Source organism: Clostridium sp. USBA 49 (genome assembly GCF_900167505.1).
Classification (GTDB): Bacteria; Bacillota; Clostridia; order Clostridiales; family Clostridiaceae; genus Clostridium_AT; species Clostridium_AT prolinivorans.
The window spans coordinates 115,343-230,685 of sequence record NZ_FUYD01000004.1; the positions used below are offsets into that span (position 1 = coordinate 115,343).

Here is a 115,343-nt window from a genome sequence, read left to right on the forward strand (position 1 = left end):
CATTAGGTGCTATATAAGGCTCAGGAATTACAAAAGTTTCACTGTATGTATTATTAAATCTTTTTGCAATATCTCTTGCTAATTCTAAATGCTGCTTTTGGTCGCTTCCAACAGGAACTAAGTCTGTCTGGTATAGCAATATATCTGCCGCCATTAAAACTGGATAATTAAAAAGTCCTGCAGCAACAGATTCACCATATTTTTGAGATTTATCTTTATATTGCGTCATTCTTCCAAGCTCTCCCATATATGTATAACAATTTAAGAGCCATGCAGCTTCAGAATGTGCTGGAACATGAGATTGAATAAATATAGTATTTTTTTTAGGATCTATTCCGGATGCAATATATGTAGCCATAACTTCTAAAGTTCTTGCTCTTAAATTTTTAGGTTCTTGTTTTACAGTTATAGCATGAAGATCAACTACACAAAAATAACATTCATATTCATCCTGAAGTTTAATCCAATTTTTTATAGCTCCTAAATAGTTTCCTAATGTCAGCTCTCCTGACGGCTGAATTCCGCTAAAAATTACCTTTCTTTTTTCTTCCATAATTAATCCTCCGTCATTAATAAAAGTTATTATAAAAAATTAAAACTTAGTTTAGATACTATAATACAACTTAAATATACACTAAAAATTATTACTTAAAATTAAAACCCTACAGTTTACTAAAAACATAGGGCGTTATTACACTCAGTATCACCTATAGCGGCTTTCATTTATATAAACTGTTACTTATATAATATGGCTTATACAAAATATTGTCAACTCTAATTGAAATTCTGATTGCATCAAGTTATAGTGGCACTAAAAATTATTTCTATTTTCGTATTATTAGCAACGCTACTTGCTTTAGAATATCATTTTCTATTAATATTAATGTGTCAAATAAATAAATTTCTTCAACAACTTTTTGATAAATAAGTTTGTATTTTACTAATAATATAATATGACAAATCATAAAAATTGTAAAAACTATTTTTGATATACTATCTACTATATTTTTTCATATTTACTTAACATAATCAGTTTAATTATTTCTTTATTGGTCTTGTTACTAGAGAAACTAAAATAGAACTTATGCATATAATAATAAATCTATATTTTATCTCTTTAAATAGAAACATACATATAACAGCTATTAATATAATTATTAATGAAGCTATCCATCTATTTTTCATTCTATCCCTCCTACATTAACTTTTAAATCCTTATCAATAATCTTCCCATTAGCTATAACACATTCTTTTGTTGCTAAATTAGATATTAATCCAGATATATGGCTAGAAAATAATATTGCCTTATCGCCAATAGCAACCATAGATTTTAAATTAGCAATAGCCTTCTTTTGACTTTCATAATCCATTGCATTTAAGGGTTCATCCATTAAAATAATACTGCAATTAAGTGAAATAGCTGCCAAGAAGTAAACTTTATACTTCATTCCTATCTAAGTTAGCAGATATCATAATTATTGCTACTACAGGTATAGAATGAAATGTTAAATAAAATAATCCTAAGTTTTTTGATACTCTCTTAAGAAATTATAGATCCTTCAGTAAAAATAATCTTGATTTCAATGTACATGCTTACACATGTCGCAAAATTCCTAAAAAACTGCTTCAAATTATGAAAGAAATACATCACCTAAAATCACGTTAATGACAGATAACATTACTACAATAAATGTATTAAAAAGTTGATGCCACTATTTGACATATCTAAAATTATAATCATATTAAAATATCAACATACGGTTAAAAGTTACTTTACATAACTAAAGTTACAAAATTAAATATATAACTTGTCTACATTTGTAATTTTACCCTTCCTGTTAAAAAATTGTCAATAATTTTCATGTTCTATATTTTTACAATATTCGTCATATATTTATCAAATAATTTAATTATTAAAATCTGTTTTTATCTTATAAGTAGCTTTTGCAGAGAATTAGTTGTAGAAAAATATTTAGTTTATCTAAATAGATATACTATTTAATTTAGAAAGTAAAGATAAAGATACGCTATTAAAATATATACCTTGGTCTAAAGAAGAGTTGCCTGAAGACTTAAAGCTACAAGTCAAAAATCTTCATGAAAAAAAGATTAAAAATAAATCAAAAATGAATATGGAGATTTTTAACACTTGCATTTATAATAATAAAAAAAATAATATAAAAGCCAAAATTTACTGTTTAAATATTATTGGCTTTTATATTATTTTTTATTAATCTTATCCTTTCAAAAGTATATGAAATTTATTATATACTTTATGGTTTATATACTTATTAATCTTTACGCTCTCCAAAGTCCGTGAAGATTGCAATATTCTCTTGCAAATAAAACATCTTCTTCAACTTTAAATAAAGCTTCTGGTTTTTCTCCCGGATTTAGATATTTTCTATAAACCTTATTTGCTGTATGAATTTCTATCCATTCAATATAATGTGTTTCAATCATTGGATGTTCTACTGATCCCACCTTAACTAATACTCCACCGTCTACTTTTTCTATAACTGGAAGATGTTTTTCTTTAGCTCCATCTGAAGTATTTTCTGTTAAAAGAGTCATTGGTTGCCCACAACATGATAATATTCCGCCTGATGCATGAACTACTTCAACTATATTCCCACATTTTTCGCATTTGTATATTTGTCTTAATTCTGTCATAATAATCCCTCCTATAATAAATATTTGTATTAGATAATAATTATTTATTATCATTTGTTTTATATTATTCTATAAAAGTTTATAAAATCCTTCTTATAAATAAAAAATGACAGAATTTATTTATTTTACTAAACTAAATTTAGCTTTTTATTGAATAAATATAATACAATATTATTTTATATATACTTCAACTTTATGTTCTCCTGATTTTAAGTATGGTATTAAGTTATTTTCTAAAATATTACCATCTAAATAAATTTTTGATTCTTGAGCTCTTTTGACTTTAATATTATAAGTGGCATTATCTTTTTTATATTGAATTTCATATTCCATCCATTCTTTAGGAATAGATGGCTCTATACTAAATCCCTTACCTTCTTTTAATTTTAGTCCAAGAATTCCCTCTATACCTACTCTAAACATCCATCCCGAAGTTCCAGTATACCAGCTCCATCCTCCTCTGCCTTCATGCCCTTGTGTATTATAAACATCTGCTGCCATAACATATGGTTCAATTTTATATCTTTCAGCTTCAAAATAAGTTTTTGAATGGTTAATAGGATTTATCATATTATATGTTCTCCATGCTTTATTTCCATAACCAAGTTTTGCCATAGCTAAAACTACCCAAGTAGCTGCATGAGTATATTGGCCTCCGTTTTCTCTAACACCAGGTACATATCCTTTAATATATCCTGGTTCAAGTTTTGAGTTATTAAAAGCTGGAGTCAAGAGTAAGACAATACCTTTATCTTCTTTTATAAGATGTCTTTCTAAAGCCTCCATGGCTTCTTCACATCTTGAGCGTTTCCCTGCTCCAGATATAACAGACCAAGATTGGGCTAAAGAATCTATTTGACATTCGTCATTTTCAATAGAACCAAGAGGTGTTCCATCATCAAAATAAGCTCTTCTATACCATCCGCCATCCCAAGCATTTTTTTCTAAATTTTCTTTTATAAAATTTTGCATCTCTTCATATTTATTAGCTCTTTCATTATCATTTTTAAATTTACATAGTTCTTTAAATTTATCTAATATACTATATAAAAACCACCCAAGCCATACACTTTCTCCTTTTCCTTTATTCCCAACAGTGCTCATGCCATCGTTCCAATCACCACTGCCCATTAATGGTATATTATGAGGTCCAAATTTTAAAGATACATCTATAGCTTTTATGCAGTGTTCATATATGCTTCCTTTTTTAGCTGAAGGTGGAGTAACTTTATATCTTTCGTCTTCTCCTTCTTTTAAAGGTTCTTCTTCTAAGTAATTTACTTCTTCGTCTAATATACTGTAATCACCAGTATTTCTTATATAATCTATTGTTACATAAGGAAGCCATAAAAGATCATCAGAAAATCTCGTTCTTATTCCACTATTTACTACTGGATGCCACCAATGTTGAACATCTCCTTCTAAAAATTGTCTAGAAGCGCTATAAATTATCTGATTTCTTGTAAACTCAGGCTTTAAATATCCTACAGCCATAACATCTTGAAGTTGATCTCTAAATCCCATAGCTCCACCTGATTGATAAAAAGCTGTTCTTGCCCAATATCTACAAGAAATTGTCTGATACATAAGCCACCCATTAAGCATTATATCCATAGTTTTATCCGGTGTTTTAACTTGTATTTTAGATAACAAATCTTTCCAGAAATTTTTAACTTCTACAAGCTTTTTTTCTGCTTTTTCTATTTTATTAAATTCTTGAGTAATTTCTTTTATTTTTTCTAAATTTTCATTTTGTCCAAGTAGTATTATTAAATTTATTTCATCTAAAGGTTTAATACTAAATTTACTACTTGCTGCAAGACATGGATCATACCCTGAACCAGTTTTGTTTGATAAGCTTTCATATTTTAAACTTTCCGGATTTTCTGTACTTCCACATCTTCCTAAAAATTCTGTTCTATCTCCTAAGAAAGATTTATCTAATCCATTTGCTATACTTAAATAAGCATACGCCTTACCAAAATGCTCACTATATGGATTTTTAGCATATATAAAGTTTTTCTCTTCATCTAAATATGTTGATATATACTGTGATGTTTGTTGTGGAACTACTCCAAGTACAAGCTGAGCATAATAAGTAAGAGATAGTTTCCTTTCTATGTCTGATATATTTTTAAGTTTTACTATGCAAAATTTAACGCTTTCATCTAAAGCTGCAAAAGAAGTCATATGAGATACTATGCCATGAGATACATGTTCAAAAACTGAATATCCAAAACCATGATGTATTCTATACTCACCATCATCTCTAAGAGGTTTTGGTGTTATTCCAAAAATTTCACCACTTTCTTCATCTCTTATATACAAAGCTTCAGTGATAGGGTCACTTACAGGATCATTTGACCAAGTAGTTATTTTGTTTTCTCTGCTATTTTTATACCAAGTATAACTATTACCGCTTTCAGATATATGAAATCCAAATTCTCCATTTGATATTACATTTATCCAAGGTGCAGGAGTATTTTTGTAATCTTTTAAAATTATTACATATTCATTATTTTCTGTATCAAATCCTCCATAACCATTCCAAAATTCTAAATTTAAATCTTCAAACTTATAATCTTTTATGTTGTAATTTATATTTTTAGTATTTATAAGTTTTACTTGAATTTCTTCTTCATCTTCAGATTTAATTTGTTGAATTAAATTTCCCTTTTCTGAATCTATAACTAATCTTGATATAGAAATCAAAAAATCTATATCTTCTATAGGCATAATTTCTTTACTATAAAGGAAGATCCCTCCTGGTTTATTCATTTTATCTCTTGAAAAACTTGAAGATATCAAATCCCTTATTGAATCTAAAAGAGGCTGCAAATAAATAGTATTTTGAAGATTTAATATAACTAAATCAACCTTTACACCTTTATTGTTTAAATATTCATGGCACTGTAATACCTGCCTTACTAAATCAATATCTTTTTCATCTCTTATTATAGTAAGAAGTATTGGCAAATCTCCTGATATGCCATAAGGCCATAAAGCTGATTGATACTTTTTAATATTTTTTATATATTCTTCTCTTTCCTTTAGATTTGAATTAATAAAAATCAATTTAGAAGCTATATTTTGATATAAATTAGCTTGATTAGACTTTATACCAAAATATTTAAGTTCTTCTAAAGTTTGAGTAAAAGCTATATCAAATACTTTGTTTATATTATGCATTTCACTATATTTTTTAGCTAAATCAATTGCCTCTTCTCTTGTATCACATACTGCTGTTGTATAAGCAATCTTAACTGTTTCTCCAGGGTTTATCTTTACCCTTCTTCTTATGCTTATAATAGGATCTAGAACTGCTCCTACAGTATTTTTTAATGGTGCATCATTATCCATAACTATAGGATTTGAAATTTCTCTTCCTCTTCCTAAAAAGTTTGCCCTGCTGGTTTCAAATTGTATAGTTCCTATAGCCTCTCCCTTTATAGCAGTTGTTTGCATTATATGCGGCTTTTTTTGGCCTTTTGCTCTTGGCCTTCTGTTTGCTATTATACAAGACGGATTATCTATAAATTCTGTTTTTATAAATAAGTTACTAAATGCAGGATGAACTATATCTGCATTATATGAAGCTAAAGTAACTTCTAAGTAACTTGTTATTTCTACTGTTCTTGAATGTTCACTATGATTAGTTATAGAAATCCTTCTAACTTCAGCATTATCTTCCTCTGAAACAGCAATTTCCATACGAGTAGTTAAATTCCCATCTTTTCTTTTAAATTCTGCTTTATCTAAAGAAAATATAACTTCATAATTTTCAGCCTCGGTTTTGCATGGTTCATATGCTGCACTCCAAAATTCATTAGAATTTAAATTTTTAATATAAAAAAACATACCACTGTTGTCTAATGTAACATCTTCTCTCCATCTATATACTGTCATATCGTCAACTTTTCCATATCCACTTCCACTATTTGTTATCATCATAGAATAACTTCCATTAGATAAAATATTAGTCTTTGGATATTTAGTTTTTGCAGTATTAAATTTTCTTGAAATCATATTTTGTTTTTCAAAAGTTACATTGGAAGAAATTTCAAATTGCTGTTCTCTATCATATATAACCCTTCTTGGAACTTTTTCTTGAAGAAGAAGTTCCGTTGCTTTTACAGCAGGTATTCTATGAAATCTTTCTTGAAATACGTTGTTATTTAATACATTGTTAAGTGCCATCAAACTCATACCTTGATGATGTACCATAAAGCACTTAACAATTGCTTTCTTTTTACCTTTTGGAAGTCTTTCCTTTGTATAATCTATAGCTTCATAAAATCCATATTTACCTTCCAATCCTTCAGATTTTAATCTCTTTATGTTATCTACAGCACTTTTAAAATCTATTAAAAGTGCCATAACTGTTGAATAAGGAGATATTACAATCTCATTTACAAGGCCTCTTTTAAGTCCTATACCAGGAACCCCAAAAGCTTTGTATTGATAATTTAAAGCAGGATCAAAAGAATAATAAGCAGATTCGGATATCCCCCAAGGTACCCTTCTTTCACTACAATACCTTTTTTGTCCATCTATTACCGCTCTATAAGTTTCATTTAAAAGTGTATCAGGATAGTTTTTCATTATAAGAAGCGGCATAAAATATTCAAACATAGTACCACTCCAAGAAACCAATCCCTTGCTTTTTCCCATAAGAGTCATAGCTCTAGATAATTTAAACCAATGTTTTTGTTCAACATCTCCTTTGGCAATAGCTATAAAACTCGCCTGCCTTGATTCTGAAGCAAGCAAATCATAATAAGAATTACCTAAAGTATCTTTTTCAATATCATATCCTATAGCAAAAAGCTCCCTCTTTTTATCGTATAAAATAGAAAAATCAGTATCTTCTGCCATATTAATTAATTTTTGTCTTATATTCTTTATATTATTTATTAATTTAGCTATTTCAATTTTACTATTTTTTAAAAGTATGCTTAACTCATTTATATATTCTTTTTCTAATGATCCCAAAGTTCTTTTATTATAATCATTTTCTATAATTTTGCATAATTCTTCTATAGCATTTTCTAAATTTTCTAAAGCTACATTAGTAGAAATATCTTTAACCTTTTGAGCTAAATCTTCTAAAGAGTCTGGTCTTTCTATTATTAAGTCTACCCAAGGGAAAAGTTTTTGCATTTCTCTTAAATTACTACTTATAAAATGACTGCATTTAGAATTCCAATATAAACTTTCACAGTTTTTTATTTTTTTAATTTCTATTGTTTTATTCCACACATTCATAAGTATATTTTTCCAATATACTATATCAATATCAGATTGTTTTATTTCATTAACAATTTGAGTATAAAAATTTTTTATTTTAACTTCATTTTCAATTTCTTCATTGCAAATACTTATCAAATCACAAAATCCATAAATCCTATTTTGACTTATTACAGTTTTTTTTAAATACTCATCTAAACTTTCTGATGTTAAATATAAATAACCTACTAAATTACCACTATCTACCGTTGATATATACCTAGGATGAAGGGGCTTCTTTGATATAGTGTCGTACCAATTATAAAAATGCCCTTTATATTTTTCAAGTTCTTCCATACTGTTAATTATTTTCTGAATTTTTTCAGAAAGCTCAATTATACCAATATATCCTAAATCATAAGCTGCTAAATTAGAAGTAATGCCCATTCCCATATTTGTAGGAGAAGTTCTATGAGCAACTTTGTTAGGAGGATCTTCTTGAAAATTATCCGGTGCTAAATAATTATTTTCTTCATTTACAAAGTCTTCAAAATATGCCCAGGTTTTTCTAGAAAGTTTTCTTAATATTTCTTTATCTTCAGTACTTATATCTAATTTAGGAGGCTTTATATCTCTGCTTACATAATAAGCTATATATGGACTAAAAAACCAAAGCAGGCAAGAAGGCAAAATACAAATTCCACTTGTAATAGAATTATTAAAAGCTAAAATCAATATAAAAATTGAAATTAAGCTTCCAGGATACATTTCTCTTACAAAATTGCTTAATTTTTTGCCTAGTTTAGCTTCTACATCAGCAGCCGTCTGCCATTCTAAAAGTTTTTTCTTACTTATTGTCATTCTATATATTGTTCTTACTATAGCATCAAGCATTAAATAAGCATTATAAGGCAAAAAACAAAATATTAAAAATACTTGTTCTAAAGCCATTTTGGTATTATTTATTCTTCCTGATAGACTTATACCTTTAATAGGAGATACTACTGCCTCTGATACATCAAAGAATATTGGACAAAGTATGGCTAAAAATGCCGTTATAAGCCATTCATCACTGCGAGGTAATATTGAAAAAGATAATATTATTAAAATCATTATACATGGTGATAAAAGGCTTCTCCTTAAATTGTCAATTATTTTCCATCTAGAAAGCAAATTTATTGGAGATCTTTTAGTTATCCAGCTTATTATCTGCCAGTCTCCTCTTACCCATCTATGAAGTCTTTTTGAACTTGAATTATAATAAGCGGGATATCCATCTATAAGTTCTAAATCTGTAACAAGAGCTGTTCTTACATATGAGCCTTCTAAAAGATCATGACTTAATACCGTATTTTCAGGTATTTCATCCTTAAGCATAAAATTAAATACATCTATATCATATATACCTTTTCCTGTAAAAATACCTTCACCAAAAAGATCTTCATATACATCTGAAACAGCTGTAGTATACATATCAATACCAGTTTCCCCAGAAAAAATCTTTGAAAACATAGTTTTATTAGCTTCTACTGTACCTACGCTTACTCTTGGCTGCATAAGTCCATATCCTCTTATAACCCTTTTGTTATCATAATCTAATTTAGGCCTGTTAAGTACATGGCTCATGGCTCCTATTAATTTTTTGGCTGTGTCCCTTGGAAGCTGAGTGTCTGCATCTAAAGTTATTACATATTTTACCTTTGAAAGTTTTTCTAAATCTCCGCTTATTATATTGTAGCTTGTGTTTTTATCTCCTCTTAATAAAGCATTAAACTCCATAATCTTTCCACGTTTTCTTTCCCACCCAAGCCAAATACCTTCTTTTTCATTAAATTGTCTATATCTGTTTAAAAAATAAAAAATCTCAGCTCCATTTGTTGAATATTTTTCATTAAGAGCTTTTATATCATCTAATGCAGCTTTAATTATTTTATTATCATCTTCTTCATGTTCCCTAATGCTATCTTTAAAATCTCCAAGCAATGCAAAATATAAATTTTTTTCCATATTTGCAAGATAATAAACTTCCATATCAGCTATAAGATCGTGTACTCTATTTTCATTACTTAAAAGAGTTGGAATTATAACTACAGTACTACATTCTTCTTTAATACCTTCTTTAAATTCCATCTTTGGAACAAATCTTGGAGAAGATAAATGATTTATACTCCAATTTAATATAGAAATAACTATTTCACTGCATGGAACTATTAATGCTATAAAACCTATAATAGTTTTCCAAAAAGAAATATTACTATTTAGGGAATAAATTGTACTTAAAATAGTTATATTTAAAATGACTGTTAAGATTAAAATAGATGAAATATAAATAACTACTTTTGATTTTTTATTAATTTTATTTAATCTAAAAATTCCTTTTTCTTTATAATTAATAACTTCTTTTAATGTGTTTAAACCATCATCTATAAGGTAATAACCTATATGTTTTTTAAAATCTTCTTCTCCTCCATTTTCGGCACATTCTAAAGCTTTTTTTGCTATAAATATTTCTGAATTATTACTTCTTTTAGCTAATTTTTCCACGCTATGCCTATAATTATCTCTAGATTCAAAATCCATATTTTCATAAACTTTTAAGGGATCATTTTTTAATATTTTCTCTACAAAACTTAACTCTTCAAAAGTATTTCTCCAATTTATAGCTTCAATTTCTCTCATGCTTGTTATAGAATTTCCAATAGATATTTGAAAAGATGTTTGCCTTTTATGTTCTAAAATTATCATTTTTTCAGCAGTTAAATCTTGAAACTCTAATTTAGAATCAATCCATTTATAAATTTCTGTATTATCTATTCCACTATCTCTTAATGTCTTAAGAAATCTTTCTATAAAATGTATACTTAAATCTATATTTTCATTGGATATCTTTTTTATTTCTTCTTCTAAATTATTTTTATTATAAGCATTTATAAATTGTTCTGCTAATAAATCTCCTCGTTTTTTTTCTTTTAAAGAGTATATTATATTTCTTGATATTTTACTTATATTTTGTACTAAAGCTATTCTTATCATTATAGGAAGTGCCCAAAGTTCTCCCATATTAAGTACAGCATTTTTTTGATAAGCATTTATAAATGTTTCTATTGTACTTTCATCTATTCTCCCGTCTGTATGAGATACCAATTCTACAGCTATATGATAAATTCTAGGGTATCCTTTTAAAATACCTTTATTTATTACAGGAAGTCCCCTGTAATATGAATCTGGCATGTTATTTTTTATATCTTTATATTCTTTTTCTATTAAATAAAGATTATCAAGCATCCACTCAGCCGCTGGTACTATATCTCTTTTGTTCTTTGTATCTTTATCTATGTACTCATAAGCTTTTAATATATCTTTATAGCTTTTATCTAAACTTTTCATAAGTTTTCTTCTGCAATTTGATTTTTTATGAAAATCATCATAATGCTGAGAAATTTGAACTGCATGGTTTTCTAACTCTTCTTTACTTACACTTACACTTGGAACATCCTCCATTAAATTATGTTCTTCTTCATTTTTATATTTCATAAATGCATATAAAATTGTACTTACTATAATTATTAAAGCTGCTATATAAAAATAGAACATTCTACACTCTCCTTTAAAACCTAATTATTAATAGCATAATTTAGTATTTCCAGAGAAATAAATTTTATAATAGATATTAAATATTTAAATTTTTAATTTATAGATAATTTACTCAATTATTTATAAAACATAATCTAAAGTTTAACTAAATTATTTCGATATATAAAGTTTGATTAAATTATTTCGATAATCAAAATAAGTATTTTATTACATAAGGAGATGACTTCATGAAAAAATTATTTAAAAATATTAAAATTTCAACTGCTATTTATACAATAAGCATTTTAGCAATAGTATTTATTATTGGAATAAGTGCTCTATCATTTTATGATATGGAAACTATTAAAGGTAACATGACTTCTATGTATGAAAATAGCCTTGAGCCTATTGTTAAATTAAGTGAAATCCAAGGAAATTTTTTAAATATTAGAGTAGAAGCTTCAACAGCTTTAAATGATTATGATTATACTTTAAATAGTAATATAGAAAATTATGCATCTAAAATAGATAAACAGTTAAAAGAATATATGAATTATAATCTTAGTAATTCTGAAAAAGAAACTATAAATCAATTTAAAGATTATTATGATAAATACTTAGAATTTTGGAGAAAAACTAACGAAAAGCTTAAAAACGGCGAAAGTTCTACTATGGATGAAAAAAGTACTTTATCTAGCTATGGTTATCTTGCAGAAGATAAACTAGCAAAGCTTATAGATTATAACAAAAACATGGCTGAAAATGTAATAAAAAATAGTAACGATGTATATAAATCTTCAATAATGTTAATGATTATAATTTTTTCTGTATGCATTATTATATTTTTGAGAATAAGCTATATAATTAGTGTAGTATTAAAAAAATCTTCACAAGATATGATAAAAACTATGGAAGAGGTAGCTAAGGGAAATCTTAATGTTAAAATTAATGTTAATAATCATAATGAATTTGGCATTATGAAACAGGCACTTAATAAAACAATAGAAAATATTTCATTTATAGTTAAAAATATAAAAGAAAAATCTATCAATATAGAATCTCAAGCAGAAAATCTTTCTGCTATATCAGAAGAAATGGCTTCATCTTCTGAAAATGTTGCTACTGCTATAAACGAAGTAGCAAAAGGTACAAGTTCTCAGTCTGAAAAACTTATAAATATTACAACTATTTTAAATGATTTTTCTTCTAAACTTGAAAAAATAGTAAATTCTATTTCAGAAGTAGATACAAGCTCAAAAAATATAAATTCTGCAGCAAATAAAAGCAATAACGAAATGCAAATTTTATCAAATTCAGTAGTAACAATTACAAATTCTTTTAAAGAATTTATAAATAAAATATCAAATCTTAAAGAAGATATAAACAAAATAAATGAAATAACTAATTTTATAAATAGTATATCAGAACAAACTAATCTTTTAGCTTTAAATGCAGCAATTGAAGCTTCAAGAGCTGGTGAAGCTGGAAGAGGATTTTCTGTGGTCGCAGAAGAAATAAGAAAACTTGCAGAACAAAGCAAATCTTCTTCTTTAAATATAAATACACTTATAAAAGGGATATCAAATAATTCATCTTATATATTAGAAACTACAAATGATATAAAATCTGAATTAGACAATCAAATTAATATCATAAATATTAATTTGAAATCTTTTAATAATATTATAAATTCAATAAACACTATAACTCCAAAAATTAATGAAATTAATAATTCTATATTAAATATCAGTAATGATAAAGATAATATATTATCAAAAATTGAAGAATCTGCTTCCATATCGCAAGAAATTTCTGCATCATCTGAAGAAATTTCTGCATCTTCTGAAGAATTAAATAGTTCCTCTGAAGAAGTAGCAGCTTCTGCTGAAATTTTAAATACTATGACTAAGGATATGATTAATATAGTTAATAATTTTAAGCTTAAATAGTTAATACAGTTTTTTTAATAAAAGTGGATATTATCACAGATAGTATCCACTTTTATTAATTTGTTAAAATAGAAACAATATCGTTAAAAAAAAACCAAAATTGCGTATACAAAATTATTGATGTATAATTATATTAATACAGATAGTATGATGTGTTTAATTTTATTATTAAGCTTTACAGAGAATTAAACAAATATCATATTGTAACCATTTTCATCATAATTATACAGAATATAATATATTTATATAACAGAAGTTTTAGGTTATATAAATTTATATGAAACATACAAATTATTATTGTTATATGTTTCAAAAATTATATAGGAGGGATGTTTGTATGAAGCTTTTAACTTTTAAAAAAGGGGTTCTTCCTCCTCATGGTAAGCATTTTACTGAAAATAAAAAAATTGAAAATCTGCTTCCAAAAGGGGATTTAATTTTTCCTATGTCTCAACATATAGGTGCTCCTTGTGAACCTTTAGTAAAAAAAGGTGATAGAGTTTTAGCTGGTCAAAAAATTGGTGAGGCCAAAGGTTTTTTATCAGCTCCAATTTATAGCAGCGTTTCTGGTATTGTAAAAAACGTAACTTTAATGCCTCATGTAAATGGTTCAAAAGTAATGTCTGTAATAATAGAAAATGATGGACTTTATGAAGAATCTCCAGAATTAAAACCTAGAGAAAATTTTAATGATTTATCTAGAGAAGAAATTTTAGAAATAATTGCCAAATCAGGCATAGTAGGTATGGGAGGAGCAGCTTTTCCAACCCATGTTAAGCTTTCACCCCCGCCAGATAAAAAAATTGACACTATTATAGTAAATGGTGCAGAATGTGAACCTTATTTAACTTGTGATCATCGTCTTATGCTTGAAAATGCAAAAGAAATAATAGAAGGATTAAAAATTGTGCTTAAGTTGTTCCCTGGAGTAAAAGGATATATAGGAATTGAAAATAATAAAATGGATGCAGTTAAAGTTATTAAAGAAGCTGCTGATTCTAATCCAAATATTGAAGTTGCAGTTTTAAAAACAAAATATCCTCAAGGGGCAGAAAAACAGCTTATATATGCTATTACAGGGCGTGAAGTTCCTTCAGGAAAACTTCCTTCTGATGTTCACTGTATAGTACAAAATGTGGGTACTATATTTGAAATTTATAATGCTGTTGTATGTGGCAGGCCTCTTTTGGAAAGAGTTGTTACTGTTACAGGTGAAGCTATTAAAGAGCCAAAAAATTTAAGGGTTAAATTAGGTACTTCTTTTAAAGAATTAATTGAAGCCTGTGGTGGTTTTAAAGAAGAACCAGTAAAAATTATTTCAGGCGGACCTCTTATGGGTACTGCAGTAAGCACTTTAGATTTACCTGTAATAAAAGGAACTTCAGGAATTTTAGCTTTAACTAAAACAGAAGCTGTACTTCCAGAAGAAGAAAGCTGCATAAGATGTGGCAGATGTGTAGAAGCTTGTCCTATGAATTTAGTTCCTTCAACTTTAGATTCTTTAGTTAAACGAAGAGAATATGAACTTTTTGAAAAAAATAACGGCATGGATTGTATAGAATGTGGATGCTGTACATTAGTTTGTCCTGCAAAACGTCATTTAACACAATCTTGTCGTGAAGGTAAAAGAACTGTAATTCAAAATAGAAAAAAGGCTAATTAAAATAAGGAGGTCTATTTATATGGTTGAAACAATGTATACGGTGTCTTCTTCTCCTCATATTCGTTCAAATACAACTGTTCAGACAGTTATGAAAGATGTTTTAATTGCTCTTCTTCCAGCCGCAGTTGCTGGAATATACTTTTTTAAACTTCGAGCTTTTTTAATAATGCTTATTTCTATAATTTCGTGTATGGGTTCAGAAGCATTATGGCAAAAACTTACACATCAGAAAATTAAAGTATATGATTTAAGTGCTGCAGTAACAGGGCTTTTATTAGCATTTAATCTTCCTGTTTCTGTTCCTCTTTGGATTCCAATAATAGGAGGAATTTTTGCAATAATAATAGTTAAGCAATTTTTTGGTGGAATTGGACAAAATGTCATGAATCCAGCTCTAGCTGCAAGAGCATTTTTGCTAGCTTCTTGGCCTGTTCAAATGACTAATTGGACTGTCGATGGTGTATCTTCTGCTACTGCCCTTGGTATTTTAAAAGAAGGCAGCGGTAATTTACCTTCTTTTTCAAATGTATTTATAGGTAATATAGGAGGATGTATTGGCGAAACTTCTGCTCTTGCACTTCTTATAGGTGCAGCTTATCTTTTATTTAAGAAAATCATAAGCTGGCATATACCTTTTACATATATAGGTACAGTATTTGTGTTAAACCTTATATTAGGCAGAAATGGTTTTTCAATTACTAATTCTTTTTATGAACTTTTTTTAGGAGGTCTTATTCTAGGTGCATTTTACATGGCAACTGATTATACAACTTCTCCTATAACAAAAAAAGGTCAAATTATTTTTGCTTTAGGATGTGGTATTATAACTTCAGTTATTCGTATATATGGAGGATATCCTGAAGGTGTATCATATTCAATATTATTTATGAATTTATTTGTTCCATTAATAGATAAATTTATTAAGCCTCGTGCTTTTGGAGGTGGTAAATAATGAAAGAAAATTTTAAATTAGGCGGAATTCTTTTAATTATAGCTGCTACAGCTGGTCTTCTTTTAGGTGCTGCACATTCAATAACATTAAAACCTATAGCTAAACAAGAACAAATGTCAAAAGCTGCAGCTATGAAAGAGATACTCCCAGAAGCTTCTGAATTTAAAGTAAAAGAAGTTACTTTAAGCGGAACAATAAAAGAAGTTAATGAAGGTCTAACTTCTGGAAAGACATCTGGTTATGTTATTACAGTAACGCCTAAAGGATATGGCGGAACAATTCAACTTATGGTAGGAATTTCAACTAAAGGAAATGTTGAGGGCATAAAAATTCTTTCTCATTCAGAAACTCCTGGTCTTGGTGCTAATGCTCCACAGCCAAAGTTTTCTGGACAGTTTAAAGGAAAATCAATAGATAAAAAACTAGAAGTTGTAAAAAAAGCGCCCTCAAATTCTAATGAAATTGAAGCTATTACAGGTGCTACAATAACATCAAGAGCTGTTACAAATGGAGTTAATGAGGCTATTACATTTTATAATACCAATTTGAAAGGAGACTAAAATAATGAGTGTTATAATAGAAAGATTAAAAAATGGTATTTTTAAAGAAAACACCATTTTTGTACAAGTAATTGCTATGTGTCCTACTTTAGCTGTTACTACAAGTGCTACTAATGCTATAGGCATGGGCCTTGCTACTACAGCAGTTCTTGTTGGAGCTAATATTGTTATATCTGCTCTTAGAAAACTTATTCCTGATAAAATTCGTATACCTGCTTTTATAGTGATTATAGCTTCATTTGTTACTTTACTAGAATTTTTAATGAAAGGATTTGTTCCTTCTCTTTATAAATCCCTTGGATTGTTTATACCTTTAATAGTTGTTAACTGCGTAATACTTGGAAGGGCTGAAGCTTACGCTTCTAAAAATACTGTATTTGCATCACTTTGGGACGGTCTTGGAATGGGACTTGGATTTACTTTAGCATTAGTACTTCTTGGGACTGTAAGAGAAATTTTAGGTGCTGGTACATTATTTGGATTTAGAGTAATGCCAACTTCTTATAAGCCTGCACTAATTATGATACTTGCTCCAGGTGCTTTTTTCGCTCTTGGAATAATAATGGCAATTATTAATGCGGTACAAATATATAAAACAAAAGAGGCTAATTCAAGATTAGCTAATTATGATTGCAGCCACTGTGCTAATGCTGGAACCTGCAGTCAAGCTAAAATACTTGATAATAAATAAAAATAAAGAAAGGTTGATAAAGTATGAAAATTTTTTCTATATTTTTAGCAGGTTTATTAGTTAATAATTTTGTAATGTCTAGATTCCTTGGTATATGTTCTTTTTTAGGAGTTTCTAAAAAAGTGGAGACAGCAACAGGAATGGGGCTTGCAGTAACATTTGTTATGGCATTAGCTTCTTCTATGTCATATATGGTATATAAATTTATTTTAATTCCTCTTCATATTGAGTATTTATACACCATAGCTTTTATTTTAGTTATAGCAGCTTTGGTTCAATTTGTTGAAATGGTAATAAAAAAGAATTTCCCAGGATTATATAAAGCTTTAGGAATATATCTTCCTCTTATAACAACAAACTGTGCTGTACTTGCTGTTGCAGTTTTAAATATGACTGAAGGTTATAACTTTATTGAATCTGTAGTAAACGGATTAAGTGCTGCTTTAGGATATTTTCTTGCTATAGTTCTTTTAGCTGGCATAAGAGAAAGAATGGAGGCTAATGATAAAATGCCTTTAGCACTTCAAGGTCTTCCAATAACACTTATTACAGCTGGACTTATGTCTATAGCTTTTTTAGGATTTCAAGGCTTAATACATTAAGGGGGTATCTAAATGCCATTAAATGAAATTTTATTTCCTATTATAAGTTTAGGTGGATTAGGAGCCATATTTGGTATTCTTCTTGGTTATGCATCAAAAAAATTTGCTGTAGAAGTAGATGAAAAGATAGTTAAAATTAGAGAATGTTTGCCTGGTGCAAACTGTGGTGGATGTGGCTTTGCAGGCTGTGATGCTTATGCTAAAGCTGTTAGTGATGGAAAAGCTCCTGCTAATTTATGTACACCTGGAGGCCCTTCTGCTTCTAAAAAAATAGGGTCTATTTTAGGTATATCAGTAGAAACTTCTGAACCTAAAGTTGCTTTTGTAAAATGTAAAGGCAGTTGTAAAATAGCTAAAGAAAAATATAATTATTATGGCGTTCAAGATTGCAGGCAAGCAGTTGTAGCTCCTGGTGGTGGGGCTAAGGCTTGTGATTTTGGATGTTTAGGTCTTGGAAGCTGCGTTACAGTTTGTAAGTTTAATAGTATTCAAATAATAGATGGAATTGCAGTTATAAATGAAAACACATGTACAGGTTGTTCTGCCTGCATTCAAATATGTCCAAAAAATGTTATTGAACTAGTTCCTGCTTCAAAACATATCCGCATAGCTTGCAATTCTCACGAAAAAGGAAAATCTGTAAAAGATATTTGTAGTAAAGGATGTATAGGTTGTACAATCTGTGCTAAAAATTGCCCGGAAAATGCCATTACTATGATTGATAATTTACCAGTAATAGATTTTAATAGATGTACTCAATGCAAAGTATGCGTTGAAAAATGTCCTACTAAAGCCATACTAGATTTAATATAAAATTTTGTAAAATAAAAAACAATAATAATTCTTATGTTACTAAAAGCCCATCTGTATACAGATGGGCTCTTGGTTTAGCACATTCATTTTCAATTACTTAAATACAACACCGGTTTATTTGCTTTACATAGCTTACAAATTTATCATACAGCAAAAAATTTCTAGTGTCAACTAGTGTAAATAAATTTTTAAATTTTCTTGAAAGCGATTTAATATATAAAAATTATATTATAAATTATATAATGCCAGTTAAGCTATAATTTATGGGAATTATTCATATAATTTACGTTTTTATCACATATTATTAAGCATCCAAAATGTAAAATTTAATACAGCTGTAAAGCATCCCCAAATTATGTATGGAAGCATTAAAAATCCTGATATCTTATCTATTCTAAAAAATTCGAAAGTAGTAAGTAAAGTAAAAATAATTAGCATCATTATTTCAATAAATGCAATAGCTATGAGCCTAAATCTAAAAAAAATTATTGGCCATAAAAAATTTAATATAAGCTGTATTGTATATAAAGTTACAGCCCTATTAATATATACATTTTTTCTTTTAAGTAAAATTTTATACACTGCAATTGCCATAAGCATATAAAGTATAATAGAGATTACTATAAAAACCCAATATGGTGGAGTAAAATTTGGTTTAATAAAATCTTTATAATTTTCCCGATTTGTTAATCCTAAATACCCGCTTAGTATTCCTGTACCCTCTGCAATTATTATGTTTATAATAAGTATTAATATATTCATAAAAACCTCCCAATTATTATGTTTATTTAGGGTATAAGGAGAATTCTTTAAATAAAAACAGCAGACATTTATTGGTCCGCTGTTTTTTCTTCATCTTTTTTGTCTCTTAATAGTCTTCCAATAGGACCTTTATTATTTATAATTTCTATTATATCATTAAAAAATATTGTAAATTCAGGAAACCCATATTCAGGTTCAGTATATTCATTCATTTGGAAATATATAACTAATGCATCTTCTGTTAAATAATAATCCTGTTTTAACCAGATTCCTTTAAATTCTTTAGATAAATTTATTCCTTTAAATGATATCTGATTTCTAATTATATCGTTCAATATACTTATCCATTTAGATTTTTTTATTTTTCTAGAAAAAAGATCATCTAAATAATAAATTCTTGCATCTTTTAAACTTACATTAATAGTTTTTCTTACAGTATTCCTTTTTTCTTCACCTTTTACAAAAGAAAATACTTCTAAAAGTATACTTAAAGTTCCTCTTTTATTAAGTTTAACAGTATATCCTGCAGTAAATTTTTTACCTTCATCTACCCCATATCCTTCTTTATTAAGTAAACTATAGACCTCTTTTTTAATATACCTATTTATACTAGATTGTGCACTTTTATGCTTAAGTCCACTTACTTTAGGATATGTCAAATTAAGACTTGGGTTTTCTAATTTTACATCTGTTATAAGTGCCGGCTTTCGTTTATGCCCCATATATAAAACCCCTTTCGTAAAATTAGTTTAAATAAAAATTCTCATAAAATATATCTTCCCTTAGTATCTATACTATTCAAATATAAAATAATATGTACTTTTTTATTTTATTATTTAAGTATAAGTGCGAATAAAAAATTACTAATATATAGTATGAAAATAATAATATATATAATATATATATGATAAAAGATTGTATTATATAATTACATAGATAAGCCGACTGCAAATTAAATTTTAAATAAAAAACTAAATCATACCTCCATCTACAGTAATAATCTGTCCTGTTATATACTTCGAATTTTCACTTGATAAAAAAACTGCCAATTTAGCTATATCTTCTCCATCTCCAAATCTCATCATAGGTATTTCAAGTTTAAGTGCTTCTTTTTCATCTTTTGAAAGATTATTATTCATTTGTGTATCTATAACTCCAGGGGCTATAGCATTAACTCTTATATTAGATGGTGCTAATTCTTTAGCTAAAGCTTTAGTAAAACTATTTATAGCTCCCTTAGATGCTGAATATATTGCCTCACAAGAAGCTCCTGTATTTCCCCATATTGAAGATATATTTATTATGTTACCACTTTTTTTAGATACCATATGATTTAATACACAATGGCAGCAATTTATAACTCCTTTTAAATTTATATCTAAAAGCTCATTCCATTCATCTTCTGTCATATCTATAAACAATCCTGTTTTAGATACACCTGCATTATTTACTAATATATCTATATTTCCATATTTTTTAATAATTTTATAAGTCATAGAATATACATCATTATAATATCTTACATCTGCTTTTATACACTCACCATAACTTCCTGATTCTTTTATTAATTTTAATGTATCCATAGCTCCTTTTTCATCTTTTCTATAATTTACTATAACAACAGCTCCAGCTTTTGCTAATTCTAATGCTATACTTTTCCCAATTCCTCTTGAAGCTCCTGTAACTAAAGCAATTTTACCACTTAAATTCATATATTAAACACTACCTTTACTAATTTATTATACAAAACGAAAAAGTTTGAAATATTTATTCCAAACTTTTATAAATTTATTTTAAGTATTTATTTAAGCTTTGCAATTAAAAACATTATTTTCATTCCCTTTGAAGCAAACTTTTCTTCATATTCAGTAACTGTATTTTCTTTAAATCCACTATTATGAAGATCATACGTTAAATATTTTATATCAAATCCACTTTCTTTAAAATATTCTATAGAATCTTCAAAAAGCCCTGTATCATCTGTCTTAAACCAAATCTCTCCTTGAGGTTTTAAAAATTTTTTATATTCTGATAAAAATTTCGTATGAGTCAATCTTCTTTTTTTGTGTCTTTCTTTTGGCCATGGATTACAAAAGTTTATATAAATTTTTGATATTTCATCTTTATCAAATATACCATCAATAAGCTGAATATTAAGAGGAATTATTCTTACATTTGTTACTTCAGATTTTAATATATTTCTAAGAGTATATATCAATACCTCATCTTTTAAGTCTATAGCTATATAATTAATATTAGGATTTTCTTTTGCTTTTTGACTTATAAACCTTCCTCTTCCACATCCAAGTTCTAAATGTATATCATTATTATTTTTAAATTCTTCTTTCCATTTTCCAAAATGTTCTTTAGGATTTGTTATAAAAAATGGACTACTTTCAAGTTCTGGTCTTGCCCACCACTTTTTCCTTAATCTCATGAATATCCTCCTAATCTTTATTATATAACAATTGTATAATTTTAGTTATATATCAAACATAAAGAATAAATATAATTTTTTAAAAATACTATAAGCATAAAATATTTTTTATTCTTAACAAAAAATATTATTATTTTACTAAATAATTAAATTGAATTTTAAAATTTTATATTTAAAATAAGTTTATTAATACTTTAATATTTTATGATTATATCACAAAAACTATTTTTTAGAATTGATCACTATATTTTAAAATAAATCAATAATAAGCATACTACTCATTGTGTAAGGGAAATTTATTTACAGCTTATTGTGGTTTAATCATTTTATAAATCTATATTACACCTACAACTGTGTATATAAATTTTTCAATAATTGAAGCTGGAACCCCAACTAATATGCTTGAAATAGGTGTTACAAAAAAAATTATCATAATAATAACCTGATAATTATATACTTTTTCAGCAAAGTTATAAAAAACTTTTGGAAATAAATCTCTCAAAATATGAAATCCATCAAATCCAGGTAATGGAATTAAATTTAAAACTGCAAGCCTGCAGTTAATATAAACTGAAAGCTTTAAAATAGTATATATAATAGCTAATACAGGCATATTTAAACTCATTTTTAATACTAATTTTTCAAATAATACTGCTAATAATGCAGAAATAAAAGCTACTACAACATTAGCTAAAGGTCCTGCTAAAGATACCTTTAAATCATCTTTATAATATTTTTTAAAAGCACTAGGATTAACTTGAACTGGCTTAGCCCATCCAAATTGAAAAATTAAAAGAGCTAAAAACCCAATTGGATCTATATGTGCTATAGGATTTAAAGTAAGTCTTCCTTGAAATCTTGGAGTTTTATCACCTAATTTATCAGCAACTAATGCATGAGCATATTCATGAAAAGTAAGCCCTGCTAAAATTCCAGGTATAATAAGTAAAGTAAAAAGTATTGTATTTGTCAAAAAAATCCCTCCGTCACTATCTATATTAGATATTGCAAAAATATATTTCAATTTATGTTTATTTTATTATATCAATAAGTTATATAATTTGCATCAATTTTCAAAATTAAAAAAGTAAGGCAATAAACCTTACTCTCTTTAATTATAATCTTTTAGCAGATTCATAAGCAAGTGGTGATCTTTCACATTCATCATATTTTAAAGTTACTTGACAGCAAAGCTCACTTCCTTTCATTTTTTCTGCTGCATAGCATAATCCATTAGACCTAGAATCTAAAAAAGCATGATCTATTTGTTCTGGATCTCCTATTAATATAAGTTTAGTACCCTCACCTACTCTTGTTATTATAGCTTTTACTTGTTTTGGAGAAAGGTTTTGTGCTTCATCTATTATTACCCAGTTTTTTACTATAGAACGTCCTCTTAAATAAGCAACAGCTTCAGTATTTATTATTTTTCTATCAAAAAGTTCTCTAACTTTATCGTCTAATTCTTTTTCATTTTTATATCTTTCTTTTTCATCAGAATCTACTAATATTTGAAGATTATCAAAAATAGGTCTCATAAAAGGAGATATCTTTTCTTGTTCGGTTCCTGGTAAAAAACCTATTTCTTCGTCCATTGTTATATTAGGTCTGCATACAAGTATCTTTCTATATTGTCCATTATTTTCTTCCATAATTTTTTGAAGTCCTACAGCAAGAGAAAATAAAGTTTTTGCTGTACCTGCTGGTCCTTTTACTATAACAAGAGGAACTTTATCAGCTTCTAAATATAAAGCTTCAAGCATAAATTTTTGACCAACATTTCTTGGGGCAATTCCCAAAGGTGTCATATCTTTAAATAATAATGGTACAACTTTTTTACCATCAAATCTTCCTAATGCTGTTTTTTTGGGATTTAAAATGTTATGAATTATTAAAAATTCATTTACAAAAAGTTCTGGAGCTGAATACTCATCTAATTCATTAGAGTAATATAATAAATCTTTAACTTCAATACATTTTTTTTGATAAAATTCATCTAATTTTTCAGGAGAAGTATATACATCAATTCTTCCAGTATATTGACTTTCATATTCTGGAACCATTTTTTCATAAAAATCTTCTGATTCTATATCCATAGTATCTGCTTTTATTCTCTCAAAAATATCCTTTGAAACAAGAACAACATCTTCTCCTTGCTTTTTAAGTCCATTACATACTTGAATTATTCTATTATCAGCTTTATGACTATTCCATACTTTTGGTATTTCTGCATCAAGATGATTCATTTCTACTCTAAGTTTTCCTCCACCTGGAAGATCAACACCTTTATTTAATTTTCCTTTTTTTCTAAGATTGTCTAAAATTCTTGCTGCTTGTCTAGCATTTGAACCTAAATCTGTTTTATCTTTTTTAAAAGCATCTAATTCTTCTAATACTACCTCAGGTATTACTACATCATTATCTCCAAATGAAAATATAGCACTAGGCAAATATAAAATAACATTAGTATCCAAAACATATGTCTTCTTCAAGGTATTATCCCCTTTCTTAGCTGAATTTTAAGATATAAAAATTTAATTTAAAACTTTATATTTTTAATTTATAAATATTTAAAGTATATATATTTCTTTATTTAAATTAAGTATTTTTCTAGTTTTAAAGTTTTTAAATATAAATTTATTTTTAAATATATTTACAATATGTTTATTATTATATTATGATTTAGTATGGTAAATATATTATTAATAATTATAAAAATATATTATATAGTTTTAGTCATAAATATTTTAGCAGATTTAATAGTATATTAATTTTTATATAATATTTATTGTTTAATTTTTCCATATATAGTTTTTTGACAAATAATAATTTTTATTATATAATTATTATTAATATATGATAATATTAGCCCTATTATATAATGATGTATTAAAAAAATTTAAATATTTATAATTTAGGATGGTGAATATGAATAATTTAACAGAAATTTTTAAAGAAAAAAAACTCAAGCTTACTCCTCAACGCATCGCAGTATATAAATATCTAAAATCAACAAAAGAACATCCATCTGCAGAAACTATTTATAAAGCTCTTCAGCCTGACTATCCTACAATGAGTCTTGCTACTGTATATAAAGCTTTAAAAACTCTTGTAGAAGTAGGATTAGTTCAAGAACTGAATGTTGGTGAAGGAAATTTTAGATATGATGGAAATACATGTCCACATTCTCATATACAATGCTTAAATTGCGGACGTGTAGATGATATTGAAGGATTTTGTTTATCAGAATTAAACGAAAAAATAAGTGCTTATACAGATTATGCAATTTTAACAAATCAAGTTTATTTTTATGGTTTATGTAAGGACTGCCAGAAAAACACAAATGATGATATTGATAATTAAAATATAAAAGGATATGCTAGTTTTAAGCTAACATATCCTCTTTTTATTTATAAATTTCATTTAATATTTCATTCCACTCATTTTTGCTATAATTTCCCAATAAAATATTATTTATTTTATAACTTATAATTTTATTAAAATTTTTTGGGAGGTTATAAATATATACAATGCTATTTTGATTTGCATTAGAAAGTTTTGTTACAATATTTTCTCCTAATCCTTGAATTTCTGCATTAGCCTTTTTATTACCAGTTATATAACCTTTTTTAACAAGTTCTTCTTGAGTTTTTTCATCTAATACAAATTTAATAAATTCACTTGCTTCTTCAGAATTTTTACCATTAATGGGCAAAGATAAAATTGTATCTACTAAAACTGGTATATTAGCTTTTATATTATTAGTAATTATTATATCATTTATTGTTTCAATATTGCTATCTTTTAATTTATCATAGTAATAAGAAGTACTTATAATAAATGGTATACTACCATTTATTAAAGAAGTAAATGTACTTTCATTACCAATTTCAAAAGAATTTTTATTTATTATGCCCTCTCTTACAGCAGTATTTATATCATCAAATATATATTGCATTTCTTTAATATTTTTATATGAATTTTTATTATCATAAGCCCCATCTAAATCTGATATTTTTACTCTATTACTTGCAATCATTGAAGATAAAACTATATTTATATCTAAGTCTTCAGGAACAATAACAGGAATTCTTATATTATTTTCTTTAAATTTTTTTAAAATTCCTAATATATCTTCTACATTTGCCATCTTAGATATTCCTAATTTGTTAATAGCATCTTTATTATAAAAAGCTGTAATTACATAAGGAATTATACTTATTCCATAATATTTATCTTCAAATCTTCCATAAGAGGACATTATATTATAATATTTTTCATTAATTTTGTTTTTATCATAATACTGAGACATATCACTTAAAAGACCTTTTTTAGAAAGTTCGATCATAGTGTTTCTAGATGTTAATATTAAATCAGCTTTATCTCCTTTACTTATTTCTTCTACTATATTGCTCTCAGTCTCTAGCACATCATTTATCTTTAATTTTACTTTTGTATTTTTTTTCATATATTCTTCAGTTAAAAATTTTATTATACTCAAAGAGTTTTTATCTTTAATATCTACATACACTTTTAATTCTTTTTCTTCTTTATCTTGATCTTGTGAATTTTTCTTTTTGCAAGAACATAAACTTATACATAAAAAAATAGATAAAATTATAGAAAATTCCCTTTTTATTTTCAATTTTATCACCTCCCTATTTATATAAAAAACAAATTTGATAATTTTTTGTATTAATTATTAATATAAATATACAAATATATAAAATCTTTTAATTTTATTGTATGTAAATTAATTAAATATAAACTTAAATCATATAATTAAATGGAGGTGATTTATATGAAATTTAGGATAATATTTCTAAAGAAAAAACATATTTATTATGCAGTACTTTCGTTAATTATTATTATACTTTTAGTTGTTTTACTTTTAACTAAAAAAAGCGTTTCTACTTTTAACACTTTAGTTGATAACAACAAAATTATTCAAGCTGACTTAACAGGTGACGGCAAAAAAGATATTCTTTATATAAAAGTAGAAAATGGTAAATACTATATGGAAGTAAACGATGGAAAAAATAATTATTATTTAGAAACATCTAAAAATCTTCCTACAGCAGGATTGTATGATGCTAATAATCCTATGAAAATTACACTTATGGATATAACAAGAGATAAAGTACCAGAAATATTTACACAATCTTCAGAAAATGGTAAAGGAGTCCAACATGTATTTATTTATAGTGATGGAATTTTTAAAGATATGTTCTGTGATTCCAATAAAATAATAGGATTTGTTGATGTTAGTAATAACAAAACTCCTAAATTTTTAACAGGAAAAATAACTAACAAAAATATAGAACTTTCAAATTACATATTTTTACCTGATCAAAAAAAATTAGAAAATTTCCCATATAATTATAAAGATAATTATATGGGAAAAGATAATGTATATTCGTTTATAAAACTCATTGAGGGACTTCCTCAAAGTGCCTCTAATAAATTAGAAAATATTTTTTATCCAGGATTAACTGAAGAAAATATATCTGTAATTGAAAGGCTAGCTCAAGATAACAATACTTATGTTTTTCAAAATTGTGTTTTTAAAGATATAAAATCTGATAATAATGGAGAAATAAGTGAAATACTTTGGACAATTAATTTCAAAGGAACATCAATTTCAGATAAAAATAAAATAAAAAATTATACTTTAAATCTGCTGCTCAAACCTTCAAATAAAACTGAGGATAATAAAGCTTTTAAAATATATTCTATAAGCTTTTAAGTATTAAAAATATTAATAATTAAAACAAAAGGGACCGCTACTAACGGTCCCAAGGGGGATGGGGGGTTCTAGCATTAAATGAAAGAATTAAACTTTCATTATATGCTTTGGAGACTAATCTCCAATCACATTATTAATATTGACTAATAATTGAACTTTTATACATATATATAAAAATTTTTTATATTTAATATAAAAGTAAAGAAATAAAAAGGAGCAACACTATAATGTTTAATGAAAAAGAAAAAAATAATAGAATAGAAACCCTTATTGGTGATAAATGTACAGTTATTGGTTCTATTCAAGGTGAAGGCTTAATGAAAATAGATGGAACTATTGAAGGAGATATAAATTTACAAGATGATATTATAATAGATATAAATGCTTTATGTAAAAGCAACATAAATTGCAAAAATGCTACTATAAATGGCAAAGTTGAAGGAAATATAATATGTGAAAATACTCTTACTATAGAAAGCTATGGAAAAGTAACTGGAAATATAACTGTTAAAAATTTGGTAATAAAAGAAGGTGGTATATTAGATGGAAAATGTACCATGGTCATGTCAAAAGAACCAAGTGAAATTTTATCATAACAAAAATAATTAGGAGGTCTAATTTTAAGACCTCCTGTTTATTTTTTAATTATTCTATCTTTTGCATGGATTGCAGCAGGATAGGTAGAATAAAGCTATTATAAATAATATGCCATTATCTACTGAATTTGAAATACCGCCCATTTCTCCAACTTTATCCATTGGTTTTCCACCTTTATTAAATTGAAGAAGTATAAGAATTAATATAACTAAAGTTGGGAAATTACAGCAGCATTTATCCTTTTTATTCATATGAAACCCCCCTTTCTTGGGCACTGGTTTAATGTAATCTATCTTTTATCATTTGCTTTTTTAAGGGCATAAGTTTTTGAAACAGCTTATCTATCTGTGTATTAGGGATATATGGATTTCTGCTGTTTCTATAGGCTTTGAAATCATTTGTTTATACTATATACTATTCTTATAAATATAAATTTGTGATATAGAATTGTATATTTTTTTATAAATTTTATAAGTGCATATAATATATAATATTAATTTATGCTTATCTTTTCATAAGTCTAGTTATATTATAAATTTGCAAAATTGAATCTATTAATTTAGACTTATCACTATCTACTAACGGTTTCATTGCATTTAAAATTTCAATCCTTTTATCCATTTCTTTAAAAGATACATTATTTTCAGTTTGCTCTCCACTCATAAAATTTTGCACCATAGAAGATAATTGGCTTAAATCTACATTGTTAAGTAATCCTGTTAGCTGATTAGGATCCATATTACTAAATAAATTCCCTATTTGATTTATATCAAAATTATTATTTCTATCCTCATCATGATATCTTTTTTGTTTTTTACTGTGCTTAGACATACATTCACCTCCATATATTTTTGCATTATGTTAAGAGGGCTGATAAAAAACAGCCCTCAAATTTTTTATTTTCTGCAAGGAGTACAGCAAGAAAGGAAATACAGTGCAATTATAAACAATATACTGTTATCTATTAAATTTCCTCCACCAAAGAACGTAGGTACTACAGATGATTGAGTATCACATGGATCATCTGACACTACAGATCTAAAACCACCATAGCTGCCTTTTTTATTGAATTGAAGAATTATCAATATCAATATTATTAATGTTGAAAAATCACAGCAGCAAGAATTAGCTAAAGATGTATTTTCTTTTTTATTTTTTTTACTCATAAAATATATCCTCCTTTTCATTAAGAGCTTTCCTTAAAGCCCAAGCTTTTTTATTTTCTATCTTTTGTTAAAATTTAGCAATCATCATCTGTATCTAAATTGATAATATTAGTGTTTTCACTACTGTCATTACATAAAATCAATATTGCGAATATGATTAATATAAACCATCCATTTTCACTAAAGAAGTTGTCTGTATGTCCATGATGATGATGGTGGTGATGGTGGTGTTTTCTATCACAATCGCATCCATAGCTGCCAAAGCCACAACCGTCTCCATTGCATAAGCAGAATATTATTATAATAATTATCACCCAAATTACTAGGTTATCATTTTTTCTTCTCCTTACTGCTCCGGGAGCTCCAATTTGTCTTGCAGCTGCAATTTCTTTCGATACACTGTCCATCCAATCACTCCTCCCTCTCAGAAAATTTTTCTATCATTTGTTTTCTACTATATACTATTCTAATAAATATCTTTTGACACAAAAAAAAACTGAGTTTAAATAATTTTAAACTCAGTTTTTTTAATCAATTTTTTAATTTTCCTCAAATTCACCAAATAAAATATCTAAAATTTCTTCTCTGCCTTCTTTTGTTAAAGAAGAATAAAATAATATTTTTTCTTCACTTTTTAAACCCAATGTTTCTTTTATAATTTTTTCATTTTTTGCAATTTCACTTTTTTTGAGTTTATCTTTTTTAGTTGCTATTATAACTGTATTATAATTATAATGTTTAATCCAATTATACATAAGAATATCATCATCACTTGGTTTATGGCGACTGTCAACTAATAAAACTACCTTTTTTAAAACTGGTCTATTTAAAAGATAATTTTCAATTATCTTTCCCCAGCTTTCTTTTTCAGCTTTTGAAACTTTAGCATATCCATAACCTGGCAAATCTACAAGATAAAATTTATTATTAATAAGAAAAAAATTTACTAGTCTTGTCTTACCTGGAGTGGAACTTACCTTTGCAAGACTTCTTCTATTAGTAAGGCTATTTATAATTGAAGATTTACCTACATTTGAACGTCCTACAAAAGCTATTTCAGGCCTATTATCAGTAGGATATTGATTAGGCTTTGCTGCAGAAGTTATAAATTCAGATTGTTTAATTAACATTTTTCCCTCCACTAACTAATGCATTTGAAAGTACATCATCTATTTTTTCAGCTAATATAAACTTTAATTTATTTTTAATAGTTTTAGGTATTTTATCCATATCTTTTTCATTATCCTTTGGTATTATAACAGTATCTATACCCGCTCTATAAGCTGCAAGACATTTTTCTTTTAATCCACCAATAGGTAAAACTCGTCCTGTAAGAGTAATTTCTCCTGTCATAGCTACATTATGTCTAACACTTTTTAAACTTAGTGCAGAAACCATAGCAGTAACCATTGTAACACCAGCAGATGGACCATCCTTTGGTACAGCCCCTTCTGGAGCATGTATATGTATATCTTTTTCTTTATAAAAGTTAGGATTTATACCATATTTTTCAGCATTAGCACGTATATAACTATACCCTGCTCTAGCAGATTCTTTCATTACATCTCCAAGCTGACCAGTTAATTCAAGCTTTCCATTTCCTGGCATAACACTAACCTCAACTGGCAAGGTATCTCCACCATATCCCGTCCATGCCATTCCCATAACTACGCCAATTTTATCAATTTTATCTGCTTTATCATAAGTATATATAGGTGGTCCAAGATACTTTCTTACATAGTTAGAATTAATATTAATTTTCTTTTTATCTTTTTCTACCATCTCAGCTATACTTTTTCTTATTACAGTAGCAATTTTTCTTTCTAAATTTCTTACTCCCGATTCCCTTGTGTAATTTTCAATAATATTGTATATAGCATTATCTGTAAAATTAATAATGTTTTCTTCTATATTATGTTCTTTAAATTGTTTTGGAATTAAGTGTTCTTTAGCAATATGAAATTTTTCTTCATATGTATATCCAGAAACTTCTATTATTTCCATTCTATCTAAAAGTGGTCTTGGTATAGTATCTAAACTGTTAGCAGTAGTAATAAAGAGCACTTTAGATAAATCAAAATCCAATTCTAAATAATGATCTCTAAAAGTACTATTTTGTTCTGCATCAAGAACTTCTAAAAGTGCATCAGCGGGATCTCCTCTAAAATCATTGCTCATTTTATCTATTTCATCTAATAAAAATAATGGATTTTTTGATTTTGCCTGTTTCATGCCATATATTATTCTTCCTGGAATAGCTCCTACATAAGTCTTCCTATGGCCTCTTATTTCTGCTTCATCCCTTACGCCACCTAAAGACATTCTTACAAAATTTCTATTAAGTGCATTAGCTATAGATCTTGCAATAGAAGTTTTACCAACACCTGGAGGGCCTACAAGACATAATATTGGACCTTTTAAAGATTTACTCATTTTCCTAACTGCTAAATACTCTATTATTCTATCCTTAACATCTTCTAACCCATAATGTTCTCTGTCAAATATTTCTCTAGCTTTTTTAATATCTAAATTATCTTCAGTTTCATTATTCCAAGGTAAATCTAGTATCCAATCCAAATAAGTTCTTATAACTCCTCCCTCTGGAGAAAAAAAGCCGCTGTTTTTTAATCTATCAAGCTCATAAATAGCTTTTTCTTTAACAGACTTTGGAAGTTTTGCTTTGTTTATTCTATTTTTATACTTGGATATTTCTTTTTTATCTTCGTCTTCTTCACCAAGCTCCTCTTGAATTGCTTTAAGCTGCTCTCTTAAATAATAATCCTTTTGAACCTTATCAAGTTTACTTTTTACTTTATTGCCAATCTTTCTTTCAATATTCAATATTTCAATTTCGTTATTTATAACTACTAAAAGTTTTTCAAGTCTTTCTATTATATTATAAGCTTCTAATAATTCTTGCTTTTTTTCACTTCTTAACATTAAATATGAACTTATTACGTCTGCAAGTCTTCCCGGACCTTCAATATCTTCTAATGATATTAATATTTCTTGTGGAACATTTCCAGATAATCTTATATATTCATCAAATGACTTTTTAACTGATCTAGTTAAAGCTTCACATTCATTATCTGAGATATCTTCTTCCTTTAATATTTCAATTTCTGCCTTTAAAAATTTCTCTTCCTCTATTAAAGAAATTATTTTGGCTCTATTTAATCCTTCTACAAGAATACGTACTGTATCATTAGGAAGTTTTAGTATTTGCTTTATAATACAGATAGTACCTATATCATATAAATCCTCTTTAACTGGTTCTTCAATTTTAGCATCTTTTTGTGAAACTAAAAAAATCTCTTGATTGTTAAGCATTGCTTCTTCTAAAGCATTAATAGATTTTTCCCTGCCGACATCAAAATGCATTACCATATATGGGAATATTGTAATGCCTCTTAAGGGAATTAGAGGAATAATTTTTATGTCTTTTTCCATTTTTATCCCCTCACTTAAATTTATTTGAATTCAATTATTTTTGTAATTAAAATAATCATAATTTATTTAGACTTTATATATTATACTCATAAAACAATCCTTTTTCAATCATTATAGAAATTTTTAAATGTATATTCAAAATCATAAATTAGTATAATGTTAAGTTAGGGGAGTATTAATACTCCCCTAACTTAAAGTCCTTATATCCTCTATCTTAAACCTATGAGGTTTTGTGAATTTGATTATATAAGATATATTTTTATTTTTTTAAAATTTCTAATGTTATATTATACATAATTAAATTTTATGAATAAAGAGATTTTGCTGTAAGTATGCTATTATTTGAATCTATGATTATACTTTCATTCTTTTCATTTTCTTCTTTTATAAGCGATATCTCTAAAACTTCTTTTATATGGCTTACTGGTATAATTTTAGCTTCTTTTATGTTAGAGAAACTATCCTGCCAGTTTTCTTTAGGAATAATAATCTTTTTTGCTCCAGCTTTAATTGCTGCAGCAATTTTAGCATTTACTCCTCCAATAGGTTTTACATTCCCATAAAGAGATATTTCACCTGTCATAGCAACTTCATTATTTACAGGTATGTTATTTATGGCACTATATATAGCAGTTGTAATACTTATTCCTGCAGATGGACCATCTACTGGTGAACCCCCTGGAAAGTTTACATGTATATCATATTTATCACAATTTAATTCATAAACTCTTTCAAGAACAGTCATTACATTTTCTACAGAACATCGAGCCATACTTTTTCGTATAACTTTTCTATTAAAACTTGTTATTTCTTCTTCTTCTACTATTCCTGTTATTTTCAATTCTCCTTTTCTAAATCTGCTCTTTTTAGCACTTGCTTCAATTTCCATAACAGCTCCCATATTGGCTCCATATACTGCAAGTCCGTTTACAAATCCGACCTGTGGTTTATTGTTAATTTTATTTTCTGGTCTAGGAGAATATTGACCATTCTCTATAACCCATTCAACATCTTCTGCTGTTATTATATTTCTATTATCATTTATAGCAATACCACATGCAAGCTGTACTAAATTAATTGCATCTCTTCCATTAGATGCATACTTACCAACTAATATACGCCCCTTTTCTTCTAACTTTAGTCCTAGCTTATCAACAGAATTTTGTGCAATTTCCTCTATTTCCTCACAAAGCAAAGGTCTAAAAAATATCTCTACACATCTTGATCTAATAGCAGGAGTTATTTCCTCTGGACTTCTTGTAGTTGCACCTATTAATCTAAAATCAGCTGGAAGTCCATTTTCAAATATATCTCTTATATAAGTAGGCATATTACTATCTTCAGAATTATAGTATGCACTATCTAAAAAAACTTTTCTATCTTCTAAAACTTTTAAAAGTTTATTCATTTCAATTGGATGTAACTCTCCTATTTCATCTATAAATAAAATACCTCCATGAGCTTTAGTAACTGCTCCTGGTTTAGGTTGTGGAATTCCTGCAACTCCTAATGGTCCAGCTCCTTGATATATAGGATCATGTACAGAACCTATCAAAGGATCTGCGATACCTCTATCATCAAATCTTATGGTAGTAGCATCTATTTCCACAAATTTTGCATTTGTTTTAAAAGGTGAATTTGCCCTTTTTTTAGCATCTTCTAGTACTAGTCTGGCAGCTGCCGTTTTACCTACTCCCGGAGGACCGTATATTATGACATGCTGCGGATTAGGACCACAAAGTGCTGCTTGAAGAGCTTTTATACCTTTTTCCTGCCCTATAATCTCTTCAAAAGTACTTGGCCTGCTTTTTTCTGTAAGTGGTTCTGTAAGACTTATATTCCTCATTTTCTTAAGATTATCCATTTCTTTTTTATTTTCTTTATCAATAGTTACCTTATTTGTTTTATGATCTTTTAAAGCATTATAAAAATACAATCCCATAATAATAGTAACTAAAAGCTCAATAAAAATTAAAAAATTCGTCATAATATTTCCCAATTTTATATTTTGTCATAAAAATATAAAATTAGTAAACCTCCCTTCCATAGTAAAATTATAGTAAATTTATCCTTTTTTTATTATGTACAATTACTTCTTAATTTATTCCACTATTTTCTATATTTTTTATATTGAATAATTATATTAAAAATGGTAAATAAAAAAGAGCAGATTACTGCTCTTTTTTATTTACCATTTTAAGCTGTTTCTATTCCTTTTCTTCCTCTTCCTTTTCTTGATGGCTTAATAGGTAATCTTTTTTCACCTTCTGCCATTATAAGTTCAGGTTTTTTAGTTTTTATAGTTTCTTCATTTATTATTACCTTTGCAATAGCTTCATTAGAAGGTACTTCAAACATTACATCACGCATAATATCTTCTATTATTGCTCTTAATCCTCTTGCACCTGTATTACGCTTAATTGCTTCATCAGCAATAGCATTTAAAGCCTCTTTTGAAAATTCAATTTCTACATTATCCATTTCAAAAAGCTTTTTATATTGCTTTACAAGAGCATTCTTAGGCTCAGTTAATATTTTTATTAAAGCTTCTCTATTTAAAGCTTCTAATGTAACAACTATAGGAAGTCTTCCAACAAACTCTGGTATAAGTCCAAATTTTAGTAAATCTCCTGGCATTATATCCTTTAAAAGTTTGCTAATATCTTTTTCTTTCTTTGATTGAATTTCAGCACCAAAGCCCAAAGCACTAGCTCTAGTTCTTCTCTCTATGATTTTTTCAATTCCATCAAAAGCTCCACCACAAATAAATAATATATTTGATGTATTTATTTGTATGAATTCTTGATGAGGATGTTTTCTTCCTCCTTGTGGTGGTACTGAAGCTATAGTACCTTCTAGTATCTTTAAAAGAGCCTGTTGTACTCCTTCACCAGATACATCTCTTGTTATAGAGGGATTTTCAGATTTTTTTGCTATTTTATCAATTTCATCGATGTATATTATACCTTTTTCAGCTCTTTCAATATCATAATCTGCATTTTGAATTAATTTTAAAAGTATATTTTCAACATCTTCTCCTACATATCCAGCTTCTGTTAACGTAGTAGCATCTGCAATAGCAAAAGGTACATTTAAAAATTTTGCTAAAGTTTGTGCAAGAAGTGTCTTACCTGAACCTGTTGGTCCTAAAAGCAGAATATTACTTTTTTGTAATTCTATATCATCATTATCTATATTAGAATTTATTCTTTTATAGTGATTATATACAGCTACAGACAATGCTTTTTTAGCTTCATCTTGGCCTACAACATAATTATCAAGATATGCTTTTATCTCAACAGGCTTTGGAAGTGAATCAGTTTCTATTTGAATATTATCATCAAATTCATCACTTATTATTTCTGAGCAAAGTTCAATACATTCATCACATATATATACTCCCGGCCCAGCAATAAGCCTTCTTACAGCATCTTGATTTTTGCCACAAAAGGAACATTTTAGCTGTCTTTTATCATCATTCTTTGCCATTATCTCACCTCACTTTGCATAATTTGCAAATGCCAATTATGCAAGTTTATTTCTTTTAAGTTTATTTCTTTTTAGTTATAACTTCGTCAATTAAACCATAAGCTGCTGCTTGCTCTGCTGTCATAAAATTATCTCTTTCAGTATCTTGTTCAACCTTTTCTAATGGCTGACCTGTTCTTTCAGATAATATTGTGTTTAATCTTTTCTTTATCTTTAAAATTCTATCTGCATGTATTCCTATATCAGTTGCTTGACCTTGGAAACCTCCTAAAGGTTGATGTATCATAATTTCACTATTAGGTAATGCAAATCTTTTACCCTTAGCACCAGCTGCTAAAAGAAAAGCTCCCATAGATGCTGCCATTCCTATACATATAGTAGAAACGTCTGGTTTTATATATTGCATTGTATCATATATTGCCATTCCTGCTGTTATAGATCCTCCTGGACTGTTTATGTAAAGATATATATCTTTATCAGGATCTTCTCCTTCAAGGAATAAAAGCTGAGCAACTACTAAGCTTGCAGTAACATCGTTTACCTCTTCACTAAGCATTATTATTCTATCTTTTAAAAGTCTAGAATAAATATCATAAGATCTTTCTCCTCTATTTGTTTGTTCAACAACTACTGGAACCAAACTCATAAAATCTCCTCCTTTTTATTTTTATGTAATATCTCTAATTATAATTAATTGCCAGATATATCTGGCAATTAACATCATTTTATTTTATGCAACAGCTTTGCTATTTTCTACTAATAGCTTTATAACTTTTTCATTCTTTAATTCATTAGATATGTAATCTTTCTGAACATCAAGAAGCATCTTAGCAGTTTTTTCAATATCATTTTCACCATATTGTTTAGCAATTTCTTCTGCTCTATTTTGAAGTTCTTCCTCAGTTACTTCAATATTTTCAATTTGGCTTATTTTTTCTAAAACTAAATCAGTTTTTACTCTCTTTTCAGCACTCTCTTTCATAAATTCTCTAATACTTTCTTCAGTGCTGTTTGTATATTCATAATATGTTTTAAGATCAAGTCCTTGATATCTTAATCTCATTTCTAAATCTCTAATCATATTATCTATTTCTTTATTTATCATAACTTCTGGAATATCTACAGAAGCATTATTAACTGCAGCATCTATAACTGCTTCTTCATATTCACGAGTTGCCCTTAAATCATTAGTTTCTTGAAGTTTCTTTCTTATATCAGCTTTTAATTCTTCTAATGTATCAAATTCTGATACTTCTTTAGCAAATTCATCATCTAATTCTGGAACTTCTTTTGTTTTTATTTCTTTTACAGTAACTTCAAAAACTGCAGGCTTACCATTTAATTCTTCTCTTCCATATTGTTCAGGGAAAGTTACATTTACATTTTTAGTTTCTCCTATAGCCATACCTACAAGCTGATCTTCAAAATTATCTATAAATGAACCTGAACCTATTTCTAGAGAATAATCTTTAGCTTCCCCTCCTTCAAAAGGAACACCATCAATAAAGCCTTTAAAATCTATAACAACTATATTACCTTTTTCTACAGTTCCTTCAGCCTTAGTTTCAATTCTAGCATTTTTTTCTGCCATAGATTTTAATTGAGCATCTACTTCTTCATCAGTAACAGGATATTCTACTTTCTTAACTTCTAATCCTTTATATTCTCCAAGTTCAACTTCAGGATATACTGTAACTTCAGCAGTGTATATAAAATCTTTCCCTTCTTCTATTTGAACTAAATCTATTTTTGGATAATCTACTGGTTTAATATCATTTTCCTTTATAGCTAAAGGATATGTTTCATCACAGCAAATGTTGATAGCATCTTCAAAAAATACGCCTTCTCCATAATATCTTTTTATGATATTTATTGGAGCTTTTCCTTTTCTAAATCCAGGTATATTAAATTTTTTTGCATTTTTAACATAAGATTTTTGAAGTGCTTCCTTGAATTTTTCAGCTTCTACGCTTACTTCAAGTTTTACAGTGTTCTTTTCTATTTTTTCCACTTTAACGTTCATTATACTTTTCCTCCTATAAATAAATTCACCGGAGCACATAAATGTGCTAATGCATTTTAACCATAATATTATACCATATATTCATAAATTTACAAACATTATAATAAAACAAAACAACATTATAATAAAATTCTTTAAATAAAAATTTATAAAAATAAGAACTTCTAGTATTTTATATTATATCTCAAATACTTGATATTTTACAAGAATTATTTTTATTAGAAATTTATTGGCTTATAATTATATTTCCATTATTCACCTTTACAAATTTTGATGTTCCATTATCCATTATTATCTCCAGTCCTTTATCTTGTATATCTCCAAATTTTAAATTTTCTCCTTTTATACTTGTTTTACTTTTATGACTATTTTTATTTTTAACATTTACTGTCCATAAATACTTTGTAGCTGAATTACGTATATATGGTAGCTGAGAAAAATATGCTATATTTTCATCATCTATAAATTTAGGCAAAGTACACCAAACATAATTAGGTCTTTTTTTAAGAACAGTATCTCTTTTATATGATTTATAACTCAAATCCGAAATATTCTCAACTTTTCCATCTATATTTATAAACCATATACCTTGAGAAATACCATCAAAAATAACTATACCTGTATTGGAAGGATTTAAATTAAATGAAATATTAGGATTATCAGTACTTATATGTTTAAATTTATTTGTTCCTTCACTATATTCATACACAGCTTTTAATTTTATTCCATTATCTAAAGTAATGTCATATGATTTTTCTTCAATTTCATCTTTTGAAGTTTTTTCCTCTGTATTTGCATTTTCTATGTTTATATTTTCTATATTTGTATTCTTTGTATTTTCTTTTTGCTGTGAAGATACTATTTCTTTGTTGTTTTTTTCAGTTTCATCTGTATTTTTTTGATTGTTATTAATTAAAATATTTTTCAAATTGCCTTTTAAACCAAATAAAACTCCAAATAATATTATAAAAATAATTATTGTTACAGTTATTTTTATTCTACGTCTTTTTTTATATTTTTCATATTCCTTACTAAAAATACTTGGTTTCCCCACTTTTAAATTCTCCTTCCCATTATCTATTGTATAACCTGTATATTATAACTATATAAGTCATATATTATTTCAACATAAATCATATATTATTTCAATCCATCCTTATTATACCTCAATAATATAAATCTTACTATAAATAATCTATATTACCTATCTATTTTAAATAATATTTAATAACATTTTCAATTAAATTTAATAATATTTATTAAATTTATATAACATAATAATCTTACAAAAAATCTTTTTATTAAATATTAACAATTATGTATAACTGAAGCAACACTATTTTATAATAACATAATTTGACATTCAATAAAAAAATTATTAAACTTATTTATAATGAATTCTTTATATGAATAAAAAATAACGGAGGCTTTTTATGAAAAATCAAAAGATAGAAAAAAATAAAAGTTTAAAAAATACTTTACTAGACTACGTTATTTCAATTGCTGCAGCTTTTATTATTGCCTTAACATTTAGAAGCTATGTTTTTGCTAGAGCTGATGTAGATGGTGAATCAATGATGTCAACTCTTTATGATAAAGATGTTATATTTGTGGAAAAAATAAGCAAATTAACTCATAATTTTAAAAAAGGTCAAATTGTAATTTTTAACTCGAAAAATTATAATGAAGATATATATGTAAAAAGAATAATTGCTACTTATGGTGATGAAATAGAAATAAAAAATGGAAAAGTATTTTTAAATGGTTTTGAACTTGAAGAACCTTATTTAGACAAAAACACTGTTACTAATCCAGGTCCATTTATGACAAAAAATAAAAAGTATAAATTAAAGGAAGATGAAATATTCGTCTTAGGAGATAATAGAGAAAATAGTGTAGATAGCAGAATTTTAGGGCCTATTAACATTAAAGATATAGAAGGACATGTGATATTTAGAATATATCCTTTTAATGAAATAAAAATTTTTAAATAAAGAACTTACAATATTTTATTACTGTAAGTTCTTTATTTATTATTTATTTCTTCATATTTATTTCATAAAATTTGGTTTTGGCATTACAAATAAGTTAGGTTCCTCAAGATAATCCTGAACTATTCTAAGTGCTTCTCCAAATCTTTGATAATGAACTACTTCTCTTTCTCTTAAAAATTTTAATGGTTCTATTACGTCTGGATCATCAGCCATATTTATCAGCCATTCATAAGTTGCTCTTGCTTTTTGTTCTGCTGCTAAATCTTCAGTAAGATCTACAATTGGATTACCCTTTACTTGTATATATGCTGCATTAAATGGAACTCCTGTTGGATTTGATGGATAAATCCCTTTATCATGATCTACATAATAGCTGTCTAATCCTGCTTTTTTTATTTCTTCTAAGCTTGCACCTTTAACTAATTGATTTACTATAGCTCCAACAATTTCTAAATGAGCTAATTCTTCTGTTCCAATATCATTTAGTGTTGCAATAGCTTCAGGCGTAACCATTGAAAATCTTTGACTTAAATATCTAAGTGAAGCCGCTAATTCCCCATCTGGACCGCCATATTGAGTAATTATTAATTTTGCCATGGCCGGATTGGGATTTTTTATTTTAACTGGATATTCAAGTATTTTATCATAATTCCACATAATATATCTCCTTCCTTTTACTTTACAGCTTATAATTTGCTTCATATTCCCAAGGCCATGGCTCTTCTATCCATTCCCAAGGATATGCACTAAGGGAGTCGTTTTGATTTATCATATCAAAAAGCTTATCATATTCACTTCTAAGAGTTTTTAGCTGCTTTACATAGCTATTTCGCTTTGCTAAAGCATTTTTATCCATAGGATGAGTATTAAGATAAAGCTGAAGATCTTCTAACATAAATTGTACTTGAGCGATTTGCTTTTTAAGTTCCATTTTATTTATATTTTCATTCATTACTGTGCCCTCCCCCCTTAGTCAAAATCTGGTTCATTATAATATTCTCTATTTTTTTTAACTTTTGATTTGTAAACAGCCTGTGGATCATAAGGCGCCTCAAATTTACTGTAAAGTTCTGGAAAGGCAGTCCCTCTTTTTAAAGCTTCTAAAGGCTTGAAAAGTTCGCATAAATTCTGATAAGGAACATATGCAGTAGCCAATCTTACATTTTTTATAACCATCTCCTGTGGTATACATTCCTGCATAGGAATACAAGGTTCATTATAAATCCCATCTTCGGGTTTTAGAATATAAGCCATATAATAATTTATCCTCCTTAAAAGTTACTCACATAGTTTTAATATATGTTTTATCAAAATATTTGCTACATAAAATTTTTTAAAAAAATAACTTATACATAAACCATAAAATATAGGTATATGTATAAGTTAAGTAACAATAAAATATTAATTGTATTTATCTATCTTTCTCCTAACTTAAGATTTGGTACTGCATTTAAATTTAAATCTGCAAATCTTCCATTTATATATTCAAAATATGCTGCACTTCCTATCATTGCGGCATTATCTGTGCAAAGTATTGGAGATGGAAATAACACTTTAATTCCTCTTTTATTTCCTTCTTTTATTAAAGTTTCTCTTAAAGTAGAATTTGAAGCTACTCCACCTGCTATTGCTATTTTATCTACTTTTTTTATTTTGCAGGTTTTAATTGCATTATCTACAAGAACATCTATTAATGCCTTTTGAAAAGATGCTGCAACGTCTGCTTTATTTATTTTTTCTCCTTTCATCTCCATATTATTTAAATAATTTAAAACAGCTGATTTTAGTCCACTAAAAGAGAAATCTAATGTTTCATCATGAAAATTAGCTCTTGGAAATTTTATTGCATCTGGATTCCCTTCTTTTGAAAGTTTATCTATTTTAGGCCCTCCAGGATAGCCAAGTCCTATGGCTCTTGCTACTTTATCATAAGCTTCACCTGCTGCATCATCTCTAGTTTCTCCAATTACTTCAAATACCCCATAATCTTTCATATATACAATAAAAGTATGTCCACCAGAAACTACAAGACATATAAAAGGCGGCTCTAAATCTTTATGCTCAATAAAATTTGCACAAATATGTCCTTCAATATGATTTACTCCTATTAATGGTTTGTCTATAGCATATGCTAAAGATTTTGCATACTGCATACCTACTAATAATGCTCCTACAAGTCCTGGACCATAAGTTACACCTATAGCATCTATATCTTTTAAAGTTAAATCAGCCTTATCTAAAGCTTCTTTAACAACACTGCTTATAACTTCAATATGCTTTCTTGAAGCTACTTCGGGTACAACTCCTCCAAATTTTTTATGTATGTCTATCTGTGATGCGATAATATTAGATAAAACTTCACGACCATTAACGACAACTGCTGCTGCTGTTTCATCGCAGCTAGATTCTATAGCAAGTATTTTTATATTTTCCATAACATTACCTTCCTACTTAAAAATCTATGATAAACTTTATTATACACAAAAATCTATGTTATAATCAATTATGTATAATTAAAAAAGAAGGAGTTAATTATGTCTGATACTTATGCAAAAGTTATAGTAAAAGGTTCTCCAATTTCAAAATCTAATTTTAAACTTTTTAATATAAAAGGAAGAGCCATACTTCCATATAATTCTGGGAAATATCATGATAGGTATGCTTTATATGAAGAAGAAATAGCTTATGAAGCAAGAGCACAAAATCCAAATACTATATTAAATGAAGCATTAATTGCTGTTCTTAAGGTATATTACAAAAGTCAAAAAAGGCATCCTGATACAAATAATATAACAAAAAGTATTTTTGATGGTATAGAAAAGAGCGGACTTATAGTTAATGATGCTCAAATAAGAAAACTTATTATAGAAGAATTTTATGATAATAAATTCCCGCGTTTTGAATTAGAGCTTTTTGCTGAAAGTTCTTATTGTATGAATTACAATATATCTCCAAAAAAAGTTAAAGATACTCCCGTAATTTACGAACCACCAAGCAATAAAAAAAACTTATACATAAAAAATACTAAAGCAAAAACACATTCTAAAAATAGTACAAACACCATATGTCAAATATGCAATAAATCTATAAATAAAGAAAATTCTATAAGTGCAAACAATGGCAAAATAATAATTTGTAAAGATTGCTTTACAAAATTATTTTAATTAAAGTAAAAACAGAGGGTAAATTTATTCCTCTGTTTTTATATCTTCTAATTTTATTGTAATTTTATAACAATCTTTCTTATTTTTTAAAATATCTTTTGGAATTTTTATAGTTTCTATTTTACTTGGAATCATTTTATCTTTATTAATTTTTACTTCTAATTCATTATCAAAATACACATTAATAGATTTTTTTTCATAAGGCTTATTTATTCTAAATTTTATATTTAAATAATTTTCTATATTATTTAAATTGATAAAATTAGGCACAGCATAACTTATACCATCTGCACATATTATTTCAATATTTTTTTCATTGTATCTTTTCCCAAATATATAATAAGCTGCATTTATTCCTGCTTGAAAAGCTTCATCTACTATATCACTAGCTGAATCGTGTAAATACAATACATTACCACATGCAAATATACCATCTAAGTTTGTATGCATGCTTTCATCTATTTCAGGTCCTTTTGTTGAATTTAAAATTGTTACTCCAGCTTTCCTTGAAATTTCATTTTCGGGAAGTAAATCCACAGAAAGTACTAAAGTATCACAAGCTATATATTCCTCTGTCCCAGGAATAGGAACTTTTTTTTCATCAACTTCTGATATTGTTACTCCTTCTACTCTATCTTTACCATTTATATCTACTACTGTATGATTAAATTTAATAGGTATATTAAAATCAGTTAAACACTCTTTTATATCTTCTTCTTTACAATTTGGATAAGACATAAGTTCTATTACTGATTTAACATTCCCTCCTTCTATAGTCATTCTTCTTGCCATAGCAACTCCTATATGTCCTGAGCCTAATATTACTATTTCTTTCCCTGGCAAGTAACCTTCTAAGTTTATAATCTTTTGTGCTGAACCAGCTGTAATTATACCTGCAAGTTTACTTCCCGGCACATTTATTGCTCCTCTTGGTTTTTCCCTGCTCCCCATAGCTAATATTACTGCTTTTGCTTTATAAAATTCTATTCCATCTTCGCTTACAACCTTTATTTCTTTATTCCCATTTAATTCTATAACAGCAGAATTACATTTATATTCAATTTTAAGTTCTTTTATTCTTTCAATAAATTTATATACATACTCTGTACCTGTAAAAAATTCATATTCCTGCTCTTTATCTCCAAATCCAGTATGTATGCATTGATTTAATGCCCCACCTAAAACTTCTTCTCTTTCTAATATCAAAACTTTTTTTACTCCTTGTTCTCTTGCTCCTATAGCTGCTGAAAGCCCAGCTATACCACCACCAATAATTATTACATCGTATTCAACCATAAATTAATCCTCCTTGTAAGGCTGCAAGATGCAAATACTAACATATATCGAAGTATATTTTACCATAGTAAATTTTTTTATCCTATATTTTTAATAAAAAAAAAGCCAAAAATTTGGCTCTTTATAATCTAAATGTTTCTTGCCCATTTGCTTGATACAGGGTAGCTATAATCTTTGCCATTTAAAACATTTACTATAGCAATTATAGGAAATACAATACCTGCTATACTAAAACCTATAATTCCAATAATTCCTATAAAAATTATTGTAAGTATACCTGATGCTATTAATGACAAAATAATTAAAATTTGAAACATAAGTGCTTCTTTTGCTTGAGTTTTAACATAATCATCTTTTGAAATAAGCATTACTATAAGTGGAATAATTATAGGTGCTCCAAAAAAAATACCTCCATGGCAAATAGCAGCCAAAATTTTTTGTTCAGTAGTAAGCATTTAAATCCTTAAATCCTCCTTAAAATTAATCTTTATATAGCATATTCATTTTATTGTAAATCTGATAATAAGTATATAATTATTTTTTGTTTAAAAGTTCTTTCATTCCAAATTTAATCAATATAAATGAAATTACAAATGGAAAAAATTTATATAGTAAAGGATTTAAAAGGCTTTGTGCATTTTTAGCATTATAATAATCTTTTATAATAGATACAACAGTAACAACGAAAATTATAATTCCACAAATAAAAAAAATTAAAGAATGTTTTTTTAAAATACTCTTTTTCATAAGTACACTCCTTTGAATACGCTATATAACATTCTACTATATATTCTATAATTTTATTATACAATGTTTAGATATCTTTTTCAAAAATATCTAAACCATTTTAAAAAATTTCTTGAAAATTTTATACTATTAGTGCCAGTAAAACTGGTATCTTTTTAATTATTTTTTTCCAGTTATCAAGATAAATTGTGATACATTATGACATTATCATAAATCAATCATAAAAATCAACAGAATTTTAAAAATTATGCTTGACTGATTAAGCTTTCTGCTTTATAATATTTTTTGTCGGTAATCGTTACAGTAGAAATACTGAAAAACGACAAAACATTAATAAATAAAGGGGTATAGCTCAATTGGTAGAGTAGCGGTCTCCAAAACCGTTGGTTGCGGGTTCGATTCCTGCTGCCCCTGCCAAAGTAACTAGAAACATAAAAAAAGAGTTTTAGTATATTTTAGTGTATACTAAAACTCTTTTTTATTTTACTTTAAAACAACTTCAATCCATTGGTGTTATGAAGAAAATTTAACTACTTTAATCTGTTGTTTAGATAATTACCTATTAAAAGGTTATTTGAATAGATATTGTTAATACTTTTTAATTTATGGCTAAATCAGTTTCATCTTTAATATTAATAATTTCATTAAAAATTTCATCACTATTGATTTCTCTAATCATATTAATTAATTCACTAAATATTATAAACTCCAATTGTAAATCAGTGTTTTTTTCAATATTTTTTAAATATTCCCATGCATTTTTATTAATACTTCCTGTAGTAACTATAATTCCTTTTTTTATGCCATCACCAACCATAGCTCCAACTAACTTTTGGCATATTTCTCTACCTATTTCAAATGTATCATATTCACCATTACCATCATTGTATCTTTTACACTCTACATATGTATCTCCATTTAATATAATATCTTTACCTCCATCACAAGAAGCTTTAGTTAGTTCAACACTTTCGTACTTTCCAGATTTTTTAAATAACCATGCACAAAATTTTTCAAATTCTCTACCTGTCATATTTTTTATTAAATTTTCTGCTATTTTTAAATCAATTTCACTTAATGAATTATATTCTTTAAATGAATTATGATCTTTAAATATAAATTTAAAGATTTTTACTATTATTAATTTAATCCATTCATATGATAATATTGCCAATATAAAAATAAAAAACATTTCTCCATAATTTACATCTAATAATTTTAAAATAATTTCTCCCATAAAAAATCACCTCATATAAATTATTGGCACAATATATATTTTTATACTTATTTGAATAATATATAAATTTATTAATAATTATGTTTATATATTTTCATAATTTTGTCAATAATTTAATTGAGGTGATTTCATGAATATAAAAAAATTAACTAAAAATATTGCTAAAATATATTTTTCCATAAGTGTGATTACATTAATTTTATTTTTTTTATTAATTTTATTTACTCCTAAAATTTTAAACTGGATTTTGTTTAAATAAAAAATTAAAATTTCCATGATTTTTAAAAATCGTGGAAATTTTAATTTTTATGAAATATCCAATAAAATTTCATATTAAGAATTTACTGATTTACATCTGCTTTTTTACTTTCTTCTTTTAATTGTATATTTTGAAGTAAAGTTTCTAAATTTTTTAAATTATACTTTAACATATCCTTATAATTTATGTCATCTTTATAAGATATAATATTTAAAGTATTAATATTATACTTTTTTATAAGAAAATCATTTGCTTTTAGTTTTTCTTCATTGTCATACAAAAATATAATATTGTTATTCCCTTTAATTTTCTCCTCTAAATCAGAAATTTTTTTCTTATCTTCTTCTGTAAGTACTAAACCATAATTATATAATTTTAAGCTGTTAAGTCCATAATTTTTTATAAAATAATCAAGTTCATCACCATCTACTATGAATGTATAGTCTTTTAATTGTTCAGTAATATTTTTTAATTCTTTTTCATATCCATCAATTTCTTTTATTAAATCATTAAAATTCTTCTCATATATATCTCTATTTTTTGTATCCTTATCTTGTAATGCATTTTTAATATTAAGCATTGCTATTTTATAATTTTCTGTATTTGACCAAAAATATGGATTATCATTTATAGTTTTATCTTTATATAAAATTCCACGCTCTAATTGTATTATTTTAACACCTCTTGATATATTAACAGGAGCAACCTTATTTTTATTTAGCTCATTTATAAAATTTTCAATCCATGGTTCCATTGCATTCCCAAAATAAAAGAATATATCTTTTTTACTTATATAATCTAAATTTTCTTTTGAATAATTAAAATTAAAAAGTTCATCCTTATTAGTAAACATATATTCTATATTGTTTTTATCTTTTGATATATCTTTAACCATATTATAAAGAAACTTATTAGTTGTTACTATATTTAATGGAATTTGTTCTTCATTTTTATTCTCTGATTTTATATAAGGTTTAGTTTCTTTAGATTGGACAGTACAAGATACAAATATAAATACAAAAGATAAAATAAATATGCCTATTATATTTTTTTTCAATTTATACACCTCTGTATTATTATAATATGGTATTTACTATATATATTTTACATAATATATATGTTAAGTGCAAACTAAACTTTCTATATATTTAATTCCCATGTTTAATATTATAATAATAGTTTATTATATAATTGCCTTTTTTATTTATGTGTATTAATATAAAAATATATGTTTATGTAAAAACTTAGGAGTGAAAATTTATGGAATTTATTGTAGATAGTGTTGAAAAAACTATTGCTCTGGGTGAAAAAATTGGAAAACTTGTAAATTCTCAAGATATTATATGTTTAATAGGTGAACTTGGAACAGGTAAAACTCATATAACAAAAGGAATAGCAAAAGGTTTAGGTATAAAAGAACATATTACAAGTCCTACATTTAATATAGTAAATGAATATTATGGAAGATTAAAACTTTATCATTTTGATGTATATAGAGTTAATGATCCTGATGAAATATATGCTATTGGCTTTGATGAATATATATTTTCAGATGGAGTAAGTATAATAGAATGGGCTAACTATATAGAAGAACTCATCCCAAAGGAATATTTAAAAATTACTATAGAAAAACTCCCTAATTTAGGTGAAAATTATAGAAAAATAACTTTAGACGCATATGGAGATAGATATAATTATATAAAGGAGATTAGTTTATGATAGTATTAAGTATAGATTCCTCAACAGAATGTGCTAGTTGTGCACTTGTAAGTGATGAAAAGCTTATTGGAGAAATAAATTACAATAGCAAAAAACAGCATTCTATAATATTAATGCCAATGGTGGATAAACTTCTTAAAGATTTTAAATTAACTTTAGAAGACATAGATGGATTTGTAGTTTCAAAAGGACCTGGTTCTTTTACAGGCCTTAGAATAGGTATGTCTATGGTGAAAGGGTTAAGTCAAGGAACTAATAAACCTTTTGTTTCTATATCCTCACTTGATGCACTTGCTTTTAATTTTCCTTGTAGTAATTCTATTGTTTGTCCTATATTAGATGCACTTAGAGATAACGTATATACAGCTTTATATTATTTTAATGATGGAAATTTAAATAAACTTACAGATTATATGACACTTTATATAGATGATTTAATAGAAATGATAAAAAAATATAATAGTCCAGTTATATTTGTAGGAGATGCTGTACCTAAATTTAAGGATAAACTTGCAAATAATATCTTAAATACCTATTTTGCACCTAATCATCTTAATGTAGTTAAGGCTTCTTCATTAGGAGAATTAGGCATAAAAAAACTTTTAAACAAAGAATACGATAATCTTTATACTTCTGTACCAATATATTTAAGAAAGCCTCAAGCTGAAAGAGAGTATGAAAAGAAGATGAGTATAAAAAATGAATAAAATAGAAATTGTACCTTTTAACGAAAATTATATAAATGATATTTTTAAAATAAGTACTATGAGTTTTACAACCTCTTGGAGCTATGAATCAATAAAAGAAGAATTAAATAATAAATTTGCTAAATATGTAGTGGCAAAAATAAATGATATAGTAATAGGTTTTGGAGGAGTATGGCTTATATTAGATGAAGGACATATAACAAATATTGCAGTTCATCCTGAGTATAGAGGTATAGGAGCTGGTGATATGATTGTTGAAGCTTTAATTGAACTTTGTAAATTAGAAGGAATAAAATCTATGACTTTAGAAGTTAGAGCTTCAAATATAATAGCACAAAATTTATATAAAAAACATGGTTTTATAGAAGCTGGTATAAGAAAAAATTATTATTCTGATACTAAAGAAGATGGAATTATAATGTGGAAATATAATTTATAATTTAAAAGGCAACTTGTAAATTTACAAATTGCCTTTTAAATTATAATTTTATATTTCATTATATTTTTCTTTTTTGGCTGAAAAATCAGTATTTTTATGAAGTACTGGAGATAAACCTTTATATAAAGGTGTTGTAATGACTGCAATTACTATACCTTTTAAAATATTAAAAGGAACTATTGACCATATTATAAGAGTTTTTAAATCTGTAACCTTTGGATTAATTGCTTTTGCCATATCTATAATAGCTTGAAGTCCAAATCCTCCTGCTGTTGCATAAAAAGGTATTAATATAAAATAATTAAATAATGCAGCAGTTATTGTCATAGCAATGTTCCCAAGAATCATACCAAATATGGCATTTTTCTTTGATTTGTGTCTTTTGTATATATATCCTGATGTAAATACAAAAGCTGAACCTACTAAAAAATTCGCAAGTTCTCCAATCCACATTGTTTTTGAACCTGTTATAGCACCATTTAATATATTTTTTAATAATTCAATTATTACACCTTCTACTGGACCTAATGCAAAAGCTCCAATTAATGCTGGAATATCACTTAAATCAATTTCTAAAAAAGATGGAAAAATTGGTAATTTAAAACTAAACATCATAATTACAAATGATATAGCCCCTAAAAATGAAATTTTTACTAATGTGTTTATATTTTTGTTCTTCATTAAAGTCCCCTCCTTATAATATTATTTTGTATATTTGTATAATTTAATTCACAATAAAAAGCCCTGACAAAACTGTCAGGGCAAACAAGCTTATAAATTAAATATATTTCTAAATATATTTCTTCTTTCATCCAGACTTTACTGTCGGCTTCGGAGTTACACCGAATCTGCCATAAAATGGCTCGCGGGCTATACCGCCGGTCGGGAATCCTAATTTCTTAGTCACCCTGCCCTGAAGATTATAATTATTAAATTTTATAAAAAAATTATATAACAATTTCATACATAAAGCAAGTATTATAAAAAATTTTTAATAATTATTCTTTTTTCATACTAAGGGATATTCTTTTTCTCTTTTCATCTACGTCTATAACTTTAACCTCTACTATATCTCCAACTTTAACAATATCTAAAGGATGTCTTACAAATTTATCTGACATTTGGCTTTTATGTACAAGTCCATCTTGATGAACTCCTATATCTACAAATGCTCCAAAATCAGCTACATTTCTTACTGTACCCATAAGTACCATTCCTGGTTTAAGTTGAGTTATATCTATAACCCCTGTTTTAAATATAGGTTTAGGAAGCTCTTCTCTTGGATCTCTTCCTGGTTTTTTTATTTCTTTAACTATATCTTTTAATGTAGGAATACCTATACCTAATTTTTTAGCTAAAGAATCTATTCCTTTTTCATTAATTCTTTCATCTATATCATAAAGCCTTGAATTTTTTAAATCATCTAAAGTATAACCTAAAATATTTAAAAGCTCTTTAGCGGCTTTATATGATTCAGGATGAACAGATGTATTATCTAAAGGTTCATCACTTTCCATAACCCTTAAAAATCCTGCACATTGTTCAAAAGCCTTTTCTCCAAGCCTTTTTACTTTTAAAAGCTCTTTTCTATTTTTAAATTTCCCATTTTCTTCTCTGTATGCAACTATATTTGAAGCTATTGTTGAGTTTATACCAGATATATAAGATAAAAGTGATGGTGTAGCTACATTTAAATCAACTCCAACAGAATTAACACAATCTTCTACTACCCCTCTTAATGATTCATCTAATTTTTTAGGACTTACATCATGCTGGTATTGTCCTACTCCTATAGATTTGGGATCAATTTTTACAAGTTCTGCTAAAGGATCTTGTAATCTTCTAGCTATAGATATAGCACCTCTTATAGAAACATTAACTTCAGGATATTCTTTAGATGCAAGTTCAGATGCTGAATAAACAGAAGCTCCTGCTTCACTTACTATTACATAATAAATTTCTTTACCTGATTCTTCTTTAACTTCTTTAATAAGTCTTGAAAGTACTTCTTCTGATTCTCTGCTAGCTGTTCCATTGCCTAAAGATATAACATCTACATTATATTTATAAATTAATTCTTTAAGTTTTTTTATAGAACCTTCTATATCGTTTTGAGGTTCAGTAGCATAAACTGTTGCCTGATCTAAAAATTTTCCCGTATCATCTAAAACTGCTATCTTACATCCAGTTCTAAATCCAGGATCATATCCTAAAACAACTTTTCCTTTTATTGGAGGCTGCATAAGAAGTGATTTTAAATTAGCCTTAAATATTTCTATTGCTCCATTTTCTCCTTTTTCAGTTAAGTCTGCTCTTATTTCTCTTTCAATAGAAGGATATATAAGTCTTTTAACAGCATCTTTTATAGCCTCTGCAATATAATAGTCTGTTTCTTTATTTTCTTTTAAACATTTTATATTTAAATATTGTATTATTTTATCATTATCTACAGTAATTTTAACTGATAATATTTTTTCTTTTTCTCCTCTGTTAATAGCAAGAATTCTATGAGGTGGAATTGATTTTACAGCTTCACTATAATTATAATACATTTCATAAGGTGTAGGTTCCTCTGAGCTTCCATTAGTTTCAATTATACCTTCACGAAAAACTAAACTTCTTATCCATTTTCTATAATCAGCTACATCTGATATCATTTCACTTATAATATCCATAGCTCCCTTTAAAGCTTCTTCTTCATTTTTAACTTCCTTTTCTTCATTTATAAAAGTTTTAGCATATTCTTTAATATCTCCACTAAATTCACCATTAAATATTGTTTCTGCTAAAGGCTTTAAACCTTTTTCTACAGCTATAGTGGCTCTTGTTCTTTTCTTAGGTTTAAATGGTCTATATATGTCTTCAACTTCTGTAAGAGTTTCTGCTGCCTCTATATTAGCTTTTATTTCTTCAGTCATATTACCTTGCTCTTCTATAAGTCTTTCAACATCTTTTTTTCTATCTTCAAGATTTCTAAGATATGTAAGTCTTTCTGAAAGATTTCTAAGTGTTATGTCATCAAGACCTCCAGTAACTTCTTTTCTATATCTTGCAATAAAAGGGACTGTATTGCCTCCATCTAAAAGTTCTATGAAATTTTCCACTTGCTTTATTTTTAAATTAAATTCTTGAGCAAGTCTATTTGAAATATTTCCCATAATATTATTTGTACCTTCTTTCTTTAAATTGTTACATTAAATGGTAAAATAGTATACTCTATACTATATTATTTTACAAAACTATCCTGCAAATTAAAAGATAAAATTTAACTTTAGTTATATAAAATTATAAAAGTTCATATTATTTATAGATAGTAATAATATAAAGGAGTACAAAGTGAAAAAAAATATAACTGCATTTATGATAATAATATCAATATTATTATTAACTTATAGTATAAATATTTTTAATAGAATTTATAGTTTTAACCATACAATAGTAAAAAATAACATAAATTATTTATCTTCCGACTATTTTAAAGGAAGACTTGCAGGGAGTCTTGAAAATTTAGAAGCTGCTACATACATAAAAAATGAGTTTAAAGAAATTGGTTTACTACCTTTTAATAATGATTACTATGATCCATTTGATTCAATTTATCCTCAAAAATTAAATCAAGATCCATACTTTAAAATATTAGATAAAAAAGGATCTTTGGTAAAAGAATATAAATACGGTGTAGATTATAAAGAAGAAATGTTAAGCTTTAAAAAAAACCATATAGTTTTTAGTAATAAAGACTATATTAAAGAAGGAAATGAAGCTTTACAAGTTATAAAAGGAAATAATAGTTTTTTATTCTTTGTACCTCAAGGAGAGGACCTTAGTTTTAGAAGTTCTTTTATGGCTTTTGAACCTTCTTCTCAAGATATGTATATAATGCTTTCTAAAAATGCACTAAAAGAAGTAAAAAATTATTTATCTAAAGAATATACAATTTCATGTTTTATACCTTTTGAAGTAAAAGAAACAAAATTAAATAATGTTACAGGCTATATTAAAGGGAAAAACTCTAGCCTTCCACCCATTATAATATCTGCTCATTTTGATCATGTAGGTTCTGATGCAAAAGGAACAGTATATAATGGTGCTCTTGATAATGCATCTGGTACTGCATTTTTACTTGAATTAAGTAAATATATATATTCTTTAGGAACTCCAGAGAGAGATATAATTTTTGTAGCCTTTAATGCTGAAGAATTTGGGCTTTTAGGTTCTAAACATTTTGTTGAAAAATACTTAAATGAAATTCAAGGAGCAAAAGTTTATAATTTTGATATGATTGGCAGCAGTTCTGTACCATTAAATATAATGGGAGGTAAAGATGATTCTGATAATACAAAATTTGTTCGTTCTATAGTTTCTACACTAAATAAAGAAAAAATAAATTACAATCTTACATTTGAACCTTCCAGCGATCACGAATTTTTTAGAAAAAATGGAATTGATGCTGTAACTTTCTGTGACAGTGATATGTCTAGAATTCATACTCCAAAAGATGATGCTCAATATATAGAAGTTTCAGCTATTGATAGAGCTTTTAATGTAATTTCTAAAGAAATAATAAAAGAAGGATTTGATAACAATATTTTTCTTATATATTATAAAGATATTATTATATTTTCATCATCAACGTTAATTTTGTTTATTTTTATATATCATCGTATAAATAGCTCAAAAGAATAAAATAAAGCAGCAGTTTAAATTCACTAACTGCTGCTTTATTTTTATATATCTAATTTACCATTACTGCTTTGCTTTAAATATTCTTTGATAAATAAATCTATTTCTCCATTCATTACACTTTCTATATTCCCATCTTCTATTCCAGTCCTATGATCTTTTACTAATGTATAAGGATGAAAAACATAAGAACGTATCTGGCTGCCCCACCCTATATTTTTAAGTTCTCCTGTTAAATCTTCTATCTTTTCTTTATGTGCTCTTTCTTTTAAATCTATAAGTTTTGCTTTAAGCATTTTTAAAGCTGTTTCTCTATTGCTATGCTGACTTCTTTCGCTTTGACATTGAACTACTATTCCTGTAGGTATATGAGTTATTCTTATTGCTGATTCTGTTTTATTTACATACTGTCCTCCTGCTCCACCAGCACGATAAGTATCTACTTTTAAATCTTCAGGTCTTATTTCAATATCTTGATCTTCGGTAAGTTCAGGAAGAACTTCAACAGAAGCAAAGGATGTTTGCCTCTTTCCATTTGCATTAAAAGGCGAAATTCTAACTAATCTGTGTATTCCCTTTTCTGCTTTAAGATATCCGTAAGCAAATTCTCCTTCTACCCTTATAGTTACTCCTTTAATACCAGCTTCATCTCCACTTTCATAATCTAAAGTTTCAATTTTATAGCCTTTATTATAACACCATCTTGTATACATTCTTAAAAGCATTTCTGTCCAATCTTGTGCATCTGTTCCTCCTGCTCCAGCATGAAGAGTTAAAATAGCATTATCTTTATCATAATCACCAGAAAGCATAGTTTGTATTTTAAATTCCTCTATTTCTTTTTTTATGTTTTTAATATTTGTTATTATCTCTTTTTTTATTTCTAAATCTTCTTCATCTTTAGAAAGCTCTATTAAAACTTCTATATCTTCTAATTCACTTTCTAATTTTTTATATTTATCTAATTTATCTTTAAGGATTTTTGCCTCTTGAGTTATACTTTGGGCTGTTTTTAAATCATCCCAAAAATTCTTTTCCTGCATTTTATTTTCAAGCTCATTTATTTTTTTTTCTAAAGTTTCTAAGTCAAAGAGACCCCCTAATCTCATTTAATTCTATTTTTAGATTTCCTAAAGAATTTATTGCTTCATCAAATTCTGAAAACATACATATCACTCTCCATTTTATTTTGCAAATTGAAATAAATATAAGTTATATGAAAATTAGCTGCAATATATGAAATATGTAAACTAATATATTTCATGTATTGCAGCAATAAATTTCGTAACAGTTTTTATATTAAAAATATTTTAAGCTAATCTTCCGCAGCAATTTTTGTATTTCTTCCCAGATCCACAAGGGCATGGGTCATTTCTGCCAATTTTTTTATCTTTTTTTATAGGCTGCTTTGGAAGAGATTGTTCAGCATTTGTACTAGTTTCAACAGCTACTTTTTCTCTTTCAGGTGCTTTTTCAATTTGAACGTGGAAAAGATATTTAACAGTATCAAGCTTTATGTTATAAATCATTTCATTAAACATTTCGCTTCCTTCAAATTGATAAGCCTGAACAGGATCTTGCTGCTTATATGCTCTAAGACCAATTCCTTGTTTTAAATGATCCATATTATCTATGTGGTCCATCCACTTACTATCTACTACTCTAAGAAGAATAACTCTTTCTATTTCACGCATTTGTTCTGGAGTAAATTCTTCTTCTTTCTTTTTATATATATCTAATGCTATTTCTATAAGTTTTTCTTTAATTGCTTCATTCCCCATATCTTTAAGTTCTTCTATAGAAATAAAGCTTTTAGGAATACAAATTTCATCTAAATAAGCAATAAGCTTTGATAAATCATCTTCAAATTCTTCTTCAATTCCAGAAATATGAGAATCAACTGCAGAATTTATAACATCTTTTATCATATCTTGAATTTGTTCTTTTAAGTTTTCCCCTTCAAGAACTTGTGAACGCTGTTTATAAATAATTTCTCTTTGAGTATTCATTACATCGTCATAGCCTAAAAGAGTTTTTCTTATATCAAAATTATTACCTTCTACTTTCTTTTGAGCATTTTCTATAGCAGAAGAAACCATTTTACTTTCAATTGCTTCATCATCTTGAAGGCCAAGTCTTTCTACCATACTTTGAAGCCTTTCTGAGCCAAATATTCTCATTAAGTCATCTTCTAAAGATACGTAAAATCTTGATTCTCCTGGATCTCCTTGACGTCCAGAACGTCCTCTAAGCTGATTATCTATACGTCTAGATTCATGTCTTTCTGTTCCTATAATCTTAAGTCCTCCAAGTTCTGTAACACCTTCTCCAAGTTTAATATCAGTACCACGGCCTGCCATATTAGTAGCTATTGTTACCATTCCTTTTTCTCCGGCATGAGATATAATTTCAGCTTCTAATTCATGAAATTTAGCATTTAATACTTGGTGAGGTATTCCTTTCTTTTTAAGCATAGAAGAAACAAGCTCTGATTTCTCTATACTTACTGTACCTACAAGTACTGGCTGACCTTTTTTGTAAGTTTCTTCTATTTCTTTAACTACAGCATTGAACTTACCTTTTTCTGTTTTATAAACTAAATCAGGATGATCTATTCTTATCATAGGCTTATTAGTAGGTATAACAACTACATCAAGACCATATATTTCTCTAAATTCTGTTTCCTCTGTAAGAGCAGTACCTGTCATACCAGAAAGTTTTTGGTACATTCTAAAATAATTTTGAAATGTTATAGTTGCTAAAGTTTTAGATTCCTTTTGAACTTTTACTCCCTCTTTAGCTTCTATTGCTTGATGAAGTCCATCACTGTATCTTCTTCCTTCCATAAGTCTTCCGGTAAATTCATCTACAATAACAATTTCTCCATCTTTTACAATATAATCTTTATCACGTTTCATATGATAATTAGCTTTAAGTGCTTGAACTACGTGATGTTGAATTTCCATATTAGAAGCATCTGTATAATTGTCAAGTCCAAAAAACTTTTCAGCCTTTAAAACACCTTCGTCTGTAAGCATAACTGCTCCAGCTTTTTCATCTACAGTAAAATCTTTATCCTTTAATAAAGTTTTTACAAACATATCTGCAATTCTATAAAATTCTGTAGATTTATCTCCTTCTCCAGAAATTATAAGAGGAGTTCTTGCTTCGTCAATTAATATAGAGTCAACTTCATCCACAATAGCAAAATTAAGACCCCTTTGAACTCTTTCTTCTTTATAAATTACCATATTATCTCTAAGATAATCAAAACCAAATTCGTTGTTTGTACCATAAGTTATATCTGAATTATAAGCTTCTCTTCTTTGTTCATTATTTAAATCATGAAGTATTACTCCAACACTTAAACCTAAAAATTCATAAATTTTTCCCATCCATTCTCTATCTCTTTTAGCAAGATAGTCATTAACGGTAACTATATGAACACCTTTTCCTGAAAGAGCATTTAAATAAGCAGGTAAAGTAGCTACTAAAGTTTTTCCTTCACCAGTTTTCATTTCTGCTATTCTTCCTTGATGAAGTACAATTCCTCCAATAAGCTGCACTCTATAATGTTTCATGCCTAAAGTTCTCCAAGCTGCTTCTCTGCATACTGCAAAAGCTTCAGGGAGAATATCGTCTAAAGTTTCACCATTTTTTAGTCTATTTTTAAATTCTTCTGTCTTTCCTCTAAGTTCTTCATCGCTAAGACGCTGCATATCTCCTTCCAAAGATTCTATTTTATCAACAATTGGAAGTATTTTTTTCACTTGTCTTTCACTATAACTTCCAAATATTTTGTTTATTAATCCCATAATTTTTCATCCTCACTATCTTATTCAAATTAAAACAAACATTTATACTTAATAGATTATATCATCTAATTAAATTCCATTCAACTTTTTACAATTATTTAAATTATTTTGTTAAACATAATAAAGGACACAAGCTTTAAGCCTATGCCCTTATGGTTAATTTAATTTACTTAAAATTCCGGTTCAATTAAACCATAATTTCCATCTTTTCTTTTATAAACTACGTTTACATCTCCAGTATCAGCATTTGAATATACGAAGAAATCATGACCTAAAAGATCCATTTGAAGTACTGCTTCTTCAGATGACATTGGTTTTATTGCAAATTTTTTAGTTTTAACTATTTTAGGTTCTTTAACTTCATCAGCACTATATTCATATATAGGTATATTTTGATATTTTAATGGAACATTTGAATGATATTTTCTTTCAAGTCTTGATTTATGCTTAACTATCTGTCTTTCAAGTTTATCGCTTACTATATCAATAGCTGCATACATGTCAGAGTTGGCTTCTTCGCTTCTTAAAAGTACACCATTAAACCTTATGGTTACTTCAATTATTTTTCTTGCCTTCTGCACACTTAAAGTTACAAAAGCCTCTTGTTCACTATCGAAAAATTTATCCAATCTAGATAATTTTTTTTCAATAGCATTTCTTAAGCCTTCTGTAACCTCGATGTTTTTCCCTAATATGTTTACCTTCATAAAGACAGCCCCTCTCTACTTATATTAAATCTATAATATAAGATTTTAAATAGTAAATTTTTATTTCTTAAGTATATTTTGTTAATATAATTTTATAGCGAATTTTACCAAATATCAATAGTAATTTTTATAATTAACAAAATATTTAATAAATTCACATTTTTATTACTTATGTTACACAAAATGCAATAATTTTTGATTTTTTATATTTAAAATATTATATTTATATATAGCGTTGCTTTATAATTATATGTATTTTTTTATTTTATATCCTTAAAGATTTTTAGTTAAATTTTAATAATCAGAAATTTATAGAAAAAAATGTAAATTTTTTAATTAGCTGCAATTTCATTAACCTCAATAAGCTGTAATTTAATTTTCATTACACAATTTATAGTATATGTAAATTTCTATTGCATCTATATATAGTTATTAATATTTAATAAAAATCCCTTTTGCAATATAATTATTTTATAATAATTTACTATATATATTTTAAAATATATTTAAAATTCTTATTTTTTTATTTTTTAAAGTAGTTTCAAGTAAAACTAAAGAAATAGCATTAAATAACCCTAATAAATAATATTAAAATAATAAAAAAATAATGTGATGTATTAGCCATATAAAAACCGATACACCACATTATTTTTACTATAAGTTAGTTGACCTGGTCTTTGCCCCCACACTCGCCTGCTGGAGTTTTTGCTACTCGGCATTATCCTCTCACTACTCACTCTCTCGTAAATTTACGGCAGGACTTACTTCTAAGCCGCACCATGCTCATTAAACATTTGTTTAACTTACGTGGGTCGTTTTGCCTGCGACTGGCATCGACTTTCAACCACAAACCTAACTTATCATTTTTTATTATACTCTACTTTTTGCTGCTGTCAATATAATGACCTCTTTCGCTCCTTTAGATAAAAGCTCTTTGCTGCAGCAAAAAGCTGTAGCTCCTGTAGTAAATACATCATCAATAAGTAATATTTTTTTATCTTTAAAATATTTTTTATTTACTGCTTTAAAACTGTTTTTTAGATTTTCCCAACGCATATCATCATCTAATCCTATTTGATCTTTTGTATATTTTATTTTTTTTAAACAATTTACAATAGGTTTTTTATTATAATTTGAAATACGTTTAGCTAAAAATTTGCTTTGATTAAATCCTCTATGGCTAAGAGATTTTCTATGAATAGGAACAAATGATACTATATCATATGAAATTTGTTTTTCTTTTATAGTTTCAAAAAGAATATTGCTTAAAACTTCACCACATCTAAAATCACATTTATATTTTAATTTTTTAATTAGTTCCATTACTATTCCATTATAATAAGTAGAACTATAACACAAAAGTTCTATATTATCCTTTTTTAAATTAAATTCTTTATTTAAATTATTTATTTTTCTACTGCATTTAATGCAAAGAAAACTATCTTCATGGCAGTAATCATTACAAATAATACAATTTTCATCATTGTTGTATATTACACTTAAAGAACTTTCTATTAAATATCTAATAATCCCTTTTCCCATGCTTCTTTATTAAAACATCTTATTATATTTTTAGCTTTATCCATATTTTCACTTTCAGTATTAGCTAAAAATATGACTTCTTCTCCTTTTAAATATTTGTTTCTTCCTGCCTTTGCACAAAAATATATTAATTTTTTATAATCAAAATATAAATTGTCTGCATGATATACTATTATATCTGTATCCTGCATATTTATAGATTCTTCTTTGTAATCATTTGTAATTAATATAGCTTTTTTTATTTTAGAAAAATTATATAATATTTTTTCATCATTTTCATTGGCTATATAATACATAATATTTTTGCCTAAATTATCTTTAAAATTTATAAAATACGAATAGACATTATATACATCTTCTTTACTTGGAAGATAAATTATAATTTTTCTATCATTAGAAATTAAAAATTTTAAATAATCATATATTATATATGGAATATCTTTATTTAAATCTACTCGTGTAATTACATATCTTGGCTCTATTAAAGGCATTCTATTAATTCTTGTAGGTATAATTATATCCTTTATATTTTTAAATATACTCTCTATAGAAAAACATATTGCTTTACCATTCTCATCTAAACATTTTATAACTAAATCTAATATTTCATAACTAGTATATTCTGGAAAACTATTTACATCATCATATACAACTAAATTATATTTATTTTTTAATTTTACAGCATTTTTATAATTACATATGATTAAAGAAGCATTTTCAGAAACATAACTATTTCTTATATAAGTATAATCTCTAAAGTCAGTGTATTTTTTTATTACATTTAATATTTGAATATTATTTTCATTTTCTCCTGTTATGTAAAGAACTTTTTTATCTTTGTCTATAAAATATAGTAAAGTTTTTAAAAGCACATTAGGCGGATTATAAGGAGGGGAAATAACATTTAAAGCTTTTTCTCTTCCTAAGCACCAATTAAATATACTTTCAGAAATTTTATCTTTATAATTTATAAAATTAGATGTTTTATAAATAACTATAAAAATCCCCTGCCTTTCCTACCTTTATAATCTTTTATTTTTCATTGTCTATTATATTTTTAATTCTCCAATTTAAAGCAGAAAATCTTTCAAAGCTTTTATTATTGTTTATCATAAATTGTATTGCTTTAATAGAACCTACTAAAACTACCATTTGTTTAGCTCTTGTTATTCCTGTATAAAGAAGATTTTTATTCATAAGAAGGGGAGGCCCCATAAAAGCAGGCATAATAACTACAGGAAATTCGCTGCCTTGACTTTTATGTATAGTTATAGCATAAGCTAAATCTAATTCATCTAATGAAGTACTATCATAATATACTCTTTTTTCATCATCAAAATTTACTATAATAGTATCATTTTCTTCATCTATTTCTTCTATATAGCCTACATCTCCATTAAATATACCTGTTCCTTCAGGCTCTCCTTCTCCTTTTATTCTAGTCCATTTTATACTATAATTATTTTTAATCTGCATTACTTTATCGCCGGTTCTAAATATAATATCTCTAAATACCTTTTCGTTTTTATAAGGTTTTTTAGGATTTAATATTTCTTGAAGTTTTTTATTGAGATTAAAAACTCCTAAATTCCCTTTTCTCATTGGAGAGAGAATCTGAATATGCTGCATTTTATTCCATTCTTTATTGAATTTAGGTAATCTTATGTTTATAAGTTCTATTATTGTGTTTAATATTTCATTTTGATTATCATTTCTTATAAAATAAAAGTCTTTATTTTTTTCATTTAAAATAGGCATTTCTCCACTATTAATTTTATGAGCATTTACAATAATCATGCTTTCTTTTGCCTGTCTAAATATATGTTTAAGCCTTACAACTTTAACACATTTACTCTCTATTATATCTCTTAATACATTACCAGGTCCTACAGAAGGGAGCTGATCTACATCGCCAACTATTATTACTCTGGTGCCTATAGAAACAGCTTTAAGTAAACTATTCATAAGCATAATATCTATCATAGAAGCTTCATCAATTATTATTACATCACATTCTAAAGGTGAAGATTCATCTCTTATAAAATCTAAATTTTCATCTTCACCTATTCCTATCTCTAAAAGCCTATGTATTGTTTTTGCTTCTCTACCTGTAGCTTCAGTCATTCTTTTAGCAGCTCTTCCAGTTGGTGCAGCCATAAATACTTTCATACTAGCTTTTTCAAATATACCTGTAATACAATTTATTATGGTAGTTTTCCCCGTTCCAGGACCTCCAGTAATAATTTCTATTCCATTTTCAAAAGCCCCTTTTATTGCCTCTATTTGAGTTTTTTCAAAATTTATATTATTTATTCTTTCAAATTCCTTTATCTCAAACTCTACATCAATATTTATAGGTTGGTATTCGCTAAAGGCCAAAGTAAGTATTTTACGCGTTACTCCAAGTTCACAATAATAAAAAGGTATATTAAAAACACATTCTTTTCCATCTATGACTTCAACCTTTACATTTCCCTCAAGAGCACTATTATATAATACTTTTTCTATTTCCTCTTCTGACACTAAAAGTAATTTTTTGCACTCTTTTACTAATAGATCTAAAGGCATATAAGTATTTCCCATAGAACAAAAATCATTTACTATATACTTTATACCACTTTTTATTCTAAAATCAGAATTCATTTCTACACCAAGATTTCTAGCTATTTTATCTGCAGTTTTAAAGCCTATTCCTGATATTTCTTCGCAAAGTATATATGGATTTTGTTTTACAATATTTATGGAATCAATGCCAAATTTTTTATATATTTTTATACATTGATTAGGAGTAACTCCATAGTTTTGAAGGAAAAGCATTATATTTTTAATTTCTTTCTGTCTTAAATAAGATTCTTTTATAATTTCAACTTTTTTATCTCCTATTCCCTCAATATCTATAAGTTTATCTATATCATTATCCAATATATCTAAAGTTTTATCTCCGAATTTTTCTACAATCTTCTTTGCAGTTACAGGTCCTATACCAGATATAACTCCTGATGCTAGATATTTTTCAATATCATAAGCTGTACTAGGAACTAATTCTTCATAAGCTTCTACTTTAAATTGTTTACCAAATTGAGGGTGAATAACCCATTGACCTTCAATTTTTAAATTTTGTCCTTCTGTTAAATATGGTATAAATCCAACAAAAGTAACTTTTTCATTTTCAGTTTTTATATTTGCTACTACATATCCATTATCTTCATTTTGAAATATTATATCTTCAACTAATCCTTGTATTTCTGGCATAAAATCGCCCCTATATTTAAAGTTTATATTTATACATTTTTAACAATAAAATATTATATATATAGAATACTTCAAAATAAACTATTTCTCAACCTTATATTACTTAAACATAATTTTTTAATAAAAAACTCAAATTTTAAAAATCCTATAGTATAATAAAATAATAATCTAAAAAGAAAATATGTTTTATATTAAAAGAGATCGTTTTTTAATATATTCATAAATTAAACTTTAAGTTTTATATATACTAAATTGGGTTGACTATTATGTTTAAAAATTTTACTATATAAATAAACGTAAAATTAGCTATAGGAGGCAAAATTTATGTTAATTAAAAATTGTAAAATAATATTTGAAAATAAAATTGAATTTGGAAACGTTCTAATAAAGAATGGAAAAATAGAGAAAATAGACATTGAATTTTTAGATAATAATGAAATTGATGATAATGAAATTATAGATGCAAAAGGTTTATATCTTTCTCCCGGATTTATAGATATTCATATTCATGGTGCAGGTGGCTGCGATACAATGGACGGCACTGTAGAATCTTTAAATACTATAGCTAAAACAATCGCTAATTATGGTACTACTTCCTTTCTTCCTACAACAATGACTTGCCCTATAGAAGATATAAAAAAAGCAGTTGATTCTGCTTCTCAATGTATGAAATATGGTACAGAAGGAGCAAATATACTTGGAGTTCATCTTGAAGGTCCTTTTATAAGTCCATATATGATAGGTGCCCAAAATCCAAAATATATTCAAAAGCCTTCTATTGATACTTTTAATCTTATTGCAAAAGATAATATAACTGCCATTAAAAGTATAACATTAGCCCCGGAAATAGAAGGAAGTAAAGAGCTTATTAAATATTTAAAAGATAAAAACATAATAGTTTCTATAGGTCATTCTAAAGCTACATATAAAGAAACTTTAGAAGGAATAAAATGTGGAATTAGTCACTCAACTCATCTTTATAACGCTATGACTCCTCTTCATCATAGAGAACCTGGAATAGTAGGTGCTGTTTTTGATACTGATATTACTACTGAAACTATTTCTGATGGAATTCATATAAGTTATCCATCGCTTAGAATTGCATATAAACAAAAGGGACTTGATAAAGTTATTTTGATAACAGATGCAATGATGGCTTGCGGTATGCCAGATGGAAAATATTCTTTAGGAGGTCAAGATGTATTTGTTAAAAATGGTGCTGCAAGGCTTAAAGAAGGTAATTTAGCCGGATCAATATTAACTTTGGATGATGCAATAAGAAATATATATAAAAATTCAAATTATAAACTTTATGAAATAGTAAAAATGGCAACTTATAATGCTGCTAAACATTGCAAGGTTGATAACAAAAAAGGCCTCATAAAAGAAGGTTATGATGCAGATTTAGTTTTATTTGATGAAAATATTAATATTAAAAAAGTAATTATTGGGGGCAAAATATTTAAATCTTAATAAAATAAATTAAAACTAATAAATTAAACCCCAAAATATTATTTATAATTTTGTCTTAATCTAAAATTATAATTTTATAATTAAATTACTATAATAGCTAAACTACCCTTTTATTATATTTTAGGTTAAGTTTCACTATATTTATCTATTTTAAAAATCTATTTTTATAAATAAATAGCACTTAATTATTAAAAATATTTTATAGATTAATTATTCTATTTTTCTTTAAAATAAGAATTTAATCTTTTTTCTAAAAAATAAGATATTAAAGGTATGGTTATTAAAATTATAAATAATGATATAAAAAAACTTGGATTTATTTTGAAAACAAGAGCTATTTTATTTATAAAATTTATAAAAGAATATATAGAAAGAATTGCACTTCCTAAAAGTACTATAGCTATTAATATAAATGCTTTTGAAAAAGTTACCCTTATTATATGAAAAAATTTAGCTAATTTCATAGTAATACCTCTTTTCTTTTTATATATTAAGAGTATTGACAATTTAAAATAATTTATTTATTAAATATTAGTTATACAATAAAGACTGCTTATTTGCAGTCTTTATTGTATATATTCTTTAATTTCATTAACTTTATCTAATCTTTCCCATGGAAGGTCTAAATCCGTTCTACCAAAATGTCCATAAGCTGCAGTTTGTTTATATATTGGTCTTCTTAAGTCTAGATTTTTTATTATAGCAGCAGGTCTTAAATCAAATACTTTATTTATAATTTCTATAATTTTATCATCTGAAATTTTTCCAGTTCCAAATGTATCAACCTCTATAGATACTGGTTTTGCAACTCCTATAGCATAAGCAATTTCTACTTCTAACTTATCAGCTACACCAGCAGCAACTAAATTTTTAGCAACATATCTTGCTGCATAAGCTCCAGATCTATCTACTTTTGTTGGATCTTTACCTGAAAAAGCACCACCGCCATGTCTTCCATATCCACCATAAGTATCAACTATAATCTTTCTTCCAGTAAGACCAGAATCTCCTTGTGGTCCTCCAACAACAAATCTTCCTGTTGGATTTATGAAGTATTTTGTATTTTCATCTAAAAGATCTGCTGAAACTACTTTATTTATAACATGTTCCATTAAATCTTTTTCTATTTGTTCTCTTGTTACTTCTGAATCATGCTGAGTGGATATAACAATTGTATCTATTCTAATTGGCTTATCATCTTCATATTCTACAGTAACTTGTGTTTTTCCATCTGGTCTTAAATAAGATAAAGTTCCATTTTTCCTAACTTCTGAAAGTCTTCTTGCCATTTTGTGTGCTAAAGAAATTGCAAGAGGCATATATTCTTCTGTTTCATTTGTAGCGAAACCAAACATCATACCTTGGTCTCCAGCTCCAATGGCATCTATCTTATCCATTTCTCCTTTTTTTGCCTCAAATGCTTCATTTACTCCCATTGCTATATCTGGAGATTGCTCATCTATAGAAGTTAATACAGAACAAGTATCACAATCAAAACCATATTTAGCTCTGGTATATCCTATATCTTGTATAGTCTTTCTTACTATTTTAGGTATATCTACATAACAATTAGTAGATATCTCTCCCATAACTAAAACCATTCCTGTTGTAACTGCAGTTTCGCAAGCTACTCTAGCATTTGGATCACGAGATAATATTTCATCTAATACAGCGTCAGAAATTTGGTCACAAATTTTATCTGGATGTCCTTCTGTAACAGATTCAGAAGTGAATAATCTTCTCATTTATAAATTTCCCTCCTATGCTACATAAAAAATAAAACCCCTTCATAACGAAGAGGCACGATTAACGTATCCTCTTATCTTGCAGTAAATACTGCTGGAATTGGCACCTTTGTTGTAAAACTGGTTGCCGGGCTTCACAGGGCCATCTCCCTCCACCTCTCTTGATAAGAGATTATAATTTGGATTACTTTTAATTCTAGTACATAATATCACAGTAAAAAATTTCTGTCAATATTTATCGAATAAGCTATTTTGTAGTTATTATACTCAAAATATTATTTATAATATCAAACTAATAATTTTCAAATACTAAACTTTTTAGATATCTTAGAATTATAAAACAAAGTACTAAAGTTTTTAAATAAGTTAAAATTATAAAAAATTTAATATTCTAAAATTTAAATAGTTTAAGATTTAATTTTTTTATATTTTTCTTCTATATTTTTAATATTTTCATATTCTTTATCTGAAAGTCTCTGCTTTAACAAATTTAATGCATTTATTATATCTGCATTATTTATATATTCCTCTATTTTACTCTGATCTATAGGGGACAATGTTTTTGAAACAGTCAGTATTTTTTCTTTATCTAAATCTGTTATAAGTACATTATTTTTATTAATTGAATTATTAAACACTGATAAATTTTCCTCTGTATTTTCTTTATTATTGTTTTGATTTATTTCTTTATTATTATTTTCTTTATTGCTTTCTTTTAGTTTATTATCAGCTAAGCTATTATTTAAATTTGTAGTATTCTCTTCTTTTAATGCATCTAATAATTCTTTTTCATCTTTATAAGCTCTATCAAATTTAAATCTTATTACGCTTTTAGGTAATGGAGAAAATTTTATATTTTTTTCATTACTATCTGCTATTTTTTCTTTTTCAGAAGTTTGAGTATTTTTAATATTATTATTTAAATTTTTACTCTTTTTAGGTAAAATAGTTTGTACATTAATTTTTTTAATATTTTGAAAAATATTTATTTGATTAATACTATATTTTTCGTTTAAATAATCTTTATTTGTATATACAGTTGCAACTGTATATATAATAGTAAAAAATATAACAATTACAGAATAAAATTTTTTAGACATAAATAAAACCACCTCATCGTATTAGTATCACCTTATTTAATATTTTTATTCATTCTTAATATTTTTATATTTAACAGCATATATATTATTAAATAGTTTATTACAATATAAGTAGAATGAACTTTATTGGCTACTGAATATTGATAGATATTAATCTCTTTTTAATAAAAAATCAATATGATAAGGAGGTTATTTGTTGAGTAAAGTTAAAACTCATTATAAAAACCCACTAGCTTATTACGAAATTGCAAATTTCCTAAAGAATTATATGGATGAAAATACAGTTATTGTATGTATAGGTACAGATAGATGTATAGGGGATTGTTTGGGACCATTAGTAGGAACTTTTTTAAAAGAAAAGTTTTTCCCGTTACCCGTATTTGGTACAATATCAGAACCTATTCATGCTTTGAATATTGATAAAAAGCTCTCTGAAATAAAAACTCTTTTTCCTAAAGCTAATATTATTGGTATAGATGCCTGCTTAGGAGATGATGATAGTATAGGTGAAATTCAAGCACGAGATTATCCTATACACCCTGGAAAAGGTGTTGGTAAATCGTTACCAGAGGTAGGGAAAATTTCTATTATAGGTATTGTAGATTCAAGCGACAATAATGAATTATTTACTAATAGAAATATAAGATTAGATTTAATAGTTGAAATAGCTAAAGTAATAACTCAAGCTATTATACATTCATATTATTTATATGAGAAAAATAAAGCAAAATCAACTTAAAATAAAAATCATTTTTATAGTTAAATATAAAACACATAAAATGCGTAATATCTAATCTTTTAAAAAGATTTATTTTAAAATAGCCACAAATCAAGTATTTTCGTTAAACTTACTAACGTTTAAACAAATAATACTTAATTTGTGACTATTATTTTACAAAAAGTTTTTTAACTTTACTTAATGTCATCACGCATTTTTTATTTATTTCGGCTTATAGGTCTATATATTTTTTAACATCTAAATTAAAATTTATCCTGATATTAATGAAACATCATATCCACTAATTCCAGTATCTATTTTATCTATATATTCTAATACTTTACCTGTTCCTTCTGCCACGCAAGAAACAGCATTGTCAGCTATACGTACAGGTACCTTAGTAACTTCAGCTATAAGGCTATCCAATCCGTTTAATAAAGATCCTCCACCAGTCATTAATATACCTTTTTCAGCAATATCAGCTGCTAACTCAGGAGGAGTTTTTTCAAGGACTGAATGTGTACAATCGGCAATAGCATTGACAGTTTCCCTTAAAGCTTCTCTCATTTCCTCTGAGGATACAATTATATTTTTGGGAAGTCCTGTTATAAGGTCTCTTCCTCTTATTTCCATAGTAATTTCTTTTTCTCTTTTATAGGCTGATCCTATATTTATTTTTAAATCTTCTGCAGTTCTTTCTCCAATCATTAATTTATGTTTTTTTCTAATATATCTTATTATAGATTCATCAAATTTATCTCCAGCTATTTTTATAGAAGCTCGTACTACGATTCCGCCTAAAGAAATTACTGCTATATCTGTAGTACCACCACCAATATCAATAACCATGTTTCCACTTGCTTCGGTTATATCAAGATTAGCACCTATAGCTGCTGCTAAGGGTTCTTCAATTAGATAAACTTTTTTAGCTCCTGCATTTATTGATGCATCTCTTACAGCTCTTTTTTCAACTTCTGTTGCTTGAGATGGAATACATACAACCACTCTAGGAGCAGATATTTTTTTACGACCACAAGCTTTTTTTATAAAATGCTTTAGCATTGCTTCTGTAATATCATAATCTGATATTACTCCATCTCTAAGTGGTCTTATAGCTACTATATTCCCTGGAGTCCTTCCTATCATTTGTCTTGCTTCTTCGCCAACAGCTCTTATTACATTGTTGTTTTTATCAATAGCCACTACAGAAGGTTCTTTGAGTATAACACCCTTTCCTTTGAGGTACACAAGTACTGTAGCTGTACCTAAATCAATCCCCATATCAGTTCCAACTTTAAAAAACATTCCCTTCTCCTCTCTATCTCTCATATAATATAGCAAGTTATATTTAACTTGAATTTATATTAAAATTAAATCATATAGATTAATTATAATAGGAATGCTTTTAACCTTCAATAGCTTTATACTTCATTTTAGTGGCTTTTCCACCTCTAATGTGCCTTTCTGCTTTATTAAAATCTAAAATCATTTTGGCTTCATCTGCAATTTGAGGATTTATTTTGGGTAATCTCTCTGTCATATCTTTGTGTATAGTGCTTTTACTTACTCCAAATACCTTGGCTGTTTTTCTTATTGTAGCTTTGGAATCAATAATATAATTTGCAACTTCAAGTACTCTTTCTTCAATGTAGTCTTTCAAAGTGCTACCTCCTTAACCCTTCTATATTTATAATATGCTTTTATACCCTGTTAAATTACTTTCATTAGCCATTTTCCGATGTTCATTTCGGTAAATGGCTAATGAAATGTTAGTATTTTATGCTATTTGCAAAATAGTATAATATTTTGCAATTTAAAAATAAGTTGATTTTATAACTATTTAGAAAGCGTATATTTTACATATTTAGCAGGATCAACTTTATTTTCATTTTTAGTTATGTCCTTACCCTTTACAACTTCAAAATGTAAGTGGCTGCCATATTTTTCATAGCCTGATCTAAGACTTGTGTTTCCTACTTTACCAATTACTTCACCTTTTTTAACTGATTTATCTTTTGATACTTTTATATCTGGGTCTAAATTGGCATATACAGTAGTTAATCCATTTTGATGATAAATGGCAACATATTTTCCATATTCGCCTTCACCAACTTCTAATACTTTACCATCTAAAGCAGCTACTACTTCTTTACCTAAATCAGTTTTAATATCAATACCTAAAACTGGTCTATATGTGCTAGTGCTATCTGACCATACAGGATCTTCGCTATATGCTCTTGCAAGTGTTCCTTCAACAGGATTAGCAAATTTAGTATCAACAGTTTTTGATACTGCAGCTGAAGTTTTGTTTGTTGAAGTTTTAGTCTGAGTATTATTAGTTTGAGTATTATCTACTGTAGATTTTGAAGGAACAGTATTTTTCTTTACTTGAAGAGCATTATCATACTCTTCATTAGCCTCTTGAGCTACAATTTCAGAGCCTTTTGTATCCTTTGCTGATTCCTGCACTACTGGTGGCTTTACAGGAGTCTTGTTACTTTTTGAAGTAACTGCTGCTACAGTAGCAACTACACACAAGCAAACAAAAAGTACTACATAAAAACCCTCCTTTTTAAAAAAGTTTGACATTTTGTTGAAATTTTTTTTGTCCATACAAACACCTCCTTTTTGTAGTTTGTCCAGTAGATACTAAAAAATACATATTTTATGAAAAAAATTTACTATTTTTTTCTACATTTTTTGACATAATTTATATAAAAATAAGCTGATGTACAAATAACCATTTAGTTAATTGCACATCAGCCATTTCATTTTTGTATTATATTCACTTAAAAGAAACTATTATAAAAAATGATGAGGGATTCCTTGCATTTCTTCTTTTTTTATTTTATATGTTATAAAATATTTTATGACTATCTCACAAAAACTATTTTTCTTAGAATTGATCACTATATTTTTGAAGTAAATCAATAATAAAACATACTACTTCATTGTGTAATGAAAATTTATTTAGAGTTTATTGTGGTTTAATCATATTATGCATAATAATATATTAATTTATTTTTGTCTAAAGCTTATGATAAAGGTATTACAAAATATATTATGCATAAATAATTATTTTATTTCATCTATTTTATTTATATTAACTCCTTTATAGTAGTGAGTTAATATTTCTTTATAGTTACTTCCAGTGTCAGCCATAGCATCAGCTCCCCATTGGCTCATACCGACTCCATGTCCATAACCTTTACAAGTAATATTTATTACTTTAGAATTAAATGCTATCTGAAAATTAGAGGATTTTAAATCAAGCATACTCCTAAAATCCGAACCAGTTATTGTAATATCTCCAATTTTAATTTTTTTTACACTTCCCCCACCTTCAGTTCTTTCTAATATAGATATTTGATTTTTTAATTTATTTTTTGAAACTTTAGCATTAGGATATTTTGAGTTAATTATATTTGCTAACTTGCTATATGTATACTCTGTAGAACTTTCATAATTTTTTAGTTTTTTATCTAAACTACTATCTACACTTTTAAGGTATGGACTATCCCCTGAGAATACATCTACAGCATTTTCAGTTCTGCCACTACTTATGGCAAAATAAAAAGGCCTCATAACTAACTTTCCATCATAAGTTAATACTTCCCCTACAGTATCTGAAACTGCTTTTGTAATTTTACTCCAATACTCAGCTGCCGAAGATTTTTTCCAACCATTAAATCGTTCTTCTTTGCTTAAATATGCTTGACAATGTACTGTATCGCATAAATCTGCCCCTTTACCATTAGAACAACTGCTCCCTCCAAATTCTTCCATATGGGCTAATGCATAAGTTCTTGCTGCTACAGCTTGAGCTTTTAGAGCTTCAATATTAAATTCAGCAGGCATTTCTGCTGAAACCACTCCTCTTACATATTCCTCAAGATCCATCTCAACTATTTTATTTTCTTTAGTTATATACACCTTTACTTTATATTCTTTATTATTATTTTTCAAAATTATATCATCATTTTTTAATTCATAATTTTTTAATTTATCTATACTACTATTATTATTTCCTATTCCTACAACAGATATAGATAATATTATTATAAAAGTTATAACTATTGATATAGAAATAAATAATTTTTTTACATGATTAAAGATAATAACTTTCTGCATAAAAATATCCCCCTCTTTAGTTAATAGCTATAATAAAACCAGCTATAATATAGTTTATTAAGGGGGGATATTAATTATTACCATATAATATTTTATCTAATAAATTACTCTTTCTATATCAGCTCCTAAAGCTTTAAGCTTACCTTCTATATTTACATATCCTCTATCAATATGATATACATCTAAAATTTCGGTATATCCTTCTGCAGCAAGTCCTGCTAATATCAAAGCTGCACCTGCTCTTAAATCTGTAGCTTTAATTTCAGAGCCTGTGAGTTTGTCAACTCCTTCTATAACAGCTGTTCTCCCGTCAATTTTTATATTTGCACCCATTCGTTTTAATTCTTGAGCATGCATAAATCTATTTTCAAAAATAGTCTCTGTTATAATGCTAGTTCCTTTAACTAAAGATAATAAGCTCATCATCTGAGCCTGCATATCTGTCGGAAACCCAGGATAAGGCATAGTTTTTATATCTACAGGTTTTAATTCTTTTCTTCCATCAACAATAATACTATCACCATCTATTTCTAAAAAAACTCCCATTTCTGTAAGTTTTGCTATAACAGGCTTTAAGTGTTCTTCATTTATACCGCAGACTTTAATTATACTTTTTGTTATTGCAGCTGCTACCATATAAGTTCCAGCTTCTATTCTATCATAAATTGGTTTATAGGTAACACCTTTAAGGCATTTTACCCCTGTTATTTTTATTGTATCACTTCCAGCTCCAATTATTTCGGCTCCCATAGCATTTAAAAATTTTGCTAAATCCTCTATTTCAGGTTCTGCTGCTGCATTTTCTATTATAGTTTCTCCATCTGCTAAAACTGCCGCCATCATTATATTTTCTGTTGCTCCAACTGATGGAAAATCTAAATATATTTTACTTCCTATCAACCTTTTGGCAGAAGCCTCAACATAGCCATGTCCTATATTTACATCTGCTCCTAAAGCTGTAAGTCCTTTTAAATGAAGATCAATTGGTCTAGTACCTATGTTACATCCTCCTGGAAGAGATATTTTAAATTTCCCAAATTTAGCTATCATAGGGCCCATAATTAAAAACGATGCTCTCATTTTTCTTACTAATTCACTTGAAGGCTCTCCAAAGGTTAATTTACTTGTATCAATAAATACTTTATTGTTATATTTATCTATTTTTGTATATGCACCTATAGATTTTAATACATCACTTATTACAAATACATCCTCAAGCATAGGAGCGTTTTCTATTATGCATTTATCTTCACTTAATATACTTGCTGCTATTATTGGTAGTACGGAATTTTTAGCTGAACTTATACTTACACTTCCGCTTAATTTGTTCCCACCTTTTATTACTATTTTCTCCATATATATCCCCCATTTCATTAATAAGTTTCTATTATTATAGGAGTACCAATAATGATATAGTTTCCTGAAGTATAACTGCATAGTGCATAATTAAAATCTATATATTTACCATTATTTTTTATAACAGGATATTTACCAGTATAAGCAGTACTAGTGTAACCATTTTCTATTTTTACAGTGTCTATGTTTTTTACCCCATTATCTTTTAATAATACTTCTATATCTTTATTAGTTTTATAAATATCTTTACTTGGAATTTGAGCTTTTATATATTGAAAATACTTCGCTTTATTATAATTTTCTCCCAAAGCATTATCGACAAGCTTTTCTAAACTATTAATACCATTTGTTGATCCCTTTTTTATAATGTTTAATGTGACAGTATTATAGCTATCACCTTTTGTGCTTTCTATGTAACCGTAAATATTATTATTTCTAAATTCTATACAATAAATATTACTTTCTTTAGTAATATTAGTTATAACGTCTTTTAAATTTAATGATTTTAAAATTTTATTACAATAATTTTCACTGTCTTCTTTTGTATTAACTACAGTTTTTATACCATATTCTTCTACACTTCCATTTACTTTAGTTAGTATTTCATTGAAAAAATTAATATTTTTTTTAGCAAATGATAAATTCTTATTAATCCCCCCAAAAAGTATTATTAAAATTAAAACTAGTATAAATAATTTATTTCTCATTTTTTCCTCCTGATTTTAACTTTTTATATAGGTATTAAAACTTATACCCCCTATTTTCTTTATAGATTATTGACAACAAAACGATATTTTATTCTTTAATATATTATTAATATATTAAACTTGCAAAAAAACGTGAAAAAAAAAGAAGGCATTAGCCTTCTTTGAAATATTTATAAATATTTTTTAACCTTTATTTTTTATTTATGTAAAACTATATAAATTCTGATACTCTATCTTTTTTGTAGCCAAAACTATATAATATAGCATCTACTATTCTTTCAGAAGCTTTTCCATCTCCATACGGATTTATAGCTTTAGTCATATTTTGATATTCTTCTTTATTTCTTATTAAATTATTTGCTTCTTTAGTAATACATTCTATATCTGTACCAACAAGTTTTACAGTACCTGCTTTAACAGCCTCTGGTCTTTCTGTTACTTTCCTTAATACTAAAACAGGTTTGCCTAAATGAGGGGCTTCCTCTTGAAGACCTCCCGAATCTGTCATAATCATATAACATTTGTTCATAAGATTATGTGTCTCTTTTGTGTCAAGTGGAGGCAAAAGGTGTACTCTTTCTAATTCGCCTAAACATTTATAAACCACATCTTTTACAACAGGATTAAGATGTACAAGATAAACAATTTCTACATCTTCGTTGTTTTGTACTATATTTTTTAAAGCTTTGCATATATTTTCAATTCCTTCTCCCCAGTTTTCTCTTCTGTGGGCTGTAACCATTATTACTTTTTTATTTTTAAAATCTATACTATTTAAAATTTCATTGTTAAATATATAATCTTTGCACACCGTAAAATTCATTGCGTCTATTATAGTATTACCTGTAACAAAAATATCATTTTCTTTTACACCCTCATTTAAAAGATTTTTCTTGGAAGTTAAGGTAGGTGCAAAATGTAAATCAGCTATAGATCCTGTAAGTTTTCTATTCATTTCTTCAGGAAAAGGAAAATATTTATTAAAAGTTCTAAGTCCTGCTTCAACATGCCCGACTTTAATTTTTTTATAAAAAGCAGCAAGTGCTCCAGCAAAAGTTGTAGTAGTATCTCCATGTACAAGTATTAAATCAGGCTTTTCTTTTTCAAATATTTTCTCTAAGCCTTGAAGAACATTTATAGTAATACCAGTTAAACTTTGTTTAGATTTCATTATATTCAAATCAAAATCAGGGTTTATATTAAATAATTCAAGAACTTGATCTAACATCTGTCTATGTTGTGCAGTAACACATACTAAAGATTCTATTTCATTTCTTTTTTCAAGTTCTTTCACAAGAGGAGCCATTTTAATAGCTTCAGGTCTTGTTCCAAATATTGTTATAACCTTAATTTTTTTCATTTGTATCCTCCTTATCTTTAATAAGAACCGTCTCCTATTAAAGAATCATCATTTTTAATCCATTCTTCTACATATATAATTCTAAATTCATTTTTTGTATCTCTTATTATAACTTTATCTATTCCAGCATTTATAATAAATCTTTTACATAAAGAACATGGAGATGCATTTTTTACAAGCTCACCATTTGATTTTTCTTTACCAACTAAATATAATGATGCCCCTATCATATCTTGTCTTCTAGCTGATATTATGGCATTTTGTTCAGCATGTACAGACCTGCAAAGCTCATACCTAGTACCTCTAGGAATATTAAGCTCTTCCCTTCTGCAATATCCTAAATCACAACAATTTTTTCTTCCTCTGGGCGCCCCTGTATATCCAGTAGATATTATTTCATCATTTTTTACTATTAAACTTGCAAAATTACGTCTTAAACAAGTTCCTCGTTCAAGTATAGTTTCGCATATATCAAGATAGTAATTATGTTTATCAATTCTTTCCATAAATCCTCCACTTAAAATTTACGAAGATTTTTATTTTTATTTTATTGTATATTATATCTATATTATAATCCTAATTTTATGTTTAGTGAATAAGCAAAGAGGATACAAACATTATGTTTATATCCTCTTAATATTATACTACTTAGTTCCAAAAAGTCTATCTCCTGCATCTCCAAGTCCTGGAACTATATATCCATTTTCATTTAATTTTTCATCTATAGAAGCTACATATATATCTACATCAGGATGAATATCCATAACAGTTTTTATTCCTTCTGGAGCTGCAATTAAACACATAAGTCTTATATACTTTGCTCCTTTGTTTTTTAATAATGTTATAGCATCTACTGCAGAACCACCTGTTGCAAGCATAGGATCAGTTACTATAACATCTCTTTCTCCTATATCTTGTGGAAGTTTGCAAAAATACTCAACAGGTTTTAATGTTGTTTCATCTCTATAAAGTCCAATGTGTCCAACCTTAGCAGCAGGGATAAGTTTAAGTATTCCATCAACCATTCCTAATCCTGCTCTTAAAATTGGTACTATTGCAATTTTTTTACCTGCAAGCATTTTACACTTTGCTTTACATATTGGTGTTTCAATTTCTACCTCTTCAAGTTGAAGGTCACGAGTAACTTCATAAGCCATAAGCATCGCAACTTCTTCTACAAGTTCTCTAAAATCTTTAGATCCTGTATTTTTATTTCTTATAAAAGCTAATTTATGAAGTATTAAAGGATGGGCAATTTGTGTAACTTTACTCATTTTTTGTTCCTCCTATTTCATGTACTTTTTCTCAATTTCAGTAATCTTATTTATTCTTCTTAAATGTCTATCTCCTTCAAATTCAGCATTTAAAAAAGTATCAACTATATCTAAAGCTATGCCTGTTCCAACAACTCTAGCTCCCATAGCAAGAATGTTTGCATTATTATGTTCTCTGCAGGCATGAGCACTAAAAGTATCACTGCAAAGTGCTGCTCTTATACCTGGAACTTTATTAGCTGCTATACTTATACCAATTCCTGTCCCGCAAATTAAAATACCTAAATCATAATTTTTACTTGCTACTTCTTTAGCAACAATTTCTGCAAAATCAGGATAATCACAAGATGCCTCACTAAAGGTTCCAAAGTCTTTAAAATTATATCCCTTTTCTTTTAAATGTTTTACTACTTCTTCTTTAAGCGAAAAACCTGCATGATCGCTTCCTACTGCAATTTTCAAAATTATCACTCCTTAATCATAATTTTTACTTGCTACTTTTCTTTAGCAACAATTTCTGCAAAGTCAGGATAATCACAATATGCCTCACTAAGCTTTTTTATATATTATAAATTAACAATGTATTGTTTGACAATTTTAAATTTTTTATCACAAAAAAGAAGATAAACATGCCTATAAGGCACCTTTATCTTCTTTTAATTTATCTATTAAAAGTAAAATACTATTTTTTAAAGATTCAAAAGTTTTTCTGTAAATAGCTATACTGCCGCCATAAGGATCTAAAACATCGCCCTTAACGCCGACATATTCATTAAGTGAATATATTTTATCTTTCATATTTGGAAAATTATTCTGTAATATATCTTTTATATATGAAGTCATAGTTAAAACCAAATCTGAATCTTTTAATATTTCTTCTGTTAATTGTACTGCTTCTCTATTGCTTATATCTAAATTGTAATTTTCTTTTATTAAAATAGCGGTATTTTGGGAGGTTTTGCTTTTAGGAACAACTGAAAGTCCTGCTGAAGCAGCAGTTACATTATTTAAAGTACAAAGATTATTAAATATAGCCTCAGCCATACAACTTCTACATGTATTTCCTGTACATACAAATAATATTTTCATAAACTCAAACCTCCTCTTTAAACATCTATAATATTAAATCCTGCAGATTTTTTTAACCTGTTCATAATAGCAATGCCTAATTCATTTTCATCAAATGCTTCTGATAATATAATATCTACACCGGCATCATCAAAAGTTCTAAGTGCTTCAAAAAGATTTTTTCCGATATTTTCTATTTCATTTCTGCTTCCAAGAGATATTACTATTCCCTTTGGATAAAGATTTTTACTTTCATCAGTAGCTAAAATCCCAACTTTTTTATTTTCATCTATACTATTTTGCACTATTTCATTTATTTTTGCAATAGTTTTTTTCAAATCTCCTCGTATTATTTTAAGTGGTGCTTTAGGTGCATAATGTCTATATTTCATACCTGGAGCTTTTGGCTTAAAATCTCCTTTAGGTTTTTCCATGACTGCAGTATCTAAATATATAGAAGGTTCTACTTCTTTTAACATATTTAAAGTAATACCGCCAGGTCTTAATACACATGGTGGATTTACAGTACAATCTACTATAGTAGATTCTAATCCTACATCGCATCTTCCACCGCCTAATATAAAATCAACTTTACCATCTAAATCCTCAATACAACGTGAAACTTCAGTAGGACTTGGTCTGCCTGATATATTAGCAGAAGGAGCTGCTACAGGTACTCCTGCTTCACGTATAAGTTCTCTTGCTATTATATTTGATGGCATTCTTATCCCTACACTTTTAAGTCCTGCACTAGTTTCATCAGGTATTATAAACGATTTATTTAATATAATAGTTAAAGGTCCTGGCCAAAACTTATTTATAAGCTTTTGTGCTACTTTGGGGATATCTTCAACTAAATGTTCTATATTAAAATCAGCTACATGAACAATTAAAGGATTGTCTTGAGGTCTTCCTTTAGCAATAAATATTTTTTTAACTGCTTCTTTGTCTAAAGCATTAGCTCCAAGTCCATAAACTGTCTCAGTAGGGAATGCTACAAGTCCTCCATTTCTTAAAACTTTTCCAGCCTCTTTCAAAGCATCTTTATCTAAATTACATTCATCTAATATTACAACTTTTGTTTTCATTTTTATTACCTCTTAGTTTAATAAAATTTTAAATTATTTTTGTCATTATAAGACCAAGCATTATTCCTGTTAATATACCAATGCTGCTGGTTATTCCGTCCCAAAGTTTATTTGATTCTGGCAGCATCTCCCCGCAAACAACATACATCATTATTCCAGATGCAAAAGATAAACAAGCCCCTAAAATATTTTGAGAAATACTTCCTACATATGCCCCTATCCAAGTTCCTATAGCTGTAGGGAAGGCAGTTAAAAAAGCATATAAAAGTATTTTAGGAACTCTTACATTTGAAGCCATAAGTGGTGCAGATACTGCTATACCTTCTGGTATATCATGTATTGCTATAATTAAGCTCATTTTTAATCCAAGACTTTGTCCTCTAGCAAAACCGCAGCCCATTATAACTCCTTCAGGGAGGTTATGTAACATAAGTCCTAAAGCAGCCATAAAAGCTACTTTTAAATGCGTATTATGTTTAAATTTACTTTCATTTATGTTAACTTTAGTGTCCATCATTACTATGCATATTATTCCCAAAAAACAAAAGAACAAAGTCCCTATAAAACTCCAACTAGACATGGCTTCAGGAATTAAATCAAAAACTACAATAGAAAGCATGAGACCTCCTGCAAAACCTATTATAGCTCCTAAAAATTTTTTTGATGGCCTTTTTACTATTATTCCCAAAGAAGCACCTATCATAGTACCAATAAGAGAAACAATACTGCCTAACAAAATTATTAAAATTATATTGCCCTTATCCAATTTTTACCCCTTTTTAATAAATTACTCTTACTTATATTTTATTTATTAAAATGTAGGTGAAGAACTAAAAATTTTATTTTCTAGGAAACTCTATATTCTTTTATTCTTTCAATTGCTTCCTCACTATAATAAGCTGTAATGCAATTTTTATATATTAAATCCAAAAGTCTATATTTGTGATATCCTCCCTTATTAATTATAATATAAAAATAATTATTTTCGGGATGATGTTTCTTTATTATATAATACTTATGAGCCAAATAAGGATACTTTTTAAGTAAATTTTCATCTATAGGTTTTATATTTTTATTTCTAAATTTAGAAGTAGTTATTATTATAATTTCCATATTGGAATTTTTTCCTTCTGCAAAAACCATGGCTACTTTATCACATAATATATTGATACTTTCTCCAAATTTTTTTAATTTAATTTTTAATTTATAATTTTCAACACTATATTTTAAATAATTATTATTTATATTTATTACTATAGCTATTAGTATTAATAATTCTATTACAAATAAATAAATAAATAAAAATATATTAAATCTACCTGATAAAAATAATATTAGAGGAAGTACAAAAAAAATAAAGCATAAAGTAAGCAGAAACCTTTTATTAGATTTTTCTTGCTTTCTTATAGCTTTATTTATATTCATTAACTTCACCTCAGAATATTAAAATAATTTATAAATACAAACTTTTAATTATTCCCCATAGCTTCCATTTTTTTAGCTTGATCCTCAGTAATAAGAGCTTCTATCATTTCTTCAATATCTCCATCCATAAAAGCTTCAAGTTTATAAAGTGTAAGTCCTATTCTATGGTCAGTAACTCTACCTTGAGGATAGTTATAAGTTCTTATTCTTTCACTTCTATCTCCTGTACCTACTTGATTTTTTCTATCTTCTGCTATTCCTGCATTTCTTTGAGCTTCTGCAATTTCATAAAGTCTGGATGCTAAAACTTTCATTGCCTTTTCCTTATTTTTAAGCTGTGATTTTTCATCTTGGCAAGATACAACTATACCTGTTGGAATATGTGTTATTCTTACAGCAGAATCCGTAGTATTAACACTTTGTCCGCCATGACCTGATGATCTGAAAACATCTATTCTTAAATCATTTGGATTTATGTTTACATCTACTTCGTCAACTTCAGGAAGTACAGCTACTGTTGCAGTTGAAGTATGAATTCTACCGCTGGATTCTGTATCTGGAACTCTTTGTACTCTATGAACTCCACTTTCATACTTTAATCTACTATAAGCAGATTGTCCTTTAACCATAAATACAACTTCTTTGATTCCGCCAAGATCTGTTTCATTTATACTCATAAGCTCAACTTTCCATCTATGACGTTCTGCATACCTTGTATACATTCTAAATAAATTTGCTGCAAATAAAGCTGCTTCTTCTCCTCCAGCTCCAGCTCTTATTTCTATAAATACATTCTTTTCATCATTAGGATCTTTGGGAAGAAGAAGTATTTTTAACTCTTTTTCTAAATTTTCTTTTAAACTTGTTAATTCTTTTATTTCTTCCTGTGCCATTTCTTTAAGCTCTTTTTCAATATCTTCATTAAGCATTTCTTTATTTGCTTCTATATCTTCCACCACTTTTTTATATTCTCTATATTTATTTACAACCACTTCAATATCCGAATGTTCTTTGCAAAGTTTTTGCCACTCTTTTTGATCTGCCATAATTGAGGGATCACTTATTTTTCTTGAAAGCTCTTCATATTTATTTTCTATAAAATTAAGACGTTCTAACATCATATTATCACTCCATACATTATTTTCACAATTTATTATTATAACACAGTAAATAAAATTTGCGAAGAATTTTTTAAATCTTAACTCCAATAACTACTCTATCTAATCCCGATAAATCTTTAACAACTCTAATGTCCGTATAATTATATTGTTTTAGTATATCTGAAACTGCCTCTGCTTGATCATAACCTATTTCATAAGCTAAAACTCCTCCACTTTTTAAAACCAAAATACTTTCTTTGGTAATTTTTTTATAAAAATCTAATCCATCTTCTCCACCACAAAGTGCAATATAAGGTTCATATTTTTTTACATCTTCCATAAGAGTCGGTATTATATCTTTTTTTATGTAAGGTGGATTAGATACAACCACATCAAAATATAAATTTTCATCTATTGCAAATTTCAATAAATCGCTTTTTACAACACTTGCTCTAGATTTAAGAGAAAGATTATCTATATTCTTTTGTGTAACTTCTAAAGCTGTATCATCTATATCAGAACATACAACAATTGTGTTTTCTAAAAGTTTAGCTATTGAAAGTCCTATAGCACCACTACCACAGCATACATCACATACTTTTTTTAATTTTCTTTTATTTATTTCTTTTAAAACTTCTTCTACTAATACTTCAGTATCAGGTCTTGGAATTAAAACACCTTCTTTTATATAAAAATCTATTCCCATAAATTCTACAGTTTCTGTTATGTATTTTATAGGCATTCTAAGTTTTCTTTTTTTTATTAGTCCAAAATATTCATAAGCTTTATCCTCACTTACTTCTAAATTCCCATTAATAATTATAGACATTCTATCTAAGTTTAAAACCTTACCTAAAATTAATTGACAGTCTAAAATATAACTTTCTATTTTTTCTTCTTTTAAAATTTTATATCCTTTATTTAAAAGTTCTTTTATTTTCAATATTTTCATTCCTTTATTTTTTTATTCTATACCCTCTGCAGCTTTAAGTGCTTCAATAGCTACTTCTATTTGACTTAAATCTGGTTCTTTAGTTGTAAGCTTTTGAAGCATAAGTCCTGGATATGATAAAATTTTAGATAATTTACTTTCACTCTTACCCATCCACTTTATAATTTCATAAGTTACACCTGAAACCACTGGAAGTAATATAATCCTATATAAAATTCTCTTCCATAAAGAACTCCAACCTGTTAAAGAGAAAATAATAATGCTTACTATCATAACTAAAAATAAAAAATTTGTTCCGCATCTTGGATGAAGTCTACCAAATTTTTTAGCATTTTCAGGGGTAAGTTCTTTGCCGTTTTCATAGCAAAATATAGTTTTATGCTCAGCACCATGATATTCAAATACTCTTTTTATATCTTCTATTTTGGAAATAAGATATATATATATCAAAAATATAGCAACTCTTATTATACCCTCTATTATATTTAGCAATACAGCATTTATATTCAAAGTCTTTTTAAAAAAATTTGCTGCAAAAGTCGGAAGTAAAAAAAATAATAAAATAGTAAAACCTAATGACATTATAAGAGATACAATTGCAATTATATCATTACCCTTATCTTTAAATTTTTCTTTAAACCATTTATCAAATTTAGATTCATTCTCATCATCCTCAAAAAATGAAGATGAATAATTTAGTGTTTTTATACCAACTATGAGAGAGTCTATAAAAGATACAAAACCTCTAATTATAGGAAGTCCTAAAATTTTATATTTTTTAGTATACGGAATGGTTTCTTCTTTATCTACAATAATTTCACCATTAGAAGTTCTTACTGCTGTAGCAATTCCCTTTCTTCCCCTCATCATTACGCCTTCAATGACTGCCTGTCCACCAACTGTTACATTTTTATCCATAATTTAAATACCCCTTTATATTTCTATGCTTTTTTATTTTTTTCATATTCTTCCTTGTATTTGAAATAACATTTAGGGCAAAGTGCTTGATATTCAATATTATTTTCTTTATCTATAGCAATTTGTTCTCCTTCAAATACAAATTTTCCATTAATAATTCTACCATTTAAAAGAGCTTTTTTCCCACATTGGCATATATTTTTTAATTCTTCAATACTATGAGCTAAAAGGAGAAGTCTTGAACTTCCTTCAAAGCCTCTCATCTGAAAATCCGTTCTAAGTCCATAACATATAACTGGAATATCCATTAAAACAGCTATTTCAAAAAGTTCATCTATATGCTTTTCCTTTAGAAATTGAACTTCATCTACAAGAATACAATCTAAATTTCCATTTTTATTTATCCAATTTCTAACTTCATTGCATATATTATGTTCTTTGTTTATAAGAATATCTGCCTCTCTAGTTACTCCAAGTCTTGATACAATTTTATTTCCACCTTTAGTATCTGTTTTAGGCTTTATTATAATTACTTTCATTCCTCTCTCTTCATAGTTATGTGCAACTTGTAAAAGATTTGTTGATTTACCACAATTCATTGCACCATATCTAAAATACAGCTTACTCATCTTTCTTTCTCCTTTGTAAATAAAGTGCATAAGTATATTTTATCAGACACTAATAATTTATTAAAGATAATATTTTAACTTTATAAGTTATTTTTCTATTTAAGCTTTCACCTTATCTTGACGCATAATATCTACCATGTTATAATTTACTGGTTAAGAATATGAGTTCATGTTCTAAAATCGAAAGAGGTGAAAAAAATGAGAGAAGGCATACATCCAGAATATAACCACGATGCTGTGGTTAAGTGTGCATGTGGAAATACTTTTACAACTGGTTCTGTAAAAAAAGAACTAAAAGTGGAAATATGCTCTAAATGCCACCCATTCTTCACTGGCCGTCAAAAGATAGTTGATGTTGGCGGAAGAGTTGAAAAATTCAGAAAGAAATTCAACATCACAGAAGAATAAAAAAAATGGGAAAGATAAAACTTTCCCATTTTTTATTTCTATATTTATTTTTATATATTTATCTTCCTATGTCTTTATTTAATATATCAAGTTTTGTAAATGTCTCAAGAAATTCTTCATTTCCTTTTGTTTTTGACATAAGAGCTATAAGCTTTTCTGTTACTGAGTCTATATTATTATCTCTATACATAACTTTTCTAATATTAAAAGCCACTTCCTGCTCTTTTGGAGTTAAAAGTAAATCTTCTCTTCTAGTACCTGATTTATAAATATCAATCGCAGGAAATATTCTTCTTTCTTGAAGTTTTCTATCTAAATGTACTTCCATATTACCTGTACCTTTAAATTCCTCAAAAATCATATCATCCATTCTACTTCCTGTTTCAATAAGCGCAGTAGCAAGAATAGTAAGGCTTCCACCTTCTTCTATATTTCTTGCAGCTCCAAAAAATTTCTTAGGATTAATAAGTGCTCCTGGATCTAATCCCCCTGATAAAGTTCTACCAGTTGGAGTTATTGTAAGATTATACGCTCTAGATAGCCTAGTTAAACTATCTAAAAGTATAACTACATCTTGCCCTTGTTCCACCATTCTTTTAGCTCTTTCAAGCACCATTTCAGCTACTTTTGCATGATGCTCTGGTTCTTCATCAAAAGTAGAAAATATAACTTCTCCTTTTATAGAACGCTGCATATCAGTAACTTCTTCTGGTCTTTCATCTATTAATAATACTATAAGTTTTACTTCTGGGTGATTTATCGAGATACTATTAGCAACTTTTTTTAGAAGTGTAGTTTTACCAGCCTTAGGTGGTGCTACTATAATTCCTCTTTGACCTTTTCCTATTGGGGAAATTATATCCATAAGTCTTGAAGATAAATCTAAAGGACTTGTTTCTAATTTTAATCTTTCATTTGGATATATAGGTGTTAAAGTTTCAAAACGCTTTCTATTAACTGCTCTTTCAGGGTTTTCACCATTTACACTTTCAACATATAAAAGTGCTTTAAACTTTTCACCTTCTTTAGGTATTCTAACTTTACCCTCTACCATATCTCCAGTTCTTAAATTAAATCTTCTTATTTGAGATGGGGAAACGTAAATATCATTCGGACCTGATAAATAGTTTTCTCCTCTTAGAAATCCAAAATTATTTTCTATAACTTCTAATACTCCTCTTGCAGTGTCCGATTCATTAATCATTTCTTTTAATTTTTCTCTTTTTTCTTCATAAGAAGGTTTTATTTCAGAAGGTTTTACTTCAGAAGGTTTTACTTCTTCTAAATGTTTATTATAAGATTTAACATCATCTAAATTAACTGTGTTTTCCTCTTTTTCTTGATTATCATTTATTTCATTAGTTTCAATTGTTTCATTATTAAAATTTTCTTTTTTGGGAGATATTTTTTCTCTTAATACAATACCATCTTTTTCAATTGATACAGGAGAAACTTTTTTGATTTGTTCTATTAATTCAGCTTTTTTAAATTTAGATATGTTTTTTATTCCTAACTCTTTAGCAATTTCTCTAATTTCAATCAGAGTCATGCTATCAAAATCTTTGCCAAGCAAACAATGCACCTCCAAATATTTTTTATATACCTTAAACTTTAACCCTATATTAATAAATCATTATAAATATCCAAAATTAATGCCGGCCTCTTAGTAAAATAATAATATTCCATATTTAAATAATATATATTACCTGTCATGTCTATAACATTGCATCTTCTTTTTCCATCAAATGCTTATATTTAAATCTACTATGATTATTATTTTACTAAGCTATATTTATTCTCATACTTGGATATGTATAAAACCAATACTCTAAATTATATACTATTTTATTATTTAAATCTATATAATTTGCAAAATTATACATTCTTATTTTAAACAAAAAAAGCTGCAATTATGCAGCCCTTATATCATGGCATATATGGATTTATTTATTTGATTGTATTTTTTTATTCTCCAATTAACTTTTCTACAATCACCAATAAAAAATAATGGCATACCTAAAATTTCACAGCCCCCAATGACCATATCACGTTTTAAAATTTCATTTATATTATATTTATAATAATGATATTCTCCGCACAATGGACATTTTAATCTAAAGCTTACTTCTTTATTTTTATTGACCCTTACATCTAAATTTAAAAAACTGTTTTTTAATTTATTTAATTCAAATAAAGATATTTCTTTTATTTCATACTGGCCGTAGTGATTTTTTAAGGCAATGCTAATGTCTGTAGTAAGTAGCACCTTTTTCACCCCCTGAATTAAAAAATATACTTCCTTTCTTGTATAATTTAATAATTCTATAACTTTTTATAAAATCCTGCAAAAAATATGACATTTTTTGCAGGATTTTAATAAATTAATTCGACAAAATAAAAATATACCCATATATTTATTTTTATTTTTTATTTTTAATATCTAATGAAGCTTTTATAAAATCTCTAAAAAGTGCATGAGGTCTATTAGGTCTTGATTTAAATTCTGGATGAAACTGTACCCCTACAAACCAAGGATGATTTTCTATTTCTATAATTTCAACAAGTCTTTCATCAGGACTCGTTCCTGAAAGTATAAGTCCCGCCTCAGTTAATTCTTTTCTAAATTCATTGTTAAATTCATATCTATGTCTATGTCTTTCATAAATAAGCTCTTCTTTGTAAGCTTTAAAAGCCTTACTTTCTTTTAAAATCTTGCATGCATAAAGCCCAAGCCTCATAGTTCCACCTTTTTCATCTATATCCTTTTGTTCTGGCATTAAATCAATTACAGGATATTTAGTTTCTGGATTTATTTCTGAAGTGTTTGCATTTTCATATCCAAGTACGTTTCTAGCAAACTCAATTACAGCGCATTGCATACCAAGACATATTCCTAAAAAAGGAATGTTATTTTCACGAGCATATTTTATAGCTTTTATTTTTCCTTCTACTCCTCTATCTCCAAAACCTCCTGGGACTAAAATACCATCCACATCAGCTAAAAGTTCTTCTGGATTTTTATTTTCCATATCTATAGAATCAATCCATTTAATATTTACATTAGCATCATTAGCTAATCCACCATGATTTAATGCTTCTACAACCGAAATATATGCATCATGCAATTCAACATATTTACCAACTAATGCTATATTTACATTTTTAGATAAATTTTTAAGTTTATCAACCATGTCTATCCAAGGTTTATTATTAATTTCACTACAATTTAAATTAAGTTTTTTGCAAACTAAAGAATCTAATCCTTCTTTATGAAGCATAAGTGGTACTTCATAGAGATTTTCTGCATCTAAATTTTGAATAACTGAACTTCCTTCTATATTGCAAAATAAACCTATTTTGTTTTTTAATTCTTCAGATAAAGGTTTTTCTGATCTGCACACTATAATATCAGGTTGAATTCCTATACTTCTCAATTCTTTTACAGAATGTTGAGTTGGCTTTGTCTTTAATTCACCAGCTTTCCCTAAGTAAGGTACTAAAGTTACATGAATAAAGCACACATTTTCAATACCAACTTCATATTTTATTTGTCTTATAGCCTCTAAAAATGGAAGTGATTCAATATCACCAACAGTTCCTCCTATTTCAGTAATAACTACATCTACATCTTTTTCTTTAGCAACTCTATATACCCTTTGTTTTATTTCGTTAGTTATATGAGGAATAACCTGAACAGTACCTCCAAGATAATCTCCTTTTCTTTCTTTTGATATTACCGACCAATAAATTTTACCTGTGGTAACATTACTATTTTTACTTAAATTTTCATCTATAAATCTTTCGTAATGTCCTAAATCTAAATCTGTTTCCGCTCCATCATCTGTTACAAAAACTTCTCCATGCTGATAAGGGCTCATAGTTCCTGGATCTACATTTAAGTATGGATCAAATTTTTGAATAGAAACTTTAAATCCTCTATTTTTTAAAAGTCTTCCTAAAGAAGCTGCTGTTATTCCTTTTCCTAAAGAAGATACAACTCCACCTGTTACAAAAATATACTTTGTATTATTCATAAAAAACCTGCTCAACATATAAATATAAATAGAGCAGAATTTCACCCCCTACAATAAATAATTTTTTAAAACAATGTCAATTATTTTAAAAAATGTCCCAAATTTTATACTATTGGCACTAGTTTCAATAGTGCTTTTTTAATTATTTTTGTGCAGTTATCAACAGAAATTGTGGTATATTGGGACATTATCATAAATTAATCATACATAAATTAATCATACATAATAAATATAATAAATAATTGACAAATATAAAATAGCATGGTATAATGGAAATTACCTTAAGTATACTGTTTTTTTGATTTTAAAAATACTATAATATAATAGCATAATCTTATTTATTATGCTATACATTTTTGTTACTTTTTTTATATTTTTTTATCTGTTACATTTAATTTTATAATAAATCTATCTTTTATAATATACTTTTGTTGATGATGTTATCTATTTCAAAATACATATCTCTAAACTCTTTATTTATAAAAAACTTTTCTTCAGCCTTTTTATAATTGTAATTAATTGATTTTTGACTTTCTATAAGAAAATCCTTATTAAGCATTTCTATATCTGCACATTTATATTTTTTTAGAAGTAAAAATAATAAATACTTGCATTCTCTGTCTTTTAATATTTTAGGAATATCATTTTTGCTTATACCTTTAATTTCGCATATGGTTTCTATTATTTTTATATATTTGTCCTCTTTTTTAGTAATTGTATCCAATATTAACACCTCCACTACCTATTTAAATTATTGTCAAAAATTCCTAAAATAAACCTGAAACAAAAAAATAGCTATTGCAAAATAAAAATTACTTCGCAATAGCTTTATAAATTCTTTTTATGCTTTAATATTTATTTTAAGCTCAGTTTTTTGAGGACTTTGTCCTGCTATAATCATATCATAATTTATTATAACTTCTCCTCCATTATCATTCATATTAACTATTAAATCTTTAGTATTTATTGATATTTCAATAACACCATAAGGAGTACTATAAATTGTTTTATCTTTATTTCCTTTTATAAATCTCATGTCTCCTGTTGTTGTCCCAGTTCTTGTAAGTAAAAAGTCATTTTCTGAAATTCTAATTTTAGTTTTTGTTCCTTCCATTCCTGATAATTCTGTTTCATCATAAACAGCATAGTAATAATTATCTTCTATATAAAATTCTCCTGGCGTAACAACTTCTATAGCGTCATCTTCTAAATCTTTTTGCTTGCTTACTATTGTAATAATAGCCCTTTTACTCATTTGTGTTCCTCCAATTAAGTAGTTAATTAGTTATTATTTCTCTCTATAGCAAGTTCTATAAGATCATCTATTAATTCTTCATAAGGCTTGCCAGATGCCTGCCACATTTTAGGATACATACTTATTTTAGTAAATCCAGGTATAGTATTTACTTCATTTAAATAAGCTTCTTCGGTATCTTTATCTACAAGAAAATCTACTCTTGCCATACCAGCACAATCTAATATTTTATAAACTTTTATTGCTGTTTCTTTTATATACTCTAATTTATCTTCACTTAAAGCAGCTGGTATTAAAAGTTTTGAAGCTTCATTTTGATACTTAGCTTCGTAATCATAAAATTCTTTAGCTGGAATTATTTCTCCTGGAACTGCAGCTTTAGGATAATCATTCCCAAGCACTGCAACTTCTATTTCTCTAGCATTTAATCCTCTTTCAACTAATATCTTTCTATCATATTTTAAAGCCTCTTTAATACCTTTTTCAAGTTCTTCTTTATTATGAGCTTTTGTTATTCCAACAGAAGATCCACTATTAGATGGTTTTATAAAAATTGGATAAGTTAAAATATTTTCTATATTAGAAATAACTTTGTCTTTATCTTCTTTGTACTCATAGGCATTTACTACTACATACTCTGCTTGTTTTATTCCAAATCTTTCAAGAAGGTATTTAGTATATATTTTATCCATACAAACTGCAGAAGACATAACTCCTGGGCCTACACAAGGAAGATTTAATAACTTGCAAAGCCCTTGTATAGTTCCATCTTCCCCATAAAGTCCATGAAGCACAGGAAATACTACATCTACTTCTTTATTAAATAAAAACTTATGGCCATCAGGAGTTTTATAATATTCATCTTGCTCCCATTGTCCATTTTCAATTTTATCTATACTTCCTGTATATTCAAACCATTTACCTTCTTTAGTAATTCCAATAGGATAAACATCATACTTGCTTTGATTTATATTTCTTAAAACTGATGCTGCTGATACTCTAGAAACTTCGTGTTCTGTTGATTGACCTCCAAAAAGTACTGCTACCTTTTTCTTCATAAACCATTCTCTCCTTATATAATACAAAAATTACTATATAATATTATATCACTAAATTATCTTATTTCCACTTATAAAAATAAAATAGAAAAAGATTAAGAATATAATGACAGAAGTTATAATCTTAATCTTTTTCTATTTTTTATAATTAATTTCCCATGTATTAAAACCTTTAAAAGATAAATTCATATTTTACATAGTTAACTCTCCATTAGGAGTATTAATTATTTGAATTATTTTTTGTTCAAATCCTGTTGCTGCATTTATATAAACTATAAATTTATCATCTTTGTAATTTCCAACAAATTCATAACACAATACTTCTTTATTAGATTCTGTTGGTATCAAAGCAAGCCTTTCAGTAGTTATATTAAGTCTTTTACTAACTTTTGATTTTGCTTGAGTCTGTGTTATTTTTGGACTATCTATTTTTCTATTTTCATCATGAGCAACTAAATATTTCTCAGATTCTATTCCTAATATACTTCCATCATCCATAGCTATTTTAAGTTTTATTTGATCTGGATATATAACTGTTTTATCCTCTTTATATACATAATTTATTATTGCTGTATTATCATATCTTAGACTATATGTAGAAAACATATTTTTATAACCTAATTTTTCAAGATATTTATTACCTAAATCTATTGCTTTTTTCATATCAATAGTTGGATTATTTATTATTCTATTATCAAGCATATATACTATTTTACCACCGTTTTTACTAATTTCAATATTTACTACATTTTCATTTTTCTCTCTTCCTTTTAATGTAACATTAAATCTATAAGAAGGAATTCTTGTTTTTCCATCACTAGATAAAGTTTCAATTTTTTCAATTTTATCTTTCCCAATAACTTTATATACTACATCTTTTGCAGCCTTTTCCGAAACTTCTTTTTCAGATAATACTTTAGGTTTTATTTCAAGAACATTATCTGAAAAAGGTCCATCATATATTAGAGCAGGATATTGTGCAACTTGTTTTTGTATATTTTCAAATTTATTAGTAAGAGTTTCCTCTTCTCTATCTTTTGCAAAAACTCCACTTGTTTTCTGCCTTATCTCTCCCCATTTCACACTTCCTTCATTTATTGCCATTAATGAATTGTTTAGATCATTTTCAAGAGTAAATGCATCATTTTTTAATCTATCTATTGTATTATATTCCTCTTGTGTTAAATCTCTTCCCTCAGAAGAAGCTTTTACAAGACTATAGCAAAAATCTCCTACCTGCGATATAAATTTACTGGTATTATTTATATATTGCTGTTCAATAGGCAGAGAATGTAGCTTATCATTAGCCATTGCACTATATCTAAATATCTCTTGGAATGTAACAATCTTTTGTTCCCTTGAACCTGTTACTGCTGCTTTGCCTAAATTTACTCTTATATTCTCTACAGAAGTTATTAAGTCGTACATATTTTTACTATATTCCCCTTGAAGATAATTTCTATAATCATTTCTTTCAAGAGTCATCAAAACTGCAAATGTAGTTGAAAATACAACTATTAAAGTTACAGCTAAAGTATATATAATTCTTTTTTTTGTCATTTTCATTATACTAAGCCTCCTATGAATATTTTCCCATAAATTCCTTTCTTGTAATTTCTCTAAATAGTATTTGTAGTTATATTTGTTATTATTCAGTAAAAATTAAAACCCAGCTTATATAGACAATATTAATTACTTATTATCTATAAAACCGGGCAGATTTTATTTTTTAAAAATATCATTAAATACTTCAACTATTTTAAATTTTATTATAATTTTATCTCCATTTTCAGCTCCTTTTTCTTTATTTAATTCACCTTCTTTATCTTTATTTAATAAGTCTTTATTTTTATCAGTTTTTTGATTATCTATTGCATTATATTCTTCCTCTGAGAGCACTTTTTTCATAGTGCTCTCTGTTTCTTTATAAGCTACTTCACCTTTATTTATATCTATAAAACATAAAGGAGGAAACATAACACACCACCAATTTTGGCCTTTTCCGTTTCCTATAATTATTCTATAAGCTTCATACTCACCTTGTGGCAATGTTATATTACCATAAGTTTTTATAGGAAAATTTTCTTTTGATAATGTAGTATTTACACTATAATTATATCCATTTGATTTTATAACAGATTCTGCTATTTGCTTTATTTTTTCATCATTTGCTTTTAGTATATTTCTTGATTGTTCAATGCTTTTTGAATTTTTTAATTTAGGATTTATATATTTTAAAACTTCATCTCTAACTTTAAGTTTTAAAGCTTGATCAAAAGAAGTATCACTATTTGCTATTACATGAAATCTTATAATTTTATTTTCTATTGAATATTGAATTAAATTTTCATTATCAGCACTTTTAACACTAGAATTCCCTATAGATATAGTAAATATAATAATTAAACAAACTAAAACATAAATTATTTTTTTCATTGTATATCCCCCTGCATTGTTTTATTTGTTTAATATTATTTCCAGTATTTTACTAATTATTCAATTAAAATATTTTTATTTAGTTATTCCGATTCTTCGTACTTTGAAATTTATATTAACATTTATATCTGCATCTTTATAAACTTCATCCCAATTATCTTTAACTTCATTCCATAGAGATGGTTTCCTCTCCTCTAAATATTCTCTAAGTCCTATAGGATCTACTTGAAAGTTATTTTGAAGCATTTTAGCTATTGTATTACATTCTTTGCTAAGTGAATCACTAAAATTTTTTTCTATAGAATTAAGTTCCTCTTTTGAAAAAACATTGTTATCTATATAATATCCTTTAAGCTGCCCTTCAATCTTAATATCTATATTAAATTTTAATTTATTTTTATCACCTGATACTCTTAACTTTCTATCTATATCTTCAATATTAACATCTATAGGATGACCTTCTTTATATATAACTCTTTTCCCACCTTTTGCATTTCCTCTCATTATTTCAAGATCAGCAACTTCAAGCCTTGTTAAATAACCTTTTAGTCCATAATTTTTTATTATAGCTACACCAGATAAAGTTATTTCATTTTTTTCTTTTTCAATCTCTAATTTTGGTATAATAGCATTACCATTTTGCCCTAATTGAATAAGCATTTCACTTACTGTAACAGGTAATATTGTAGAATTTTTTTTAGTATTTTCCATAAGTCCTGTTAAATAATATTCAACATTCTTTTCCATAGGCGGCTGATATTTAACGTATTCCTCTGCACTGCCTTCTACTACTACTATCTGCATCATTTTATTTAAATTTGGATGTCTTTCTATATAATCAATTATTTCTTTAAATATATCTGGATCTTCTAAAATTCCACTGCTTATCATAAGAAGTTTAGTTTGACTTAAATATATACTTCTACTGCTTTTACCAGTAGCTTCAAATATACCATCTTCCATAGATGCTGCATCTACATTTATAAATTGATCTTTTGCTGTTCCGCTTTTCCCCGGCCCTAATTCACTCATGTCTGGGAAACCATATGTTATAGAAAGCTTTTTTTGCTGAACTCTTCCTTGAAATGGATCAGATAATTTCATTTCTTTAGCTTCTTTTTTATTTGAATAATCTTTACCAAGATCAACGGCAATTACAGATATAAAAAGCTGTTTATCTATTTCCATCTTATCCCAGCATCCAGTAAATAAAGTAGAAAATAAAAGAGAAGCTAAAATTATAGATAATATTTTTTTATGTCTCACTTTTATTTTTCCCCCTTTCTTTTGCTCTACCAAAAAACAGCAATATTAGAGGTAATATTAAAAAACTAAATACAGATAAAACCGGATTAATTTTTTTAGAAACATCATAAACTTCAGCTATATTTTGAGGATATAAAGCTATTATGTATACAATAGGAGCTAAAATAATAGAGGACAATTTTATATCGTGTAAATTGAAAATATTTTTAATAATATCTCCAGAAAAATAATACATATTTACAAATGTAGTAAAATAAAAAAGCACCCATAATGCCATAACAACACCTTCCCATCTTTCAATAAAAGCCCCTGGCATATTTATAGCTCTAATAAGTGTTATTGTAGGCCAAAGAAGTTCTTTTGTATGTTCCTTAGAAAAAAACATTATACAAAGTATAGTAACTATAGCATAAAATATTGTAATTATACTTATACTTTTAAAAAATGTTTTTCTTATTCCATCTTTGTCCTTCATATATGGCAAAACCATATATGCAATTTCAAATCCACCAAATGCAAAAGTAGAATCTACTAAAGCTCTTAAATAATCATCAGGTTTATGCTGAAGAACTGGAAGTAAATTTGTTGCTTTACCTCCTTTTATTGAAAATATAAGTGTTATAGCTATTGGTATAAACATTGCAGGAAAAGCTATTTCATTAAATTTAATCAAAGCTGGAATTTCTCCTCTTACTAAATATATTCCTGTAAAAATCATAACTAAAATTATAAATTCTGTTGGAGTTCTTTCAAGCAGATACATTTTTATAACTTCTGTAAAAATTCTCATACCCAAAGATATAGAAAAAATAAAGTGTATGCAAAATATAATCCCAAAAATTTTACTCATTGCTTTGCCTAAATTATCTTCTAAAATATTATAAAAAGTCTGGTAATTATTTTTTATAATTACTTTATATATTAAAGATAAAAATAAAAAAACTATTAATCCTGATAATATAGCAACAAACCATCCATCAGTTCCTATTTCATTTGCCATAAGATTAGGATATGCAAATACTCCTACTCCTGTAACAGTTACTACAATTGTAGAGAGTAATCCATATTTGCTTATAAATCCTTTATTATTCATAAATTGGATTCCTCCATTCTTATATACAGTACTTTATTTTTGCCTTATTTTATCTCTAGGTTCTATAAACTCTGGTCTATTTTTAAACATATTAAGAGGAGCTCTTATAAATATGTCTTTAAAATCTTTTTTATGTGGATGTACTATTGGAGATAAATAAGGTATCCCAAAACTTTGTAGTTTTGCTAAATGTATAAGAATAATTATAAGTCCTAGTGATATACCATATAATCCCATAATAGTTGCAAGTATTATAAGAAAGAATCTTGAAATCCTTAAAGCCGAACTTAATTCATAATTAGGAGTTATAAAACTTGCTATAGACGTTACAGAAACTATTATTATCATAATAGGGCTTACTATTCCTGCACTAACTGCAGCCTGCCCAATTATAAGACCTCCAACTATACCAATTGTAGAACCTATAGCTTTAGGAAGTCTTACTACTGCTTCTATTAAAAACGACATAGCAACTTCCATTATTAAAGTTTCTACAAAAGCAGGAAATGCTACTCCTTCTCTAGAAGCTGCTATTGAATATGCAAGTTTGGTTGGTATAATAGAAACATGAAATGATGTTACTGCAACATATAAAGCCGGCATTATCATTCCTATAAATATAGCTAAAAATCGTATAATTCTAAGCATAGATGAATTCATCCATCTTTGATAATAATCATCTGGTGTTTGAAAAAGACTTGGAAATGTTGCTGGTGCTATAATTGCAAAAGGAGAATTATCTACAAGTATAGCAACTCTTCCTTCATAAAGTGCACCAGCTACTACATCTGGCCTTTCTGTGCTTTGCATTTGTGGAAAAGGGGACCATTTATTGTCTTCTATAAGCTGTTCTATATATCCACTATCTAATACCGCGTCTATATTTATTTTATCTATTCTTTCCATTACCTTTTGAAGAATATCTTTATTTACTATGTCATCTATATAAGATATAACTACATCTGTTTTTGATCTTACTCCTATAGATTTAGAAACAAATTTAAGCCTTGTATCTCTAATTCTTCTCCTTATAAGTGCAGTATTAAATCTTATAGTTTCTGTAAATCCATCTCTTCCACCTCTTATAACTGTTTCTCCAGATGGCTCTGAAACTCCCCTTGCAGGCCATGACCTTGTTGCTATAACATATATAGCCGGTATACCTTCTATAAACATTATAGTTTCTCCTGACATTAAAGCATTTACCCCTTCACTGAATTTTAAAATCTCTTTCATGTCTGAAACAGTTAAAATGTTGTTTTTTATATCCATTACATTATTTACCCGTTCGCTTCTAAGCATTACAGATTCTAAAATAAAATTATTTATAATTTCTTTATCTGCCATACCATCAATATATGAAATAGCCGCCTTCCATTGTCCAATGTTAAATTCTCTATACACAATATCAGAAGCATCTTTTAAAATTTCTTTTAAATATGATATGTTTTCATCTACTTTAGGAGTTATTAAATCTCTGATTATTTCTTTCAAAACTATCACTTCCTTAATTTTATGTAATGTGTAATTATATATTTTGCATTATATTGTTATTTTAAATAACTCTTATTTTATTGTTTAGTTTTATGCTAAATATCTAATAATTACAGCTTTATATTTAAAAAATATAAAACTATCCCTATAATAATAGATCCTATTCCTAAAATTCTTGCCTTTCTTGCTATATAATTTAAATGACTTCTTTTAAAAGAATAAGTATCTATAAATGCAGCTATTATCCCTTGCACTAACATTAATATTAAAAAATATTTTGAACACAATTTTATAATCTGCACAGTATTCCTCCATTTTTATAATTTTTATAGATTAGTATTATTAAATATTTTTCGCTGTAAATTTATAAAATATACATTAATAAAAATAAAGCATACTACATTAAATTTTTAAATTTAATGTAGTATGCTATTTATAATTTTTATGTTATGATTATCCAACAAAAATATTTTCCCTTAGAACTGATAAATATATTTTAAAGTAAATCAATAATAAACATACACTCATGTATAGCGAAATTTTATTTACAGCTTATTGTAGTTTAATCATGTTATATATAAGTCTTTAAAAATTAATTTATCATTCTAAAAAATACAATATCTCTTTTAAAATATATTCCTATTTATTATTTTAAATTGTTCTTGTTATAAATACTTCATTATATTTTTCTTTAAATTTGTCATAACATTTTGCAGCTTTCATAATATCATCAAAAAATCCAAATACAGTAGGCCCGCTGCCACTCATCATAGAACCTAAAGCTCCTAATTTTAGCATTTCATTTTTAATATCTTTTAATACACTATATTTTCTTAGAGTTACATTTTCAAGTACATTTTTCATAAAATATGAAGCTTGTATTAAATCATTATTTTCTATTGCTTTTATTATTTCATCTGTTTTAGGGTGCTTATGTATTTTATTTATGTCTAAATTTTGATAAACCTCTTTTGTAGATACACCAAATGGAGGTTTTACTATAACTAAAATATGGTTTTTAAAAGGTTTAAGTATAGTTAATTTTTCTCCAATTCCTTCACATAAAGCTGTTCCTCCTACAATACAAAATGGAACATCTGCACCTATTTGAAGTCCTAAATTTATAAGTTCTTCATCTTTTATATTAGGATTAAATAAAGTTCTCATAGCTTTTAAAACTGCTGCAGCGTCTGTACTCCCACCTGCTAACCCTGCCGCAATAGGTATATTTTTTTCTATATATATATCTACTCCAGATTTTATATTATATGTGTCCATAAAAAGTTTAGCTGCTTTGTATGCCAAATTTCTTTCATCTTTTGGAATATATGCTTTATTACATATTATATTTATATCTTTTTCTGATTTATTAACTGTAATTAAATCATAAAGTTCAATTGTCTGCATTATCATTTTTAAAAGATGATAATTGTCTTCTCTCTTACCAACTACATCAAGTGACATGTTAATTTTAGCATAAGCTTTTAACTGCATATCATTTTCTTCCTTCCATATAAATTTTAAGTATCATTATATTATATTATTTTAAAAAAATAAAGCTAAATTAAAAGATAAACTTTTTTTATTTACAATAAATTCGTTTATCTTTTAACCTAGCTTTATATATTAAATTTATACCATAGTTAAGGTTTTTTCTGACTCATTTTCACAACTTATTTTTTCTTTTATTAATTTTACAAGAGGTTCATATTCTTCAAAAAATACTATTATCAAATCACCTGATCTTATATTTTCAATAGCTTTATTAAGAGCTTCAGCTTCATTTAATATTATTTCCATATTTTTGGGGTTAAATTTTGAATTTAAAACTCCCTTTTCTAAAAGTTTAGCTACTTCCATAGGCTTTCTTCCTCTTTTGTCTTTATCTTCTTTTATATATATATAATCAAAATATGTCCCTGCAATTTTTCCAAGTTCTAAAATATTTTTATCAAGTCTATCGCCTGGTACTCCTATTACCCCTAATAATCTATTGTGTTTTATTTTTTTTGCTCCTTCAAGCACAGCTTTATACCCTTCTATATTATGTCCATAATCTAATATTACAGTTCCTTTATTTAAATTATAAATATTAAATCTCCCGGGATTTTGTTCTTCATTACATCCAAAAGTCATTAACCCTTTCCTAATTACAGAATAATCAACATTAAGAGCTACCAAAGCTCCACACGCTGCCATAGAATTTTCAATATTATATTTTAATTTTCCATTCATAGCAATATTTATATTTTCTATTTTTATAAGAGGAAATGCATTCCCTTTTTTCTCAATATATATATATCCTTCGTGAGAATAGATGCCAAAACCACCTTTTTTTAAGTTTTCTCTAAGAAGTTTATTATTTTTATCCATTGAAAAAAATATAATATTGCTTTTAATTTTATCGATAATTGTTCTGCTTACAGGATCATCTGCATTAATAACTACATAACCTTCATCTTTAACTGCTTCAGCTACAAGAGATTTAACATAAGCTAAATCTTCTATTGTATTTATTCCATCTATGCCTATGTGATCTTCAGTTATATTTGTAATAACACCTACATCTGCTAAATCATAAGCAAGACCTTTTTTTATTATTCCACCTCTTGCAGTTTCAAGAACAGCAGCATCAACTTCTTTATTTCTAAGTACTGTCATTGCACTTTTATACCCAGTTGTATCTCCTTTATCTATACACTTGTTGTTTATATATATTCCACCTGTTGTAGTCATACCTACATTATAATTCATAAGAGAAAGTGTATGCCCTATAAGTCTTGTAGTAGTTGTTTTACCATTTGTACCAGTTACAGAAACTATAGGTATACTTCCTTTACCTTCTTTAAACATCATATCAATAATAGCTCCTGCTACATTTCTTTTTTTACCTTCATAAGGATAATGATGCATTCTTATTCCTGGAGCAGCATTTACTTCAATTATAGCTCCATTTTCATTTAAAGGTACACTTATATCATTACAGCAAATATCAATTCCGCAAATATTTAATCCAATAGCTTTAGCAGCCCTTTTACAAATTTCTATGTTTTCTTTACATATTATATCTGTACAATCTATTGCTATGCCCCCTGTTGAAATATTTGCATTTTCTCTTAAGAAAAGTTTGGTACCTTTAGGAAGAATAGAGTTTAAATCCCATCCATTTTTGTTTATATAATTATTAAGAGATTCATCTATTTTTATTTTAGTTAATGGTTTTTCGTGTCCTATTCCTCTTCTTTCGTCTTTATTTACTTTATTTATAAGTTTTCTAATAGTACTTACACCATCACCTACTACAAAAGGTGGTATTCTTTCTGCTGCAGCTGCAAATTCACCATCTACTATGCATACTCTAAAGTCTCTGCCTTCTATATATTTTTCTACCATTATATCTTTATAACTTTTACTTAATATGCTATATGCTCTTAAAGCTTCTTTTTCATCTTTAATGTCTATAAATACGCCTTTCCCTTGATTTCCATAGCGTGGTTTTAATACTATAGGATATCCTATTTTTTCACTTTTAAATAAAAGATCCATTGGATTTTTTATTATATCTCCTTTAGCTACGGGAATACACTGATTTGAAAGAATTTCCTTAGTAAGAAGTTTATCACAAGCTATATCAATAGATAGTCCACTAGTGTCACTGCATATAGTAGCTTCTATCATTTTCCCATATTTACCATAACCTAATTGAAACATACTATTAGAACCTATTTTTAAAACTGGTATACCTCTTTTTTTAGCTTCTTCACATATAGCTAAAGTACTAGGTCCTAATTGTTCATTTAATAAAATTTCTCTAAGAAGCTTTATTCTTGATCTTATATTGAAATTTTTTTTGTTTATTAAAGCATTTATTATATCTACAGCTAATCTTCCAGCTTCTACTGCAGTATTTTTATATTCATATTGATATATTATATAGTACCTGTCTTCTTCTATTTCTCTAGCTTTTCCATAAGCTACTTCAATTCCAATCATGTTTTGTAATGCTATAATACAATGCTCACAAATATGTGCAAGATAAGTACCTTCTTTTAATCTTTTAAAAAATCCTCTTTCTTCATCTATTCCACATCTGTGTTTTTTTAATTCAGGCAGTAGTTTTATTAAACGTTCATTAAATCCTTCTATTTTATTACTTGGAATTTCACAATAACCTTCTAAGTCCAAGTCCATTCTTATACATTTTTTATGAGAGTATATATTTCTGCCCTCAAAAACGTTAACGTCCACTATTTTCATTTTTACTTTGTTTATCCTCCTTAATTGGCTGCCTTATATTTAAATTGAATTTATCGCCATTTTTTAAAACATGCATTTTAATGTCAAACATAGAAAGTATTTCTTCAGGGTTTTGTTCTGAAACATTAGTGTAAGTTATAGAACTTCCATCTATTATATAAACTGCTCCTGAACCTATTACTTTAAATTTACCTTCTTTGCAAATCACAATAGCAGTATCTTCATCAATACCTATACCTAAGCTTTCAGGATTTTCTGCTATTGCAACAAGAAGCCTTCCTATCCTTCCTCTTTGTGCAAAATGCTGATCTATAACTACATTTTTTATAAGTCCAAGACCTGGTGCCATTTTTAAAGTACATTTTTTAGGAGATTCTTCATCTTCACCTGTGATTATCATAGTGTCACTTACTACCGAAGCTCCTGCAGATGTTCCAACATATACACAACCCTTTTCATAACTTTCATGTATGATATCATATAAAGGAGTTCCCCCTAATATGCTTGTTATTTTTAATTGATCTCCACCTGTGAAAAATACTAAAGAAGCTTTTTTTATCATTTCTATATTATTTATCTTATGAGTATCTTTTCTATCTTCAACATTTAATACATTTATGTTCTTTACTCCAAGATTTTCAAATATATTTTTATATTCACATCCAACTTCTTTTGGAAGATCTGTAGCTATAGTAGCTATAACCAGTTCATCTTTTTCTTTATCTATCTTACTGCAAACCTCTTTTAATATATTTTTTTCTCCTTTTTTATCTTCAGCCCCTCCTATTATAATTAAGTTTCCTTTTAGTATTTCATCCAAGCAATATCACATCCTTAATCACATATATCTTATATTCTTTCCACATAAAATTTCCTTATACAGTATTTTTTAAGTTTTATACCACATTTTTTATTTTGTATTATTTTTCAAAACTTATACAAAATTTATATTAAAATAAAATTTGTTATTAATCTTTAATAATATTTAAAGTAATTTTTTATATAATTTTATAGTGTTTAATAAATTTTCACTTTATAAATATTTAAAATAGATATTTAAGGAAGTTTAAAAGCCATGTATAAATACGGAAAATCCTTTTTATACATGGCTTTTATTTATAAATTTACAGATATATTTTTTACATAAGAGCAGCAGAAAAGTATAGAAATAATAATTTTTATTTTTAATATATTTTACTATTTTATATTTCTACTGCCTGGTTTTATATAAGGTAAATTTTGTTTGCATAAAGGGCAATTATCTTTATCATAAACATCTATGTTTAATTTTATAGAACTATATACCTCATAATCTATTTTTTCAGAACTTCTATCAACTATACAAGCTATTCCTACAACTTCTCCACCTAAAGATTTAATAACCTCTGCAGTTTCTATAGAGGATTTACCTGTGGTAACTACATCTTCTGTTATTAAAACTTTTTCACCCTTTTTTATTTCAAATCCTCTTTTTAAAGTCATAACTCCATCTACTCTTTCTGTAAATATTGCCCTCTTTTTTGTCTGTCTTCCAAGCTCATAAGCTACTATTATACCACCCATAGCTGGACCTACTACTAAGTCAAAATCAATATCTTTTATTTTTTCTTTAATTACGCTTATAACTTTTTCTGCTTTATCTGGGTATTGAAGAAGTTTTGCACATTGGCAATACATATTACTATGTTTCCCAGAAGATAATAAAAAGTGTCCTTCCAAAATAGCTTCACTTTCTTTTAATATTTCCATAACATTATTATTCATAATTTTTCATCCTTTCTTATGCTATACCTCTTATTTCATTTAATGATTTTATCCCATTATCATTTAAAAATTTTTCTATACCATATATAATATCTAAACATATATCAGGTTTTAAAAAGTTTGCCGTACCTATTTGAACCGCATAAGCTCCTGCCATAATAAATTCAATAGCATCTTCATAATTAGTTATTCCTCCAATACCTATTACAGGAATATCTACAGCCTTTGCTACTTCATATACCATTCTTAATGCTACAGGTTTTATTGCAGGTCCTGAAAGGCCCGCAAAAACATTTTTAAATACTGGCTTCCTTTTTTTTATATCTATTGCCATTCCTTTTAAAGTATTTATAAGCGATAGGGCATCTGCTCCAGCTTCTGTACATTTATACGCCATATCTACTATATTTTCAGCATTAGGAGAAAGTTTTACAATAAGTGGTTTTTTACAAACTTCTTTTACTTTACTTACTACATCATAAGCAATTTTCGAATTAATCCCAAAAGCCATACCACCTGACTTTACATTTGGACAAGATATATTAAGCTCAATCATATCCACATCTGAAAGACTTAATTTATAAGCCCCTTCAATATATTCTTCTAAAGTAGAACCTCCTAAATTAGCAATTATAACTGTATTAAGTTTTTTCATTCTATTTAATTCATTATTTATAAAATAATCTATACCTGGATTTTGAAGTCCAACACTATTTAGTATTCCACTTGCTGTTTCAAAGACTCTAATTCCTTCATTTCCTTCTTTTTTATTTAATGTAAGCCCTTTTGTACATATGCCTCCAAGCTTTTCTACATCATATATATTAGCATATTCTTCTCCAAAACCAAAAGTCCCAGAGGCTGCTATTACAGGATTTTTAAAATCAATTCCACATATATTAACATTAAGCATCTAACACTATTTCCTCCCCTAAAAATACAGGTCCATCTTTACATGTCCTTTTATTTCCATTAGTAGTTTTACAAGTACATACAAGGCAGGCACCTAATCCACATGCCATATGTTTTTCCATAGAAACATAAACAGGTACATTTTTTTCTCTACACATTTTAATAACTTTATTCATCATAACTTCAGGTCCACAACACAAAACTACATCATAATTTTCAGGATAAAATATATCTGTTATATAACCTTTATAACCAAATTTACCACTTTCAGAGGCTATATTTATGTTTGAAACATATTCTTTAAAATTTTCTATAGAAAAAGTTTCATCCCTAAAACCTGCAAATAAATCTACAGTACAATTTGTGAGTTTTTTAGTAAGGTATAGCATTGGAGCAATGCCTATTCCCCCAGATACTACAGCAACATTGCCTTTTATGTTCTCTACATCAAATCCATTACCTAAAGGCCCTAAAAGTTCTATTTTGTCTTCATATTTAAGTTTTTTTAAAAGTTCTGTTCCTTTTCCTAAAACAGAGTATAAAAAATATACTCCATTTTCATCTTTATCATGTACACTTAAAGGTCTTGGAAGAAGAGGATATTCACCCCATCCCCTAATCATAAAAAATTGTCCAGGTTTAACATTAAAATTTCCGCTAACATAAAGTTTATAAATATTTTTTGAAACTTCTATATTACTAATAACTTTATTTTCTGTATAGTTTATGCTCACCTTTTTCCCCTCCAACAGCTTTTGCAATACCATCTCTTATTTTAATAGCTTCTTCTCTTGCACATAAATCAAATTCCATTTCTCTGCCTTCTTTATTTTTATAAGCTAAGAGTATTCCTCTTGAAGAATTAACTACTCCCCCATTACCATCTTTAAGATATAAAGCTACATCTTCACAAGTTCCTCCCTGAGCTCCATATCCTGGTATTAGAAAGAAAGTATTTTCTAAGTTATTTCTAAATTTTAACGCTTCATCTACATGAGTACATCCAACTACTCCGCCAATAAGGCTATATCCATATTTACCAATATATTTTTTCCCTAGTTCATTTATTTTATATCCAACTAAATTATATACTTTTTCTCCATGTGCATTTTCTATATACTGTATATCTTCAGCACCTTTATTAGATGTTCTTATAAGTAAGAATACCCCTTTTTCACCTGTTTTAATATATTCCATATAAGGTTCTAAAGTATCTAGCCCCATATACGGATTTAAAGTTACAAAATCACTTTCAAAATCTCCAGTAAAATGTGCTTTTGCATACATAGCCGCTGTATCTTTTATGTCTCCTCTTTTTACATCTGCAATAGCAATACCGCCTTTATATTTTATATACTCTAAAGTATTTTTATATGCTGTAAGTCCTTTAATTCCTAGTGCTTCATAATAAGCTATCTGAACTTTAAAACATGCCGAAACATCTATGGTTGCATCTATAATTCTTTGATTAAATTTAAAAAGTGCTTCTTCTAAAGAAGTATATTTGTTTAAAAACTCTTTTGGTATATAATTTATAGAAGTATCAAGTCCTACACAAACAGGTCCTTTATTTTTTACGCTCTCATATAATCTATCTATAATCATAATTTCTCTCCCTTTTGCCATTAAAATTTTTATCATAAACAACTAATCCGCTTTTTATAGTTTTAATTATTTCTCCATAAAGTTCCATTCCATGGAAAGGAGTATTTTTACCTTTAGATACAAAATTTTTACAATCTACATTATATTTTTTATTTATATCTACAAGTACCAAATCTCCGTCATATCCAATTTTTATTTCTCCTTTATTAAATCTCATAATATAAGCAGGATTTTTTGACATAAGCTCTGATAACTTATTTAAGCTTATATGGCCTTCTTTTACAAGCTTTGTATAGCATACAGAAAAAGCCGTTTCTAAACCAGATATACCATTGGCACCTTTTTCTTTATCTTCTAAACTGTGAGGGGCGTGATCAGTAGCTATTGCATCAACATATCCATCATTTATAGCTTTAATTAAGGCTTCTATATCTTCTTTTTTTCTAAGCGGTGGATTTACTGCATAGTTTTTATCCTCTGTAAGTGCAATATGATGAGGCGTAACTTCACAAGTTATTTTATATCCTTCTTTTTTTGAATCAATTATATATTCAATTGATTCTTTAGTACTTACATGAGAAATATGAAGATGACAACCTGTAAATTTTGCAAGAGTTATATCTCTTAAAGTCATTGTATTTTCAGCTAGTCTTGTATCAATTTCTGTTAACTCTTCGTTTTCTGCATGAGACATTACTATAATCCCTTTTTCTTTTGCCTTTATCATAGCATTAAGCATTACTTTACTATTTAAAACCCCTTTACCATCATCTGATATAACCTTAACCTTATCTTCTAAAGAGTCTAAATGACTTATATCTTCTCCTTTTAAATCTTTAGTTATAGATACAGTTTGATGAACATCTGCCAATTTAATTTTTTCTACTTTTTCTTCTACATAATTTACAATTTCCATACTGCTGCAGACTGGTTTTGTATTTGCCATTAAATTAACCGCAGTATATCCTCCTTTTACAGCAGCTAAACTTCCTGTTAATATATCCTCTTTATAAGTTAAACCTGGATCTCTAAAATGAGCATGTAAATCTATAAAAGAAGGCATAAGCACTAATCCATTTGCATCTATTACATTGCATTCTTTTTTTAAATCTTTCCCTAATTCATGTATTATTCCTTGTTTTATATATACATCGCCTAAGAAATTTTGTGAGCAATCTATTATTCTTGCATTTTTAATTAAAAGTTCCATATTTATATATCCTCCCCTTCAATTACTCCAAGCAATTTTGAAATAAGAGCCATTCTAACAAACATTCCATATTTAGCTTGTTTAAAATAACAAGCTCTTTTATCTTCATCAACTTCTTTACTTATCTCATTAACTCTTGGGAGAGGGTGCATAATTATCATATCTTCTTTTGCTTTATTAAGCTTTTTTAAGTCAAGTATATAAGTATCTTTCAATCTTAAATATTCTTCTTCATCTAAAAATCTTTCTCTTTGTACTCTAGTCATATAAAGAATATCTAATCTATCTATAACTTCTTCTATTTTTTCTACCTCTATAAACTCTACATTATTTTGATTTAATATTTCTTTTATATAATCAGGCATACATAATTCTTTTGGTGATATAAATATAAATTTATTATTTTCATACCTAGATAACGCCTTTACTAAAGAATGAACTGTTCTTCCAAACTTTAAATCTCCGCATAATCCTATGGTATGATTAGAAAAACTTCCTTTTAAATTTTTAATAGTAAGTAAATCTGTTAAAGTTTGTGTAGGATGCTGATGTCCTCCATCCCCTGCATTTATAATTGGTACAGTAGAATACATTGAAGCTGTTTTTGGAACTCCTTCTTTGGGATGTCTCATTGCAATAATATCTGCATAGCAAGCCACTGTCCTTACGGTATCTTCTATACTCTCACCTTTAGATGTAGAACTTGAATTTGGTTCAGAAAAACCTATAACCTTACCTCCAAGTCTTAACATAGCGGCTTCAAAACTAAATCTAGTACGTGTACTTGGTTCATAAAAAAGAGTTGCTAAAATCTTCCCATCACATACATGTGAAAACTTTTCAGGACATGTTATAATTTGATTTGCTAAATTAAAAATCTCTTCAAGTTCATCTATTGTAAAGTCGTTAGGATCTATTAAATTTCTTCCTTTTAACATTATATATGCCTCCTTATTAACCTCTCTGGATTAAATTAAAGGATAAACCTTTATTTCTTTTATATTTTTCTTTGAATTTACTTCTTTAGTTACCTCTGCCAATGCTTTTGCTGTATCTATAGAAGTTATAATTTGTATGTTGCTTTCTATAGCATTTCTTCTTATTATAAAACCATCTCTGTGAGAATCATTCCCTTTTGTAGGGGTATTTATAACTAAATCTACTTCCCTGTTTTTTATAACTTGAAGTATATTAGGTTCTTCTTCTTTTAATTTTCTTACCTCTTTAACTTTAAATCCTTCATTTCTTAAAAGTTCTGCTGTTTTACTTGTTGCAATAAAACTGTATCCAAGTTCATTTAATACTTTTGCTATATTTAAAAATTCTTTTTTATCTTGATTATTTATAGTTGCTAAAACAACTCCCTTATCTTTTTTAAGCCCCATGTTAGCAGCTATAAAACCTTTGTAAAGTGCTTCGTATATATCTTTGCCTACTCCTAATACCTCTCCTGTAGATCTCATTTCAGGTCCTAAAGAAACCTCAACTTTTGGAAGTTTTTGAGTAGAAAACACTGGTACTTTTACTGCAACTATATCAGGTTCTTTATATATATCAATACCATATCCTAAATCTTTAAGCTTATATCCAAGCATAACTTTTGTAGCAATCTCAACTATAGGTACTAAGCTTACTTTGCTTATATAAGGTACTGTCCTGCTGGCTCTTGGATTAACTTCTATAACATATAATTTTTTTTCATATTCTATAAATTGAATATTAATCATACCTTTAACGCCCAAACCTACAGCCAGTTTTTTAGTATATTTAAGTACCTCATTTTTTATTTCTTTAGATACATTTTGAGTAGGATAAATTGTTATACTATCTCCAGAGTGTATTCCTGCTCTTTCAAGATGCTCCATAACTCCAGGTATAAGTACATCTTCACCATCACATATAGCATCTACTTCTATTTCTCTTCCCATAAGATATTTATCTATAAGCACAGGATTTTTATTATCTTTATTAAATGCATTTTCAAGATAATATTTAAGCTCTTTTTCATCATAAGTTATTTCCATTCCCTGTCCGCCTAACACATATGAAGGTCTTACAAGTACTGGGTATCCTAATTGTTGAGCTTCTTTAAGCCCTTCTTTAACATTCCATACAGCCCTGCCTTTTGGTCTATATATTTCTAATCTTTCCAAAAGCTTATCAAATTTTTCTCTATCTTCTGCCTCATCAATTTGTTCTGAACTTGTTCCAAGTATGTGTATATTTTTTTCCTTTAAAAATTTAGCAAGCTTAATAGCTGTTTGCCCTCCAAATTGCAAAATAACTCCATAAGGTTTTTCTTTATCAATTATATTTAAAACATCTTCTTCTGTAAGAGGTTCAAAATAAAGCTTATCAGATATATCAAAATCTGTACTTACTGTTTCAGGATTATTGTTTATTATTATTGTTTCTATGTCTAATTTTCTAAGTGCTTTAACAGCATGAACAGAAGCATAATCAAATTCAATTCCCTGTCCTATTCTAATAGGTCCTGAACCTATAACTACAACTTTTTTTCTGCTGCTTACATAAACTTCATCATAGTTTTCATAAGTTGAATAATAATAAGGTGAAGCTGCTTCAAACTCTCCTGCACAAGTATCTACCATCTTATAAGCAGGATATATATCCCATTTTATTCTAAGATTGTATATTTCATCTGGACTAGCCTTAATGAGCTCCCCTATGCCTTTATCAGAAAATCCCATCCTCTTTAGTTCTTTTAGAAAATCTCTGGATAATTTGTCTATAGTTAAATTCTTTAATTCTTCTTCTTTATCTATAATATTTTTTATTTTATTTATAAAAAATTTATCTATTCCAGTAATTTGAGACATCTTATCTACGCTGTAATCTCTTCTTATCATTTCAGCTAAAGCAAATATTCTCTCATCATCTGGAGTCATTACTTTTTCTTTAAGCTTTTCTAAACTTAAATTTTTTATATCTTTATGTTCTAAAGTGTATTTTTTAAGTTCTAAAGAACGGATACCTTTTAAAAATGCTGCCTCGAAATTACTTCCTATAGCCATAACTTCTCCTGTTGCCATCATTTTAGTCCCTAAAAATCTTTCAGCACTATAAAATTTATCAAAAGGCCACTTTGGTATTTTAACTACAACATAATCAAGAGAAGGTTCAAAACATGCAAAAGTCTTTCCTGTTACAGCATTTTTTATTTCATGAAGTCCATAGCCTAGTGCAATTTTTGCAGCTACTTTAGCTATTGGATATCCTGTAGCTTTAGACGCTAATGCAGAAGAACGACTTACTCTTGGATTAATCTCTATTACTGCATATTCAAAGCTATCAGGATTTAACGCAAATTGTACATTACATCCGCCTTCAATTCCTATATGATTTATTATATCTATAGCAGCTGACCTTAACATTTGATACTCTTTATCTGATAAAGTCTGACTTGGAGCTACAACTATACTGTCTCCTGTATGAATCCCAACCGGATCTAAATTTTCCATATTACATACAGTAATACAATTACCAAAACTATCTCTCATAACTTCATATTCAATTTCTTTCCAGCCTTTTACGCTTTTTTCTATAAGTACCTGCCCTATAGAACTTAGCTGAAGACCTTGCTCTAATATACTTTCCAATTCTTCTTCATTATTTGCAATGCCTCCTCCTGTACCTCCAAGAGTATAAGCTGGTCTTACTATTACTGGATAACCTATCTTTTGACTAAAATTTTTTCCTTCTTCTATACTTTTTACAATTTCACTTTCGATACATGGCTGCCCTATTTTTTGCATTTCATTTTTAAAAAGTTCTCTATCTTCACCTTTTTTTATAGATTCTATAGAAGTTCCTATAACTTTAACATTATATTTATCAAGTATTCCTTTGTCATAAAGCTCAACTGCAAGATTAAGTCCTGTCTGTCCACCCATACCTGCAAGAAGACTGTCTGGTCTTTCTTTTTCAATAACTTTCTCCACAAATTCTAAAGTTAAAGGCTCTATATAAATTTTATTAGCTACTTCCTTATCTGTCATTATAGTTGCAGGATTACTATTTATAAGTACAACTTCTACTCCTTCTTCTTTTAATGATTCGCAAGCTTGAGTACCAGAATAATCAAATTCTGCAGCCTGACCTATAACTATAGGTCCTGAACCTATAACTAAAACCTTATTTATATTTTTATTAATTGGCATAAGTACTACCTCCTGTTTTCTTACTCATAACACTTATCATACAAATTCATCAAATATATAATTTTCTATATCTCTAGGTCCCGGATTAGCTTCTGGATGAAATTGTACGCTGCGTATAGGCAGTGTTTTATGTCTCATACCTTCTATAGTTCCATCGTTCATACTTATATGAGTTGCTATAACATCTTTAGGAAGTTCATCTACATAATATCCATGATTTTGTGATGTAATAAATACTCTATTTCTTTCTATGTCCATTACAGGGTGATTACATCCTCTATGACCAAACTTTAATTTTTTTGTATGCCCTCCTAAAGCCAGAGCTAAAATTTGATGTCCAAGACATATTCCTGATATTGGTTTCTTTCCTATAAGATGCTTTATATTTTCAATAATTTCTGTTAAATCTTGTGGATCCCCAGGTCCATTAGACAAAAATATACTATCTGGATTTATTTTTAATATATCTTCATAAGAAGTATAAGCAGGGAAAACTGTTAATTTGCAGCCTCTTTTCTTAAAGCATCTAATAATATTTTCTTTAATTCCAAAATCCAATACTGCTATATGCTTTCCAGTGCCTTCTATTGTATATATTTTATCTGTTGTTACATTTTTTACAGCTTCTTTATTACTAAAAGCTTCAAATTTTTTTCTTATATATCCTTCGCCTAATTCTTCAAGGGTTATTATACCCTTCATTGTTCCACTATCTCTAAGTACCTTCGTAAGAGCTCTAGTATCTATTTTTTCTAAACCCATTATTTTATTATTTTTCAGATAATCTTCAAGTTTCATTTCACATCTAAAATTATTTGGATTATTACAAGCTTCTCTTACTATAAATCCTTTTACTTTTATACCTTTTGATTCCATATCTTCAAGATTAATTCCATAATTTCCTATAAGGGGATAAGTCATAGTAACAATTTGACCATAATAAGATGGATCTGTAAGTACCTCTTCATATCCAGTCATCCCAGTATTAAAAACTACTTCTCCTACAGTTTCCTGTAAATATCCAAAGGCTCTTCCCTCAAACATCATTCCATTTTCTAAGATAAGTTTTGCTTTCATAACACACCTCTATATTTTCATAATCTTAAATATAAAAATAAAAGGACATACAAGAGAACAATACGCCTATAGTTCCCTTATATATCCTTTCTGTATTTTAAAAACATTATTCATCTTATTCTTAGAAAAAAAATCTTTATAAAAGAATATAATCATACCAATCACACTCTCCTTTCTGGCCTCACAGGACCAATTTAAAGTACACCTTGTGATTAATTATAATTGTTTATAACTGTGCTGTCAATACAAATAAAAAATTGTTATTATTTTACACTATACTGTATTTAGTTTAATACTTTGTATATATAAATGTTTAATTTTTAATATATTTAAGAAAACCATCATCTACAATTATTTTTAGCTTTTCTGTTTCGTATAAAAACTCTACATAAGATTTTAACATTCTTTCTATAAAATAATACCTATGTATATTGTCCACACGTATATGAAAACTTTCAATAACAGCTTTCATAATATCTTCCATTGTCATATAATCATCTATTACTTCATAAATTCTTATTGCCCTATTTTCATAAAAATCTATATTGTCATCTATAAGTTTTTTTATATTATCATATATTCCTTTATGTGCAACTATATATTTACTAAAGTTTAAATCATAAAGTTTAGATTTACTTTTTATATCTTCACTAAGTATATAAGCATAAGGCATTTTAGCCCCTCTCATTACTTCATAACTTATAAGGCAATCCCCTAAATAAGCAACGTTATCAGGAGTTATAATACATATATGCCCTGGGCTGTGTCCTGGAGTATGAATAATCTTAAAATCAATGCCGCATAGTTCTAAATTTTCTTCTTTATCATCAATCATAATATCTGCCCTGCAAGCCATATATCCATAATGCTCTTTTATATCTTTTAAAGCTTGACTTTGATAATAAAGCTTAAAATCAACTGCACTGCTACATATAAGTGCTTCACGAGTTGACATTGCAATAATAGAGTTATACTTTTTTTTAAAGTATGCATTATTTCCTATGTGATCTGTATGTGAATGGCTATTTAAAATAGCCTTAATTTTAAAATTACTGCTTTCTAAAATATTTTCTATTCCTTCTCTTTCTCCCTTTTTCCATCCTGTATCTAACATTATAATTTCTTCATCATTAATTTTATAAAAAGGTATATATGTCATACCAGTATCAATGCAAAATGTATTCCCTTTAACTTCTTTTATATCCAACTATTTATCTCCTTTCATATCATAACATACAGAATTTTTTATTTAATTTTTATTTAAATTTATAACTTTGAAGCTTTGATTATTTCACAAAAAGTTTTTTAAATATTAACCAATATATATAATAAAAATTTAGAAACAATATAAATTATATATTAATATAGTGGAAATTAACTTACAGCTTATGGCAGGCTAATTATAACTATATATTGCAACAAATTAATATACTATGATACACATTACAGTTGAAATTTATTTACATATTATTGTTTATTAATCATTATTGTAAATTTTAGAAACAACAAATTCTTGAAATTCTTTAAGTGAAATTTCACTTTCAAAAGAAGCTTGTGCCTGCTTATCTCCTCCACCGCCTCTACCACTAAACTTTTGCAAATTTTCTTTAAATAATTTCCCACAATTAACTTCAAAATCTCCATTATGAGCAAGCCATAATTTTTTATCAATGTTTGATGATAAAATTACTAAATAATTTCCCTTTCTAAGTATTATCCTTCCAATATTTTGAACATCATCAAAAGTTTTATCGCTAAAATTTATGTTTACTATGTTAGAGTTTAATCTATTTAGTATGTCCTCTGCTTCATATAGATTAAGATTTTCTTTAAGTTCTTTTATTTCTTTAATCTTGTTTTTTAATTCTTCTGAAATATTTTTTACTTTACTTTCTAAATTATTTTGATCTACAGATAATAATTTCCCTAAATTTACTGTTATATCATGTTTAAATTGATAATCTTCAAAAGCTCTTTTACCACATTTAAAATATACTCTAGTAACTCCCTTATATTTTTCAATTTTTATTATTTTAATAACGCCAATTTCTCCTGTATTTTTTAAATGAGTACCACAACATGGAGAATAATCTATTTTATCAATTTCAACAATTCTTATATCTTTTTCTACTTTAGGCAATTTCCTTAATGGAATATTTTCTAGTTCGTTTTTATTTACAATATAAGATTTTATCTCTAAATTGCTGTATATAATTTTATTTACTTCATCTTCAACTATTTTAATTAACTCCTCTGTCATTTCAGGCATAGATATATCTATAGAAACATAATCTTCTCCAAGATGAAAACTTGAGG

At 27.1% G+C, this 115,343-nt stretch carries 106 protein-coding genes, 1 tRNA gene and 2 riboswitches (2 of these 109 running past the window's edge); of the genes, 20 read left to right on the forward strand and 87 right to left on the reverse strand.

What is annotated here, in order from left to right; translation table 11 throughout:
* The 5 genes from trpS to B5D11_RS05665 all read right to left on the reverse strand — a co-directional run.
* A protein-coding gene (trpS, locus tag B5D11_RS05650) for a tryptophan--tRNA ligase (RefSeq protein WP_078682073.1) crosses the window boundary here: on the reverse strand, window positions 1-553 show its 5' portion. Its footprint begins 452 nt before the window's first position; only the first 553 of its 1,005 coding nucleotides appear in the window; the start codon lies at window positions 551-553; the stop codon falls past the left edge of the window.
* Window positions 554-1,038: 485 nt separating this feature from the next.
* On the reverse strand, window positions 1,039-1,185 hold the full coding sequence (locus B5D11_RS12635; protein ID WP_180376963.1) for a hypothetical protein: 147 nt from the start codon (window positions 1,183-1,185) through the stop codon (window positions 1,039-1,041).
* Window positions 1,182-1,448 carry a hypothetical protein gene (locus B5D11_RS05655; protein WP_143327679.1) on the reverse strand — a complete coding sequence of 89 codons (267 nt, stop codon included), beginning with the start codon at window positions 1,446-1,448 and terminating at the stop codon, window positions 1,182-1,184. Before B5D11_RS05655 ends, B5D11_RS12635 begins: the two co-directional genes overlap by 4 nt.
* 850 nt (window positions 1,449-2,298) lie before the next feature.
* Window positions 2,299-2,673, reverse strand: coding sequence for a desulfoferrodoxin (locus tag B5D11_RS05660; protein ID WP_078682075.1), 375 nt, complete (start codon window positions 2,671-2,673; stop codon window positions 2,299-2,301).
* 171 nt (window positions 2,674-2,844) lie between these two features.
* Window positions 2,845-11,493: a GH36-type glycosyl hydrolase domain-containing protein gene (locus tag B5D11_RS05665; RefSeq protein ID WP_078682076.1), complete on the reverse strand. Its 8,649-nt coding sequence runs from the start codon at window positions 11,491-11,493 to the stop codon at window positions 2,845-2,847.
* Window positions 11,494-11,720: 227 nt separating this feature from the next.
* Here B5D11_RS05665 and B5D11_RS05670 point away from each other — a divergent pair, with 227 nt between their 5' ends.
* From B5D11_RS05670 to B5D11_RS05700, 7 genes are all read left to right on the forward strand, one after another.
* On the forward strand, window positions 11,721-13,421 hold the full coding sequence (locus B5D11_RS05670) for a methyl-accepting chemotaxis protein (RefSeq protein WP_078682077.1): 1,701 nt from the start codon (window positions 11,721-11,723) through the stop codon (window positions 13,419-13,421).
* Window positions 13,422-13,758: 337 nt separating this feature from the next.
* A complete protein-coding gene (gene rsxC / locus B5D11_RS05675; RefSeq protein ID WP_078682078.1) occupies window positions 13,759-15,084 on the forward strand; it encodes an electron transport complex subunit RsxC in 1,326 nt (441 codons plus the stop codon).
* Between the two features lie 19 nt (window positions 15,085-15,103).
* Window positions 15,104-16,036, forward strand: coding sequence for an RnfABCDGE type electron transport complex subunit D (locus B5D11_RS05680; RefSeq protein WP_078682079.1), 933 nt, complete (start codon window positions 15,104-15,106; stop codon window positions 16,034-16,036).
* Complete coding sequence (locus tag B5D11_RS05685; protein ID WP_078682080.1) at window positions 16,036-16,596, forward strand: RnfABCDGE type electron transport complex subunit G; 561 nt, start codon at window positions 16,036-16,038, stop codon at window positions 16,594-16,596. The genes B5D11_RS05680 and B5D11_RS05685 overlap by 1 nt, the downstream gene beginning before the upstream one ends.
* A 4-nt stretch (window positions 16,597-16,600) precedes the next feature.
* Window positions 16,601-17,287, forward strand: coding sequence for an electron transport complex subunit RsxE (locus B5D11_RS05690; protein ID WP_078682081.1), 687 nt, complete (start codon window positions 16,601-16,603; stop codon window positions 17,285-17,287).
* A gap of 23 nt (window positions 17,288-17,310) precedes the next feature.
* Window positions 17,311-17,889, forward strand: coding sequence for an electron transport complex subunit RsxA (rsxA, locus tag B5D11_RS05695; RefSeq protein WP_078682082.1), 579 nt, complete (start codon window positions 17,311-17,313; stop codon window positions 17,887-17,889).
* Window positions 17,890-17,901: 12 nt separating this feature from the next.
* The gene (locus B5D11_RS05700) at window positions 17,902-18,702 is read left to right on the forward strand and encodes an RnfABCDGE type electron transport complex subunit B (RefSeq protein WP_078682083.1); all 801 of its coding nucleotides are present in this window, start codon (window positions 17,902-17,904) and stop codon (window positions 18,700-18,702) included.
* A 294-nt stretch (window positions 18,703-18,996) separates the two neighbouring features.
* On the opposite strand, the gene B5D11_RS05705 is transcribed toward B5D11_RS05700, so the two are convergent.
* From B5D11_RS05705 to B5D11_RS05730, 6 genes are all read right to left on the reverse strand, one after another.
* Complete coding sequence (locus tag B5D11_RS05705) at window positions 18,997-19,464, reverse strand: TspO/MBR family protein (protein ID WP_078682084.1); 468 nt, start codon at window positions 19,462-19,464, stop codon at window positions 18,997-18,999.
* Window positions 19,465-19,532: 68 nt separating this feature from the next.
* Window positions 19,533-20,186: a DUF3298 and DUF4163 domain-containing protein gene (locus B5D11_RS05710; RefSeq protein WP_078682085.1), complete on the reverse strand. Its 654-nt coding sequence runs from the start codon at window positions 20,184-20,186 to the stop codon at window positions 19,533-19,535.
* Between the two features lie 249 nt (window positions 20,187-20,435).
* The gene (locus B5D11_RS05715; protein WP_078682086.1) at window positions 20,436-21,176 is read right to left on the reverse strand and encodes an elongation factor P 5-aminopentanone reductase; all 741 of its coding nucleotides are present in this window, start codon (window positions 21,174-21,176) and stop codon (window positions 20,436-20,438) included.
* Window positions 21,177-21,265: 89 nt separating this feature from the next.
* Window positions 21,266-21,901 carry a tRNA (guanosine(46)-N7)-methyltransferase TrmB gene (gene trmB / locus B5D11_RS05720; RefSeq protein ID WP_078682087.1) on the reverse strand — a complete coding sequence of 212 codons (636 nt, stop codon included), beginning with the start codon at window positions 21,899-21,901 and terminating at the stop codon, window positions 21,266-21,268.
* Between the two features lie 334 nt (window positions 21,902-22,235).
* On the reverse strand, window positions 22,236-22,880 hold the full coding sequence (locus B5D11_RS05725; RefSeq protein ID WP_078682184.1) for a site-2 protease family protein: 645 nt from the start codon (window positions 22,878-22,880) through the stop codon (window positions 22,236-22,238).
* A gap of 136 nt (window positions 22,881-23,016) precedes the next feature.
* The gene (locus B5D11_RS05730; RefSeq protein ID WP_078682088.1) at window positions 23,017-24,393 is read right to left on the reverse strand and encodes a PhoH family protein; all 1,377 of its coding nucleotides are present in this window, start codon (window positions 24,391-24,393) and stop codon (window positions 23,017-23,019) included.
* Window positions 24,394-24,829: 436 nt separating this feature from the next.
* Here B5D11_RS05730 and B5D11_RS05735 point away from each other — a divergent pair, with 436 nt between their 5' ends.
* Window positions 24,830-25,264: a Fur family transcriptional regulator gene (locus B5D11_RS05735; RefSeq protein WP_078682089.1), complete on the forward strand. Its 435-nt coding sequence runs from the start codon at window positions 24,830-24,832 to the stop codon at window positions 25,262-25,264.
* Between the two features lie 43 nt (window positions 25,265-25,307).
* Here the strand turns inward: B5D11_RS05735 and B5D11_RS05740 are convergent, their stop codons facing one another.
* On the reverse strand, window positions 25,308-26,546 hold the full coding sequence (locus B5D11_RS05740) for an ABC transporter substrate-binding protein (RefSeq protein ID WP_078682090.1): 1,239 nt from the start codon (window positions 26,544-26,546) through the stop codon (window positions 25,308-25,310).
* 156 nt (window positions 26,547-26,702) lie between these two features.
* On the opposite strand from B5D11_RS05740, the gene B5D11_RS05745 reads away from it, so the two are divergent.
* Together B5D11_RS05745 and B5D11_RS05750 are read left to right on the forward strand one after the other, a co-directional pair.
* Window positions 26,703-27,647 carry an FG-GAP repeat domain-containing protein gene (locus B5D11_RS05745; RefSeq protein WP_078682091.1) on the forward strand — a complete coding sequence of 315 codons (945 nt, stop codon included), beginning with the start codon at window positions 26,703-26,705 and terminating at the stop codon, window positions 27,645-27,647.
* A gap of 227 nt (window positions 27,648-27,874) precedes the next feature.
* The gene (locus B5D11_RS05750) at window positions 27,875-28,243 is read left to right on the forward strand and encodes a bactofilin family protein (RefSeq protein ID WP_078682092.1); all 369 of its coding nucleotides are present in this window, start codon (window positions 27,875-27,877) and stop codon (window positions 28,241-28,243) included.
* Between the two features lie 54 nt (window positions 28,244-28,297).
* Here the strand turns inward: B5D11_RS05750 and B5D11_RS05755 are convergent, their stop codons facing one another.
* The 11 genes from B5D11_RS05755 to B5D11_RS05805 all read right to left on the reverse strand — a co-directional run bounded on the left by B5D11_RS05755 (window position 28,298) and on the right by B5D11_RS05805 (window position 39,426).
* A complete protein-coding gene (locus tag B5D11_RS05755; protein ID WP_078682093.1) occupies window positions 28,298-28,495 on the reverse strand; it encodes a hypothetical protein in 198 nt (65 codons plus the stop codon).
* A gap of 253 nt (window positions 28,496-28,748) precedes the next feature.
* The gene (locus tag B5D11_RS05760; protein WP_078682094.1) at window positions 28,749-29,075 is read right to left on the reverse strand and encodes a hypothetical protein; all 327 of its coding nucleotides are present in this window, start codon (window positions 29,073-29,075) and stop codon (window positions 28,749-28,751) included.
* 65 nt (window positions 29,076-29,140) lie between these two features.
* Window positions 29,141-29,410 carry a hypothetical protein gene (locus tag B5D11_RS05765; RefSeq protein ID WP_180376964.1) on the reverse strand — a complete coding sequence of 90 codons (270 nt, stop codon included), beginning with the start codon at window positions 29,408-29,410 and terminating at the stop codon, window positions 29,141-29,143.
* Window positions 29,411-29,484: 74 nt separating this feature from the next.
* Window positions 29,485-29,817 (reverse strand): hypothetical protein, encoded by a 333-nt coding sequence (locus B5D11_RS05770; RefSeq protein ID WP_078682095.1) that lies wholly within the window; start codon window positions 29,815-29,817, stop codon window positions 29,485-29,487.
* 132 nt (window positions 29,818-29,949) lie between these two features.
* Window positions 29,950-30,540 (reverse strand): ribosome biogenesis GTP-binding protein YihA/YsxC, encoded by a 591-nt coding sequence (gene yihA / locus B5D11_RS05775; protein ID WP_078682096.1) that lies wholly within the window; start codon window positions 30,538-30,540, stop codon window positions 29,950-29,952.
* A complete protein-coding gene (lon, locus tag B5D11_RS05780) occupies window positions 30,530-32,860 on the reverse strand; it encodes an endopeptidase La (RefSeq protein WP_078682097.1) in 2,331 nt (776 codons plus the stop codon). The genes yihA and lon overlap by 11 nt, the downstream gene beginning before the upstream one ends.
* Window positions 32,861-33,164: 304 nt before the next feature.
* On the reverse strand, window positions 33,165-34,847 hold the full coding sequence (lonB, locus tag B5D11_RS05785; protein ID WP_078682098.1) for an ATP-dependent protease LonB: 1,683 nt from the start codon (window positions 34,845-34,847) through the stop codon (window positions 33,165-33,167).
* Between the two features lie 209 nt (window positions 34,848-35,056).
* Window positions 35,057-36,349: an ATP-dependent Clp protease ATP-binding subunit ClpX gene (clpX, locus tag B5D11_RS05790; RefSeq protein ID WP_078682099.1), complete on the reverse strand. Its 1,293-nt coding sequence runs from the start codon at window positions 36,347-36,349 to the stop codon at window positions 35,057-35,059.
* Window positions 36,350-36,410: 61 nt separating this feature from the next.
* Entirely contained in the window at window positions 36,411-36,995 is a 585-nt protein-coding gene (clpP, locus tag B5D11_RS05795) for an ATP-dependent Clp endopeptidase proteolytic subunit ClpP (protein ID WP_078682100.1), read from the reverse strand.
* An 84-nt stretch (window positions 36,996-37,079) separates the two neighbouring features.
* On the reverse strand, window positions 37,080-38,372 hold the full coding sequence (gene tig, locus B5D11_RS05800) for a trigger factor (RefSeq protein ID WP_078682101.1): 1,293 nt from the start codon (window positions 38,370-38,372) through the stop codon (window positions 37,080-37,082).
* A gap of 226 nt (window positions 38,373-38,598) precedes the next feature.
* The gene (locus tag B5D11_RS05805; protein ID WP_078682102.1) at window positions 38,599-39,426 is read right to left on the reverse strand and encodes a hypothetical protein; all 828 of its coding nucleotides are present in this window, start codon (window positions 39,424-39,426) and stop codon (window positions 38,599-38,601) included.
* Window positions 39,427-39,805: 379 nt separating this feature from the next.
* Here B5D11_RS05805 and lepB point away from each other — a divergent pair, with 379 nt between their 5' ends.
* On the forward strand, window positions 39,806-40,366 hold the full coding sequence (gene lepB / locus B5D11_RS05810; RefSeq protein ID WP_078682103.1) for a signal peptidase I: 561 nt from the start codon (window positions 39,806-39,808) through the stop codon (window positions 40,364-40,366).
* Window positions 40,367-40,423: 57 nt separating this feature from the next.
* Here the strand turns inward: lepB and B5D11_RS05815 are convergent, their stop codons facing one another.
* The 4 genes from B5D11_RS05815 to tsaD form a co-directional block, all read right to left on the reverse strand.
* Window positions 40,424-41,023 carry a manganese catalase family protein gene (locus B5D11_RS05815; protein WP_078682104.1) on the reverse strand — a complete coding sequence of 200 codons (600 nt, stop codon included), beginning with the start codon at window positions 41,021-41,023 and terminating at the stop codon, window positions 40,424-40,426.
* A gap of 22 nt (window positions 41,024-41,045) precedes the next feature.
* Window positions 41,046-41,318: a spore coat protein CotJB gene (locus B5D11_RS05820; protein ID WP_078682105.1), complete on the reverse strand. Its 273-nt coding sequence runs from the start codon at window positions 41,316-41,318 to the stop codon at window positions 41,046-41,048.
* 17 nt (window positions 41,319-41,335) lie between these two features.
* Window positions 41,336-41,620, reverse strand: coding sequence for a spore coat associated protein CotJA (locus B5D11_RS05825; RefSeq protein WP_078682106.1), 285 nt, complete (start codon window positions 41,618-41,620; stop codon window positions 41,336-41,338).
* A 161-nt stretch (window positions 41,621-41,781) separates the two neighbouring features.
* Window positions 41,782-42,801 (reverse strand): tRNA (adenosine(37)-N6)-threonylcarbamoyltransferase complex transferase subunit TsaD, encoded by a 1,020-nt coding sequence (gene tsaD, locus B5D11_RS05830; RefSeq protein ID WP_078682107.1) that lies wholly within the window; start codon window positions 42,799-42,801, stop codon window positions 41,782-41,784.
* Window positions 42,802-42,900: 99 nt separating this feature from the next.
* Here tsaD and B5D11_RS05835 point away from each other — a divergent pair, with 99 nt between their 5' ends.
* The gene (locus B5D11_RS05835) at window positions 42,901-43,530 is read left to right on the forward strand and encodes a RusA family crossover junction endodeoxyribonuclease (protein WP_078682108.1); all 630 of its coding nucleotides are present in this window, start codon (window positions 42,901-42,903) and stop codon (window positions 43,528-43,530) included.
* A 24-nt stretch (window positions 43,531-43,554) separates the two neighbouring features.
* Here B5D11_RS05835 and B5D11_RS05840 read toward each other — a convergent pair whose 3' ends face one another.
* The 3 genes from B5D11_RS05840 to B5D11_RS05850 form a co-directional block, all read right to left on the reverse strand.
* Complete coding sequence (locus tag B5D11_RS05840) at window positions 43,555-44,826, reverse strand: NAD(P)/FAD-dependent oxidoreductase (protein ID WP_078682109.1); 1,272 nt, start codon at window positions 44,824-44,826, stop codon at window positions 43,555-43,557.
* Window positions 44,827-44,954: 128 nt separating this feature from the next.
* Window positions 44,955-45,281, reverse strand: a complete 327-nt coding sequence (locus B5D11_RS05845) for a DUF4870 domain-containing protein (RefSeq protein WP_078682110.1) — start codon at window positions 45,279-45,281, stop codon at window positions 44,955-44,957.
* Window positions 45,282-45,360: 79 nt separating this feature from the next.
* Window positions 45,361-45,573, reverse strand: a complete 213-nt coding sequence (locus tag B5D11_RS05850) for a hypothetical protein (protein WP_078682111.1) — start codon at window positions 45,571-45,573, stop codon at window positions 45,361-45,363.
* A 341-nt stretch (window positions 45,574-45,914) separates the two neighbouring features.
* On the opposite strand from B5D11_RS05850, the gene B5D11_RS05855 reads away from it, so the two are divergent.
* A tRNA-Trp gene (locus tag B5D11_RS05855) sits at window positions 45,915-45,990 on the forward strand.
* A gap of 181 nt (window positions 45,991-46,171) precedes the next feature.
* Here B5D11_RS05855 and B5D11_RS05860 read toward each other — a convergent pair.
* Both B5D11_RS05860 and B5D11_RS05865 read right to left on the reverse strand, forming a co-directional pair.
* On the reverse strand, window positions 46,172-46,810 hold the full coding sequence (locus B5D11_RS05860) for a restriction endonuclease (RefSeq protein WP_078682112.1): 639 nt from the start codon (window positions 46,808-46,810) through the stop codon (window positions 46,172-46,174).
* Window positions 46,811-47,151: 341 nt separating this feature from the next.
* Window positions 47,152-48,126: a metal ABC transporter substrate-binding protein gene (locus tag B5D11_RS05865; protein ID WP_078682113.1), complete on the reverse strand. Its 975-nt coding sequence runs from the start codon at window positions 48,124-48,126 to the stop codon at window positions 47,152-47,154.
* A gap of 203 nt (window positions 48,127-48,329) precedes the next feature.
* Here B5D11_RS05865 and tsaE point away from each other — a divergent pair, with 203 nt between their 5' ends.
* From tsaE to rimI, 3 genes are read left to right on the forward strand one after another with little or no spacing between them, the layout of a single operon-like run.
* On the forward strand, window positions 48,330-48,788 hold the full coding sequence (gene tsaE / locus B5D11_RS05870; protein WP_078682114.1) for a tRNA (adenosine(37)-N6)-threonylcarbamoyltransferase complex ATPase subunit type 1 TsaE: 459 nt from the start codon (window positions 48,330-48,332) through the stop codon (window positions 48,786-48,788).
* Window positions 48,785-49,495 carry a tRNA (adenosine(37)-N6)-threonylcarbamoyltransferase complex dimerization subunit type 1 TsaB gene (gene tsaB, locus B5D11_RS05875; protein ID WP_078682115.1) on the forward strand — a complete coding sequence of 237 codons (711 nt, stop codon included), beginning with the start codon at window positions 48,785-48,787 and terminating at the stop codon, window positions 49,493-49,495. The genes tsaE and tsaB overlap by 4 nt, the downstream gene beginning before the upstream one ends.
* Window positions 49,488-49,934 (forward strand): ribosomal protein S18-alanine N-acetyltransferase, encoded by a 447-nt coding sequence (rimI, locus tag B5D11_RS05880; RefSeq protein ID WP_078682116.1) that lies wholly within the window; start codon window positions 49,488-49,490, stop codon window positions 49,932-49,934. Before tsaB ends, rimI begins: the two co-directional genes overlap by 8 nt.
* A gap of 48 nt (window positions 49,935-49,982) precedes the next feature.
* On the opposite strand, the gene B5D11_RS05885 is transcribed toward rimI, so the two are convergent.
* The 3 genes from B5D11_RS05885 to B5D11_RS05890 all read right to left on the reverse strand — a co-directional run bounded on the left by B5D11_RS05885 (window position 49,983) and on the right by B5D11_RS05890 (window position 53,092).
* Window positions 49,983-50,615 (reverse strand): ECF transporter S component, encoded by a 633-nt coding sequence (locus B5D11_RS05885; RefSeq protein WP_078682117.1) that lies wholly within the window; start codon window positions 50,613-50,615, stop codon window positions 49,983-49,985.
* Entirely contained in the window at window positions 50,615-50,746 is a 132-nt protein-coding gene (locus B5D11_RS12925) for a hypothetical protein (protein ID WP_278320341.1), read from the reverse strand. The genes B5D11_RS05885 and B5D11_RS12925 overlap by 1 nt, the downstream gene beginning before the upstream one ends.
* Window positions 50,731-50,859: riboswitch (FMN riboswitch) on the reverse strand. It overlaps the preceding gene by 16 nt.
* A 73-nt stretch (window positions 50,860-50,932) precedes the next feature.
* Complete coding sequence (locus tag B5D11_RS05890) at window positions 50,933-53,092, reverse strand: Tex family protein (protein WP_078682118.1); 2,160 nt, start codon at window positions 53,090-53,092, stop codon at window positions 50,933-50,935.
* Window positions 53,093-53,270: 178 nt separating this feature from the next.
* Between B5D11_RS05890 and B5D11_RS05895 the strand changes: the two genes are divergently transcribed.
* Complete coding sequence (locus B5D11_RS05895; protein WP_242942251.1) at window positions 53,271-54,620, forward strand: M28 family metallopeptidase; 1,350 nt, start codon at window positions 53,271-53,273, stop codon at window positions 54,618-54,620.
* A 41-nt stretch (window positions 54,621-54,661) separates the two neighbouring features.
* Here B5D11_RS05895 and prfB read toward each other — a convergent pair.
* From prfB to B5D11_RS05925, 6 genes are all read right to left on the reverse strand, one after another.
* Window positions 54,662-55,784 (reverse strand): peptide chain release factor 2 gene (gene prfB, locus B5D11_RS05900; protein ID WP_180376965.1). Its coding sequence is split into 2 segments (ribosomal slippage): window positions 54,662-55,705 and window positions 55,707-55,784, totalling 1,122 coding nucleotides; the frame shifts between segments, so codons are not numbered across the junction.
* A gap of 143 nt (window positions 55,785-55,927) precedes the next feature.
* Entirely contained in the window at window positions 55,928-58,432 is a 2,505-nt protein-coding gene (gene secA / locus B5D11_RS05905; protein ID WP_078682120.1) for a preprotein translocase subunit SecA, read from the reverse strand.
* 170 nt (window positions 58,433-58,602) lie between these two features.
* Entirely contained in the window at window positions 58,603-59,139 is a 537-nt protein-coding gene (gene raiA / locus B5D11_RS05910) for a ribosome hibernation-promoting factor, HPF/YfiA family (protein ID WP_078682121.1), read from the reverse strand.
* 870 nt (window positions 59,140-60,009) lie between these two features.
* The gene (locus tag B5D11_RS05915) at window positions 60,010-60,681 is read right to left on the reverse strand and encodes a ComF family protein (protein WP_078682122.1); all 672 of its coding nucleotides are present in this window, start codon (window positions 60,679-60,681) and stop codon (window positions 60,010-60,012) included.
* A complete protein-coding gene (locus B5D11_RS05920; RefSeq protein ID WP_078682123.1) occupies window positions 60,654-61,553 on the reverse strand; it encodes a hypothetical protein in 900 nt (299 codons plus the stop codon). The genes B5D11_RS05915 and B5D11_RS05920 overlap by 28 nt, the downstream gene beginning before the upstream one ends.
* Window positions 61,554-61,713: 160 nt before the next feature.
* Entirely contained in the window at window positions 61,714-63,933 is a 2,220-nt protein-coding gene (locus tag B5D11_RS05925; protein WP_078682124.1) for an SF1B family DNA helicase RecD2, read from the reverse strand.
* A gap of 324 nt (window positions 63,934-64,257) precedes the next feature.
* On the opposite strand from B5D11_RS05925, the gene nagA reads away from it, so the two are divergent.
* On the forward strand, window positions 64,258-65,406 hold the full coding sequence (nagA, locus tag B5D11_RS05930) for an N-acetylglucosamine-6-phosphate deacetylase (RefSeq protein WP_078682125.1): 1,149 nt from the start codon (window positions 64,258-64,260) through the stop codon (window positions 65,404-65,406).
* 215 nt (window positions 65,407-65,621) lie between these two features.
* Here the strand turns inward: nagA and B5D11_RS05935 are convergent, their stop codons facing one another.
* The 3 genes from B5D11_RS05935 to B5D11_RS05945 all read right to left on the reverse strand — a co-directional run bounded on the left by B5D11_RS05935 (window position 65,622) and on the right by B5D11_RS05945 (window position 68,251).
* Window positions 65,622-65,870 (reverse strand): hypothetical protein, encoded by a 249-nt coding sequence (locus B5D11_RS05935; protein WP_078682126.1) that lies wholly within the window; start codon window positions 65,868-65,870, stop codon window positions 65,622-65,624.
* A 102-nt stretch (window positions 65,871-65,972) separates the two neighbouring features.
* Window positions 65,973-67,151: a methionine adenosyltransferase gene (metK, locus tag B5D11_RS05940; RefSeq protein ID WP_078682127.1), complete on the reverse strand. Its 1,179-nt coding sequence runs from the start codon at window positions 67,149-67,151 to the stop codon at window positions 65,973-65,975.
* A 71-nt stretch (window positions 67,152-67,222) separates the two neighbouring features.
* Window positions 67,223-67,322, reverse strand: a riboswitch (SAM riboswitch).
* Window positions 67,323-67,558: 236 nt separating this feature from the next.
* Entirely contained in the window at window positions 67,559-68,251 is a 693-nt protein-coding gene (locus B5D11_RS05945) for a hypothetical protein (protein ID WP_078682128.1), read from the reverse strand.
* A 196-nt stretch (window positions 68,252-68,447) separates the two neighbouring features.
* Here B5D11_RS05945 and yyaC point away from each other — a divergent pair, with 196 nt between their 5' ends.
* Window positions 68,448-68,990 (forward strand): spore protease YyaC, encoded by a 543-nt coding sequence (gene yyaC / locus B5D11_RS05950; protein WP_078682129.1) that lies wholly within the window; start codon window positions 68,448-68,450, stop codon window positions 68,988-68,990.
* Between the two features lie 249 nt (window positions 68,991-69,239).
* Here yyaC and B5D11_RS05955 read toward each other — a convergent pair whose 3' ends face one another.
* The 18 genes from B5D11_RS05955 to B5D11_RS06040 all read right to left on the reverse strand — a co-directional run bounded on the left by B5D11_RS05955 (window position 69,240) and on the right by B5D11_RS06040 (window position 84,977).
* Window positions 69,240-70,274, reverse strand: a complete 1,035-nt coding sequence (locus B5D11_RS05955; protein ID WP_078682130.1) for a rod shape-determining protein — start codon at window positions 70,272-70,274, stop codon at window positions 69,240-69,242.
* A gap of 100 nt (window positions 70,275-70,374) precedes the next feature.
* The gene (gene spoIIID, locus B5D11_RS05960) at window positions 70,375-70,629 is read right to left on the reverse strand and encodes a sporulation transcriptional regulator SpoIIID (protein WP_078682131.1); all 255 of its coding nucleotides are present in this window, start codon (window positions 70,627-70,629) and stop codon (window positions 70,375-70,377) included.
* A 176-nt stretch (window positions 70,630-70,805) separates the two neighbouring features.
* Window positions 70,806-71,582: a M23 family metallopeptidase gene (locus B5D11_RS05965; RefSeq protein ID WP_078682132.1), complete on the reverse strand. Its 777-nt coding sequence runs from the start codon at window positions 71,580-71,582 to the stop codon at window positions 70,806-70,808.
* Window positions 71,583-72,044: 462 nt separating this feature from the next.
* On the reverse strand, window positions 72,045-73,100 hold the full coding sequence (spoIID, locus tag B5D11_RS05970; protein WP_078682133.1) for a stage II sporulation protein D: 1,056 nt from the start codon (window positions 73,098-73,100) through the stop codon (window positions 72,045-72,047).
* Window positions 73,101-73,196: 96 nt separating this feature from the next.
* The gene (murA, locus tag B5D11_RS05975) at window positions 73,197-74,456 is read right to left on the reverse strand and encodes a UDP-N-acetylglucosamine 1-carboxyvinyltransferase (RefSeq protein WP_078682134.1); all 1,260 of its coding nucleotides are present in this window, start codon (window positions 74,454-74,456) and stop codon (window positions 73,197-73,199) included.
* Window positions 74,457-74,473: 17 nt separating this feature from the next.
* The gene (locus B5D11_RS05980) at window positions 74,474-75,163 is read right to left on the reverse strand and encodes a YwmB family TATA-box binding protein (protein ID WP_078682135.1); all 690 of its coding nucleotides are present in this window, start codon (window positions 75,161-75,163) and stop codon (window positions 74,474-74,476) included.
* A 211-nt stretch (window positions 75,164-75,374) separates the two neighbouring features.
* The gene (gene wecB, locus B5D11_RS05985; protein WP_078682136.1) at window positions 75,375-76,523 is read right to left on the reverse strand and encodes a non-hydrolyzing UDP-N-acetylglucosamine 2-epimerase; all 1,149 of its coding nucleotides are present in this window, start codon (window positions 76,521-76,523) and stop codon (window positions 75,375-75,377) included.
* A gap of 17 nt (window positions 76,524-76,540) precedes the next feature.
* Window positions 76,541-77,029 carry a deoxycytidylate deaminase gene (locus B5D11_RS05990; protein WP_078682137.1) on the reverse strand — a complete coding sequence of 163 codons (489 nt, stop codon included), beginning with the start codon at window positions 77,027-77,029 and terminating at the stop codon, window positions 76,541-76,543.
* Window positions 77,030-77,167: 138 nt separating this feature from the next.
* On the reverse strand, window positions 77,168-77,797 hold the full coding sequence (gene upp, locus B5D11_RS05995; RefSeq protein WP_078682138.1) for a uracil phosphoribosyltransferase: 630 nt from the start codon (window positions 77,795-77,797) through the stop codon (window positions 77,168-77,170).
* A 12-nt stretch (window positions 77,798-77,809) separates the two neighbouring features.
* On the reverse strand, window positions 77,810-78,259 hold the full coding sequence (gene rpiB, locus B5D11_RS06000; protein WP_078682139.1) for a ribose 5-phosphate isomerase B: 450 nt from the start codon (window positions 78,257-78,259) through the stop codon (window positions 77,810-77,812).
* A gap of 171 nt (window positions 78,260-78,430) precedes the next feature.
* Window positions 78,431-78,886, reverse strand: a complete 456-nt coding sequence (locus B5D11_RS06005; RefSeq protein ID WP_078682140.1) for a low molecular weight protein arginine phosphatase — start codon at window positions 78,884-78,886, stop codon at window positions 78,431-78,433.
* A 17-nt stretch (window positions 78,887-78,903) separates the two neighbouring features.
* On the reverse strand, window positions 78,904-79,953 hold the full coding sequence (locus tag B5D11_RS06010; RefSeq protein WP_078682141.1) for an L-threonylcarbamoyladenylate synthase: 1,050 nt from the start codon (window positions 79,951-79,953) through the stop codon (window positions 78,904-78,906).
* A gap of 28 nt (window positions 79,954-79,981) precedes the next feature.
* Window positions 79,982-80,719, reverse strand: coding sequence for a ZIP family metal transporter (locus B5D11_RS06015; RefSeq protein WP_242942252.1), 738 nt, complete (start codon window positions 80,717-80,719; stop codon window positions 79,982-79,984).
* Between the two features lie 80 nt (window positions 80,720-80,799).
* Complete coding sequence (locus tag B5D11_RS06020) at window positions 80,800-81,378, reverse strand: hypothetical protein (protein ID WP_078682142.1); 579 nt, start codon at window positions 81,376-81,378, stop codon at window positions 80,800-80,802.
* 44 nt (window positions 81,379-81,422) lie between these two features.
* On the reverse strand, window positions 81,423-82,499 hold the full coding sequence (gene prfA, locus B5D11_RS06025; RefSeq protein ID WP_164850187.1) for a peptide chain release factor 1: 1,077 nt from the start codon (window positions 82,497-82,499) through the stop codon (window positions 81,423-81,425).
* Between the two features lie 70 nt (window positions 82,500-82,569).
* Window positions 82,570-83,430, reverse strand: coding sequence for a peptide chain release factor N(5)-glutamine methyltransferase (prmC, locus tag B5D11_RS06030; RefSeq protein ID WP_347476772.1), 861 nt, complete (start codon window positions 83,428-83,430; stop codon window positions 82,570-82,572).
* Between the two features lie 12 nt (window positions 83,431-83,442).
* Window positions 83,443-84,348: a DUF1385 domain-containing protein gene (locus tag B5D11_RS06035; protein ID WP_078682144.1), complete on the reverse strand. Its 906-nt coding sequence runs from the start codon at window positions 84,346-84,348 to the stop codon at window positions 83,443-83,445.
* A 23-nt stretch (window positions 84,349-84,371) separates the two neighbouring features.
* Window positions 84,372-84,977 (reverse strand): thymidine kinase, encoded by a 606-nt coding sequence (locus tag B5D11_RS06040; RefSeq protein WP_078682145.1) that lies wholly within the window; start codon window positions 84,975-84,977, stop codon window positions 84,372-84,374.
* A gap of 198 nt (window positions 84,978-85,175) precedes the next feature.
* On the opposite strand from B5D11_RS06040, the gene rpmE reads away from it, so the two are divergent.
* Window positions 85,176-85,385, forward strand: a complete 210-nt coding sequence (gene rpmE, locus B5D11_RS06045; protein WP_078682146.1) for a 50S ribosomal protein L31 — start codon at window positions 85,176-85,178, stop codon at window positions 85,383-85,385.
* A gap of 58 nt (window positions 85,386-85,443) precedes the next feature.
* Here the strand turns inward: rpmE and rho are convergent, their stop codons facing one another.
* The 25 genes from rho to B5D11_RS06170 all read right to left on the reverse strand — a co-directional run.
* A complete protein-coding gene (gene rho / locus B5D11_RS06050) occupies window positions 85,444-86,958 on the reverse strand; it encodes a transcription termination factor Rho (protein ID WP_078682147.1) in 1,515 nt (504 codons plus the stop codon).
* 348 nt (window positions 86,959-87,306) lie between these two features.
* Window positions 87,307-87,651 carry a hypothetical protein gene (locus B5D11_RS06055; protein WP_078682148.1) on the reverse strand — a complete coding sequence of 115 codons (345 nt, stop codon included), beginning with the start codon at window positions 87,649-87,651 and terminating at the stop codon, window positions 87,307-87,309.
* A 154-nt stretch (window positions 87,652-87,805) separates the two neighbouring features.
* Complete coding sequence (locus tag B5D11_RS06060; protein ID WP_078682149.1) at window positions 87,806-89,419, reverse strand: CTP synthase; 1,614 nt, start codon at window positions 89,417-89,419, stop codon at window positions 87,806-87,808.
* A 415-nt stretch (window positions 89,420-89,834) separates the two neighbouring features.
* Window positions 89,835-90,143 (reverse strand): ribose-5-phosphate isomerase, encoded by a 309-nt coding sequence (locus B5D11_RS06065; RefSeq protein ID WP_228201997.1) that lies wholly within the window; start codon window positions 90,141-90,143, stop codon window positions 89,835-89,837.
* 117 nt (window positions 90,144-90,260) lie between these two features.
* Window positions 90,261-90,674, reverse strand: a complete 414-nt coding sequence (locus B5D11_RS06070) for a DUF1934 domain-containing protein (RefSeq protein WP_078682150.1) — start codon at window positions 90,672-90,674, stop codon at window positions 90,261-90,263.
* A 26-nt stretch (window positions 90,675-90,700) separates the two neighbouring features.
* Window positions 90,701-91,732 carry a D-alanine--D-alanine ligase family protein gene (locus B5D11_RS06075; RefSeq protein ID WP_078682151.1) on the reverse strand — a complete coding sequence of 344 codons (1,032 nt, stop codon included), beginning with the start codon at window positions 91,730-91,732 and terminating at the stop codon, window positions 90,701-90,703.
* A 192-nt stretch (window positions 91,733-91,924) separates the two neighbouring features.
* A complete protein-coding gene (ypeB, locus tag B5D11_RS06080; protein WP_078682152.1) occupies window positions 91,925-93,298 on the reverse strand; it encodes a germination protein YpeB in 1,374 nt (457 codons plus the stop codon).
* Between the two features lie 156 nt (window positions 93,299-93,454).
* Window positions 93,455-94,168, reverse strand: a complete 714-nt coding sequence (spoIIR, locus tag B5D11_RS06085) for a stage II sporulation protein R (RefSeq protein WP_078682153.1) — start codon at window positions 94,166-94,168, stop codon at window positions 93,455-93,457.
* Window positions 94,169-94,243: 75 nt separating this feature from the next.
* The gene (locus tag B5D11_RS06090) at window positions 94,244-95,434 is read right to left on the reverse strand and encodes a Ger(x)C family spore germination protein (RefSeq protein WP_164850188.1); all 1,191 of its coding nucleotides are present in this window, start codon (window positions 95,432-95,434) and stop codon (window positions 94,244-94,246) included.
* Window positions 95,424-96,527 carry a GerAB/ArcD/ProY family transporter gene (locus B5D11_RS06095; RefSeq protein WP_078682155.1) on the reverse strand — a complete coding sequence of 368 codons (1,104 nt, stop codon included), beginning with the start codon at window positions 96,525-96,527 and terminating at the stop codon, window positions 95,424-95,426. The genes B5D11_RS06090 and B5D11_RS06095 overlap by 11 nt, the downstream gene beginning before the upstream one ends.
* Before the next feature lie 33 nt (window positions 96,528-96,560).
* Complete coding sequence (locus tag B5D11_RS06100; protein ID WP_078682156.1) at window positions 96,561-98,021, reverse strand: spore germination protein; 1,461 nt, start codon at window positions 98,019-98,021, stop codon at window positions 96,561-96,563.
* A 110-nt stretch (window positions 98,022-98,131) separates the two neighbouring features.
* Complete coding sequence (locus B5D11_RS06105; RefSeq protein ID WP_078682157.1) at window positions 98,132-98,323, reverse strand: CLC_0170 family protein; 192 nt, start codon at window positions 98,321-98,323, stop codon at window positions 98,132-98,134.
* A gap of 349 nt (window positions 98,324-98,672) precedes the next feature.
* Complete coding sequence (gene ispE / locus B5D11_RS06110; RefSeq protein ID WP_078682158.1) at window positions 98,673-99,515, reverse strand: 4-(cytidine 5'-diphospho)-2-C-methyl-D-erythritol kinase; 843 nt, start codon at window positions 99,513-99,515, stop codon at window positions 98,673-98,675.
* 138 nt (window positions 99,516-99,653) lie between these two features.
* Window positions 99,654-102,278, reverse strand: coding sequence for a cyanophycin synthetase (gene cphA / locus B5D11_RS06115; RefSeq protein ID WP_078682159.1), 2,625 nt, complete (start codon window positions 102,276-102,278; stop codon window positions 99,654-99,656).
* Window positions 102,259-103,098 carry a cyanophycinase gene (locus tag B5D11_RS06120; protein WP_078682160.1) on the reverse strand — a complete coding sequence of 280 codons (840 nt, stop codon included), beginning with the start codon at window positions 103,096-103,098 and terminating at the stop codon, window positions 102,259-102,261. Before B5D11_RS06120 ends, cphA begins: the two co-directional genes overlap by 20 nt.
* Window positions 103,099-103,475: 377 nt before the next feature.
* On the reverse strand, window positions 103,476-104,045 hold the full coding sequence (gene pyrE, locus B5D11_RS06125; protein WP_127837050.1) for an orotate phosphoribosyltransferase: 570 nt from the start codon (window positions 104,043-104,045) through the stop codon (window positions 103,476-103,478).
* Between the two features lie 13 nt (window positions 104,046-104,058).
* Window positions 104,059-104,955: a dihydroorotate dehydrogenase gene (locus B5D11_RS06130; protein ID WP_078682162.1), complete on the reverse strand. Its 897-nt coding sequence runs from the start codon at window positions 104,953-104,955 to the stop codon at window positions 104,059-104,061.
* Window positions 104,948-105,688: a dihydroorotate dehydrogenase electron transfer subunit gene (locus B5D11_RS06135; RefSeq protein WP_180376966.1), complete on the reverse strand. Its 741-nt coding sequence runs from the start codon at window positions 105,686-105,688 to the stop codon at window positions 104,948-104,950. The genes B5D11_RS06130 and B5D11_RS06135 overlap by 8 nt, the downstream gene beginning before the upstream one ends.
* A complete protein-coding gene (pyrF, locus tag B5D11_RS06140; protein ID WP_078682190.1) occupies window positions 105,663-106,559 on the reverse strand; it encodes an orotidine-5'-phosphate decarboxylase in 897 nt (298 codons plus the stop codon). The genes B5D11_RS06135 and pyrF overlap by 26 nt, the downstream gene beginning before the upstream one ends.
* Entirely contained in the window at window positions 106,546-107,769 is a 1,224-nt protein-coding gene (locus B5D11_RS06145) for a dihydroorotase (RefSeq protein ID WP_078682164.1), read from the reverse strand. The genes pyrF and B5D11_RS06145 overlap by 14 nt, the downstream gene beginning before the upstream one ends.
* 2 nt (window positions 107,770-107,771) lie before the next feature.
* Window positions 107,772-108,707 carry an aspartate carbamoyltransferase gene (gene pyrB, locus B5D11_RS06150; protein WP_078682165.1) on the reverse strand — a complete coding sequence of 312 codons (936 nt, stop codon included), beginning with the start codon at window positions 108,705-108,707 and terminating at the stop codon, window positions 107,772-107,774.
* A gap of 30 nt (window positions 108,708-108,737) precedes the next feature.
* The gene (gene carB, locus B5D11_RS06155) at window positions 108,738-111,950 is read right to left on the reverse strand and encodes a carbamoyl-phosphate synthase large subunit (protein ID WP_078682166.1); all 3,213 of its coding nucleotides are present in this window, start codon (window positions 111,948-111,950) and stop codon (window positions 108,738-108,740) included.
* A gap of 36 nt (window positions 111,951-111,986) precedes the next feature.
* On the reverse strand, window positions 111,987-113,027 hold the full coding sequence (carA, locus tag B5D11_RS06160; protein WP_078682167.1) for a glutamine-hydrolyzing carbamoyl-phosphate synthase small subunit: 1,041 nt from the start codon (window positions 113,025-113,027) through the stop codon (window positions 111,987-111,989).
* A gap of 313 nt (window positions 113,028-113,340) precedes the next feature.
* Window positions 113,341-114,234, reverse strand: a complete 894-nt coding sequence (locus tag B5D11_RS06165) for an MBL fold metallo-hydrolase (protein WP_078682168.1) — start codon at window positions 114,232-114,234, stop codon at window positions 113,341-113,343.
* A 270-nt stretch (window positions 114,235-114,504) separates the two neighbouring features.
* On the reverse strand, window positions 114,505-115,343 hold the 3' portion of the coding sequence (locus B5D11_RS06170) for an alanyl-tRNA editing protein (RefSeq protein ID WP_078682169.1). Its footprint extends 340 nt past the window's final position; 839 of the gene's 1,179 nt are visible here — the last part of the coding sequence; its start codon lies beyond the right edge, outside the window; its stop codon occupies window positions 114,505-114,507.

Coding starts and splice junctions, on each gene's coding strand:
- B5D11_RS05715 (WP_078682086.1), bottom strand. CDS start 21,176: ATGAATTTAAGTGGTAAAATTGCTTTAGTTACAGGAGCTTCAAGAGGA.
- prmC (WP_347476772.1), bottom strand. CDS start 83,430: ATGAAAATATTGAAAATAAAAGAACTTTTAAATAAAGGATATAAAATT.
- carA (WP_078682167.1), bottom strand. CDS start 113,027: ATGAAAGCAAAACTTATCTTAGAAAATGGAATGATGTTTGAGGGAAGA.
- B5D11_RS06130 (WP_078682162.1), bottom strand. CDS start 104,955: ATGCTTAATGTTAATATATGTGGAATTGATTTTAAAAATCCTGTAATA.
- lepB (WP_078682103.1), top strand. CDS start 39,806: ATGAAAAATCAAAAGATAGAAAAAAATAAAAGTTTAAAAAATACTTTA.
- B5D11_RS05965 (WP_078682132.1), bottom strand. CDS start 71,582: ATGGACAAAAAAAATTTCAACAAAATGTCAAACTTTTTTAAAAAGGAG.
- B5D11_RS05925 (WP_078682124.1), bottom strand. CDS start 63,933: ATGCCAGAAATACAAGGATTAGTTGAAGATATAATATTTCAAAATGAA.
- B5D11_RS12925 (WP_278320341.1), bottom strand. CDS start 50,746: ATGAAAGAAGAAATATATTTAGAAATATATTTAATTTATAAGCTTGTT.
- B5D11_RS12635 (WP_180376963.1), bottom strand. CDS start 1,185: ATGAAAAATAGATGGATAGCTTCATTAATAATTATATTAATAGCTGTT.
- clpX (WP_078682099.1), bottom strand. CDS start 36,349: ATGGCAAAGAATGATGATAAAAGACAGCTAAAATGTTCCTTTTGTGGC.
- B5D11_RS05815 (WP_078682104.1), bottom strand. CDS start 41,023: ATGTGGAATTATGATAAAATACTTGAATATCCAGTTAAAATAAAAAAT.
- tsaE (WP_078682114.1), top strand. CDS start 48,330: ATGGAATTTATTGTAGATAGTGTTGAAAAAACTATTGCTCTGGGTGAA.
- B5D11_RS05980 (WP_078682135.1), bottom strand. CDS start 75,163: ATGAGAAATAAATTATTTATACTAGTTTTAATTTTAATAATACTTTTT.
- B5D11_RS05670 (WP_078682077.1), top strand. CDS start 11,721: ATGAAAAAATTATTTAAAAATATTAAAATTTCAACTGCTATTTATACA.
- ypeB (WP_078682152.1), bottom strand. CDS start 93,298: ATGAAAATGACAAAAAAAAGAATTATATATACTTTAGCTGTAACTTTA.
- B5D11_RS05825 (WP_078682106.1), bottom strand. CDS start 41,620: ATGGCTTATATTCTAAAACCCGAAGATGGGATTTATAATGAACCTTGT.
- tsaD (WP_078682107.1), bottom strand. CDS start 42,801: ATGGAAAATATAAAAATACTTGCTATAGAATCTAGCTGCGATGAAACA.
- B5D11_RS06145 (WP_078682164.1), bottom strand. CDS start 107,769: ATGGAACTTTTAATTAAAAATGCAAGAATAATAGATTGCTCACAAAAT.
- tsaB (WP_078682115.1), top strand. CDS start 48,785: ATGATAGTATTAAGTATAGATTCCTCAACAGAATGTGCTAGTTGTGCA.
- B5D11_RS06095 (WP_078682155.1), bottom strand. CDS start 96,527: ATGAATAATAAAGGATTTATAAGCAAATATGGATTACTCTCTACAATT.
- B5D11_RS05705 (WP_078682084.1), bottom strand. CDS start 19,464: ATGAATATATTAATACTTATTATAAACATAATAATTGCAGAGGGTACA.
- pyrB (WP_078682165.1), bottom strand. CDS start 108,707: ATGTTAAAAGGAAGAAATTTAATAGATCCTAACGACTTTACAATAGAT.
- B5D11_RS05945 (WP_078682128.1), bottom strand. CDS start 68,251: ATGTCTAAAAAATTTTATTCTGTAATTGTTATATTTTTTACTATTATA.
- cphA (WP_078682159.1), bottom strand. CDS start 102,278: ATGAAAATAGTGGACGTTAACGTTTTTGAGGGCAGAAATATATACTCT.
- B5D11_RS05840 (WP_078682109.1), bottom strand. CDS start 44,826: ATGGTTGAATACGATGTAATAATTATTGGTGGTGGTATAGCTGGGCTT.
- B5D11_RS05755 (WP_078682093.1), bottom strand. CDS start 28,495: ATGAATAAAAAGGATAAATGCTGCTGTAATTTCCCAACTTTAGTTATA.
- B5D11_RS05770 (WP_078682095.1), bottom strand. CDS start 29,817: ATGGACAGTGTATCGAAAGAAATTGCAGCTGCAAGACAAATTGGAGCT.
- spoIIR (WP_078682153.1), bottom strand. CDS start 94,168: ATGAAAAAAATAATTTATGTTTTAGTTTGTTTAATTATTATATTTACT.
- trmB (WP_078682087.1), bottom strand. CDS start 21,901: ATGAGATTAAGGAAAAAGTGGTGGGCAAGACCAGAACTTGAAAGTAGT.
- nagA (WP_078682125.1), top strand. CDS start 64,258: ATGTTAATTAAAAATTGTAAAATAATATTTGAAAATAAAATTGAATTT.
- B5D11_RS05990 (WP_078682137.1), bottom strand. CDS start 77,029: ATGGAAAGAATTGATAAACATAATTACTATCTTGATATATGCGAAACT.
- B5D11_RS05700 (WP_078682083.1), top strand. CDS start 17,902: ATGCCATTAAATGAAATTTTATTTCCTATTATAAGTTTAGGTGGATTA.
- B5D11_RS05885 (WP_078682117.1), bottom strand. CDS start 50,615: ATGAAGAACAAAAATATAAACACATTAGTAAAAATTTCATTTTTAGGG.
- B5D11_RS05820 (WP_078682105.1), bottom strand. CDS start 41,318: ATGAATGAAAATATAAATAAAATGGAACTTAAAAAGCAAATCGCTCAA.
- rimI (WP_078682116.1), top strand. CDS start 49,488: ATGAATAAAATAGAAATTGTACCTTTTAACGAAAATTATATAAATGAT.
- pyrF (WP_078682190.1), bottom strand. CDS start 106,559: ATGATTATAGATAGATTATATGAGAGCGTAAAAAATAAAGGACCTGTT.
- secA (WP_078682120.1), bottom strand. CDS start 58,432: ATGGGATTAATAAACAAAATATTTGGAAGTTATAGTGAAAGACAAGTG.
- B5D11_RS05860 (WP_078682112.1), bottom strand. CDS start 46,810: ATGGGAGAAATTATTTTAAAATTATTAGATGTAAATTATGGAGAAATG.
- upp (WP_078682138.1), bottom strand. CDS start 77,797: ATGAGTAAAGTTACACAAATTGCCCATCCTTTAATACTTCATAAATTA.
- B5D11_RS05665 (WP_078682076.1), bottom strand. CDS start 11,493: ATGTTCTATTTTTATATAGCAGCTTTAATAATTATAGTAAGTACAATT.
- B5D11_RS05690 (WP_078682081.1), top strand. CDS start 16,601: ATGAGTGTTATAATAGAAAGATTAAAAAATGGTATTTTTAAAGAAAAC.
- murA (WP_078682134.1), bottom strand. CDS start 74,456: ATGGAGAAAATAGTAATAAAAGGTGGGAACAAATTAAGCGGAAGTGTA.
- B5D11_RS06010 (WP_078682141.1), bottom strand. CDS start 79,953: ATGAAAACAAAAGTTGTAATATTAGATGAATGTAATTTAGATAAAGAT.
- rpmE (WP_078682146.1), top strand. CDS start 85,176: ATGAGAGAAGGCATACATCCAGAATATAACCACGATGCTGTGGTTAAG.
- B5D11_RS05750 (WP_078682092.1), top strand. CDS start 27,875: ATGTTTAATGAAAAAGAAAAAAATAATAGAATAGAAACCCTTATTGGT.
- B5D11_RS05735 (WP_078682089.1), top strand. CDS start 24,830: ATGAATAATTTAACAGAAATTTTTAAAGAAAAAAAACTCAAGCTTACT.
- lonB (WP_078682098.1), bottom strand. CDS start 34,847: ATGACGAATTTTTTAATTTTTATTGAGCTTTTAGTTACTATTATTATG.
- rsxA (WP_078682082.1), top strand. CDS start 17,311: ATGAAAATTTTTTCTATATTTTTAGCAGGTTTATTAGTTAATAATTTT.
- B5D11_RS06070 (WP_078682150.1), bottom strand. CDS start 90,674: ATGAGTAAAAGGGCTATTATTACAATAGTAAGCAAGCAAAAAGATTTA.
- clpP (WP_078682100.1), bottom strand. CDS start 36,995: ATGAGTTTGGTTCCAGTAGTTGTTGAACAAACAAATAGAGGAGAAAGA.
- B5D11_RS05685 (WP_078682080.1), top strand. CDS start 16,036: ATGAAAGAAAATTTTAAATTAGGCGGAATTCTTTTAATTATAGCTGCT.
- carB (WP_078682166.1), bottom strand. CDS start 111,950: ATGCCAATTAATAAAAATATAAATAAGGTTTTAGTTATAGGTTCAGGA.
- B5D11_RS05745 (WP_078682091.1), top strand. CDS start 26,703: ATGAAATTTAGGATAATATTTCTAAAGAAAAAACATATTTATTATGCA.
- B5D11_RS05955 (WP_078682130.1), bottom strand. CDS start 70,274: ATGTTTTTTAAAGTTGGAACTGATATGGGGATTGATTTAGGTACAGCT.
- B5D11_RS05915 (WP_078682122.1), bottom strand. CDS start 60,681: ATGGGAAAAGGGATTATTAGATATTTAATAGAAAGTTCTTTAAGTGTA.
- B5D11_RS05935 (WP_078682126.1), bottom strand. CDS start 65,870: ATGAAATTAGCTAAATTTTTTCATATAATAAGGGTAACTTTTTCAAAA.
- B5D11_RS05850 (WP_078682111.1), bottom strand. CDS start 45,573: ATGAAAAAGAGTATTTTAAAAAAACATTCTTTAATTTTTTTTATTTGT.
- B5D11_RS06040 (WP_078682145.1), bottom strand. CDS start 84,977: ATGAGTAAGCTGTATTTTAGATATGGTGCAATGAATTGTGGTAAATCA.
- B5D11_RS05890 (WP_078682118.1), bottom strand. CDS start 53,092: ATGGGAAATATTTCAAATAGACTTGCTCAAGAATTTAATTTAAAAATA.
- B5D11_RS05710 (WP_078682085.1), bottom strand. CDS start 20,186: ATGGGGCATAAACGAAAGCCGGCACTTATAACAGATGTAAAATTAGAA.
- tig (WP_078682101.1), bottom strand. CDS start 38,372: ATGAACGTTAAAGTGGAAAAAATAGAAAAGAACACTGTAAAACTTGAA.
- B5D11_RS06060 (WP_078682149.1), bottom strand. CDS start 89,419: ATGAATAATACAAAGTATATTTTTGTAACAGGTGGAGTTGTATCTTCT.
- B5D11_RS05660 (WP_078682075.1), bottom strand. CDS start 2,673: ATGACAGAATTAAGACAAATATACAAATGCGAAAAATGTGGGAATATA.
- B5D11_RS06005 (WP_078682140.1), bottom strand. CDS start 78,886: ATGAAAATATTATTTGTATGTACAGGAAATACATGTAGAAGTTGTATG.
- B5D11_RS06035 (WP_078682144.1), bottom strand. CDS start 84,348: ATGGATAAAAATGTAACAGTTGGTGGACAGGCAGTCATTGAAGGCGTA.
- lon (WP_078682097.1), bottom strand. CDS start 32,860: ATGGAAAAAGACATAAAAATTATTCCTCTAATTCCCTTAAGAGGCATT.
- raiA (WP_078682121.1), bottom strand. CDS start 59,139: ATGAAGGTAAACATATTAGGGAAAAACATCGAGGTTACAGAAGGCTTA.
- B5D11_RS05835 (WP_078682108.1), top strand. CDS start 42,901: ATGTCTGATACTTATGCAAAAGTTATAGTAAAAGGTTCTCCAATTTCA.
- B5D11_RS05655 (WP_143327679.1), bottom strand. CDS start 1,448: ATGAAGTATAAAGTTTACTTCTTGGCAGCTATTTCACTTAATTGCAGT.
- metK (WP_078682127.1), bottom strand. CDS start 67,151: ATGAGAAGATTATTCACTTCTGAATCTGTTACAGAAGGACATCCAGAT.
- B5D11_RS05845 (WP_078682110.1), bottom strand. CDS start 45,281: ATGCTTACTACTGAACAAAAAATTTTGGCTGCTATTTGCCATGGAGGT.
- spoIID (WP_078682133.1), bottom strand. CDS start 73,100: ATGCAGAAAGTTATTATCTTTAATCATGTAAAAAAATTATTTATTTCT.
- B5D11_RS06020 (WP_078682142.1), bottom strand. CDS start 81,378: ATGAATATAAATAAAGCTATAAGAAAGCAAGAAAAATCTAATAAAAGG.
- prfA (WP_164850187.1), bottom strand. CDS start 82,499: ATGATGTTAGAACGTCTTAATTTTATAGAAAATAAATATGAAGAGCTT.
- B5D11_RS05680 (WP_078682079.1), top strand. CDS start 15,104: ATGGTTGAAACAATGTATACGGTGTCTTCTTCTCCTCATATTCGTTCA.
- B5D11_RS06075 (WP_078682151.1), bottom strand. CDS start 91,732: ATGAAGAAAAAGGTAGCAGTACTTTTTGGAGGTCAATCAACAGAACAC.
- ispE (WP_078682158.1), bottom strand. CDS start 99,515: ATGCAGTTAAAAGCTTATGCTAAAATTAACATGTCACTTGATGTAGTT.
- yihA (WP_078682096.1), bottom strand. CDS start 30,540: ATGTTAATTAAACAATCTGAATTTATAACTTCTGCAGCAAAGCCTAAT.
- B5D11_RS05760 (WP_078682094.1), bottom strand. CDS start 29,075: ATGTCTAAGCACAGTAAAAAACAAAAAAGATATCATGATGAGGATAGA.
- wecB (WP_078682136.1), bottom strand. CDS start 76,523: ATGAAAAAAATTAAGGTTATAACAATATTTGGAACAAGACCTGAAGCT.
- B5D11_RS05765 (WP_180376964.1), bottom strand. CDS start 29,410: ATGAGTAAAAAAAATAAAAAAGAAAATACATCTTTAGCTAATTCTTGC.
- rsxC (WP_078682078.1), top strand. CDS start 13,759: ATGAAGCTTTTAACTTTTAAAAAAGGGGTTCTTCCTCCTCATGGTAAG.